This window comes from Serratia sp. CY27727 (assembly GCF_052169275.1).
In the GTDB taxonomy this organism is placed as follows: Bacteria; Pseudomonadota; Gammaproteobacteria; order Enterobacterales; family Enterobacteriaceae; genus Serratia; species Serratia sarumanii.
In genome coordinates this window covers 341,117-453,218 of record NZ_JBJNLB010000003.1, presented here as the reverse complement: position 1 = coordinate 453,218, position 112,102 = coordinate 341,117, and the positions used below count along the sequence as shown (strand labels likewise).

111 protein-coding genes, 1 tRNA gene and 1 pseudogene (2 of these 113 cut by a window edge) are annotated in these 112,102 nt (G+C 58.8%); 66 read left to right on the top strand and 47 right to left on the bottom strand.

The window, feature by feature from the left end; translation table 11 throughout:
• Positions 1-899: the end of a beta-N-acetylhexosaminidase gene (locus ACJ8HB_RS11750; protein ID WP_094859876.1), read on the top strand. Its footprint begins 1,492 nt before the window's first position; only the last 899 of its 2,391 coding nucleotides appear in the window; the start codon falls outside the window, past its left edge; its stop codon occupies positions 897-899.
• Positions 900-935: 36 nt separating this feature from the next.
• On the opposite strand, the gene ACJ8HB_RS11745 is transcribed toward ACJ8HB_RS11750, so the two are convergent.
• The 6 genes from ACJ8HB_RS11745 to argF form a co-directional block, all read right to left on the bottom strand.
• Positions 936-3,923 (bottom strand): non-ribosomal peptide synthetase, encoded by a 2,988-nt coding sequence (locus ACJ8HB_RS11745; protein WP_094859875.1) that lies wholly within the window; start codon positions 3,921-3,923, stop codon positions 936-938.
• A gap of 204 nt (positions 3,924-4,127) precedes the next feature.
• Complete coding sequence (gene ridA, locus ACJ8HB_RS11740) at positions 4,128-4,514, bottom strand: 2-iminobutanoate/2-iminopropanoate deaminase (protein ID WP_015376455.1); 387 nt, start codon at positions 4,512-4,514, stop codon at positions 4,128-4,130.
• A gap of 157 nt (positions 4,515-4,671) precedes the next feature.
• Entirely contained in the window at positions 4,672-5,136 is a 465-nt protein-coding gene (gene pyrI, locus ACJ8HB_RS11735; RefSeq protein WP_033636863.1) for an aspartate carbamoyltransferase regulatory subunit, read from the bottom strand.
• A 12-nt stretch (positions 5,137-5,148) separates the two neighbouring features.
• Complete coding sequence (gene pyrB / locus ACJ8HB_RS11730; protein ID WP_033636864.1) at positions 5,149-6,084, bottom strand: aspartate carbamoyltransferase; 936 nt, start codon at positions 6,082-6,084, stop codon at positions 5,149-5,151.
• 298 nt (positions 6,085-6,382) lie between these two features.
• Positions 6,383-7,951 (bottom strand): ABC transporter substrate-binding protein, encoded by a 1,569-nt coding sequence (locus ACJ8HB_RS11725; RefSeq protein ID WP_094859874.1) that lies wholly within the window; start codon positions 7,949-7,951, stop codon positions 6,383-6,385.
• 195 nt (positions 7,952-8,146) lie between these two features.
• Positions 8,147-9,166 carry an ornithine carbamoyltransferase gene (argF, locus tag ACJ8HB_RS11720; RefSeq protein WP_060423000.1) on the bottom strand — a complete coding sequence of 340 codons (1,020 nt, stop codon included), beginning with the start codon at positions 9,164-9,166 and terminating at the stop codon, positions 8,147-8,149.
• A gap of 162 nt (positions 9,167-9,328) precedes the next feature.
• Here argF and rraB point away from each other — a divergent pair, with 162 nt between their 5' ends.
• Together rraB and miaE are read left to right on the top strand one after the other, a co-directional pair.
• Positions 9,329-9,754, top strand: coding sequence for a ribonuclease E inhibitor RraB (gene rraB / locus ACJ8HB_RS11715; protein WP_004933365.1), 426 nt, complete (start codon positions 9,329-9,331; stop codon positions 9,752-9,754).
• Between the two features lie 180 nt (positions 9,755-9,934).
• Positions 9,935-10,699: a tRNA isopentenyl-2-thiomethyl-A-37 hydroxylase MiaE gene (miaE, locus tag ACJ8HB_RS11710; protein ID WP_015376459.1), complete on the top strand. Its 765-nt coding sequence runs from the start codon at positions 9,935-9,937 to the stop codon at positions 10,697-10,699.
• A 15-nt stretch (positions 10,700-10,714) separates the two neighbouring features.
• Here the strand turns inward: miaE and ACJ8HB_RS11705 are convergent, their stop codons facing one another.
• The 5 genes from ACJ8HB_RS11705 to pepA form a co-directional block, all read right to left on the bottom strand.
• Positions 10,715-12,322 (bottom strand): GMC family oxidoreductase, encoded by a 1,608-nt coding sequence (locus tag ACJ8HB_RS11705; RefSeq protein ID WP_033636871.1) that lies wholly within the window; start codon positions 12,320-12,322, stop codon positions 10,715-10,717.
• Between the two features lie 226 nt (positions 12,323-12,548).
• Positions 12,549-13,052, bottom strand: a complete 504-nt coding sequence (locus ACJ8HB_RS11700) for a GNAT family N-acetyltransferase (RefSeq protein WP_016929277.1) — start codon at positions 13,050-13,052, stop codon at positions 12,549-12,551.
• Between the two features lie 200 nt (positions 13,053-13,252).
• Complete coding sequence (locus ACJ8HB_RS11695; RefSeq protein ID WP_094859873.1) at positions 13,253-16,129, bottom strand: valine--tRNA ligase; 2,877 nt, start codon at positions 16,127-16,129, stop codon at positions 13,253-13,255.
• Between the two features lie 12 nt (positions 16,130-16,141).
• On the bottom strand, positions 16,142-16,591 hold the full coding sequence (locus tag ACJ8HB_RS11690; protein ID WP_033631663.1) for a DNA polymerase III subunit chi: 450 nt from the start codon (positions 16,589-16,591) through the stop codon (positions 16,142-16,144).
• Positions 16,592-16,675: 84 nt separating this feature from the next.
• Positions 16,676-18,187, bottom strand: a complete 1,512-nt coding sequence (gene pepA, locus ACJ8HB_RS11685; protein WP_033636874.1) for a leucyl aminopeptidase — start codon at positions 18,185-18,187, stop codon at positions 16,676-16,678.
• 282 nt (positions 18,188-18,469) lie between these two features.
• On the opposite strand from pepA, the gene lptF reads away from it, so the two are divergent.
• Both lptF and lptG read left to right on the top strand, forming a co-directional pair.
• Positions 18,470-19,564: an LPS export ABC transporter permease LptF gene (lptF, locus tag ACJ8HB_RS11680; protein WP_033636875.1), complete on the top strand. Its 1,095-nt coding sequence runs from the start codon at positions 18,470-18,472 to the stop codon at positions 19,562-19,564.
• Positions 19,564-20,634, top strand: a complete 1,071-nt coding sequence (gene lptG, locus ACJ8HB_RS11675; protein WP_094859872.1) for an LPS export ABC transporter permease LptG — start codon at positions 19,564-19,566, stop codon at positions 20,632-20,634. Before lptF ends, lptG begins: the two co-directional genes overlap by 1 nt.
• 59 nt (positions 20,635-20,693) lie before the next feature.
• Here the strand turns inward: lptG and ACJ8HB_RS11670 are convergent, their stop codons facing one another.
• On the bottom strand, positions 20,694-21,452 hold the full coding sequence (locus tag ACJ8HB_RS11670) for a DeoR/GlpR family DNA-binding transcription regulator (protein ID WP_033636877.1): 759 nt from the start codon (positions 21,450-21,452) through the stop codon (positions 20,694-20,696).
• A gap of 201 nt (positions 21,453-21,653) precedes the next feature.
• Between ACJ8HB_RS11670 and ACJ8HB_RS11665 the strand changes: the two genes are divergently transcribed.
• Positions 21,654-22,370 (top strand): helix-turn-helix transcriptional regulator, encoded by a 717-nt coding sequence (locus tag ACJ8HB_RS11665; RefSeq protein ID WP_094859871.1) that lies wholly within the window; start codon positions 21,654-21,656, stop codon positions 22,368-22,370.
• 842 nt (positions 22,371-23,212) lie between these two features.
• On the opposite strand, the gene ACJ8HB_RS11660 is transcribed toward ACJ8HB_RS11665, so the two are convergent.
• The 8 genes from ACJ8HB_RS11660 to ACJ8HB_RS11625 all read right to left on the bottom strand — a co-directional run bounded on the left by ACJ8HB_RS11660 (position 23,213) and on the right by ACJ8HB_RS11625 (position 30,893).
• On the bottom strand, positions 23,213-23,605 hold the full coding sequence (locus ACJ8HB_RS11660) for a VOC family protein (RefSeq protein ID WP_060427293.1): 393 nt from the start codon (positions 23,603-23,605) through the stop codon (positions 23,213-23,215).
• Position 23,606: 1 nt separating this feature from the next.
• Entirely contained in the window at positions 23,607-24,938 is a 1,332-nt protein-coding gene (gene fucP / locus ACJ8HB_RS11655) for an L-fucose:H+ symporter permease (protein WP_060457141.1), read from the bottom strand.
• On the bottom strand, positions 24,935-26,464 hold the full coding sequence (locus ACJ8HB_RS11650) for a xylulokinase (protein WP_094859870.1): 1,530 nt from the start codon (positions 26,462-26,464) through the stop codon (positions 24,935-24,937). Before ACJ8HB_RS11650 ends, fucP begins: the two co-directional genes overlap by 4 nt.
• Before the next feature lie 65 nt (positions 26,465-26,529).
• Complete coding sequence (gene deoC, locus ACJ8HB_RS11645) at positions 26,530-27,243, bottom strand: deoxyribose-phosphate aldolase (RefSeq protein WP_202394103.1); 714 nt, start codon at positions 27,241-27,243, stop codon at positions 26,530-26,532.
• A 191-nt stretch (positions 27,244-27,434) separates the two neighbouring features.
• Complete coding sequence (locus ACJ8HB_RS11640) at positions 27,435-28,820, bottom strand: GntP family permease (RefSeq protein WP_074027173.1); 1,386 nt, start codon at positions 28,818-28,820, stop codon at positions 27,435-27,437.
• Positions 28,820-29,785 carry a D-erythronate dehydrogenase gene (gene denD / locus ACJ8HB_RS11635; protein WP_094859868.1) on the bottom strand — a complete coding sequence of 322 codons (966 nt, stop codon included), beginning with the start codon at positions 29,783-29,785 and terminating at the stop codon, positions 28,820-28,822. Before denD ends, ACJ8HB_RS11640 begins: the two co-directional genes overlap by 1 nt.
• A gap of 30 nt (positions 29,786-29,815) precedes the next feature.
• Complete coding sequence (locus tag ACJ8HB_RS11630; protein WP_033636886.1) at positions 29,816-30,583, bottom strand: DeoR/GlpR family DNA-binding transcription regulator; 768 nt, start codon at positions 30,581-30,583, stop codon at positions 29,816-29,818.
• Positions 30,584-30,638: 55 nt separating this feature from the next.
• Positions 30,639-30,893 (bottom strand): hypothetical protein, encoded by a 255-nt coding sequence (locus ACJ8HB_RS11625; RefSeq protein ID WP_133160070.1) that lies wholly within the window; start codon positions 30,891-30,893, stop codon positions 30,639-30,641.
• 82 nt (positions 30,894-30,975) lie between these two features.
• Between ACJ8HB_RS11625 and ACJ8HB_RS11620 the strand changes: the two genes are divergently transcribed.
• Positions 30,976-31,060: transfer RNA gene (locus ACJ8HB_RS11620), tRNA-Leu, on the top strand.
• A 314-nt stretch (positions 31,061-31,374) separates the two neighbouring features.
• Here the strand turns inward: ACJ8HB_RS11620 and ACJ8HB_RS11615 are convergent.
• The 7 genes from ACJ8HB_RS11615 to ACJ8HB_RS11585 all read right to left on the bottom strand — a co-directional run bounded on the left by ACJ8HB_RS11615 (position 31,375) and on the right by ACJ8HB_RS11585 (position 41,383).
• Positions 31,375-34,584 (bottom strand): type I restriction endonuclease subunit R, EcoR124 family, encoded by a 3,210-nt coding sequence (locus tag ACJ8HB_RS11615; protein WP_094859867.1) that lies wholly within the window; start codon positions 34,582-34,584, stop codon positions 31,375-31,377.
• Positions 34,585-34,598: 14 nt separating this feature from the next.
• Positions 34,599-35,822, bottom strand: a complete 1,224-nt coding sequence (locus ACJ8HB_RS11610) for a restriction endonuclease subunit S (protein ID WP_047569551.1) — start codon at positions 35,820-35,822, stop codon at positions 34,599-34,601.
• 1 nt (position 35,823) lies between these two features.
• A complete protein-coding gene (locus tag ACJ8HB_RS11605; protein WP_047569549.1) occupies positions 35,824-38,415 on the bottom strand; it encodes a type I restriction-modification system subunit M in 2,592 nt (863 codons plus the stop codon).
• A 164-nt stretch (positions 38,416-38,579) separates the two neighbouring features.
• Positions 38,580-39,497 carry a restriction endonuclease gene (locus ACJ8HB_RS11600; protein ID WP_047569547.1) on the bottom strand — a complete coding sequence of 306 codons (918 nt, stop codon included), beginning with the start codon at positions 39,495-39,497 and terminating at the stop codon, positions 38,580-38,582.
• Positions 39,498-39,588: 91 nt separating this feature from the next.
• Complete coding sequence (locus ACJ8HB_RS11595; RefSeq protein ID WP_223307177.1) at positions 39,589-40,713, bottom strand: HNH endonuclease; 1,125 nt, start codon at positions 40,711-40,713, stop codon at positions 39,589-39,591.
• A 224-nt stretch (positions 40,714-40,937) separates the two neighbouring features.
• The gene (locus tag ACJ8HB_RS11590) at positions 40,938-41,246 is read right to left on the bottom strand and encodes a hypothetical protein (RefSeq protein ID WP_060423048.1); all 309 of its coding nucleotides are present in this window, start codon (positions 41,244-41,246) and stop codon (positions 40,938-40,940) included.
• The gene (locus ACJ8HB_RS11585; RefSeq protein WP_072270391.1) at positions 41,141-41,383 is read right to left on the bottom strand and encodes an ash family protein; all 243 of its coding nucleotides are present in this window, start codon (positions 41,381-41,383) and stop codon (positions 41,141-41,143) included. Before ACJ8HB_RS11585 ends, ACJ8HB_RS11590 begins: the two co-directional genes overlap by 106 nt.
• Before the next feature lie 383 nt (positions 41,384-41,766).
• Between ACJ8HB_RS11585 and ACJ8HB_RS11580 the strand changes: the two genes are divergently transcribed.
• The 4 genes from ACJ8HB_RS11580 to ACJ8HB_RS11565 all read left to right on the top strand — a co-directional run bounded on the left by ACJ8HB_RS11580 (position 41,767) and on the right by ACJ8HB_RS11565 (position 43,775).
• Positions 41,767-42,591 carry an RNase A-like domain-containing protein gene (locus ACJ8HB_RS11580; protein ID WP_060423051.1) on the top strand — a complete coding sequence of 275 codons (825 nt, stop codon included), beginning with the start codon at positions 41,767-41,769 and terminating at the stop codon, positions 42,589-42,591.
• 4 nt (positions 42,592-42,595) lie between these two features.
• A complete protein-coding gene (locus ACJ8HB_RS11575) occupies positions 42,596-42,907 on the top strand; it encodes a contact-dependent growth inhibition system immunity protein (RefSeq protein ID WP_141240912.1) in 312 nt (103 codons plus the stop codon).
• Between the two features lie 126 nt (positions 42,908-43,033).
• A complete protein-coding gene (locus ACJ8HB_RS11570; protein WP_041037699.1) occupies positions 43,034-43,333 on the top strand; it encodes a contact-dependent growth inhibition system immunity protein in 300 nt (99 codons plus the stop codon).
• A gap of 22 nt (positions 43,334-43,355) precedes the next feature.
• Positions 43,356-43,775, top strand: coding sequence for a putative T6SS immunity periplasmic lipoprotein (locus tag ACJ8HB_RS11565; protein ID WP_094859866.1), 420 nt, complete (start codon positions 43,356-43,358; stop codon positions 43,773-43,775).
• Between the two features lie 15 nt (positions 43,776-43,790).
• Here the strand turns inward: ACJ8HB_RS11565 and ACJ8HB_RS11560 are convergent, their stop codons facing one another.
• Positions 43,791-45,221: a 6-phospho-beta-glucosidase gene (locus ACJ8HB_RS11560; RefSeq protein ID WP_094859865.1), complete on the bottom strand. Its 1,431-nt coding sequence runs from the start codon at positions 45,219-45,221 to the stop codon at positions 43,791-43,793.
• Between the two features lie 16 nt (positions 45,222-45,237).
• Complete coding sequence (ascF, locus tag ACJ8HB_RS11555; protein WP_047569532.1) at positions 45,238-46,680, bottom strand: PTS cellobiose/arbutin/salicin transporter subunit IIBC; 1,443 nt, start codon at positions 46,678-46,680, stop codon at positions 45,238-45,240.
• 284 nt (positions 46,681-46,964) lie between these two features.
• Between ascF and ACJ8HB_RS11550 the strand changes: the two genes are divergently transcribed.
• From ACJ8HB_RS11550 to ACJ8HB_RS11515, 8 genes are all read left to right on the top strand, one after another.
• Positions 46,965-47,987, top strand: coding sequence for a LacI family DNA-binding transcriptional regulator (locus tag ACJ8HB_RS11550; protein ID WP_141240911.1), 1,023 nt, complete (start codon positions 46,965-46,967; stop codon positions 47,985-47,987).
• 111 nt (positions 47,988-48,098) lie between these two features.
• On the top strand, positions 48,099-48,977 hold the full coding sequence (locus ACJ8HB_RS11545) for a helix-turn-helix transcriptional regulator (RefSeq protein WP_047569528.1): 879 nt from the start codon (positions 48,099-48,101) through the stop codon (positions 48,975-48,977).
• Positions 48,978-49,077: 100 nt separating this feature from the next.
• On the top strand, positions 49,078-50,754 hold the full coding sequence (locus ACJ8HB_RS11540; RefSeq protein WP_094859864.1) for an ATP-binding cassette domain-containing protein: 1,677 nt from the start codon (positions 49,078-49,080) through the stop codon (positions 50,752-50,754).
• Positions 50,744-52,381 (top strand): ATP-binding cassette domain-containing protein, encoded by a 1,638-nt coding sequence (locus ACJ8HB_RS11535; protein ID WP_060422626.1) that lies wholly within the window; start codon positions 50,744-50,746, stop codon positions 52,379-52,381. The genes ACJ8HB_RS11540 and ACJ8HB_RS11535 overlap by 11 nt, the downstream gene beginning before the upstream one ends.
• Before the next feature lie 87 nt (positions 52,382-52,468).
• Positions 52,469-54,607, top strand: coding sequence for a TonB-dependent siderophore receptor (locus ACJ8HB_RS11530; RefSeq protein ID WP_193145599.1), 2,139 nt, complete (start codon positions 52,469-52,471; stop codon positions 54,605-54,607).
• Positions 54,607-54,855 carry a hypothetical protein gene (locus ACJ8HB_RS11525; protein WP_033652804.1) on the top strand — a complete coding sequence of 83 codons (249 nt, stop codon included), beginning with the start codon at positions 54,607-54,609 and terminating at the stop codon, positions 54,853-54,855. The genes ACJ8HB_RS11530 and ACJ8HB_RS11525 overlap by 1 nt, the downstream gene beginning before the upstream one ends.
• A complete protein-coding gene (locus tag ACJ8HB_RS11520) occupies positions 54,852-56,273 on the top strand; it encodes a PepSY-associated TM helix domain-containing protein (protein ID WP_052133463.1) in 1,422 nt (473 codons plus the stop codon). The genes ACJ8HB_RS11525 and ACJ8HB_RS11520 overlap by 4 nt, the downstream gene beginning before the upstream one ends.
• A 3-nt stretch (positions 56,274-56,276) precedes the next feature.
• Positions 56,277-57,503, top strand: coding sequence for a RhtX/FptX family siderophore transporter (locus tag ACJ8HB_RS11515; protein WP_041037719.1), 1,227 nt, complete (start codon positions 56,277-56,279; stop codon positions 57,501-57,503).
• Positions 57,504-57,660: 157 nt separating this feature from the next.
• On the opposite strand, the gene ACJ8HB_RS11510 is transcribed toward ACJ8HB_RS11515, so the two are convergent.
• The 13 genes from ACJ8HB_RS11510 to ACJ8HB_RS11450 all read right to left on the bottom strand — a co-directional run bounded on the left by ACJ8HB_RS11510 (position 57,661) and on the right by ACJ8HB_RS11450 (position 71,703).
• Positions 57,661-58,083 (bottom strand): hypothetical protein, encoded by a 423-nt coding sequence (locus ACJ8HB_RS11510; RefSeq protein ID WP_047569526.1) that lies wholly within the window; start codon positions 58,081-58,083, stop codon positions 57,661-57,663.
• A 56-nt stretch (positions 58,084-58,139) separates the two neighbouring features.
• Entirely contained in the window at positions 58,140-59,102 is a 963-nt protein-coding gene (yjiA, locus tag ACJ8HB_RS11505) for a GTPase (RefSeq protein WP_047569524.1), read from the bottom strand.
• 21 nt (positions 59,103-59,123) lie between these two features.
• Positions 59,124-59,327 carry a YbdD/YjiX family protein gene (locus ACJ8HB_RS11500; protein ID WP_004953088.1) on the bottom strand — a complete coding sequence of 68 codons (204 nt, stop codon included), beginning with the start codon at positions 59,325-59,327 and terminating at the stop codon, positions 59,124-59,126.
• Positions 59,328-59,541: 214 nt separating this feature from the next.
• Positions 59,542-61,722, bottom strand: a complete 2,181-nt coding sequence (locus ACJ8HB_RS11495) for a carbon starvation CstA family protein (protein ID WP_047569518.1) — start codon at positions 61,720-61,722, stop codon at positions 59,542-59,544.
• Between the two features lie 261 nt (positions 61,723-61,983).
• Positions 61,984-62,868, bottom strand: a complete 885-nt coding sequence (locus ACJ8HB_RS11490) for a LysR family transcriptional regulator (RefSeq protein WP_047569515.1) — start codon at positions 62,866-62,868, stop codon at positions 61,984-61,986.
• Positions 62,869-62,895: 27 nt separating this feature from the next.
• The gene (locus ACJ8HB_RS11485) at positions 62,896-63,588 is read right to left on the bottom strand and encodes an MgtC/SapB family protein (protein ID WP_047569513.1); all 693 of its coding nucleotides are present in this window, start codon (positions 63,586-63,588) and stop codon (positions 62,896-62,898) included.
• A 112-nt stretch (positions 63,589-63,700) separates the two neighbouring features.
• Complete coding sequence (locus ACJ8HB_RS11480) at positions 63,701-64,480, bottom strand: ABC transporter ATP-binding protein (protein ID WP_047569511.1); 780 nt, start codon at positions 64,478-64,480, stop codon at positions 63,701-63,703.
• A 584-nt stretch (positions 64,481-65,064) separates the two neighbouring features.
• Positions 65,065-66,147, bottom strand: coding sequence for a porin (locus ACJ8HB_RS11475; protein WP_060427275.1), 1,083 nt, complete (start codon positions 66,145-66,147; stop codon positions 65,065-65,067).
• A gap of 32 nt (positions 66,148-66,179) precedes the next feature.
• Positions 66,180-66,971 (bottom strand): ABC transporter ATP-binding protein, encoded by a 792-nt coding sequence (locus tag ACJ8HB_RS11470; protein WP_094859863.1) that lies wholly within the window; start codon positions 66,969-66,971, stop codon positions 66,180-66,182.
• Between the two features lie 15 nt (positions 66,972-66,986).
• Positions 66,987-68,513, bottom strand: a complete 1,527-nt coding sequence (locus ACJ8HB_RS11465; RefSeq protein WP_094859862.1) for an ABC transporter permease subunit — start codon at positions 68,511-68,513, stop codon at positions 66,987-66,989.
• A 678-nt stretch (positions 68,514-69,191) separates the two neighbouring features.
• Positions 69,192-69,881: a trehalose-6-phosphate synthase gene (locus tag ACJ8HB_RS11460; protein WP_033652815.1), complete on the bottom strand. Its 690-nt coding sequence runs from the start codon at positions 69,879-69,881 to the stop codon at positions 69,192-69,194.
• Between the two features lie 12 nt (positions 69,882-69,893).
• Positions 69,894-70,304, bottom strand: a complete 411-nt coding sequence (locus tag ACJ8HB_RS11455) for a GNAT family N-acetyltransferase (RefSeq protein ID WP_060427272.1) — start codon at positions 70,302-70,304, stop codon at positions 69,894-69,896.
• A gap of 28 nt (positions 70,305-70,332) precedes the next feature.
• Positions 70,333-71,703, bottom strand: a complete 1,371-nt coding sequence (locus ACJ8HB_RS11450) for a glutamine synthetase family protein (RefSeq protein ID WP_094859861.1) — start codon at positions 71,701-71,703, stop codon at positions 70,333-70,335.
• Between the two features lie 245 nt (positions 71,704-71,948).
• Here ACJ8HB_RS11450 and ACJ8HB_RS11445 point away from each other — a divergent pair, with 245 nt between their 5' ends.
• Positions 71,949-72,266 carry a hypothetical protein gene (locus ACJ8HB_RS11445; RefSeq protein ID WP_041037744.1) on the top strand — a complete coding sequence of 106 codons (318 nt, stop codon included), beginning with the start codon at positions 71,949-71,951 and terminating at the stop codon, positions 72,264-72,266.
• On the opposite strand, the gene ACJ8HB_RS11440 is transcribed toward ACJ8HB_RS11445, so the two are convergent.
• The 4 genes and pseudogenes from ACJ8HB_RS11440 to ACJ8HB_RS11425 all read right to left on the bottom strand — a co-directional run bounded on the left by ACJ8HB_RS11440 (position 72,257) and on the right by ACJ8HB_RS11425 (position 75,344).
• On the bottom strand, positions 72,257-72,652 hold the full coding sequence (locus ACJ8HB_RS11440; RefSeq protein ID WP_047569499.1) for a hypothetical protein: 396 nt from the start codon (positions 72,650-72,652) through the stop codon (positions 72,257-72,259). The two genes, ACJ8HB_RS11445 and ACJ8HB_RS11440, sit on opposite strands and share 10 nt — an antisense overlap.
• A gap of 13 nt (positions 72,653-72,665) precedes the next feature.
• Positions 72,666-73,058: a hypothetical protein gene (locus ACJ8HB_RS11435; RefSeq protein ID WP_047569497.1), complete on the bottom strand. Its 393-nt coding sequence runs from the start codon at positions 73,056-73,058 to the stop codon at positions 72,666-72,668.
• Positions 73,059-73,474: 416 nt separating this feature from the next.
• A pseudogene (locus tag ACJ8HB_RS11430) lies at positions 73,475-74,480 on the bottom strand (hypothetical protein).
• 249 nt (positions 74,481-74,729) lie between these two features.
• Positions 74,730-75,344, bottom strand: coding sequence for a helix-turn-helix domain-containing protein (locus tag ACJ8HB_RS11425; protein ID WP_236658262.1), 615 nt, complete (start codon positions 75,342-75,344; stop codon positions 74,730-74,732).
• Positions 75,345-75,462: 118 nt separating this feature from the next.
• On the opposite strand from ACJ8HB_RS11425, the gene ACJ8HB_RS11420 reads away from it, so the two are divergent.
• The 45 genes from ACJ8HB_RS11420 to ACJ8HB_RS11200 all read left to right on the top strand — a co-directional run bounded on the left by ACJ8HB_RS11420 (position 75,463) and on the right by ACJ8HB_RS11200 (position 110,538).
• Positions 75,463-75,705: a helix-turn-helix domain-containing protein gene (locus ACJ8HB_RS11420; protein WP_094859860.1), complete on the top strand. Its 243-nt coding sequence runs from the start codon at positions 75,463-75,465 to the stop codon at positions 75,703-75,705.
• The gene (locus ACJ8HB_RS11415; protein WP_236658263.1) at positions 75,702-77,741 is read left to right on the top strand and encodes a Mu transposase C-terminal domain-containing protein; all 2,040 of its coding nucleotides are present in this window, start codon (positions 75,702-75,704) and stop codon (positions 77,739-77,741) included. Before ACJ8HB_RS11420 ends, ACJ8HB_RS11415 begins: the two co-directional genes overlap by 4 nt.
• Before the next feature lie 15 nt (positions 77,742-77,756).
• The gene (locus ACJ8HB_RS11410) at positions 77,757-78,653 is read left to right on the top strand and encodes an AAA family ATPase (RefSeq protein WP_094859859.1); all 897 of its coding nucleotides are present in this window, start codon (positions 77,757-77,759) and stop codon (positions 78,651-78,653) included.
• Positions 78,654-78,665: 12 nt separating this feature from the next.
• Positions 78,666-78,899 carry a hypothetical protein gene (locus ACJ8HB_RS11405; protein ID WP_060417816.1) on the top strand — a complete coding sequence of 78 codons (234 nt, stop codon included), beginning with the start codon at positions 78,666-78,668 and terminating at the stop codon, positions 78,897-78,899.
• Between the two features lie 60 nt (positions 78,900-78,959).
• A complete protein-coding gene (locus tag ACJ8HB_RS11400) occupies positions 78,960-79,598 on the top strand; it encodes a DUF3164 family protein (RefSeq protein WP_094859858.1) in 639 nt (212 codons plus the stop codon).
• 392 nt (positions 79,599-79,990) lie between these two features.
• A complete protein-coding gene (locus ACJ8HB_RS11395; RefSeq protein WP_160208044.1) occupies positions 79,991-80,512 on the top strand; it encodes a hypothetical protein in 522 nt (173 codons plus the stop codon).
• Entirely contained in the window at positions 80,502-80,999 is a 498-nt protein-coding gene (locus ACJ8HB_RS11390) for an ANR family transcriptional regulator (protein ID WP_094859855.1), read from the top strand. The genes ACJ8HB_RS11395 and ACJ8HB_RS11390 overlap by 11 nt, the downstream gene beginning before the upstream one ends.
• Positions 80,996-81,331 (top strand): hypothetical protein, encoded by a 336-nt coding sequence (locus ACJ8HB_RS11385; protein ID WP_141240909.1) that lies wholly within the window; start codon positions 80,996-80,998, stop codon positions 81,329-81,331. Before ACJ8HB_RS11390 ends, ACJ8HB_RS11385 begins: the two co-directional genes overlap by 4 nt.
• Positions 81,328-81,687, top strand: coding sequence for a hypothetical protein (locus ACJ8HB_RS11380; RefSeq protein WP_094859853.1), 360 nt, complete (start codon positions 81,328-81,330; stop codon positions 81,685-81,687). The genes ACJ8HB_RS11385 and ACJ8HB_RS11380 overlap by 4 nt, the downstream gene beginning before the upstream one ends.
• Positions 81,688-81,697: 10 nt before the next feature.
• On the top strand, positions 81,698-81,922 hold the full coding sequence (locus ACJ8HB_RS11375; protein WP_094859852.1) for a hypothetical protein: 225 nt from the start codon (positions 81,698-81,700) through the stop codon (positions 81,920-81,922).
• Positions 81,919-82,530, top strand: coding sequence for a hypothetical protein (locus tag ACJ8HB_RS11370; RefSeq protein WP_236658264.1), 612 nt, complete (start codon positions 81,919-81,921; stop codon positions 82,528-82,530). The genes ACJ8HB_RS11375 and ACJ8HB_RS11370 overlap by 4 nt, the downstream gene beginning before the upstream one ends.
• Complete coding sequence (locus ACJ8HB_RS11365; RefSeq protein WP_060417735.1) at positions 82,527-82,775, top strand: hypothetical protein; 249 nt, start codon at positions 82,527-82,529, stop codon at positions 82,773-82,775. The genes ACJ8HB_RS11370 and ACJ8HB_RS11365 overlap by 4 nt, the downstream gene beginning before the upstream one ends.
• Positions 82,776-82,821: 46 nt before the next feature.
• Positions 82,822-82,944 (top strand): hypothetical protein, encoded by a 123-nt coding sequence (locus ACJ8HB_RS11360; protein WP_255171232.1) that lies wholly within the window; start codon positions 82,822-82,824, stop codon positions 82,942-82,944.
• The gene (locus ACJ8HB_RS11355; RefSeq protein ID WP_094859850.1) at positions 82,941-83,363 is read left to right on the top strand and encodes a gp16 family protein; all 423 of its coding nucleotides are present in this window, start codon (positions 82,941-82,943) and stop codon (positions 83,361-83,363) included. The genes ACJ8HB_RS11360 and ACJ8HB_RS11355 overlap by 4 nt, the downstream gene beginning before the upstream one ends.
• A complete protein-coding gene (locus tag ACJ8HB_RS11350) occupies positions 83,360-83,809 on the top strand; it encodes a Mor transcription activator family protein (protein WP_060435868.1) in 450 nt (149 codons plus the stop codon). Before ACJ8HB_RS11355 ends, ACJ8HB_RS11350 begins: the two co-directional genes overlap by 4 nt.
• A gap of 100 nt (positions 83,810-83,909) precedes the next feature.
• A complete protein-coding gene (locus ACJ8HB_RS11345) occupies positions 83,910-84,560 on the top strand; it encodes a glycoside hydrolase family 19 protein (protein WP_094859849.1) in 651 nt (216 codons plus the stop codon).
• On the top strand, positions 84,548-84,832 hold the full coding sequence (locus tag ACJ8HB_RS11340; protein WP_060417809.1) for a hypothetical protein: 285 nt from the start codon (positions 84,548-84,550) through the stop codon (positions 84,830-84,832). Before ACJ8HB_RS11345 ends, ACJ8HB_RS11340 begins: the two co-directional genes overlap by 13 nt.
• Complete coding sequence (locus tag ACJ8HB_RS11335; RefSeq protein ID WP_141240908.1) at positions 84,804-85,424, top strand: hypothetical protein; 621 nt, start codon at positions 84,804-84,806, stop codon at positions 85,422-85,424. The genes ACJ8HB_RS11340 and ACJ8HB_RS11335 overlap by 29 nt, the downstream gene beginning before the upstream one ends.
• On the top strand, positions 85,421-85,669 hold the full coding sequence (locus tag ACJ8HB_RS11330; RefSeq protein WP_040175207.1) for a hypothetical protein: 249 nt from the start codon (positions 85,421-85,423) through the stop codon (positions 85,667-85,669). Before ACJ8HB_RS11335 ends, ACJ8HB_RS11330 begins: the two co-directional genes overlap by 4 nt.
• Before the next feature lie 2 nt (positions 85,670-85,671).
• Positions 85,672-85,899, top strand: a complete 228-nt coding sequence (locus ACJ8HB_RS11325) for a hypothetical protein (RefSeq protein ID WP_040175205.1) — start codon at positions 85,672-85,674, stop codon at positions 85,897-85,899.
• Entirely contained in the window at positions 85,899-86,402 is a 504-nt protein-coding gene (locus ACJ8HB_RS11320; protein ID WP_040175202.1) for a DUF1804 family protein, read from the top strand. The genes ACJ8HB_RS11325 and ACJ8HB_RS11320 overlap by 1 nt, the downstream gene beginning before the upstream one ends.
• Entirely contained in the window at positions 86,395-86,616 is a 222-nt protein-coding gene (locus ACJ8HB_RS11315; protein WP_094859847.1) for a hypothetical protein, read from the top strand. Before ACJ8HB_RS11320 ends, ACJ8HB_RS11315 begins: the two co-directional genes overlap by 8 nt.
• Positions 86,617-86,624: 8 nt before the next feature.
• On the top strand, positions 86,625-88,409 hold the full coding sequence (locus ACJ8HB_RS11310; RefSeq protein WP_094859846.1) for a hypothetical protein: 1,785 nt from the start codon (positions 86,625-86,627) through the stop codon (positions 88,407-88,409).
• 5 nt (positions 88,410-88,414) lie between these two features.
• Positions 88,415-89,923: a DUF935 domain-containing protein gene (locus ACJ8HB_RS11305; RefSeq protein ID WP_160208043.1), complete on the top strand. Its 1,509-nt coding sequence runs from the start codon at positions 88,415-88,417 to the stop codon at positions 89,921-89,923.
• On the top strand, positions 89,923-91,158 hold the full coding sequence (locus ACJ8HB_RS11300; protein ID WP_094859844.1) for a phage head morphogenesis protein: 1,236 nt from the start codon (positions 89,923-89,925) through the stop codon (positions 91,156-91,158). Before ACJ8HB_RS11305 ends, ACJ8HB_RS11300 begins: the two co-directional genes overlap by 1 nt.
• The gene (locus ACJ8HB_RS11295; protein ID WP_160208042.1) at positions 91,158-91,739 is read left to right on the top strand and encodes a phage virion morphogenesis protein; all 582 of its coding nucleotides are present in this window, start codon (positions 91,158-91,160) and stop codon (positions 91,737-91,739) included. Before ACJ8HB_RS11300 ends, ACJ8HB_RS11295 begins: the two co-directional genes overlap by 1 nt.
• Positions 91,740-91,946: 207 nt before the next feature.
• Entirely contained in the window at positions 91,947-93,083 is a 1,137-nt protein-coding gene (locus tag ACJ8HB_RS11290) for a phage protease (RefSeq protein ID WP_094859842.1), read from the top strand.
• Positions 93,083-94,009: a Mu-like prophage major head subunit gpT family protein gene (locus ACJ8HB_RS11285; protein ID WP_094859841.1), complete on the top strand. Its 927-nt coding sequence runs from the start codon at positions 93,083-93,085 to the stop codon at positions 94,007-94,009. The genes ACJ8HB_RS11290 and ACJ8HB_RS11285 overlap by 1 nt, the downstream gene beginning before the upstream one ends.
• A 59-nt stretch (positions 94,010-94,068) precedes the next feature.
• The gene (locus ACJ8HB_RS11280) at positions 94,069-94,878 is read left to right on the top strand and encodes a hypothetical protein (protein WP_094887869.1); all 810 of its coding nucleotides are present in this window, start codon (positions 94,069-94,071) and stop codon (positions 94,876-94,878) included.
• 2 nt (positions 94,879-94,880) lie between these two features.
• Positions 94,881-95,303 (top strand): gp436 family protein, encoded by a 423-nt coding sequence (locus ACJ8HB_RS11275; RefSeq protein WP_060446215.1) that lies wholly within the window; start codon positions 94,881-94,883, stop codon positions 95,301-95,303.
• A complete protein-coding gene (locus ACJ8HB_RS11270; RefSeq protein WP_094859839.1) occupies positions 95,297-95,764 on the top strand; it encodes a phage tail terminator protein in 468 nt (155 codons plus the stop codon). The genes ACJ8HB_RS11275 and ACJ8HB_RS11270 overlap by 7 nt, the downstream gene beginning before the upstream one ends.
• Positions 95,761-95,958 carry a DUF7210 family protein gene (locus tag ACJ8HB_RS11265; protein ID WP_060417720.1) on the top strand — a complete coding sequence of 66 codons (198 nt, stop codon included), beginning with the start codon at positions 95,761-95,763 and terminating at the stop codon, positions 95,956-95,958. Before ACJ8HB_RS11270 ends, ACJ8HB_RS11265 begins: the two co-directional genes overlap by 4 nt.
• Positions 95,955-96,701, top strand: coding sequence for a hypothetical protein (locus tag ACJ8HB_RS11260; RefSeq protein WP_094859838.1), 747 nt, complete (start codon positions 95,955-95,957; stop codon positions 96,699-96,701). The genes ACJ8HB_RS11265 and ACJ8HB_RS11260 overlap by 4 nt, the downstream gene beginning before the upstream one ends.
• Positions 96,701-97,174: a DUF6631 family protein gene (locus tag ACJ8HB_RS11255; RefSeq protein WP_141240907.1), complete on the top strand. Its 474-nt coding sequence runs from the start codon at positions 96,701-96,703 to the stop codon at positions 97,172-97,174. The genes ACJ8HB_RS11260 and ACJ8HB_RS11255 overlap by 1 nt, the downstream gene beginning before the upstream one ends.
• A 199-nt stretch (positions 97,175-97,373) precedes the next feature.
• Entirely contained in the window at positions 97,374-101,090 is a 3,717-nt protein-coding gene (locus tag ACJ8HB_RS11250) for a tape measure protein (protein ID WP_094859837.1), read from the top strand.
• Positions 101,090-102,262, top strand: a complete 1,173-nt coding sequence (locus ACJ8HB_RS11245; protein ID WP_094887868.1) for a hypothetical protein — start codon at positions 101,090-101,092, stop codon at positions 102,260-102,262. Before ACJ8HB_RS11250 ends, ACJ8HB_RS11245 begins: the two co-directional genes overlap by 1 nt.
• On the top strand, positions 102,249-103,064 hold the full coding sequence (locus ACJ8HB_RS11240) for a phage BR0599 family protein (RefSeq protein ID WP_094859835.1): 816 nt from the start codon (positions 102,249-102,251) through the stop codon (positions 103,062-103,064). Before ACJ8HB_RS11245 ends, ACJ8HB_RS11240 begins: the two co-directional genes overlap by 14 nt.
• A 10-nt stretch (positions 103,065-103,074) precedes the next feature.
• Complete coding sequence (locus tag ACJ8HB_RS11235) at positions 103,075-103,308, top strand: hypothetical protein (RefSeq protein WP_094859834.1); 234 nt, start codon at positions 103,075-103,077, stop codon at positions 103,306-103,308.
• Between the two features lie 10 nt (positions 103,309-103,318).
• On the top strand, positions 103,319-103,522 hold the full coding sequence (locus ACJ8HB_RS11230) for a hypothetical protein (RefSeq protein WP_094859833.1): 204 nt from the start codon (positions 103,319-103,321) through the stop codon (positions 103,520-103,522).
• Positions 103,522-105,807 carry a hypothetical protein gene (locus ACJ8HB_RS11225; RefSeq protein WP_094859832.1) on the top strand — a complete coding sequence of 762 codons (2,286 nt, stop codon included), beginning with the start codon at positions 103,522-103,524 and terminating at the stop codon, positions 105,805-105,807. Before ACJ8HB_RS11230 ends, ACJ8HB_RS11225 begins: the two co-directional genes overlap by 1 nt.
• A gap of 11 nt (positions 105,808-105,818) precedes the next feature.
• Positions 105,819-106,616 carry a hypothetical protein gene (locus ACJ8HB_RS11220; protein WP_094859831.1) on the top strand — a complete coding sequence of 266 codons (798 nt, stop codon included), beginning with the start codon at positions 105,819-105,821 and terminating at the stop codon, positions 106,614-106,616.
• A 4-nt stretch (positions 106,617-106,620) separates the two neighbouring features.
• Positions 106,621-108,813 (top strand): hypothetical protein, encoded by a 2,193-nt coding sequence (locus ACJ8HB_RS11215; protein WP_141240906.1) that lies wholly within the window; start codon positions 106,621-106,623, stop codon positions 108,811-108,813.
• 16 nt (positions 108,814-108,829) lie between these two features.
• Positions 108,830-109,525, top strand: coding sequence for a hypothetical protein (locus ACJ8HB_RS11210; protein ID WP_094859829.1), 696 nt, complete (start codon positions 108,830-108,832; stop codon positions 109,523-109,525).
• A 359-nt stretch (positions 109,526-109,884) separates the two neighbouring features.
• Positions 109,885-110,235, top strand: coding sequence for a type II toxin-antitoxin system RelE/ParE family toxin (locus tag ACJ8HB_RS11205; RefSeq protein WP_047569495.1), 351 nt, complete (start codon positions 109,885-109,887; stop codon positions 110,233-110,235).
• Between the two features lie 3 nt (positions 110,236-110,238).
• Complete coding sequence (locus ACJ8HB_RS11200) at positions 110,239-110,538, top strand: helix-turn-helix domain-containing protein (protein ID WP_019453270.1); 300 nt, start codon at positions 110,239-110,241, stop codon at positions 110,536-110,538.
• On the opposite strand, the gene ACJ8HB_RS11195 is transcribed toward ACJ8HB_RS11200, so the two are convergent.
• Positions 110,528-111,445 carry a LysR family transcriptional regulator gene (locus ACJ8HB_RS11195; RefSeq protein WP_033636930.1) on the bottom strand — a complete coding sequence of 306 codons (918 nt, stop codon included), beginning with the start codon at positions 111,443-111,445 and terminating at the stop codon, positions 110,528-110,530. The genes ACJ8HB_RS11200 and ACJ8HB_RS11195 overlap by 11 nt on opposite strands.
• A gap of 168 nt (positions 111,446-111,613) precedes the next feature.
• On the opposite strand from ACJ8HB_RS11195, the gene ACJ8HB_RS11190 reads away from it, so the two are divergent.
• A protein-coding gene (locus tag ACJ8HB_RS11190) for a CoA transferase subunit A (protein ID WP_033648567.1) crosses the window boundary here: on the top strand, positions 111,614-112,102 show its 5' portion. It continues 210 nt past the right edge of the window; only the first 489 of its 699 coding nucleotides appear in the window; it begins with the start codon at positions 111,614-111,616; the stop codon falls past the right edge of the window.

Genomic DNA, 112,102 nt, shown 5'->3' with positions numbered 1-112,102 from the left:
GGATGGGCGACACGCGGCCGGTGTTCACGCTGCAGCAGGACAAGCTCAGCGGCTATACGTTGGTCGGCAACGTGCGTTACCCCACCCGCGGCGACAAGCTGGCGGCGGTGCCGGCGGGCAAGATGCCGGTGGTGCCGGACGAGAAAGGGCAGGCCAACATTCTCGGCGGCGAAGCGGCGCTGTGGGCGGAAAACGTGCGCGCGCCGCTTCTCGATCTCAAGCTGTGGCCGCGCGCCTTTGCGGTGGCGGAGCGGCTGTGGTCGGCGCAGGACGTCACCGACGAAAACAACATGTACCGGCGGCTGGCGGCGATCGACGCCTGGTCGGTGGTGTCGGTCGGCCTGCAGCAGCACGCGGAAACGGCGCGCGAATTCACCCGATTGAGCAACAGCGTGCAGATCGTGCCGCTGCAGATCCTGGCCGAGGCGGTGGAGCCGGCGCAGTATTACACCCGCCAGCACCTGAAGTTCCAGGCCGGCAACTATCACCAGTTCGAACCGCTGAACCGCTTTGCCGATGCGCTGCCGCCGGAGAGCGGCGCGGTACGTGAGATGCAGGCACAGGTCGCGGCCTTGTTGCAGGATAAGCGCGATAAGGCGGCGGCGCAGGCGCTGCGCGAACGGCTGCAGCGCTGGCAGGCGAACGGCGCGGCATTGCAGATGGCGATCGCGGGCAACCGCACGCTGCGCGATCTGGCGCCGGTGGCGCAGGACGTCGATGCCTTGGCTACGCTGGGCTTAACGCTGCTGGATCGCCATCAGCAGGGCAAACCGCTGAGCCGGGCCGAGGCCGAACAAGCGCAGCGCCAGCTGGATGCGGCGGCGCAGACGCGCGACGAGGTGGTGATTGCGGCGGTGTACCCGCTGGAGGCGCTGCTGCGGGGGCTTAAAACGGAGTGAGGGTGACGGGGCTCGGCCAGCTGAGCCCCGGTCTCGTTACGCCCGAAGCGACAGCGGCGCATACCCGATGGCGTGCTGCAGGTAATTCAGCAGCAGCTGGCGGGTGAAGCGCGGTTCATCGATGCCGCTGCCCTGCAGGAAGCGTTGCAGGTTGCTGCAGTCCCACCGATAGGTGTCTTGATAGAGCTCCACCGTCGATAGCTCGTCCACCATAGGATCCTTGAACAGGCTGAGCAGCGGGTACAGCGGCGCGTCGCTGTCGTTTTCCCATTGGGCCCGCCACTGTGCGAAGGGCAGAGGATGAAAGCGATAACCGAACTCGCGCTCCAGCAGGCTGAAAAACTCACGCAGCGTCAGATTATTGTCACCTTGATGGATCAGGTTGAATTTCTGCCCCAGCGCCTGCGGGTTGCGAGAGACGTGGGCGATGGCCCGGGTCATGTAATCCACCGTGGTCAACCCTTCGCGCAGATCCCGTAAATCCGGCACCGTGCCGCTGCTGATGCAGGTTCTCACCAGCCGCCCCCACCATTGGTAATCGGCGTTGACGCCGGTGCGGCTGTGGCAGGTGGCGTAGCCCAGGCGGAAGGTCATCAGCGGCAGGCCTTGCTTCGCCGCCAGATCGGCGATCTTCTCCATCACCCATTTGCTGCGCACGTAGCCGATATCGCGGCTGACCGCCGGCAGGTTTTGATCGATATCGTCGCTTTCCCGCATCACCCGCTTACCGGTGTGCAGATGCCCCCAGCTGTAAACGGATATGGTCGACAGCAGCATCAGTGGCTTGGTGCGGCTATGCGCCGCGAAACGAATGATTTCCCGCAGGCCCTGCACGTTGTCGCGCTTCATGTAGGCGTAAGGCTGGATAAAATTCACCGCGCTGGCCGAATGGTAAATCAGATCGATATCCTGACATAACACCCGGTAAGCCGCCGGTGCCAGCGAGAAATGGTGTTCCGCCACGTCGCCGGGCAGGATATGGAGGCGTGCGCGCTGCCCGGCGCTCAACGCGATCCGGTAGCGCTGCAGCACCGCCTCCAGCCGCTGTCTCGGCGGCAGTTTGGTGCCGTCGCGCACCAGACAGTACAGCTCGGCGTCGGTGGTGTGCAGCAGATCGGCCAACAGGTGCGCGCCGACGAAGCCGGTGGCGCCGGTCAGCAAAATGGCGCGCGGCGCGCTGATTTGCCGCGCATCGAATGTCGAATCGATGACGAGATCCGACGGCAAATACACGTCATCCTGCAAGGCGCGTGCCGGCTCGCCGTCTTGAGGTTCAGACGTTTGTTCTTGTCCCTGGCGTTGCGCCATCGCCTGCGCCAGCGTCGTCAGGTTCGGGTATGCATAGATATCACGCACATAGGTTTTGACCGCGAACGCTTTACCCAGTTGGTTTGCCAGGTTTGCCGCCAGCAGCGAATGCCCGCCCAGCGCGAAGAAATCATCGTCGGCGCGGATATGATCGATTTTCAGCAGCCTGCGCCACAGATCGGCGACGATCCGCTGGTGGCCGTTGAGCGGTTCAGCAGGGGCCGGCCGTGCCTCGGGCGCCAGGGCCAACAGCGCCGCCTGGTCGATTTTACCGTTGGCGTTGATCGGCAACCGATCCAGATGCCGGTACTCGGCGGGCAGAGAGTAGGCGGGCAGCTGATCCTGAAGCTGCCGTTTAACCCGTGCAATGAGATCGCTGCCGGGATCTTCACCGGTCAAAAACGCCAGGATCCGCTTGTCGCTCGGATTGTCCGTTTGATTGACGAGGGCGATGGCGGTTTTTACGCCGGAGACCTGCGTCATCAGGCTGCCGATTTCACCGAGTTCTACGCGATTGCCGCGGATTTTGACCTGGGCGTCGAGGCGCCCCAGGTACTGAATGCGGCCGTCAGGCAAGCGGCGCGCCCGATCGCCGCTGCGGTACAAGCGCTGGCCGCCGACGTGCGGCGAAGTGACAAAACGCTCGGCGGTCAGCTGCGGGGCGTTCAGGTAGCCGCGCGCCAGGCAGAGGCCGCTGATGCAGAGCTCGCCAGATTCGCCGTCGGTTACCGGCCGCAGGCGCTCGTCGAGGATGAATACCTGCGTATCGGCGATGGGCCGGCCAATCGTGGACGGCGGGTTTTGCGTCGCGCAGCGCACGCGGTTGCAGGTGGCGAAGATGGTGGCCTCCGTCGGGCCGTAGTAATCCACCACTGCATAGTCGATGCCGCGCAGCTCGAGCGGATTCAGCTTTTCACCGGCGGTGAACAGGTATTTCAGCGCCAGCCCGGCGGGCTGCGGCGCGCCGATGACCTCCGGCACCAATACCGTAGGGACAAAGGCGTGGGTGAGGCGATGCCGGGCGAAGAAGGCCAGCAATGCGTCCGGCTGCAGGCGGGTCTCCTCGTGCGGCAGATACAGGGTGCCGCCGCAGATCAGCGGTGCCCAGATTTCCCATTGCGCCACGTCAAAACCGACGCCGGCAATCAGCGTGGAACGGCTGTGTTCATCCATCGCGAAACGTTGGTTATGCCAGAGGAGCAGGTTTAACAGCGAACGGTGTTCGATCATGACGCCTTTGGGCGCGCCGGTGGTGCCGGAGGTGAAAATAATATAGGCAAGCGCATCGGAGGGCGGAGGGGAAAATACAGTTATGGAAACTTTAGTCAGGGAAATATTATCAATGGAAAGGACTTTGCGCGGGAGGTTGTCGATATTTACACGAGCGTCATGGTTGCTGAAGAGGATTATCGGCGAGCCACTTTGTTCGATAATATTGCGAATGCGCCGTTCGGGATAGCGGGCGTCAATGGGAATATAACAGGCTCCGGCCTTGGCGATCGCCATCATGCCGATCGGCAATTCCACCGTGCGCTGCGCGACCAGCGGCACGGCATCGCCGGGCCGAACCCCTTCCTGTTTCAGGCGCGTGCACAGTGCGCTGCTGGCTTCATCCAATTGACGGTAGGTCAGATGTTTATTATCGCCGATGACGGCGGTTTTTTCCGGATAACGGGAAGCTTGTTGGATAAAATAATCCAATACGCTAGGTGCCATGGTTATCTCCTGTCATTATTCACGGAGTGAACGAAATGAAACAGCAATGACCCGGCCGGGTGAGAAATAATTATAGGCGTATTTTTATTGTGGGATTGTAAATGTGAGCGGTATTACGCTATCGCTATAAATTAATTGGATTAATAAAATTCTTACCAATAAAAACGGCCAGCCGAAGCTGACCGTCATTCGCGAGCGTGTCGATTAACGACGCACGGCGATGGCTTCGATTTCGATCTTCACGTCTTTCGGCAGACGCGCCACTTCCACGCAGGAGCGGGCCGGGAACGGCGCGCTGTGCTCGGTGAAGAAGGCTTCGTACGCGGCGTTGACGGTGGCGAAGTCGTTCAGATCTTTCACGAACACGGTGGTTTTCACGATGTCCGCAACGCTCAGGCCGGCGGCTTCGACGATCGCTTTGACGTTTTCCAGCGACTGGCGCGCCTGAGCGGCCACGTCGTCGGCGACGGCGCCGGTTTTCGGATCGACCGGGATCTGGCCGGAAGTGATGATCATGCTGCCCAGATCAACGCCCTGCACGTAAGGACCAATGGCTGCCGGGGCGAGTTCAGTGCTGATATTACGTGACATGTTTTCTCCTGATAGACCCGTTGTCTTTCACGCCGCCGCGCGGTCGGCCGCAGCTTGAAATTCGGTGGGTAGCAACGTGGGTAGAGTTATTTTCAGGCACCCATTATAGGGAGTGACGCGCAGATTAACAGCGCCGCTCCCGCTAAAAGGGCAGAATTCAGTCGGCCTGCAACACCACCTGATGCTCGAACTCTTTCTCGCAGTAGCGGCACTTCAGGTGCACTTCGCCGTCGCGCGGCTTCACGCTGAAGCTCGACGCCACCGGCTCGCTGCGGCTGATGCAGTTGCTGTTCGGGCAGGTCAGCACACCGTCGATGTGGTCAGGCAGGCTGAGGGTCAGCTTGCGCACCACTTCGTAGTTATCGATGCGGTTTACCGTGGCCTTCGGCGCGTACATCGCCAGCTGGTTGGCCTGCTGCTCGGTCAGGAAGGTGTTCTCGATCTTGATCAGATCCTTGCGGCCCAGCGCGTTGGAGGGCAGGTTCAGGCCGATGGTGATGCGCTGGTCGGTGGCGGTCAGCTTGAACAGCGTCAGCAGTTTGAAACCGATCTGCGCCGGAATGTGGTCGATCACCGTGCCGCATTTGATCGCTTCGACCTGCAGTTTGTTGTCGTGAGTCATGGCGGTTCCCCCTTAAAGAGCCAAATCTGCGTTGAGCACCAGCGCCAGCAGCGCCTGGCGGGCGAAGATGCCGTTGCCCGCCTGTTGGAAGTAGTAGGCATGCGGCGTTTTATCCACGTCGGTGGCGATCTCGTCGATGCGCGGCAGCGGGTGCAGCACCTTGAGGTTGGCGCGCGCGCCGGCCAGATCCGCGGCGCGCAGGACGAACTGCGCTTTCACGTTGGCGTACTCGGAAGGATCGAGGCGCTCTTTCTGTACCCGGGTCATGTAGAGAATATCCAGCTCCGGCACCACTTCTTCAATGCTGCTGTGCAGGCTGTACTCGATGCCTTTCTCTTCCAGCATTTTCAGGATGTAGGCCGGCATCGCCAGCGCGTCAGGGGCGATGAAGTAGAAGCGGTTGCCTTCGAACTTGGCCAGCGCCTGGGTGAGCGAGTGTACGGTGCGGCCGTACTTCAGGTCGCCGACCATGGCGATGCTGAGGTTGCTCAGGCGCCCTTGGGTTTCCTGGATGGTGAACAGATCCAGCAGGGTCTGGGTCGGGTGCTGGTTGGCGCCGTCGCCGGCGTTGAGCACCGGCACATTGCCGGAGAATTCAGCGGCCATGCGCGCCGCGCCTTCCTGCGGGTGGCGCATCACGATGGCGTCCACGTAGGTGCTGATCACCGAGATAGTGTCGGCCAGGGTTTCGCCTTTCTTGCCGAGCGAAGTGTTGCTGCCGTCGGCGAAACCGACTACCGAGGCGCCGAGACGGTGCATCGAGGTTTCGAACGACAGGCGGGTACGGGTCGAGGCTTCGAAGAAGCAGCTGGCGATCACCTTGTGTTTCAACAGTTCCGGCTGCGGATTGGCTTTCAGACCGGCGGCGGTGCGCAGCACCAGCTCCAGATCCTCGCGGCTGAGATCGTTAATAGAGATGATGTGTTTGTGATACAGCGGGTTGGCCATTTTTCACTCCTCCTCGACGCGTGCCCGTGGCGCGGGACTTTGGGATATTCTCAAGGCAAAAAAAAGCCCCTCAATGAGGGGCTTGAAACGATCGGTTTAGCAACAGGAGAAACAACGGCAGCTGGCCGCCGATAGGCAGTCGGTTTTGTCGATTGCGGCTAACAAAACAAACGTCGTTTTTCATACTTTCTCCTGGCAAATTGTGGCGCATTATACTCGCGCTTTTCGCCACTGCAAGCGTTAAAACGCCGTTTTTTGCCGCCCCGCAATCGATTGGCCGGCGATGGGCACACGCCGGCTATTTGCTGACGCGATCGTAGTAGACCATGTCGGCGTTCAGCCCCTGCTGGTAGCCTTTGACGTTGTCGCGCAGCACCACTTCGGTTTTGGCCTGATCGATAAACACGTACGGCGAACTGCGCTGCAGTTCCTGCTGCATGGCGGTGTACAGCGCGCGGCGCTTGGCCGGATCGGCTTCGGCCAGCGCCGCCAGCGTCTGCTGGTTCAACTGCGGGATCTGCCAGCCGTTCAGCCCGGCCACCGTGCTGCTTTTGCCGTCGTTGTAGGCGAAGGCGCTGGCGTTGGAGTGGGCGTCGAAGTAATCCGGGATCCACAGGCGGATCGCCGCCTGATGCTGCCTGGCGCGCACGCGGGAGTAAACCTGGCTGCCCGCCGCCGGCAGCAGCTCGACCTTCACGCCGGCGGCGGCGAAGCTGCCCTGTAGCGCCTGCGCGATGGTGATGAACGGCGGCTTGTTCTCTACGTCCAGCGTAAAGGTGGCGTGGGTGATGCCCGCCTTGGCCAGGATGGCTTTCGCCTTGGCCGGATCGTAGCTGAACGGGTTGGTCTCCAGCGCGCCCGGCAGCCCGACCGGCAGGAAACTCTGGTGCACGAAGTATTGGCCCTTCAGCAGATCCTTCGTGATGCCCTGATAATCCACCAGATAGCGCGCCGCTTCCCAGAAGGCCGGGTTGTTCAGCAGCGGATTGGCGCCGTTGCCGGTGTTGAACACCAGGTAGTTTTGTTCGGCGGAGGGGATCTCCAGCACCTTGACGCCCGGCTGGTTTTTCAGCGTGTCGGTCTGATCGGCGCCCAGTTCGCGGGCGATATCGGCGTCGCCCTGCTGGATCAGCAGGCGGCGGGTGGCCGGATCCGGCACGTTTTTAATGATGATGTTTTTCAGCTGCGGCTTGTCGCCCGGCGTGGTGGGGTTGGCGTCCAGCACGATCGCCTGATGCGGCTGATAGACGCGCATCTTGAACGGGCCGCTGCCGGCGGAGTGCATTTTCAGCCAGGCGTTGCCGAAGTCGCCGTCTTTGACGTTGGCCAGCGCCGCCTTGCTGTCGACGATCGAGGCGATCGGCGTCGAAAGAATATTCAGCGCCACCGCCGGGCTGACGTCCGCCGTCCAGCGCAGCTGCACCGTATGTTCGTCGATCTTCTTCAGCTGCGCGTCGATGTTGTCCGGCTGCCAGCCGAGCACGTTGAGGATGAACGCCGGCGACTTGTTCATCTTGACCGCGCGGCTGTAGGAAAAGATCACGTCGTCGGCGGTCAGCGGGTTGCCGGAGGCAAACGTCGCCTGCGGCCGCAGTTTCACCGTCAGCGTTTTGGCCGCCGCATCGCTCTGCCAGCTTTCCGCCAGCACCGGCGCCACCTTGGCCGGATCGTCGCGATCCGCCTGCACCAGCCGCTGATACAGGCTGGGCACCGTCTGGATGCTGGAGAGTTCGTTGGCTTCCGCCGGATCGAGGCTGACGATGTCATCCAGCGATTGCACCACCACCAGCGTATTCGGCGGCGTGGCGGCTAACGCGGCGGCGGGCAGGGCGGCGAGCAGGAACAGCGGCAAGAGTTTGGCTTTCATCGGTGTGTATCCCCTGAAGGCGCCGCCAGGCGGCGCTGAGAACGGTTTGTTATCGTTGGTTTTTACGGCGCGGGCGCCGTCGGCCTGTCACGGTAGAGCCTTTGCCGGCGGTGAGCAAAGGTCAATCCGCTATTTGATATTCCTGGAATATATTAGCCGCCCTGGCCGGGGGCGTCAGGGCGGAGGGGAGGACTGTCAGAGGGTTTCGCTCAGGGTGGCGACCAGCACCGCCTTGATGGTGTGCAGCCGGTTTTCCGCCTGATCGAACACCACGCTGTGCGCCGACTCGAACACTTCGTCGGTCACTTCCATGCCGCCGTGCAGATCGTACTGTTGCGCCATCTGCTTGCCGAGCGTGGTTTGATCGTCGTGGAACGCCGGCAGGCAGTGCAGGAACTTCACGTTCGGGTTGCCGGTCAGCTTCAGCATCGCCATGTTGACCTGATACGGCCGCAGCAGCGCGATACGCTCCTGCCAGGTCTCTTTCGGTTCACCCATCGAGACCCACACGTCGGTGTAGAGGAAGTCGGCGTCTTGCACCCCTTCGGCGATGTCTTCGGTCAGGGTGAGTTTCGCGCCGGTTTGCTGCGCCAGCGCCTGGCACTCGGCCACCAGCTCCGGCTGCGGCCAGCAGGCCTTCGGCGCCACCAGCCGCAGATCCATGCCCGCCAGCGCGGCGGCTTCCAGCAGCGTGTTGCCCATGTTGTTGCGCGCGTCGCCGACGTACGCCAGTTTCACTTCACTCAGCGCCTTGCCCGGCAGGTGCTCCTGCACGGTGAGCAGATCCGCCAGCAGCTGGGTGGGGTGGAACTCGTCGGTCAGGCCGTTCCACACCGGCACGCCGGCGTGCTGCGCCAGGGTTTCCACCAGCGCCTGGCCGTAGCCGCGATACTGAATACCGTCGTACAGGCGGCCCAGCACCCGGGCGGTGTCTTTCATCGACTCCTTATGGCCGATCTGGCTGCCGCTCGGGCCGAGGTAAGTCACCTGCGCGCCCTGATCGAATGCGGCAACTTCGAAAGAGCATCGCGTGCGGGTCGAGTCTTTTTCGAAGATGAGCGCAATGTTTTTGCCCTGCAGCCGGCGCTGTTCCTGCCCCTGCTTCTTGGCCTGCTTCAGATCGGCCGCCAGTTTCAGCAGCGCCTGCAGCTCGGCGGGGGTGAAATCCATTAACCTCAGAAAGTGACGTTGGTAGAACGCATTGCCGGTGCTCATAGTCCGATTCCCTGATTGCTTAATTGAATTAAAATTCACTTTATATGTATGAATATTCAAATTCAACCCCAACGAGGAAATCTTTCACGTTTATCGTGGAAGCAATGTCGGCGGTGTGTGAAAATAGAAGGAATGAAGGCCATTTGACTTGAGGATATAGGCATGGCAAACCGCGAATTGCTGGAAGAACAACGTGAAGAGACCCGCCTGATCATCGAAGAACTGCTGGAAGACGGCAGCGATCCGGACGCGCTCTACACCATCGAGCACCATCTGTCCGCCGAGAAATTTGAGGTTCTGGAGCAGGCCGCCGTTGAAGCCTTCAAGCTGGGCTACGAAGTGACCGACGCCGAAGAGCTGGAAGTGGAAGACGGCTCGCTGGTGATGTGCTGCGACGTGATCAGCGAAGTCGGCCTGAACGCCGAACTGATCGACGCTCAGGTCGAGCAGCTGGTGGCGCTGGCGGAACGCTGCGGCGTCAACTACGACGGCTGGGGCACCTACTTCGAAGATCCGAACGGTGAAGACGGTGAGGATGACGAAGACGGCGACTACATCGACGAAGACGACGACGGTAAACGCCACTAATCCCTTTCCGATCAATACCTGTGGGCTGGCTTTCGCCGGCCCCTGATATCCCCGTCGTCTTTCAAGCTGCAGCGTTGTTGGCTGCACTCCCTCACCCCAGTCACTTACCTAAGTAAGCTCCTGGGGATGAGTGAGCTGGCCGCCTAGCTGCAACTTGAAATACATAGGGCAATTAAGCCGATGACATACCAATCCCTGTTAGCCCCGATTTTAAGCTTCCTGCACTGTGAAACGCCCGACGCCTGGATCGACGCCGCGCGCCGTCCGGAAAACCTGCAGCTGTTGCTGACTGACCACCTGGTGTGCGAACTGAAAGCCGCGCAGACCGGCATGTGGCTGATCCGCCGCTACGTGGCGGACAAAGAGAGCGGCGACGCGCTGTTGGCGCTGTTGCGCCCTTACGAGGCGTTTCTGCACGAAGCGCAGGGCGCGCCGGACACGCTGTTTCGCCAGGGCCAGTTCACCCGCAAGATCCTGCCGAAAAACGGCTCGGCCTACGGCCAGGATCTGGCGGATCGCATGGTGCTGTTGATCAAGGAAGAGCTGCATCACTTCTCGCAGGTGCTGGAGATCATGCAGGCGCGTGGGATCCCGTATCGCAAGATCACCGCCAGCCGCTACGCCAAGGGGATGATCCGCGAGATCCGCACTCACGATCCGGCGACGCTGATCGACAAACTGATCTGCGGCGCTTACATCGAAGCGCGATCCTGCGAACGCTTCGCCAAACTGGCGCCGCACCTGGACGACGAGCTGAACCGCTTTTACGTCTCGCTGCTGCGCTCCGAAGCGCGCCATTATCAGGACTACCTGACGCTGGCGGAACAGATCGCCGGCGGCGACATCAGCGAACGGGTGGCGCATTTCGGCCGCCTCGAAGCTGAACTGATCCTGTCGCCGGACAGCGAGCTGCGTTTCCACAGCGGCGTGCCCGCCGCCGCCTGACGTTGAGGCGCGCCCTTACTGCGGCGCGCCCAGCAACAGATCCACCGCCTTTTCCGCCAGCATGATGGTCGGCGCATTGGTGTTGCCGCTGGTGAGCTGCGGCATCACCGAGCAGTCGATCACCCGCAACTGCTCAAATCCGTGCACCCGCAGCTGCGGATCGGTCACCGCGTCCTGCGGCGACGGCCCCATGCGGCAGCTGCCCACCGGGTGATACACCGTCTTGCAGAAGTTGCGCACGAACTCTTCCAGCTGCGCTTCGTCGCGCGTCCACTCCGGCTGCGGCATCAGCAGATCCTTGATCAGCGGCTTCAGCGCCGCGGTTTGCAGGAAGCCCAGGCCGAACTTCACCGCGCGCACGCTGCCGGCCAGATCGTCCGGGTGGCCGAGGTAGTTGGCGTGCAGCTTGACCGGATCGTGCGGATTGCTGCTGCGCAGCAGCACTTCGCCGCGTGCCTTCGGCTGCAGGTAGCCGACCTTGAGCGTGAAGCCGTGAATGTTCGGCAGCGGCTCGCCGGGCACGTCGTCCCAGCTGTCCAGCAGCGGCAGGAAGTGAATCTGCACGTCCGGCCGGCCGTCGCCCTGGCTGTCGGTGAAGGCGGCGCCTTCCAGCACGTTGGACGAGAGCACGCCGCTGCGAAACGCCAGCCACTGCGCGCCGTGGCTCAGCGCCTGCAGGCCGCGATCGGCGCCGAACAGGCTGATCGGCTCGCGGGTGCTGACGTTGATCGACATGTGCAGATGGTCGTGGAAGTTTTTGCCCACCGGCAGATCCGCCCGCACCTCGATGCCCAGCTGCTGCAGGTGGTCTCGCGGGCCGATGCCGGATAGCATCAGCAGCTTCGGCGAACCGACGGCGCCGGCGCTGACAATCACCTCTTTGGTGGCGCGCGCGGTCACTTCCGCGCCGCCGTTCTGGCTGTAGACCACGCCGGTGGCGACGTTGCCCTCGAAGGTCAGCCGATGCGCCAGGGCGTTCAGTTTCACCACCAGCCGCCGTTCGTCGCGCACCGCCTTCAGGTAGGTGCGGGCGGTGCTGGCGCGTTCGCCGTTGTGGGTGGTGGTTTGGTAGAAACCGACGCCGTGCTGGCTGTCGCCGTTGAAGTCGTTGCGATAGGGCAGGTTCAGCTCCTGGCCGGCGCGGATAAACGCCATGCTGAGCGGGTGGCGGTAGCGGTTTTCGCTGACCGGCAGCAGCCCGTCGGCGCCGTGGTAGTCGTCCGACAGGCTTTCGTTGGCCTCGGCGCGTTTGAAATAGGGCAGCACCTCCCGGTAGCTCCAGCCGGTGCAGCCATAGCGCTCGGCCCAGTCGTCGTAGTCCTGCGGCTGACCGCGCAGGTAGATCATGCCGTTGACCGAACTGCTGCCGCCCAGCACCTTGCCCTGCGCGATCTGCATGCGGCGGTTGTTGGCGTGCGGTTCCGGCTCCGTTTCGTAGGGCCAGCTCTTTTTGGCGATGATCTTGGCCACGCCGGCCGGCATCTTGATGAACAGGTTATTGTCGTCGCCGCCGGCTTCCAGCAGCAGCACCCGCGCCTGGGTGCGGCGGATCAGCTGCGCCGCCAGCACGCAGCCGGCGGAACCGGCGCCGACGATGATGTAATCAAAGGTATTTTCCGACATGACAGCTCTCCGTGCGCGATTGGGATACTGGCAGAGTAACGCGGGGGAAAAAGCGGTCAATTTGCGATCGTTAATTTATTAACGAACTTCACATTAAATTTACATCGTGGTTTTTAACGTCAGTTTATCTGCTTGAAATACGGCGTTATAGCGAGTTTTACTGATTGATTGCGATATTAATAAAAAAGGCGCAGCAAGCTGCACCCTGATGTGAAGGCGGGGGCGATTACAGCGTTTTCAGCATGGTGACTTCGCAATCGACGTGGCCGGTAGCGCCCATCGCGTGGTCGATGTGTTCGAAGCCCAGATGTTCGTACAGCGCAACGGCCTGCGTCAGGCTGGCGGTGGTCTCGAGGTAACAACAGCGGAAGCCGTGTTGGCGGGCGAAATCCAGCGCCTGCAGCGCCAGGCGTTTCGCCAATCCCTTGCCGCGCAACACCGGCAGGAAATACATCTTCTGCAATTCGCATATATCGTCTGCGCCGCCCTGCAGCGGCGCGATGCCGCCGCCGCCGGCGACCTGGCCGTCTACCTCGATCACCCAGTAAGCGCTGCGCGGCAGGCTGTAGAGCTGATACAGGGCGTCCAGATTGGGATCGGAGACGGTATAGCCTTTATCCGCCGTCAGGCCGTGCTCGGCGGAGACTTCGCGAATGACGTGAGCAATGGCGGCATTGTCTTCCGCCGTGATGGGGCGCACCAGCAGGCGCGCCGGGGTTGCTGTTGTCATGTTTACACTCGCCATTGAAAGAGACCACGTTCGTTTTTCGTTTTTATCGCAGCACGAAACGCGCCGGGGATTATTTCCCGGCGGCGTCCCTGCAGCAGTAATATCTTGTAATAACACCTAACCCGGCCCGGATGCAACGGCGATAAAAAAACAGCGGGGAAGACCCCGCTGTTTTTCAGGCGTTGGCGTGAGCCGGTGGATTACAGCGCGGCGATGGTCGCCTGCTGTTCCTGCAGCTTCACTTTGCCTTCTTTGCAGGCCGCCAGACGATCGCGTTCTTTGGCGACCACCGCTTCCGGCGCGCGCGCCACGAAGCCTTCGTTCGCCAGCTTGCCTTCGATCGCGGCGATTTCCGCATCCAGTTTGCCCATCTCTTTCGCCAGGCGCGCGATCTCGGCGTCTTTGTCGATGAAACCGGCCATCGGGATCAGCAGCTCGGCGCCGTCCACCAGCTTGGTGACGGAGACCGGGCCTTTCTCACCGGCCGGCAGCAGCGCGATGGATTCCAGGCGCGCCAGACGGGCGATAAAGCTTTGGTTCTCCTGTACGCGGCGCTGGGCGTCGGCGCTGCAGTTGCGCAGCAGCACGTCGAGCGCTTTGCTTGGCGCGATGTTCATCTCGGCGCGGATGTTGCGCACGGCGATGATGGTTTGCTTGATCCACTCCAGATCGTTCAGCGCCTGCTCGTCTTCCAGCGTGGCGTCGTAGGCCGGGAACGGCTGCAGCATGATGGTGTCTGCGGTCGTGCCGGTCAGCGGCTTCACGCGCTGCCAGATGGTTTCGGTGATGAACGGAATGATCGGGTGCGCCAGGCGCAGCAGCGCTTCCAGCACGGTGATCAGCGTGTGGCGGGTGCCGCGCTGTTCCGCTTCGCTGCCGTTGCTCACCACTGGCTTGGTCAACTCCAGATACCAGTCGCAGAACTGGTTCCAGGTGAATTCGTACAGGATGTTGGCCGCCAGATCGAAGCGGTAAGTGTCCAGCGCTTCGCGGTAGGCTTTCACCGTGCGGTTGAATTCGGCCAGGATCCAGCGATCCGCCAGCGACAGCACTTTCTCGCCGCCGTTGAAGCCGCAGTCGTGCGCTTCGGTGTTCATCAGCACGAAGCGGCTGGCGTTCCACAGCTTGTTACAGAAGTTGCGGTAGCCTTCCAGGCGCTTCATGTCCCAGTTGATGTCGCGGCCGGTCGAGGCCAGCGCCGCCAGGGTGAAACGCAGGGCGTCGGTGCCGTGCGGCTCGATGCCGTTCGGGAACTGCTTCTCGGTGCGCTTGCGGATTTTCTCCGCCAGCTGCGGCTGCATCATGTTGCCGGTGCGTTTTTCCAGCAGATCTTCCAGCGAGATGCCGTCGACCATGTCCAGCGGATCGATCACGTTGCCTTTCGACTTGGACATCTTCTGGCCTTCGTCGTCGCGGATAAGACCGGTCATGTAGACGGTCTTGAACGGCACCTGCGGCTTGCCGTTTTCATCCTTGATGAAGTGCATGGTCAGCATGATCATGCGCGCGATCCAGAAGAAGATGATGTCGAAGCCGCTGACCATCACGCTGGTCGGGTGGAAGGTTTTCAGCGCCTCGGTCTGCTCCGGCCAGCCCAGGGTAGAGAAGGTCCACAGGCCGGACGAGAACCAGGTGTCCAGCACGTCTTCGTCCTGGGTCAGCACTACGTCGGCGCCCAGGTTGTTCTCGCTGCGCACTTCTTCTTCGCTGCGGCCCACGTAGACTTTGCCGTTCACGTCATACCAGGCCGGGATACGGTGGCCCCACCACAGCTGACGCGAGATGCACCAGTCCTGAATGTCGCGCATCCAGCTGAAGTACATGTTTTCGTACTGCTTCGGCACGAACTGGATTTCGCCCTGTTCGACCGCTTCCACCGCCACTTTGGCCAGCGGCGCGGTGCGCACGTACCATTGGTCGGTCAGCATCGGCTCGATCACCACGCCGCCGCGGTCGCCGTAAGGCACCGTCAGGTCGTGCGGTTTGATCTCGGCCAGCAGGCCCAGATTATCGAAGGCGGCAACCACCGCTTTACGCGCTGCGAAGCGCTCCAGGCCACGGAACTCGGCCGGGATCTCGTTGCAGTAGTCGGTGCAGACTTCGCCCAGGGTGTTGAACACTTCCGCTTCCTGGCGGATGTCGCCGTCGAAGGTCAGAATGTTGATCATCGGCAGGCCGTGGCGTTTGCCGACTTCGTAGTCGTTGAAATCGTGCGCCGGGGTGATCTTCACGCAGCCGGTGCCTTTTTCCATATCGGCGTGTTCGTCGCCGACGATGCGGATGCGGCGGCCGACCAGCGGTAGAATGATCTCTTTGCCGATCAGGTCTTTATAGCGCGGATCTTCCGGGTTGACCGCCACGCCGGTATCGCCCAGCACGGTTTCCGGACGGGTGGTGGCGACCACCAGGTAGTCTTTGCCCTCGGCGGTTTTCGCGCCGTCGGCCAGCGGGTAGCGCAGGTGCCACATGGAACCTTTGGATTCGCGGTTTTCCACTTCCAGATCGGAGATGGCGGTGCGCAGCTTCGGATCCCAGTTCACCAGGCGCTTGCCGCGGTAGATCAGGTCTTCTTTGTGCAGACGGACAAACACTTCGCGCACCGCGTTCGACAGGCCTTCGTCCATGGTGAAGCGCTCGCGCTCCCAGTCCACGGAGTTACCCAGACGGCGCATCTGGCGGGTGATGGTGCCGCCGGACTCCGCCTTCCACTGCCAGATCTTGTCGATGAACGCGTCACGGCCGTAGTCGTGGCGGGTTTTGCCTTCTTCCGCGGCGATCTTGCGCTCCACCACCATCTGGGTGGCGATGCCGGCGTGGTCGGTGCCCGCCTGCCACAGGGTGTTTTTACCCTGCATGCGCTGATAGCGAATCATGGTGTCCATGATGGTCTGCTGGAACGCGTGGCCCATGTGCAGGCTGCCGGTGACGTTCGGCGGCGGGATCATGATGCAGAAGCTTTCCTGGCTGGTGTTGCCGTTCGGCTTGAAGTAACCCTGATTCTCCCAGTGATCGTACAGCTTCTGTTCGATCTGTTTTGGGTCGTATGCGGTGTCGAGCTGACTGTTTGTCTTTTCCATTCTTTATCGTATTCAGTGAGTTGGCGGCGTAGCCGTGGTCAAATGGAAGCCGACGCTGCGATAGGCCTTGTAACGGTCGCGCGCCAACTGTTTCAGAGTGTCTTCGTAAGGAACGAAGTCTACCACTTCATGGAAAGCGGTAGCAAAATCGGCAAACTGCGGCAGCAGGGCGATCAGCAGATCGCGCGGGGCGTTGCCGCGCTTGCCGGGCCAGCACAGTTCCACCGGCGCGCCATAGTGCGGCCCTTCGCCGGCCAGGTTGTGCGGCACGAACTCATGCGGCTCGCGCTGCCACAGCGCTTCGTCCAGCCGCTGGGCCTGCTCCTGGCTCTCGCAGGCGATCAGCACCCGCTTGCCGGAACGGAAGCCGTTGGCGGCAACGGCGCAGGCCACGGCCTCATGGGCGCTGAGCGCACCAGACGGTTCCGCGTTGTCGAGCAAATAAAACGTCGCCTGTTTCATTAAGGATCCACCGCTGCCGATAAAAAAATGTAGGGGCACAGCATGCTGTGCCCCTTGGGATTATACCTGAATTACCGCTCAGATTTAATCGTCGCCGTTCAGGCCCGCGCGGTTGAGCAAGAACTGCGACAGCAGCGCCACCGGGCGGCCGGTCGCGCCCTTGGCTTTACCGGAGCGCCAGGCGGTGCCGGCGATATCCAGGTGCGCCCAGGTGTACTTGCGGGTGAAGCGCGACAGGAAGCAGGCGGCGGTGATGGCACCGCCAGGGCGGCCACCGATGTTCGCCATGTCGGCGAAGTTGGAGTCCAACTGCTCGTAGTACTCGTCGGCCATCGGCAGGCGCCAGGCGCGGTCGCCGGCCTGCTCGGAAGCGCCCAGCAGTTCGTGCGCCAGCGGGTTGTGGTTCGACATCAGGCCGGTGATGTGGTGGCCCAAGGCGATCACGCAGGCGCCGGTCAGGGTGGCGATGTCGATCACCAGCTCCGGCTCGAAGCGCTCGACGTAGGTCAGGGTGTCGCACAGCACCAGACGGCCTTCGGCGTCGGTGTTCAGCACCTCGACGGTCTGGCCGGACATGGTGGTCAGCACGTCGCCCGGACGGTAAGCCCGGCCGCCCGGCATGTTTTCACAGCCGGCCAGCACGCCGATCACGTTCAACGGCAGGTTCAGCTCCGCCACCACGCGCATCACGCCGTACACGGTCGCCGCGCCGCACATGTCGTATTTCATCTCGTCCATGCCGTCGGCCGGTTTGATCGAGATGCCGCCGGAGTCGAAGGTCAGCCCTTTGCCTACCAGCACGATCGGCTTAGCGTCCGGATTTGGGTTGCCCTTATATTCCATCACCGACATTAACGACTCGTTTTGCGAACCGGCGCCGACCGCCAGATAGGCGTTCATGCCCAGCTCTTTCATCTGCTGTTCGCCGATGACGCGGGTGGTGATGTGGGTGCTGAAGGCGTCCGCCAGCTGGCGGGCCTGCGAGGCCAGGTAGCCGGCGTTACAGATGTTCGGCGGCATGTTGCCGAGATCTTTGGCCGCCTTGATGCCGGAAGCCACCGCCAGGCCGTGCTGGATAGCGCGTTCGCCGCTGGTGAGCTCACGGCGGGTCGGCACGTTGAACACCATTTTGCGCAGCGGACGACGCGGCTCCACCTTGTTGCTTTTCAGCTGATCGAAGGTGTAGAGCGTCTCTTTGGCGGTTTCCACCGCCTGACGCACTTTCCAATAGGTATTGCGGCCTTTCACGTGCAGCTCGGTCAGGAAGCAGACCGCTTCCATCGAGCCGGTGTCGTTGAGGGTATTGATGGTTTTCTGGATCACCTGCTTGTATTGGCGCTCATCGAGCTCGCGCTCTTTGCCGCAGCCGATCAGCAGGATGCGCTCGGAGAGAATGTTGGGCACATGGTGCAGTAGCAGCGTCTGCCCGACCTTGCCTTCCAGTTCGCCACGGCGCAGCAATGCGCTGATATAACCATCACTGATTTTGTCGAGTTGTTCTGCGATAGGGGACAGGCGGCGCGGTTCGAAAACGCCGACTACAATACAGGCACTGCGCTGTTTTTCCGGGCTACCGCTTTTTACACTGAACTCCATGCACTCTCCTGAATCTTAAAGACAAAGGCGGACGCTACGGCTAGAATAACCGACTCCGTAACGATCTCCTGCCATTTGAGTTAACGGATTATGTTAACCTGAACGGCATAAATTGCTCTGTTTTGGCGACTATAAGCAAGTTCCTATAGGACACCCAAACGGCTTGATGTTGTAATACTATTTTAGCTGTGAAGGTTGCCATATGATGAGAATAAATGGCGGATTAGCGATGAAATTATCGATTTTCCTGCAAAAAGACAAGTTTTCACAGGCGTAATAAGCGTGATCATCATAAGATATCTGGTACGGGAAACGCTCAAGAGCCAAATCGCCATCCTGTTCATCCTGCTTCTGATCTTCTTTTGTCAGAACTTGGTCAGGGTGTTGGGCGATGCGGTGGACGGCAATATCCCGACAAACTTAGTCCTCTCCCTGCTGGCGCTGGGCGTGCCGAAAATGGCGCAGCTCATCCTGCCGTTGAGCCTGTTTCTCGGCTTGCTGATGACGCTTGGGCGGTTGTATACCGAGAGCGAAATCACCGTTATGCACGCCTGCGGGCTGGGCAAACGCACCCTGATTATTGCCGCCATGATCCTGGCGCTGTTCACCTCTGCGATCGCGGCGGTGAACGTGTTTTGGGCCGGCCCCTGGGCTTCGCGCTATCAGGACGTGGTGGTGAACGAAGCCAAGGCCAACCCGAGCATCGCCGGGCTGGCGGAGGGGCAGTTCAAACCCTCGCAGGACGGCAACGCGGTGCTGTTTATCGGCAACGTGAAGGGCAGCACCTTCAACGACGTGTTCCTGGCGCAGCTGCGGCCGAACGGCAACCAACGCCCGTCGGTGGTGGTGGCCGAGCACGGCAACATCGTGCAGCAGAAAGACGGCTCGCAGGTGGTGACGCTCGACAAGGGCACCCGCTTTGAAGGCACCGCGCTGCTGCGCGACTTCCGCATTACCGACTTCAACGACTACAAGGCGGTGATTGGCCACCGCACCGTGGCGGCGGACAACACCGAATCCGAACAGATGTCGATGCAGACGCTGTGGGAGTCCGACGATCCGGATGCGCGCGCCGAGTTCCACTGGCGCCTGACGCTGGTGGTGTCGGTGGCGCTGATGGCGCTGCTGGTGGTGCCGCTCAGCGTGGTGAACCCACGCCAGGGCCGCGTGCTGAGCATGCTGCCGGCCATCCTGCTGTATCTGATCTTCTTCCTGCTGCAGACCTCGCTGCGCTCCAACGCCGGCAAGGGCAAGCTGGATCCGATGCTGTGGCTGTGGCTGGTTAACGGCGTTTACTTCGCGATCGCGCTGGCGCTGAACCTGTGGGATACCGTGCCGATGCGCAAGCTGCGCGCACGCCTGAGAGGAGCGGCCTGATGTTTGGCGTATTAGACCGGTATATCGGTAAAACGATTTTCAACACCATCATTATGACGCTGTTCATGCTGGTGTCGCTGTCCGGCATCATCAAGTTCGTCGATCAGCTGCGCAAGGTCGGCCAGGGCGAATACACCGCGTTGAGCGCCGGCATGTACACCCTGCTGAGCGTGCCGAAAGACATCGAGATCTTCTTCCCGATGGCGGCGCTGCTCGGTGCGCTGCTCGGCCTGGGCCAACTGGCGACGCGCAGCGAACTGGTGGTGATGCAGGCTTCCGGCTTCACCCGCCTGCAGATCGCCGGCTCGGTGATGAAAACCGCCATTCCGCTGGTGCTGTTGACCATGGCGATCGGCGAGTGGGTGGCGCCGCAGGGCGAGCAGATGGCGCGTAACTACCGCGCCCAGCAGATGTACGGCGGCTCGCTGCTCTCCACCAAGAGCGGGCTGTGGGCGAAGGACGGCAACGACTTCATCTACATCGAGCGCGTCTCTGGCGATAAAGAACTCTCCGGCGTGAACATCTACCACTTCAACGATCAGCGTCGCCTGGAGACGGTGCGCTATGCCGCCACCGCCAGCTTCGAGAACGGGGTGTGGCAGCTTTCGCAGGTGGACACCTCGGATCTGACCGACCCGAAACAGGTGACCGGCACCCAGACGCTGACCGGCGAATGGAAAACCAACCTGACCCCGGACAAGCTGGGCGTGGTGGCGCTGGATCCGGATTCGCTCTCCATCAGCGGGCTGCACAACTACGTGAAGTACCTGAAGCAGAGCGGCCAGGAATCCAACCGTTACCAGCTCAACATGTGGAGCAAAATCTTCTCGCCGCTGTCGGTGGCGGTGATGATGTTGATGGCGCTGTCGTTCATCTTCGGCCCGCTGCGCAGCGTGCCGATGGGCATCCGCGTGGTGACCGGCATCAGCTTCGGCTTCCTGTTCTACGTGCTGGATCAGATCTTCGGCCCGCTGAGCCTGGTGTACAGCATGCCGCCGGTGCTGGGCGCGCTGCTGCCGAGCATGCTGTTCCTGCTGATCAGCGTGTATATGCTGCTCAAACGCAAGTAGCGGGGCGATCGGTAGTGAAGAAAGGCGTGGCCGCGGGGCCGCGCCTTTTTTGTTGGGGGTTAGCTGACGCTCAACAGCGCAATGCCGGCATCCTGATAGGCCTGCGCGTCTTCCGGCAGGCGATCCAGCACCAGGGTGTCGATCTGGGCAGGGGAGGCGAACTGCGCCAGCGAGGTGTTGCTCAGCTTGGAGTGATCGCACACCACGATCACCTGATTGGCATGCTCCACCATCGCGCGCTTGGTTTCGGCCAGCATGATGTCGGCCACGCAGGCGCCCTGTTTCAGCGATAGCGCGTTGGCGCCCATAAAAGCTTTGTCGATGTTCAGCGTATCCAGCAGCGAACGGCCGTTGATGGCGACCGCGCAGTGATAACCCTTTTTGACGATGCCGCCCAGCAGGATGATCTGGATCGATTCGACGTCTTCCAGACTCTTGGCGATCATGAAATCGTTGGTGACCACGGTCAGGTTGCGGCGCTGGCGCAGATGGCGGGCGATTTGCAGGGTGGTGGTGCCGGTGTCCAATACGATGATGTCGCCGTCTTCCACCAGGCCGGCGGCCAGTTGACCGATTTGCTCCTTGGCGCTGAGGTTCACCTCTTCACGCTGATCGGAACCGACCTCGAAGCTGGCGCGGGTGCGCAGAATGGCGCCGCCGTGGGTGCGCGTCAGCATGCCGGCGTCTTCCAGAATGCGCAGATCGGTGCGGATGGTGGCGCCGGAGACGTTAAAGCGCGAGCTCATTTCCCCCACGGAGAGCTTGCGCTTCTCCTTGAGAATGGCGAGGAGTTTTTCCTGGCGCTCTTCTGCGAACATGCTCACTCATTCACTCCTGACAGGCACAATGGACGTGCGGCTAATATACCCCGCGCATCGGCGGCAGGCAAAGCGCTTGCCGGCCGCCGCTGGCAATATTCCAGCGGGCATTATCCGTGCGAGATGCGAAGGTTACGGCGCACCGATCCTTTTTGGTATAGTCAGTTCAGCGGTAGGTTGGGCAGAGGGAGCACGCAGCCAATGGAAGACGAATACAATCTCAGCAATATCATCGGCAAGCGACTGGAGGCGGCGTTGGGAGAGTTGGGCGATCTCCTGTGGGCGTATGTGGTGTTATCCAAAAAAGACATTGCCTGCATCTTTGGCGTCACCAACTACCCGAGTGAATGGGTAAAAAAGTATCAAGAGCAGGGGTTGCAGTATATTGATCCGGTGGTGCTTACCGCCCGCAACCGCCTGACCCCGTTCGCCTGGGACGAGCAAATCATGGCTGACGCAGGGCTGCACTTTCCCGAGTTGTTCGAACAGGCCCGCGAGTTTGGCGTAACGCACGGCTATACCTTCGTGCTGCACGATTACAGCGACAATCTCGTCACGCTTTCCTTTGCCTTCAACGTTGAGCAGAGAGCGGAAGCCATCCAGGCGCTCACCGATCGTAAAGGTGAAATCTCGGTATTGCTGGCCTCAATCCATGAGTCGTATCTGGCACTATCCCCACTTTCAGAAAAAAACGCCGTAGCCCTGGAGAGAAATGCCCGCTTTACCGACAGGGAAAACGAGATCCTTTATTGGGCCAGCGTGGGTAAAACCTACCAGGAAACGGCGATGATCCTGGGCATAAAAACCGGCACCATCAAGTTTCATATGTCCAACGTCATCAAAAAGTTGGGGGTAACGAATGCCCGACATGCCGTGCGCCTGGGGATGGAGCTTCGGTTGATTAAACCGGTGGAGTGACTGGCTCGCTAGCCCGCGGCTAGCGTACCCGTGGAATACGGAGGCACGGCTGCGCATAAATCATCAGTCGGGATACGTCTGAAGGGAGAAAATATCGGCTGGCGAACAGCGTTTTTCGATTCAAGAAATGATGGGCGTCAATCGGTATTGATTTGGTCGCGTGTCGGTTCACGTTGAGGACGTAATATAGAGTACCTGCCCCGATCTCTGCGATATGAAATAATCACCTGCATGAACTGATAAAGGTCTAGTAAGGGACTGTACTTTAGTCTAACTGGTTTCACACCCTTCAAGGCGATAGACTTCCTAGTGTAATGTTTTAATAAAAAATACAAAAAAAACCTGACCGCGTAGGGTCAGGTTGCCAATATTGGCCAACACCAGGGAAAATTTTCTTACATCATCTTAAAGCTATTAACTCCGCAGAGGCAAGTGTTCTCTGCTGGTTTTTACGCGTTAAACCACCATTTTGTTACGTGTGTATGCTATTTTTATGGTGATTTAAGATAAAACTCATCTAATGGAATTACTCTTTCGCCTTTGCGAACGCTATTATGATTTTTTATTTCCCGCCTGATTTTCACCAATGAAAAAATAGTGTTCTAGGAATGTTAAGTAAACTCATTCTTTATTGGCTGACACATGGATATGCAATTATTTGCAGTGTTGCCATTGCGGTTGGGGATTATTTGGCGCAGCCTGGTAGGGCGCTTGAGGGAATGTGGGCGATGGCCGATAAGGCGCATGGCTATGGCGGTAAAGGCTCGTGTGCTGACAAAAAATCGAATGAGGCCCGATGGCTTATCACAGCCATCGGGCCTTGTGCTATGTGGGAAGAAACATTACAGCGGCTGGCTGAATTCCACCCGCTCGCCGTCCGGCCCGGCGATCATCAGATAACGCACGCCGTTGGCACCGCTGGGCTGCAGCGTCGGCCCTTCAATCACCGGATACCCCAGCTCCGCCAGCCAACGCTGCGTGGCCGCCAGATCGATGACCCGCAAAGCGATATGGTCGATGCCATAGGCGTTGGTGGGGCGAGTCAGCCCTTCGTCGGGTAGCTGGTATAACTCCAGCGTTAGCTCACCCAACTGCAAAAACTGTACGGCGACGGGGCCGTCGAGCGCCAACGTTTGTCGGGGTTCGAAACCGAGTGAACGATAGAAGCCGGCGGCTCGTTCGATATTCGCGCAGCGCAAACCGACGTGCATCAACCCGTTAATCCGGTGTGCCATATCAAATCCCCTTGCGCGCGCAGTAGAAGCCATAGAAGGCGACGTAGGCGAAGCAGACCAGCGGTACTGCAAAGGCGATCTGCATATCGCCGCCGTTGAGATCGGAGATGATGCCCATGAGTAACGGCACCACCGCGCCGCCGATGATCGACATCACCACGATCGAACCGGCCACCTGAGTTTCTTCGCCCAGCCCTTTGATCGTCAGGCCAAAGTTGGTTGGCCAGCACAGCGCCATGCAAAAGTTAACGCCCATGATCGCCACCACCGCCAGCAGGCTTTGGATGTTGACGGCCAGCAGCAACAGCAGCACGCATACCGAACAGAACACGCCGAGCAACCGCGCCGGGCTGAACTTTTTCATCAGCGCGGTGGTGACCACCTTGCCGGCCGAGTAACAGACCAGCGTGGCTAGCAGCCAGTAGGTGGCTGAATGCTCGGTTGCGCCCTGTTCAATCATTTGCACAAAACGAATGGTGAAACTCCACAGCCCTACCTGCGCGCCGACATACAGGAACTGCGACAGCACCCCCAACCGGAAGCGCGGCAGCGCCAGCAGGATCTTCAGCGATTGCATCAGCGGCTTGCCCGCTCCCTGGTGCGAGCGTTGGGTTTTGCAGGCGGGGAATTTCACCGCCACGAAGATCAGCGCCAACACGATCAGCACGCTGCCGATGATCAGATAAGGCGTGACCACCTGCGACACCATCTGGGTGCGCGCCGCTTCGGCCACAGCCGGTGGCATTTGCAGCAGCTCGGCGTGGCTGGGATCGTTTTTGCCGAACACCAGCTGCTGGCCGATCAAGACGCCAAAAATGATCCCCAGCGAGTTGAAGATCTGCGAGAAGTTGATGCGCTGGGTGGAGGTTTCCAGCGGCCCCAGCAGGCTGGAGTAGGTATTGGCGGAGGTTTCGAGGAACGACAGCCCGGTAGCGATCACCCCCAGGCAGGCCAGGAAAGCGCCGTAGGTCATGATCTGCGCCGCAGGAATAAACAGGAAACAGCCGAGTGCGTACAGGCACAGGCCGATCACGATCGCCACCTTGTACGAGTAGCGTTTGATCACTGCTGCGGCGGGCAGCGCCATTACGAAGTAACCGAGGAAGAAGATCGACTGCACCAGCGCGGTCTGGGTATCCGACAGATCGAACCCCTTCTTGAACTGTGCGATCAGAATATCGTTCAGGTTGCCGGCCATGCCCCACAGGGCGAACAGGCAGCAGACCAGCATCAGCTGAAGCCAGGGCGTGGCGGGCAGATAGGCGCTGCGGTCGATACTTTCGGCCGTGGCGTGCTGCGCGATGTCGCCCTTGTTAATCAGAGAGTCGCTCATTGCGGTGTTCCTTCATCCGGAGAAAAAGAGAACGAGCTAATAACGTCAAGCTGTTCGTAGAGGGGTTGCGCCTGGCGGTAGAGCTGTTCGAACAGCTCGAAGCAGCGCAGGTAGTGCTCTTGCTGGCGCGGATCGGGGGTAAATTCGCGCTCGATGCTGACGGTGCGGCTCACCCCCTGGGCAAAACTGCTGAACAGCCCGACGCCGACCCCGGCGACGATCGCGCAGCCGGTGGTGCCGTTCTCCTGATTGCGCGTCTGCAGCAGCGGCAGGTTATAGACCGAGGCTTTGATCTGCAGCCACAGCGGGCTGCGTGCGCCGCCGCCGGAGGCGATCATTGCCTCCGGCTCCTGTGCGTGGCGCCTGAGCTGCTGCAGATTACGCAGGGAGGCCAGCGCTACGCCCTCCAGCACCGCGCGGTAGAGATGCGGCTGCCTATGCTTGCGCTGCAGGCCGAAGAACTGCGCGCGCGAGTTGGTGTGTTCCGCCAGCCGCTCGCCGGTCAGGTAGGGCAGGAACAGCAGCCCTTCGACGCCCGGCGGCACCTCGGCCGCCATATCGAGCATCTGCTGATGGCTGAGTTGGCCGGCGCTCAGCGCCGAACGCGCCCAGCGCATGGCGTCGCCACCGGCATCGAGCAGGGTAAAACCGCCCCAGGCCGAGTTGGCCAAGTGCAGGTTGTTGACGCCGGCGGAGAGCAGCGGGTGTTCCGAGACCACGGTGAGCAGCGTGGAGGTGCCGGTGCTGTCGGAGGCGATGCCGGCCTGATAGACGCCGGAGCCGAGCAGGGTAGCGGCCATATCCGCCGTGCCCGCCACCACCGGCACCCCCGGCGGCAGACCGGTAACGCTTGCCGCTGCGGGCGTAATGTGGCCAATCACCTCGCTGGAGAGATGGATGGCGGGCAGCTGATCGGCGCGCAGCCCGAACTGCCGCAGCGCCTCTGGCGACCACTGCAGCGTGGCGCTGTCCATCAGGTAATAGCAGGAGGCTTCGCTGTAATCGGTGGCGCGTACGCCGCAGAGCCGGAAATTGACGTAATCCTTCGGCATCAACACCGTAGCGATGCGCTCCCACTGCGATGGGTGATGCTCGCGCAGCCAGGCCAACTTGAACGCCGGCCAGGCGGCGGTGGGGGGATTGTTCAACAGTTCAAGCCAGGGCTGCGGCGGCTGTTGGTGGCTAAAGCGCGCCACCTGCGGCTGCGCGCGTTTGTCGTTCCACAGCATGGCGCGATCGACGACCAGTTCGCCGTCGGTATCGAGCAAGACCGTGCCGTGCATCTGCCCGCAGGCGCCGACGGCGGCGATACGCGGCCAGTATTCGGCGTAGCGCGCGTACAGCTCCTGCGTACATTGGCAGACACTCTGCCACCACAGTGAAGGCGGTTGTTCCGACCAACCGGCCTGCTGCGTGATCTGCTCGTACTCGCGCTGCGCGAAGCCAAGGATTTCCCCGGTGTTGGTGACCAGCCCGGCGCGGGTGCTGCCGGTGCCGATATCAAGGGTAAGAAGTAAATCTTTCATTGTTATCACTCCCGTGGCGGATGGCGGGGCCACCCGCAGAAGCGTGCGCTGGGATCGCGCAGGATTTAGTTATCGTTCAGTTCCGGGAACAGGCCTGGATCCTGTTCAAGCTGCTCCAGCACGCGCTGGGTGGCCGCCGTGCTCATGCCAAAGCGGCGTACGCCCAGCCGATACAATGCGCGCACCGTGTCCAGATCGCGAATGCCGCCTGCCCCTTTGATCTGGATGCGGCCGCGCAACTGATCGGCGATGATCGCCACTTTCTCCACCGTGGCGCCGGTCGGTGCCCAGCCGGTGGAGGTTTTCACCCAGGCCATGCCGACTTCGACGGCGATATCGCACACCCGACGGATCTGCAGCTCGTTCAGATAGTGCGTCTCCAGAATGACTTTGGCCGGCACCGGCGCTGCGGCCTCGACTACCCGGCGCAGATCTTCGCGCACGTAGTCGTAATCCCCCGACAGCACCTTACCGATGTTCACCACCATATCGACCTCGCGCGCGCCCTCGGCGATCAGCTGGCGCACCTCCTGCACCTTGAGATCGGTGGTCTGCCCGCCGCCGGGAAAGCCGACCGGCCCGCCAATCATCACGTCCGCCTGGCCGCGTTCCGGCAGCAGGGTGCTGAGGAAACGCGTCCAGCACGGCAGCACGTGTACCGAGATGATGCGATAGCGGCTGGCCAGCGCGGCGCAGTGGCGCACGTCTTCCTCGGTATTGGTGGCCTGCACCGCGCTCAGGTCGATCAACCTGGCCATGCGTCTGGTTGTTTCATTCATTGCGTTTATCCTTCTTTTATTTTCATTTGATTTTATTTATTCACCTTATTCTCTTTCATATGGCTTTAAAATCAGCATTTGGTGAAATTGTGATCGGATCTGCGGTTTTGTGGTGAGGGGCGTGAAAGGGAGAAGAAAAAAAGGGCGCGATCTAACAGATCGCGCCCTGGGGGTTGACGTTGGGGGAAGCGTTACAGCAGCCAGTCCAGCAACACCACGCCGCACAGGCTGATGGCCCAGGCGATAGTGGTGGGTACCGACCACACCATCATCTGTTGGCGCACGTCCTTGATGCCCATCATGCGGTTGACCACCCAGAACATGCTGTCGTTGAAGTAACTGAAGAACAGCGCGCCCAGGGTGGCCGCCTGCGCCGCCGCCAGCATATTGACGCCGGGCAGCAGGCTGACGATCGGCGCCGAGATAGAGGCGGCGGTGATCATCGCCACCGTGCCGGAGCCCTGTATCACCCGCACCAGCGTGGCGATGACGAACGGGATCAGCACCGGCGAGATCGGCAGCCCGGCGACCTGTTCCGCCAGCTGCGTGCCGGCGCCGCTCTCGCGCAGCACCGCCCCCAACGCGCCGCCTGCGCCGGTAACCAGCAGGATGATGCCGGCGGTCTGCAGGCCTTCCTCCAGCCGCTCCAGCGTGTCGTGCTTGTTGGCGTGCGGCATCAGGGTGTACACCGCCAGCAGCACGCTGATCGCCAGCGCGATCATCGGCGAGCCGAGAAACGCGAAGCTTTGGCCCCACAGGCTCTCCGCCAGCCAGCCCATGCCCTCGCGTTTGGCCAGCATATTGTTGACCGCGTTGACGAAGATCAGCCCGATCGGCGTCAGGATCGGCAGCAGCGACAACATCAGGCTCGGCAGCGCCTTGCCCTCTTTCTCCGCCAGATACTGCTGATGCGCGGCGCGCAGATCCTGCGGCGCTTCCTCTTCCTGCGGCATAAAGTCCGGGTAGCGCGCGCCCAGCCAGCGCGCATACAGCACGATGCCGATCACGCAGGGAATGGCCAGCACCAGCCCGGCCAGCATCATGGCGCCGATATCCACGCCGAAGATGCCCGCTACGCCCAGCGGCCCTGGCGTCGGCGGTACCGCGTGGTGGGTGAGGATCAGCCCGCCCGCCAGCGCGACGCCAAGCGTCAGCAGGTTGCGCTTGCCCTTTTTCGCCAGCGCCTTGACCAGCGGATAAAGGATGACGAACGCCGAATCGACGAAAATCGGGATACTGACGATATAGCCGGTGATGGCCAGCGCCCACTCCTCGCGCCTTTTGCCCAGCCATTTGATAAAGCTGTAGGCGATTTGCTCGGCGGCGCCGGAGACCTCCAGCACCCGGCCCATCATCACCCCCAGCCCGATGACGATGCCGATGCTGCCGAGCGTGGAGCCGAAGCCCTTGGTGATGGCGTCGACGGTTTGCGTGGCACCCATGCCGCCGGTAATGCCGGCGATGGAGGCGGCGATCAGCATGGCGATCAGCGCATGCACGCGGGTGCGCAGCACCAGGAAAATCAGCGCAAACACCGCCACCGCCAGCCCGATGATTGGGGTATACATCGCCATGATCAGCCCCCGCCTTGCGGCATGTCGTCGCGGATAAAGGCGCGGATCGCCTGCTCGAAGCTTTCATCGGCAGTGAAGCCCAGCTGCTGCGCCCGCCGGGTGTCGAACTCGCCCGGCCAGCCGGCGACGATGCGGTTGATGGCGGCGTCCGGCTCGAATCGCACCCGTGCGGCGACGGCGTCACCGGCCACCGCGCGCAGCGCTTCGAGCATCTCCCGCACGCGCACGCTGACGCCGGGCAGGTTGAGCGTGCGCAGCGCGCCGAACGCCGAAGCGGGCAGCGTGGCGGCGTGGATGAAGTTGCTCACCACCGCGGCCGGGCTGGAGAGCCACAGCGCCAGCTCGGCGTCTACCGGGCACACCGCCTGCTCGCCGTGCAGCGGTTCGCGGATGATGCCGCTGGCGAACGACGAGGCCGCCTTGTTCGGCTTGCCCGGCCGCACGCTGATGGTGGGCAGGCGCAGCACGCGGCCATCGACGAAGCCTTTGCGCGCATAGTCGTTGATCAGCAGCTCGCACATCGCCTTCTGCGCGCCGTAGGAGGATTGCGGGGTGACCGCACAGCGATCGTCGATCACCGGCGGCAGCTCGCCGCCGAACACCGCCAGCGAACTGGTGAAAATGAACTTCATGCCCGGCGCCCGGTGGCGCGCCGCTTCCAGCAGTTGGCGGGTGGCGTCGAAATTGACCTGCATGCCGAGATCGAAATCGCTCTCCGCATGGCTGCTGACGATGGCCGCCAGGTGGAACAGCACGCCGCAGTCGGCGTCGATCAGCCGCTCCGCCGCGCCGGGCTGCGACAGATCGAGCGCCAGACACTGCAGGCGCGCATCCGGCAGCGGGGCGGGCGGCGGGGTGATGTCCACCAGGATCAGCGTGTCGAAGGCCAGCGGGCAGCTGCCGTGCAGCAGCGCTTTCGCCAGCCGCTGGCCGAGAAAACCGGCGCCGCCGGTGATGACGATATTCATATGGTGCTCCTTTCCCTAGCGTTGTTGTTATCAGAGTTGGACGTTGTGCAGTTGCAGACCGCGCTCGCGCAGCAGCTGCTGCGCCTCCGGCGGCAGCGCGGCGTCGCAGATGATGTCGCTCAGCGCCTCCAGCGGACAGACGCGGAACATGCCGTATTTGCCGTACTTGCTGCTGTCGGAGACCAGCACCCGGCGGCGGGCGACCTCCAGCAGCGCCTGCTTGACCAGCACCTTCTCCTCGTGCGGCGTGGAGAGGCCGTGCTCCAGATCCCACGAGCTGGTGCTGATGAAAGCCACGTCGATATTCAGGCTGCGCAACAGCATGGCGGCGCTGTTGCCGACGCAGGAGTAGTTGCGCTGATCCACCTGGCCGCCGGTGTGGAACAGGCTGAGCTGCGGGCGATTCATCAGGTGCTGGATGATGGAAAAATCGTTGGTGACGACCGTCAGATTGAAACGCTCCGCCAGGCTGCGGGCGATCTCGAAGGTGGTGGTGCCGGCGTCCAGATAGACCACCTGGCCGTCTTCCACCAAGCCGGCGGCGTATTTGCCGATCTCGCGCTTGTGGCGATGGTGCAGCTGCGCCTTCTCGCAATAGGCCAGCTCCTGGCGCAGCGCCTCGCTCAGGCGTACGCCGCCGCTGACGCTGACCACCTTGCCTTGCTCTTCCAGCACGCGGATATCGCGCCGCACCGTCATGTGGGAGACGCTCATCAGCTCCGACAGCGCGCTGATGCTCGCCAGCTGATATTCATGCACATAGCGATAGATGTAATCGCGGCGTTCAGACGGGATCATGTTCGCTCCTGTGGCCCCGGCGGCGGCAGGGGCGCCGCGAAGCTGTTATTTTTTGTTATGGAGGAACATCTTCAACCATCGCGATTAACAAGTAAGCGACAGTTATCACAAATGCCGGCGTGGGGCTTGGGGCGGTTTTGTTATTTAACTTTATGATTAATTGCTTATTATTGGGTTTTCTCGGCGTTTTTTCGTGCAACACCATGTTGTGATAATTAATGTGACGCGCCACAAGGTTTGTGAAGCGGGCGGGGCGGGAAAGCGGCGAGGAAGGGCCGGTAAACATGCGCTGCGGCGCTTTTTTCGACACTTAACTCATTGAACAACGGATAAGTGTTGCGTGACGATCGCGGGAAGGTATAATGCACCCGTTTTCCGCATACTACTTCAGTGCCGAAGTGGCGAAATCGGTAGACGCAGTTGATTCAAAATCAACCGTAGAGATACGTGCCGGTTCGAGTCCGGCCTTCGGCACCATTAAGTACCGCGCGAACAAGAAGCCACCGAAAGGTGGTTTTTTTGTGTCTGGGATCCAGTATCGGCAAGGTGTTCTTCGCTTTTTCACTTACCTGATTCAATCCGCATCAACTTACTGATGTGGGTACAACTACGGATATATCCCAGTTCGATAGTGCTTGTAACCATACCGAGCCCTTGAAAGGGCACTCTTCATAGCTTTGAGTTATGTGAAGGTTCGTTTTGTCAGGATATTAACAGTACCTCTAAAAAAAGAACACTCAGCATAAGTTTGGCAGGACTTACGCTGAGGGAGATACGTCCATTACATCACATCACATCACATCATCAACAAAGTCTTTGTCACTTAAGAAATCATCCATTTGTGCAAAAATAAACTGCTTTAAAAACTGATCAATACGAATATTTAGCTTGAATAGAGGTATGGTTATGCCGTCTTGTTTTTCAAAATAAGCCTTGGCTTTCGCTTTATCTACCGTTTCTTTTAATGCGTCAAAGCGACCAAAGTCGTTGAGATTATTATAATTAATACTATCAGACATTAATGCTATGAGTAGTCCTTTATCTAAACCAAGAGCATTAACAACTGCGTTTAATTGCGCATTTTCAGCGTTATCTTTGTAGGTGTTGATATAGTCTCTGAAAGTATGGCCTTCAAGTAACTGCGCATCACCACGCTGCAAGTCGTGCAAGAATAGCTTGGCGTATTTTTGCTCGCTTTGGGTGAGTGATGCAAACGACTTGTGCAGTTCATTTAATGTGGTTTCAATGTTCGCAGCGTCTTGGTGTTGGTTCAGTTCTTTTAAATATTTATCAAATCGGCTGTTCATGTAGTCGGCATCGATTTTTCCGGTATCTATTTCAGTTAAATAGCCACTGATATCAAAAGGCACATCGCCACCACTTGTGCCACTGCCATCACCTTTGGCAACCAACTCTTTGTAACGCAGAACTAGGCTCAGGTATGTTTGTTCGTCTATGGACAGAGTTACTTCATGTTCTACATCATTTCCAGTAAAGGAATAGATCGACTGCTCCCAATGCAAACCTTGTACTTTAGCCGCTTCTAGGTGGTGGCTAAATGTGTTAAATAATTTGGCGAATTGGGCACAGGTTTCTATATCGTCTGGCAGTTTTTCAAAATTTTCAACACCCGCACTGATAAACAGCTCGGTAATGTCTATCACTAATTCATTCATGGCTTTAAGGTTGCTTTCTAACTGATCTACAAACAAGCCGATAGGTCTGTCACCTGAATAAAGTTTTACCGCATCATTGATATGTTGCTCCATGGTGTGTGGATAGCGGTAATAACGAATAATACCGTGGGGTTTGTCCGGGCCAAACAAGCGATTGGTGCGCGAGAACGCTTGAATAATATTTTGGTATTTAATCACCTTATCTAAATACAAGGTATTAAGCCATTTAGAGTCAAAGCCAGTGAGCATTTGATCTACAACAATCAGTAAATCTAATTGCTTTGAAGGTTCGGTATGAATGCGCTCGTAGGGCTTTTTATGGGCAAGGCGTGCCGCTAAATCTTTCTTAAAGGCTGCATGGCGGGCAAAATCAAAATCCTGGCCATAACGCCCGTTATAGTCGGCCATAATTTCTTCCAGACCATCGCCCTTAAAAGTAGGGCCACGGTCGCCACTGCCGTCGTTATCAATGTTCGGGTCAAACAGGGCCGATACTTTAAGTTCAGGTTTGGCAGCTTTTAAATGACGGTAATAGTCAATGGCTTCGGCAATGCTGTTAGTGGCCAAAATGGCGTGGAATTTATTGCCCTGGCTGAGCACATCCCATTTATGCAGAATATCTTCCACCACCTTGGCTTGGTGAGTTTCGCTTAAATATTGGCTTTTCGGCACATAGTCTTCAATGCCTTTGTGGTACTTGCCTGTGGCGTCTTTATGGCCAGCCATAGGTACATCTTTCATAAAGTGGTTAAACTTTTTCTTTTTGGCCGGGTTATCCATGGCCTCCTTTACTGAACCGGTCTTGGCTTGCTCTAACGCTACTGCCTGTCTTAGATCGCTGTCTCTAAAGGTGGGGACTTTGTAAGGGTCGAAACCCAGCACGTTGCCATCGCGTATACCATCAGCAATACTATAGCGGTGTAGCTCGTTACCAAATACGGTACTGGTGGTATTGCCGTTTTTTTCGTTTTCTTCTTGAATTGGTGTCCCAGTAAAGCCAAAAAACAAGGCATGCGAGAAGGTACGTTTAATAATAATCAGCATGTCGCCAAAGGTTGAACGGTGCGCCTCATCGACAATAAATACCAAACGCTTAGCGCGAATTTTTTCAATATCTGCAGAGTTTGTGGCCTCGCCTTCATCATCTACCGTTTCAAAAATATTACTCATTTTTTGAATGGAGCTAACAATTAAGGTATCGGTAGGGGCGGTGCTTTTTAGTTTGGTAATGAGTACGTGAGTGTTTTCGGTGGCTTGAACGTCTTCGCCATCGCCAGCAAAATTGCGGTATTCCGCGAGCGACTGGGTGCCCAGTTCAATCCTGTCCATTAAAAAAATCACTTTATCGGCATCTTTGGATTGTGCAATCAACTGCGCCGATTTAAAGCTAGTCATGGTTTTACCCGAACCTGTGGTATGCCACACATAACCACCGAGGCGATCGGGATTATTGGCTGCGCTACCCAGTTGTTGCCAGTTGGTTTTGGCCACTTTGTCAGATATCGCATTGGCGGCGTAATACTGATAACTGCGCATTACCTTAAGTACGCCGTCGGTATCGTCGGCGACGGTATAAAAGCCAATCAACTGGTGCGCCATCGGGATAGAAAGCAAGGTAGAGGCGATTTCTTTCCAGTGGTTCATGGGCTCGTTATTAAAATCGGCCCAGTTAAACTGATAGTCGGGGTTAAACTTGCCGTCTAACCCTGGATTGGCAAAGTATTTTGTCTCATTTGGTTCCATTGCCACATAGACTTGGATAAGCGAAAACAGGCCACTAAATACGCCTTCTTTGCTGTACTTTTCAATTTGGTTTACGGCTTGGCTAACGGGAATGCCGCTGCGCTTTAGCTCTACATGAATTACCGGCATCCCGTTGATCAGTAGTAGCACATCGCCACGGCGGTCATTACGCAAAGGGCTACCGCGTTCAAATTTGGGTTGCTGCACAATTTGGTAACGGCTTTGGCCTGCGGCGATCTCCTGGCGGTCATATATTTTTAAGCTGACTTCTTTGCCCATATGCAAAGTATCGGCTGGGTTATCGCGCTTAATTGCCACAGTTTTACCGTTGATTAAACCGTTGAGCTTGAGCGGGGTTTTAAGCTCTTTGATTTGCTCAATAATTTTCTGCATTTCAGTCGAAGTAAGCGGAACATCGTTTAAACGATCCCGCTGGCGATTATTTTCAAACAAAATGTTTGCCCAGTTTTGCAGTAAATCGGCTTCGGTTTTGTTTTTGAGTATCTCCGGCTCCCAACCTTTGTTGGTGAGTACCTCAATAAAAGCCTGCTCAAATTGCGCTTCGGTTTTAAAGGTGGTCATGATGGCGCTTCCTGTTAGATAAACATTTTACTTAAGCAGGCCTGCTTGATTTTGTTGAGTTTTGTGATTTGTTGTTGGTACTGGTTGATTAGGTTGTCGAGTTTTTTGAAATAGTTGCCGATGGCGGTTTGTTCCTCTAAGCTAGGCATAAGAATTTTCATACGCCCAAGTTGCTTACCTGAAATTTCTAAAAAAGTGGAGCCAGATGCATGTTTAAGCGCAAAATCTTTGATTTGTTTACCCGCTGAAAAGATAAAATAGGGTGAATAACCCCCTTTAACTATAAGTGATTGAAAACCCTGATTAGTGGAGCCTGGTTTTGTAAGGATAGCCATGTCACCTATGCCCGCTCTGCTAGTAAAGAGAACGGTATTACCAGCAGGAAGTATCTTTGCTGAGCAACTTTTCAAACCTAGAGGTGTAATCTTTTTCTGACTACCTTCCGCATATACATTTTCTCCAATCTCAGTAGGTGAATACCAATCAATATCACCGTCCCAAAATTCAGAAATTGACGTACTGGGTGTTCCTCCCCCAATAATTTCAGCGATATCAGTACCTAACATCTTCTCTTCCCACACCCCACTAAACCCTTTAAAGCGAATCTCTGGGATGGTTTTGCTTTGTTTGGGGAACATCTTTTCCAGCATGGCTTTTTTAATGCTGCTGAGTTTATCATGTTTTTTTTGGTGTTGAGCGATTAGACTATCGAGCTTTTGGAAGTAGTCAGTGATATTTTTTTGCTCTGTAACCTGTGGAATGAAGATTGTTCTATTTTTCCAATCAGTAACGTCAAACACCAATTTTTCTATATCAACACCATAGGAGCTAATAAAAAATAGTTTGTGCATTTCAGGTCTGATTGAGATAACAGTCCAGTATCTAGCAGTTATATCATCGCTATCTGTGACAACAAGATACTCATTGGATACAACTGCGCCATCGAGATTGTCTGGCACAATTCCATTTGCGCCATGAACAACCTGCCGCTTTGAAATTAGGTAATCACCCGCTTCAACACTGAAGTAATTTTTAACTAATATGTTTTTCCCTTTAAGTACTGCTCTGGGCACTATACCTTCGTTACGGCGTTTTACTGTCACTAGTTGATATGAAGTGTTATCCATTAATTCGATGGGGCGTTTTATTTCAGTTAAAATTCTTCCAATTTTTTTATTTTCCCACTCTCTACTAAATTCCTTGAAGCGAATTTCTGGCACTTTTTTCTCCACACTCATCTTATTCACCCTTCAATAAGTTGGTGAGCTCTGCCAAGCCTTGCATATCAAACTCATTACCCGTGAGTTCACCCATTATCTTCGCCAGTTCTTGCTCGGTGGTTTTGATCTCATTGGCCACTTGCGAATAGGTAACGGCGTATTTATCAGCAAGGGCTTGCACTTGGCTAGTGAGTTGGCTAATCACGGCGTTTGGTATGGCGGTGAGTTCGGTGCTTAATGGCGCAATCCATTTAAGGTGCAGCAGGCTGTTCACTTTTTCATCGGTTAATTCTTCGATAGCTGTTTTGGTTTTTGAGTGCAGGGCCGTGGCCGCATCTTTGACCGTTTTTTTCAGGGTTTTTTCTTCATCGACTAATTTGCTTGCACGAATGATTTTGGCTTCATAGCTTTCTTCTGCAAATTTAACTTTGCTGTCTTTTTGTTCTTTCAATAAGGCTTTGGCGGCTTTACCTACTTCGGCATTGGCAAAACCGTCCTTGCTTTCTTTGACAGTATCTTGTTCTTTTTCTTCTTCGGTAAGAGATTCTAAAATCTCTTCCAGCGCGCTAGCGATTTCTGCTAGGCGTGTTTCTTTAGCTGCCAGAGCCTGTAAGTCATCACGTAAATAAGTTTGTTGCACTAAATCAAAGGGCAATATGTGGCCTTTCCAGCCGTCTTGTACTTCGGTGTCTTTACCGTCTTTCTTCTTGATGACGATATTAGGGTCAACTTGTCTGGTGGCGGTAAAGCCTTCGGTTTGCATCATTTCTAAATCGGCACTGATAATTTGCCATTGGTTGTTTAGAAACTGGTAAGCCTGGTATTTGTCGATTAAGGCTATGGGGGCTAAGCGAGCAAATAGCTCCGTACTCAATGCCGACTCTTGTTGGTTACGCTTTACGCTTTGCCAGTTTTGTATTAATTGGGTGTTTAGGTGGTCATCAAAGCCATTGAGGGCTTGGTTGTAGGCGCTGATAAACGCTAACACTTGCGGATGCCCGTTAATGCTGGCGTTGACGTCTTGTTTGCTAATGGCTAGCTCACTGTAAGCGGCGGATTTTGGCGTAAATAGAGTACTGCGCAATTGCGGGAAGGCTTGCCAAAAGTTACCTAACTCGGCAATTTCGCTGTTGGGGATACCGCCGAGCATAGTGGCGTGTAAATCCCAGCTTTCTGCCGCCGCTGAAGAATCCACATAGCGCGGTATGTTGAGATTGTAACCGTTGTCGCGTAGGGTTTCTTTGCTCACCAGTTGCGAGAACTTGTCGATACTCTCTCTGTTAATCACCGCATCAGTAATGCGCTTGATATCGCTGGCTTGCAGTTTGTTGTTTTTGCCTTCTTTCATAAAGTGTTTGGAGGCATCGACCACCAATACATCGGTGTTTTGGCGTTTTTGCTTGAGTATCAAAATTACCGTAGGAATGCCGGTGCCAAAAAAGATGTTGGCCGGTAAACCAATAATTGTATCAATATGATTCTGTTCAATGAGTTGCTTGCGAATTTCACCTTCTTCACCGCCACGGAACAAGACACCATGAGGTAGCACGATAGCCATAATGCCATCGGGCTTTAGGTGATAGAGGTCGTGCAGTAAAAAAGCAAAATCTGCTTTGGTTTTAGGTGCCAGGCCAAAACGTGAATAGCGTGGATCGCTGTCTTTAAAGCTGGGGTCCCAGTTTTGTGAATAAGGCGGGTTGGAAACCACTGCATCGACATGTAAGGCGTAGTAAGAGCCTTGAGGATCGCTGTCATCAAAATACGGCCAATCCTCTTCCAGGGTGTCGCCATTACGGGTTTTAATATTGCTGGCTTTGATACCACGCATGATGAGGTTCATACGGGTTAGGTTGTAGGTGTTGGCTTTTAACTCTTGGGCGAAATAGGTGATGCTGTCTTTATTTTTAGCATATTTCTCGACCGCCTCACCGATATTGATTAGCAATGAACCAGAGCCGGAGGTAGGGTCATAAATTTTGATGGTATCTTTGTGTTTTAACTCATGGGCGATGATGTTCGACATGAGTACGGAGACCTCATGAGGGGTGTAAAACTCACCGGCTTTTTTGCCCGCATTGGCGGCAAATTTTTCAATCAGGTATTCGTAAATGTAGCCCAGTACGTCATACCCTTGATTACTGTTCATGGGGATGCTTTTGATCAGGTGTAGTAAGTCACTGATGGCTTTGGTACGTTTGCCAGCACTTTCACCCAGTTTGCTTAAACCTGTTTCTAAGGTAGTAAAAATGCCTTCGAATAGTTTTTTGTAATTTGTTGAAATCAAACGGCTAAAGGCCGAGAGCGCATCACGCACGTTAGATTCATCAAATTCGGATGTTGGGTCAATCCATGTAGAAAACAGATTATCGTAGGCTATAAAGTAACCTAGGTTGTCTTGCACGTATTTAACGGTGTCGGCGTCTTCTTCATTGAGGGCTTTGATGTCTTCGGGCGTCATACCCTGTCTGGTGACAAATTGCACCAGCTGGTCGCTTAGGTACTTGTAGAAGATGAAACCGAGTATGTAATCTTTGTATTCGTTGGCTTCAATTTTAGAACGCATCTGGTTGGCAGATTCCCAGATTTTTGCCGCAAGCTGTTGTTTATTCACAATTGGTCCTGTTAAAAGCAATTCTTTTTTGAAAAAGGCTATTTTAGGGTTTTGATTGTACGTTTCATAAGGGCTTCTTGCTAGCCGCAGAGCTTTACGAGCCTGTGGCAGCAAGTCGTTCTACAGTCTCGATTCTTACCAAGAATGCCATTCCATCTAGTGCATCACTGATCAAAATAGTCGCTATCGAGTTTAGGAACCTTCAGTAACGTTGAGCTGACACCCACTTCGTTGTCCATCATCAGATGTACCAATCGGTTGCCGTCGATCAATACCATGCCTTCTACCGATTGCGCGTAGGCAACGGCATGTTTGGTAAAGCCAGATGTCGTGATGAATACCCCTCGTTTGGCCTTTTGTCCCACAAGTGCACCGTAGAAGGCATGCAGCTCAGGGCGGCCTACGGTGTTTTGCCAGCGTTTGGCTTGCACATACACTTTTTCTAAGCCGAGCTTATCTAAAGAAATAACGCCATCAATCCCCGCATCACCGCTGCCTCCGACACGCTTTAAATCATCGCGGTGGCCGCCGTAGCCTAAACGGTGCAGCACATCCAACACGATAACTTCGAAGCGGCCTGGGGATACCTGGCTAAGGTTCTCCAACAGTTCTGTTGCTACCGCATCGCGGATCTCTTTGATTGATTGTTCCAGGCGGTCGTCTGGGCTATTCGTTAACATCGCTTCGGTGAGAAGGGGTTTTGTAACCGGGTCCAAATCCACCGCATCACTATTTTGTTGAAGTTTGACGTTGGTATAAGCCAAAGCGAGATGTTCGACTTCTGCTGCAGTGAGCGGGTTTGGATGCTGCTTTAACCAGTCGATGCCTTTGGGGGTTAAGCACCATTTGCCTCTGGATAAGCTGTGTGAGATCCCTGCACGTTTCAGACGATCGTGAGCCCAGCCGGTACGGTTCTTGTAAACCAATTGGCCGCTGGCAATGGTCTCTGCCCGTTGTTCTTCGTTTAGGTTGAGTATGTCTGCTGCTGCATCTTGCACATCTCGAGCAAGTGCGCCTTCGGGTTTGGTTGCCAAAAAGCGAAGCACTGGCTCGATGAATTGGTCGTAGGTAGGTACTGACATGCTGAGGTTCCCTGTTTTTCCTTATTATTCCTATGATACTGCACAAACTCGGTTTTGAAGTTGACAGTTAGCACGCTGTTGCAGGCAACTTTTAACCGATAGCAGCCTCTTTCAACTCCAACTTCACCATCAGCTGCTTATTCACCTCTTTCCCATCCACTCCACTATGAATCCGCCGATGGCAAGTTGGGCAGATGGCGCCCACCCACTGCGGGTGATCGGGGCCTTCGTCGGCTAGGCGTTTAGTGTGATGGGGTTCGAGGTAGGGATCGCCGTTCTTTTTCTTGAACGGTGCCGGCTGCTCGCAGGCTTCGCAGATGCCATTGGCGCGCTTCAGCACGTATTTTTTTACGTCTTCGCTACGTTTGAACCAGGATTTTTTGCTGTCACTCTGTTGGCGCTGGCCTGATTGCTTTGAGGACTGAAGTGCCTTCTTGCGCAACTGTTCGAGCGTCTCTGTCTGTGTATCAGCTTCATCGGTTTCTGGTTCTTCTTCAACCGCGTGCAGTGATGAGACTTTGAACAGGTTAAAGGTAATGCCTTGTCGCATGTTATTTTCGAAGTCTAAGCACTGAATGTGATCCCAAGAATCGCACTCGAACATGCCAAGATAGCGAACGCCTTTTTCTTTCTTGTTGTCTTCGAACAGGAAGATGTCTTTGCCGTCTTTTTTATGGTCGCGGATGGATTTATTACCCCGAATAAATTCCATAGGGCCTTTTTGGCCTTCTCCCGTATAAGAGAAGCTGCCTTCAGCTGTCCATCCATCTTTGTAGCCGTAGGTTTCGCCACTTTCTCCGGTGAAGATAAAGATCACCGGGAATTCCCGTGGGGTCCAGATACCGCCTTGCAGCTGCCCGCCGTAGAGCTCGATAAGCGCTTTGCGTGTGTACAGCTTGCCTTCGGTTAAATAGTCAAAAGGATGTGGCGTTTCGGCGAGCTCAAAACCGAGATCTTTGAGATATTGGATGGCTTTTTCCGTTCCGCTATCGGCGTTGATTCCCTTAAACGGATAACCATACTGCTCACTGTATGCTCTAGCGGCAATGCCTCGGATGTCGTACTTCTCGCCATTATAAAGAAGGGTGAGTTTTTTAAATCGCTTTATTTTATGTTGTTTTAAAAATTCATCGCGGCCAATTTTTTTATATTCTTCGATGGCTTTTAAAACGGATTCTTTTGAAGATAACGCCTCTATTGCAGTTGCCAAAACCACTCCCTCACATTACCGAGTAGGCTCTGGGCAATGTGCTTGCTGACGAGAGCAGTATGCATCAATACCCAGCAGTTAACTCATCGATTTACCGAATGCGTTAACTATGCCAGGTAGGGGAGGAAATGCCTACCTTGATGAATGCTTTTGTTGTGATATGTCAGTCAGATCTATTGGAAAAGCGTGATTAGGAAGGGCGATAAGCATCGCCCTGATTGTCGCTTACGTTAGCCGCAGGTTTCCATCTCCCGCAACGCTCGCCCATAAAGGTTACAAAGCGCAGGAACCAGATGTGCTGTAGCGATGAGATAGTGATTAATTTGCTCCCAGTCTTCGGCATCCAACTGTGGGTGCTCTTGCAGCAAGTGGCCGAACAGCATCAGGCCGTGGCACAGACCTTCCGCTTGCTCGGCAGAGAGTGCGGCGAGGTCTAAGAGCTCTGAGGGATTGAAAGCGCTGAGATCGAGGTGGTTAAACAGTTGGCGATAGAGGGTGAGGGTGCTTGTGGTGTTTTCGGTGATGGCGACATTTTCCATGTGTCTTTATCCTTTGTGTGGAGTATGCGTACTACCACATGAGACGCTAAACCCATGGTGGTAGCCCAAGCGGAGTTAGCGTTACCGGACACGAAGGAAACCGGCGCTTCTTGCGAAGCCCCCACTTGGGCCACCATAATTCTGGATGTTTAAAGCCCCAACATTATATACATAATGCTGCCTTGTGTAAGTGTTCGGAACGCTAACTCCGGCTACGGATTTTGCCGCAGCGGAAAAACTATAGCGTTATCAGTAAAAGGAAAAAATAATCTGTATGGAATTACAGTTAATTTACTTTTAGGATTGGAATACAGATCGCAGTTATTCACAGTAGTCTTAGACACTGAAAATATTGCCTATATATACACCGGGAATATATTAAATAGTACATGCCGTCGCTAAATGAATATTATGGTGGATAAGCTTTATTCGCGATCGCGGGACGTTAACCGTTCCAGTATTTATCCTTTCTAGAGCTTATGTTAATCATACGGCTTTGCTCATTCACGGATGAACGAACATGGCAAATGAAGATGAGTTGCGTATTGCCCTGTCGCCGGTGCAGCTTGCGGCGGTGCTTTCTGATGAGAGTGTCACTGAAGGTGAAACGCTCAGTAACCGTCTGCTTGGCGGTTTGGGGCTTGCCGGTGGTGTCGTTGAGCTGATGGGGGCTGGAGTGTTGTGTTATGCGCCGGATCCGACGTTTATCACCAAAGTTGGGTGTGTGGTGGTGGGAACGCATAGCCTGGACAGCATCAAAGCCGCTTCCAATCAGATGATTACCGGGCATCCAACAACTACCGATACTTATCAGTCTGCCGTTTTATTGGCGCAAACACTGGGTGCCGATCGAGAAACGGCCTATAACGTCGGTTTAACGGTCGATACTGCAGTGCCTTTTGTCTTTGCCGGAGCGGTTGGCGCAGCCCGAGTCGCATCCGTGCGCATGGGGCGGGTTAAGCTGGTTGAGCATGAGTCCCCTACGGGGATGAAACCGGGTGGGCATACCATTAAACGCCATGTTGGGGTGACGAAAGAGCAACTGTTAGAGCGTTTAAAAAATCCACGAGTGAACAAGGCCTCTTCGTTTAAATCATTAGGGGCCGCGGAGGTCGCCGTCAGCTCGGCGTTAAAAGCAAATAAAGAGTGGATAAAACTGTGGGCCACGAATCCTGCGGGAAGGCCAAATCTTGAATTGACCCATATTATGTCCAGCGATATTGGTTATGGCCTGAGTAAAAATTCAACGCAATTAGTGAGAACATCACGATTAAAGGTCGTGTTGCACTATCAGCAGTTTCAAGGTAAACCCTACTTCATACTGACAGCGTTTCCCGACTTTTGAGGTAATGATGAGATTGCACGGAGACTTCAGCGAACTCAGTAAGTTATTCAGTATTTACTTCGGTCAGGATTATGATCTGTTTACTGATGCCGAAACGGCCGAGGGGGTGATTGACGGCTTCCTGGAGCAAAATGGCAGTCAAGTCATCCGCGATATCCTCGAGGAGACTAAAGAGTTTCAGGCTACTTATGCAGGGCGTATAAACGAAGGCATGGCGGAGCATTTTTCAGATGAGTTCGTGCCGGAGAGCTGGGGCACTACCGCGGTAGCGTTCATTGCCATGTTGCAACGAAAAGCAGAGCTAAAGCTGGGGTAGCTTTAATTAACGCAGTGGATGCCGAGTTATTCGAGCTTGGATCGCGGCCTGGCGTTGTAATTGAGCTCATACGCAGTAGTGGCAAACCTGATTTTATCCTTAGCGCCTTCCCTGCGAGATAAGCCGATGAAAACCTGCGAACTTGATAACCTGATCGTCGTTTATTTTGGCCAAGATTATGACCTGATAAATGCAGAGGGCGATATTACTGCGCTGATCGCAGAGTACATTCGTCTGGCGACTCATCAGCAGCGCGAGGCTTTGGTCAATGAGATAGATGCGTTATTGGCGCAGGATAATGTGGGGTCATTGTTCAGACAACGTTTCGGCTTTACCTTCAGCCCGGAGCTATGGGGCACAACGGTTCCCGCGTTTTTGCAGCAGGTGCGTAGTGCCCTCGCGAAGTCATTGACGCATACCAAATGAAGTCCCAGCGTTTGAGGTAATCATGAAACGGATTTTCCCCCTCGCATTCCCCTTCCTGCTCGCCGGTTGCCCGTCGATAGGCGAACGTATCCCCGTAGACTATCCCGCTACCGCCAGCCTGCGTGAGGGCAAAGTATGCATCACCGTTCAGCCGCAGGGAGACGAAAAACTTGCTGGCATCTCGATCTACCGATTGGATGAGGCACAGAGCCGCACGTTCAAATTCTTCGATCCGTTGCGGGATATCGCCCCCAATCAGTGCGTCCCTGATGAGGGCTACGTATTTACGCCGGGGCAGCAGTACCATTTCTCCGCGAAGCTGGCCTCCCAGAAGAAACAGCAGGCGGGTGAGTTTCCCTCTGCGCGTGAATTCGTCGCCGAATTCGCTGTACAGCAGGAAGGCAATCAACTTAGGTTGGAAGCCCTCCGCACCCCACGCTAACCCCACCGCCCAAACCTACCCCAAATCCCCCCCATTGCTGGCGATCACCTTCTTATACCACCAGAACGATTTCTTGCGGGTGCGGGCGAGAGTGCCGTTGCCCTGGTCGTCGCGGTCGACGTAGACAAAGCCGTAGCGCTTGCTCATTTCGCCGGTTGAGGCGGCCACCAGGTCGATGCAGCCCCAGGTGGTGTAACCCAGCACCGGCACGCCGTCGTCGATGGCGTCGGCCATGGCGTGGATGTGTTCGCGCAGGTAGCTGATGCGGTAGTCGTCCTCAATCTCGCCTGCTGCATTGAATTCGTCGTGCGCGCCCAGGCCGTTTTCCACCAGGAACAGCGGCTTTTGGTAGCGGTCGTACATCATGTTCATGGTGATGCGCAGCCCCAGCGGATCGATGCCCCAGCCCCAGTCGCTGCGCGGCACGTGCGGGTTCGCCAGCGATTTCACCACGTTGGCGGCGCTGCTGTTGTTGTCGTTCATGTCGGCGGAGGCGCAGCGCGAGGCGTAGTAGCTGAAGGAGACGAAGTCGACGGTGTGCTTCAGTATGTCGGCGTCTTCCGGTGCCATCGCGATGCTCACGCCTTTCTCGCGGAAGACGCGGGCGGCGTAGGAGGGATAAACGCCGCGCGCCTGCACGTCGATAAAGAACAGGTTCTCGCGGTCTTTCTCCAGCGCGGCCCACACGTCTTCCGGCTTGCTGGACCACGGGTAGAAATTGCCGCCGGCCAGCATGCAGCCCACCTGGTTGGCGGGGTTCACTTCGTGGGCGATGCGCGTCGCCAGCGCGCTGGCCACCAGTTCGTGGTGCGCGGCCTGGTATTTCACCTGTTCGGGGTTTTCGTCCGCTTCAAACACCAGCCCGGCGCCGGAGAACGGGCTGTGCAGCAGGATGTTGATCTCGTTGAAGGTGAGCCAGTATTTCACCAGCCCGTCGAAGGCTTCGAAGCAGGTGCGGGCGTAGCGGGTGAAGAACTCCACCATCCTGCGGCTGCGCCAGGAACCGTATTCGGTCACCAGGTGCATCGGCACGTCGAAGTGGCACAGGGTCACCAGCGGCTCGATACCGTATTGGCGGCACTCTTCGAACAGGCTGCGGTAGAAGGCGATGCCTTCGGCGTTGGGCGTCAGCTCGTCGCCGTTGGGGTAAATCCGGCTCCAGGCGATGGAGGTGCGGAACACGGTAAAGCCCATCTCCGCCATCAGCGCGATGTCGTCGCGGTAGCGGTGGTAGAAATCGATGGCGTCGTGGCTGGGATAGAACTCGTCGTCGCGCAGGCTAAAGCGCTTCTCCAGCCCGAGTTTGACCGCCATGCGGTGCGGGCCGTGCGGGATCATATCGACGGTGGTCAGCCCTTTGCCGCCCTCGCGATAGCCGCCTTCTGCCTGGTTGGCGGCTAAAGCGCCGCCCCATAAAAATCCTGTCGGGAATGTTGAATCGGACATGCAATCCTCTGGTGTCTCAATGCGTTGCGCTGGCGGCGTTCGCCGCCGGTGCGGTTTGGCCGGGTGCGGCGGCGTTTTCCGGCAGATCCTCGAAGCCCAGCATTAGCGTGAGCGCGAACGACAGCACCACCGAGAGCGCCATCACCGCCACTACCCACACGATGCTCACCGGGTTGGCCGGATCGAAGAACTGCACGCTGGTGAACAGCCCGGGCGAGGCCATCGAATGGCTGGCCAACCCGCCGATGCCGGCGACCGCGCCGCAGACGAAGCCGCTGATCAGGCTGGCGATCAGCGGCCGTTTCAGGCGCACCGCCACGCCGTACAGCGCCGGTTCGGAAATCCCCGCCACGATGGCGGAAGCGGCGGCGGCCAGCGCGGTCTGGCGCAGCTCGCGGTTCTTGGTTTTCAGCGCCACCGCCAGCGAAGCGCCGCCCAGCGACAGGTTGGCGCCGATCTCCGAAGGCATCACCATGCCCTCTTTGCCGGTCTCGGCGATGGTCTGGATGATGGTCGGGGTAAACACCCGGTGCATGCCGGTGATCACCAGCAGCGGCCAAATCGCCCCCATGATGGCCACGGAGAGCCAGCCCAGGTAGCCGTGCACGGTGTAGACCAGCGCAGAGATGCCGCTGCCGATCCAGATGCCGAGCGGCCCGATAAGCAGAATGGCGATCGGCGCGGCGATCAGCACGATCAGCATCGGTTTGAGGAAGTTCTTGGTCACCGCCGGGGTGATGCGATCCACCCCGCGTTCGATGTGCGACAGGATCCAGGTCATCACCAGCGCCGGGATCACCGTGTAGGTGTATTTCACCGCCGTCACCGGGATGAAGGCGAATTCCACCGCCTGGCCCTGCGCCGCCTTGGCCATCAGATCGATAAAGTTGGGATGCACCAGCACCCCGGCGATGGCGATCGCCAATGACATGTTGGTTTTGAACTTCAGCGCCGCCGAGGCGGCGACCATCACCGGCAGGAAGAAGAACGCGCCGTCGCCGATTACGTTGAGGATGACGAGGGTCGAGGAGCCTTTCTCGAATACCCCGGCCATATCCAGGATCATCGCCAGCAGCTTCACCATCGAGCCGCCGATGATGGCGGGGATCAGGGGCGACATGGTGCCCACCAGCGCGTCGAGAATGCCGGCGCCGATACCCTTCAGGGTGAGTTGGCGTTTCACCGGGGCGGCGGGGGCCGCCGCGCCCGGCATGCCGAGCGCCAGCACCGCCTGATAGGCCTTGGCCACCTCGTTGCCGATGATCACCTGGCACTGCTCGCCGCTGTGCACTACGCCCAGCACGCCGTCGATGGCCTTCAGCGCCGGGGTGTCGATCCGCGTTTTGTCTTTCACCACGAATCTCAGGCGGGTCATGCAGTGGGTCACGGCCTCGATATTGCCCGCGCCGCCCAGGGCGGCCACGATGGCGTGCGAGATCTCTGCGTAGTTCTTCGGCATGGCGTGTCGTCTCTCAGATAGCAATTCGGATAGCCCAAAGGCGCATATTTACTGCCTGGGCGATCCGTCGTTCCATCCGTATGAAACGCCCATAAGAAACCGGTTTCACAAAATCATGTATTGGTATTTATTGGTTGGCAAGAACTATGATTTTTGGCGTTTCGTTTTCGTGATCTGGATCGTCAGAGGTTAGTGCGCACCGACGCTCAGGGGCGTGAAAGCGTTCCAAACGCCGGGCGTCTTGGGTAGACTGCGCTGAACCCATGGATTTTGGCGGCGCACAGATGGCAACGATACTCGAGGTGGCGAAAAAGGCCGGCGTTTCAAAGGCGACGGTGTCGCGCGTTTTGTCCGGCAGCGGCTATGTCAGCGAGGAGAAACGCGCGTTGGTGGCTAAAGCCATCGCGGAAACCGGCTATCGGCCCAACCTGCTGGCGCGCAGCCTGGCGACCAACACCACCCAAACCCTCGGCCTGGTGGTCACCAATACCCTCTACAGCGGCAACTACTTCAGCGAACTGATGGCGCAGTCGGCGCGCATCATGGAGGCGAACGGCCGCCAGCTGATCCTGGCGGACGGCAAGCACACCGCCGAAGAGGAGCGGGCCGCCATTCAGTTTTTGCTGGATCTGCGCTGCGACGGGGTGATCATCTATCCGCGTTTTCTGTCGATCGCGGAAATGGACGAGATCGTCTCCCAACACCGCCAGCCGATTCTGGTGATCAACCGGCGGCTGCGGCTGAACGACAGCTACTGCATCTTCAGCGATCAGCACGCCGCCGGCGCGGCGGCGGTGGCGCACTTGATCGCCCGCGGCCATCGCGACATCGCCTTTATCACCGGTTCGCTCGATTCCCCCACCGGGCTGGAGCGGCTTTCCGGCTACAAGTCCGCGCTGGCTCAGCAGGGCATCGCGGTTAACGAGGCGTTGATCGTCGAGGGGAAATGGCACGCGCAAAGCGGCGTGGCGGCGGTTGATGCGCTGCTGGCCGGCGGGCAGCCGTTCAGCGCCATCGTCGCCGGCAACGACGAGATGGCCATCGGCGCGATGAAGCGGTTGGCGGAGCGCGGCGTGGCGGTGCCGGAAGCGGTATCGGTCATCGGCTTCGACGACATCCCGCTGGCGCCCTATACCGTGCCGTCGCTGTCGAGCATGAAGATGCCGGTCACCGAGATGATCCAGGAGACCATCAACCGCCTGCTGTCGATGCTGGACGGCGGCGAGCTGAGCAAGCGCCCCAGCTTCCCGGCCTGCCTGATCGAGCGCGAGTCGGTGGCGGCGGGGCCGTATTGGGTAGGTAACTGATCCATCCGCGCCTCAATAGACAAACCCGACGGCCGGCCTTATATTGCTAATGAGAATCACTATCAAAAACCTCGTCGACGGTCGGCGTCATCATTCACAGGCAGGGCGAACATGTCTACGTCCCCCCAGCGGTTACTGCAGGAATATCATCAGCAAGCACAGGACTATGCGCTGTCGGACATGCTGCGTGCGCGGCGCGGCGTGTTGGCCGCCGATGTCGACATCGAGCTGGATGAACCCCACCGCGCGGGGCTGAAGATCGTGGTGATCCGCCGCGGGCGTCTGCGCTGTGAAAGCGGAACGGGGCCGCAGGTGGAGCTGAACGGCCCTTCGCTGTTGCTGGCCGCCGGGCGGGACGACTTCGTGTTGAACAACCTGTTCCAGGCCGGCGAACCGCTCGATTACACCCTGCTGCAGTTCTCCGCCGCCTGGCTGGAACAGAACGATGTCCGTCTGCCGCCCGGCCTCGATGGGCGGCGGCATGCGCAATTGGTGCCGCTGGCAGCGCCGGCAGCGCTGATCGGCCAGGCCCGGCAACTGTTCGCCTGCCCGCTGCACGAGTCGCAGCGCGGGCTGTGGTTCAGCGCCAGGGCCAACGAGCTGGCGGCGCATTGCCTGCATCAATGCTGGAACCGCAGCGCTGCCGCGCCGTCTGTTGGCGTGCACCTGGCCGCGCGCGATGTGGCGCGCCTGCAGCTGGCGCGCGAAATCCTGTTGGCGGAGATGGAGCAGCCGCCGAGCCTGGATCAACTGGCTCAGCGCGCCGGGTTGAACACCCGCAAACTCACGCAAGGGTTCCGCCAGCTGTTTGGCGCCAGCGTATTCGGCCTGCTGCAGGAGCACCGGCTGCAAACCGCTTGGCGCTTGCTGAGCGAGCAGGATCTGCACGTTTCCACCGTCGCCTGGCAGGTGGGTTATACGCCGGCGCACTTCTCCGTCGCCTTCCGCAAGCGTTTCGGCGTCATGCCCTGCGACGTCAAAAAGCGTTAGCCACGCAATCGAAAGAAAAAGTCTCGCCGGCGAAAGCCTTTACGGATGAGGACGTCCGCCGCTTTTGGCTACAGTAAGCGCCTTTGCTGTGGAGGATCTCATGCTGAGTGACCTGCGGGCGCTGACGCGTCCTTTCCGCATCATGCTGTATTCCGCGCTGGCGCTGCAGGCGCTGGCCGGCGTCAGTTCGCTGTTTCCCTGGCTGGCGATCGCCCGGCTGGTGGACGCCGATCCGGCGGCCTATCCCTTCTGGCTTGGCGTCGCCGCCGGTGGCCTGGCGCTGTGGCTGTTCGCCCAAACGCTGGCGCTGCACCTCACTCATCTGCTCGACGCGCGTTTGTGTCATCGGCTGCGCAGCCAATTGGCCGCCAAGCTGGCGCGTCTGCCGCTGAACTGGTTTGTGCGGCAGGGCGAGAGCGGCGCCGCCCGGGCGCTGTCGCAGGACATTCAGGCGCTGCATCAGCTGGTGGCCCATGCGCCGGCGGAGTTGGTGCAGCTGGCCGTGGTACCCGGCTGCGCGCTGGCGCTGCTGGCGGCGGTGCAGTGGCCGCTGCTGCTGTTCGCGCTGATACCTTTGCTGGCGGCCGCGCTGCTGTTTCGCGTCATCCGTTCGCCGCGCCTGCGGCCGGCGTTTGAACAACGCGATCGGGCGTTTCGGCAGTTGAACGACGATTATCGGCAGCTGGCGGCGCATCCGCTGTTGGCGCGCCAGTTTCCCGGTGCGGGCATCGAAGCGCGTGCGCGGCAGAGCCTGCGGGGCTTTCTCGCCGCCTTTCACCGTTGGCTGCGGCGTATCGGCGCGCTCGGCGCCGTGACCCAATTACTGCTCAGCGCCGCGCTGTCGGCCGGTTGGCTGTTGCTCGGCGCCCGCTGGCTGGTGCCCAATCTCACGCTGGCGGAGCTGGCGCTGTTCGTGTTGCTGTTGCGCAGCGTGGCGCAACCGGTGATGGCGATGGGGCACGGCGGCGATGCATTGCGTGCGGCGACGCTGGCCGCCGGCCGCATTCGGGCGCTGCTGGCGCATCCCGAAATACGCTGGGGAGGGCGCTCGACGATCGCTTCGGCGCCGCAGGGGGCGGCGCTGCAGCTGAGCGATCTCGGTTGCCGGCAGGACGAACGCTGGTTGCTGCAGGGCGTCAATCTGGCCGTCGAACCGGGGGAATGGCTGGCGATTGTCGGGGCGTCGGGCAGCGGTAAAAGCACGCTGCTGCGGTTGATCGCCCGTTATAGCGAGCCGGATAGCGGAACGGTATCGCTCGACGGCGTGCTCGCCGACGCGTTCTCGGCGCAGGCATTCAATCAGATGGTGGCCGTGGTGCCGCAGGAGAATACGCCGCCGGCGATGTCGCTGCGCGACAACCTGACGCTGTTCGTCGACGGGGCCGACGATGCGCAGCTGCGGCGCGTGCTGGCCGCGCTGGGGCTGGCGGCGCGTTTGCAGGATAGGTTGGACGATACGCCTTCGCTTTCCGGCGGGGAGGCGCAGTGTCTCGCCATCGCCCGGGCGTTGCTGGCGCGGCGGCCGCTGCTGTTGGCCGACGAACCGACTTCGGCGCAGGATCAGCAAAATCGCGAACGCATTCTGACGGCGCTGGCGCAGCTGCCCGCCACCCGGCTGGTGGCAACGCACGACGCGGAACTGTGCCGCCGCGCCGATCGGGTGGCGGTGCTGGCGGAGGGGCGGTTGCTGGCGGTCGGCACGCCCGCCGAGATGGCGGATCATCCGGCATTGTTGGCGGCGTTGGCCGAGCGCCAGGAGGCGGACGATGAAGTTTGAGTTGGTGAAAGCGTTGGCCCCGGCGCTGTTGCTGATGGCGCTGGCCGCCGCGTTGGATGGCGTCTGCGCCTTGCTGCTGGCGGCAGCGGTGGCGAACTGGCAGCAAAATCCCGGCCATTGGCTAGGGCTGCTGGCGCTGGCTACGCCTCTCTTGCTGGCGGTGCAGTATGCGGCGGCCTCCCGCGGTTTCTTCGCCGGCGGCGCGGTGATGAGCTCGTTGCTGCGGGCGCTGTTCCGCCGTCTGCCGCGCGCGCTGTCGCCGCAGGAGCAGGCACCGGGTCTGTTGGCCGGGGCCATCGGTCAGACGATGTCGGCACCCGCGCACCTGCTGGCGCCGTTGGTTGGCGCGGTCGTCACGCCGCTGGCGCTGATCGCCGGGCTGGCCTGCCTGAGCCCGGGAGTGGCGCTGATGCTGCTGGCGGCCTGCGTGCTGTTGATGCTGGTGTTGCGCGGTTCGGCGGCCCGGCTGCACCGGCGAGAGCGAGAGCTTGGAGAGGCCAATCAGAGTATTGAAGGGGCGCTGATGCAGTTTGCCCGTCATCAGGCATTGCTGCGCTTCGGCTACGGGCAGGCGGCCGCCGCCGAGGCGTTGACGCAACGGTTGGATGACCATCATCGGGCGCACGCCGCGCTGCTGCGCCAAAGCTTGCCATATCACCTGTTGTTCAGCGCCGGGCTGCAGCTGACGCTGTTGGCGGCATTGTGGTTCGGTGCCCATGAGGTGCTGGCGCAGCGCCTGAACGTCGCCCAATGGCTGGCGCTGATGATTGTCCTGGCCCGCTTGTTGGAGCCGTTGCTTCAGCTTTCTCACCTCGATCAGGCGCTGCGTCAGTTGAAGAGCGCGTGGGCGCAACTGCGGCAGGCGCTGGCGTCGCCCGCGTTGCCGCTGCCGGAACGGGACGGCGCGGCGCCGCAGGACGACGGCATCGCGCTTGAGGCGCTGAGCCTGGCGGCGGCGCACGGCGGCTGGCGGCTGCGGGAAATAGGCGGAGCCTGTGCCGCCGGAGAGATGTTGGCGATCGTCGGCCCTTCGGGCGCCGGCAAAAGCAGCCTGCTGAGCCTGATGGCGCGCACGCAGGATCCGACGGCGGGGCGGGTGTTCTACGGCGGCCGTGACGTGCGCGCGCTGTCGGCGCGGCAATTGGCGGGCGGTCGCGGCGTGATGTGGCAAGACAATCGCCTGCTGCGCGGCAGCGTGCGCTGGAATCTGACCCAGGGGCGAACGGATATCGGCGATGAGCGTCTGCTGGCGCTGTTGGCGGCGCTGGATCTGCCGCCCGACGTGCTGGAAGAAGAGGTCGGCAGCGACGGCGATCGTTTCTCCGGCGGGCAGAAGCAACGGCTGTGCCTGGCGCGCACGCTGCTGCAGGGGGCGCCACGATTGTTGTTGGACGAACCGGGCGCCAGTCTGGATCTGCGCAACGCCGAGCGCGTGGCGGCCCTGCTGGCCGGCTGGCCCGGCACGCGGGTCGTCGTCACCCACGATCCCGCGTTGGCCTGTCGGGCGGATCGAGTGTGGGTACTGGAAGGCGGGCGGCTGACGGCGGCGGGCAGCCCGGATGCGCTGCGCGAGGCGGGGGGCTGGTTCGCCCGTTTCTGCCAGGCGAAAATGACCGGCGATCGATAGAGAAACTCCGGCAATCGAAAAAGTCGCGGCGGCCGTTTTGTTAGATTGATAACGATTATCATTTAACAATAACAACCAGGGAAAAACATGCGACTCATTCACCTCTCACCAGTGGCGGCCGCGATGCGCCGCGGCGCGTTGCTGTGCGCGCTGTGCGGCACCGGGGCGCTGGCGCAGGATGCGCCGGCCAAAACGGACGTAAAAGAAGATACCCTCACCGTGACCGCCGGCGCGGCGGCGCGGGATGACTATGTGGCTCCCGGCGTCACCACGCTGGGGAAAATCCCGCTGAAACCGCGTGAAGTGGCCCAGTCGGTCAGCGTGATCGATCGCCAGCAGATGGAGCAGCAGAATCTCACATCGCTGGATGCGGTGATGACGCGCGCCACCGGCGTCACCAGCGCCCCCTTCGTGTTGCTGACCACCGCGTGGTATGCGCGCGGCTTCAAGATCGATTCGTTCGAACTGGACGGCGTGCCGACGCTGCTGGGCAATACCGCCAGCTCGCCGCAGGACATGGCGGTGTATGAGCGGGTGGAGATCCTGCGCGGCTCCAACGGCCTGCTGCACGGGCTCGGCAACCCGGCGGCCACGGTCAACATGGTGCGCAAGCACGGACTGGCGCAAAACCGCGCGCAGTTTACCGCCAGCGCCGGGAGCTGGAATCAGTATCGCGGCGAAGCGGACGTGGGCGGCCCGCTGAACGCGTCGGGCAGCGTGCGCGGCCGTGCGGTGATGGCATGGGAAGATCGCGATTATTTCTATCGCGTCTCGGATCAGAAAACCCGTTTGCTGTATGCCACCGTCGACGCCGATCTGACGCCGGATACCCTGCTGCGTGTCGGCGCGCAGTACCAAACCATCGATTCCGTCACCAATATGGCCGGGGTGCCGATGGGGAAAGACGGCAGCGATCTGCACCTGCCGCGCAGCACCTATCTGGACGTGGACTGGGATCGCTTCAAATGGGACACCACGCGGCTGTTCGCTGCGGTGGAGCATCGGCTGAACGACGACTGGCAGGCCAAGCTGAGCGGCGACTATCTGCACGCCAAGTCTCGCCTGCTGTATGCCGGCGCCTGGGGCAACGTCGATCCGGCCACCGGCGACGGCGCGGCGCTGATGGGCGGCGCCTATCGTTTTCGCAATCAGCAGCTGGGGCTGGACGCCAGCCTGAACGGCAAGATCGACGCCTGGGGGTTGCGGCACGAGCTGGTCGTCGGCGCCAGCTACACCCATGCCGAAGAAGAACAGTTCACCGCACGGTTTGATTCGGTGTTTCAGGTGCCGGTGAACGTCTACCGCTGGGATCCGCACGGCGTGCCGAAGCCAGCGATCGGCGCTTACAGCTCGCCGGGGTCGACCAAAACCGTTCAGCACGGGGTGTACGGCATGGGCCGCATTAAACTGGCGGAGCCGCTGACGCTGGTGGCCGGCGCGCGCGAAAGCTGGTGGCAACTGCGTTCGCCCAGCGACACTCTGGAAGAGAACGCGCGTCTGACCCCCTACGGCGGCCTGATCTGGGATTTCGCCAAAGACTGGTCGTGGTATGCCAGCTACGCCACGGTGTTTCAGCCGCAGAGCGGCAAAACCTGGAGCGGGCAGATGCTTAAGCCGGTGGAGGGCCGCACGTTGGAAAGCGGGGTGAAGGCGTCGCTGATGAATGGCGCGCTCAACCTCTCGGCCGCGGCGTTCCGCATCGATCTGGAGAACAACCCGCAGGTGGATCCCGATCACCCGGGCGGCGGTTTCGATACCTGGTATATCAGCGGCGGCAAGGCTCGCAGTGAAGGCCTCGAGCTGGAAGGGCGCGGATACCTCACGCCATGGTGGGACGTCACGCTCGGCTACACCTATACCGACACGCGCTACACCCGCGACGCCGGCAACCAGGGGCGCGCCTACAACAGCCTGACGCCGCGTCATATGCTGCGGCTGTGGAGCGATTACGACCTGCCGTGGGATCAGCGCAAGTGGAGCATCGGCGGCGGCATCCAGGCGCAGAGCGCGTTCAGCAGCGCCAATGGCGCGACGACGCTGCGCCAGGGCGGCTATGCGCTGGTCAACGCACGGCTGGGGTATCGCATCGACGAGACCTGGTCGGCGGCGCTCAACGTCAACAATCTGTTCGATCGCCGCTACTACGCCGGGCTTTTCTCGCCGCAGTGGAACAACCGTTACGGTGAACCGCGCAACCTGATGTTCACCGTCAAGGCCGAGTTTTGATGAATATGCGCGTATGGGCGGCGTGCCTCGGCAGCGCCATGGGGGGCGTTACCCTGGCGCTGCTGTTGGCGCGCGGCTATCCCTCGGCCGACCCGCTCGATCGGCTTTACGGCGCGCTGTTTCTGGCGTTGTTCGGCGGCATCGCGTTGCTGACGTATAGCCTGCTGGCGCCGGACTGGCGTCGCACGCTGCTGCGCGCCTGGTTGTGGTGGCCGCTGCCGCTGGCGCTGCTGGAGGCGTGGCGATGAACGCCGTCGCGCGACGGGCTTTGGCGTCGCTGCATCGGGGCTGCGGCGCGTTGTTCGGCTGCGCGCTGTTCGTGGTCCTGTTCACCGGCTGCTGGAGCCTGGCCGGCGACAGCTTCTCGCTGTGGTGGAACGGCGTGACGATGAGCGGCGAGCAACGGCCGTTGGCGCAGCTGCTGGACGACGCGAAAGCCTACGGTGAAGACGGCGCGGCGCCTTACGTCATGCTGCCGAGCGCGCGTTATCCGGTGATTCGCTTTTGCCGCGCCCCGGACGACTGCGCCCTCGCGCTGAGCGCCGTCAGCGGGCGGCTGGTCAGCCTGACGGCACCTACCACGCTGTTGGTGACGCTGCACAAGAACCTGTTTCTCGGCTTTCCCGGTCGGGTGTTTCTCAGTTTGTTCGGCATCGCGTTCGCTTTGCTGCTGATCAGCGGGATTGCGCTGCATGGTCGACGGCTGCGCCAGCTGTTGCAGCTGCGGCGGCGTCAGGGGCTGCGGGTGCTGCTGTTCGATCTACACAATCTGTTGGGGCTTTGGTGCTATCCGTGGCTGGTGATGTTCGCTTTGACCGGCGCGTTATCCGGCCTCGGCGCGCTCGGTACTGTGCTGCTGGCCGACCGCGTCAGCCCCGGTGCGCCGCAGCGGGTGATGGCGCAGCTGATGGGCGGTGCGCAACCTGCACCGCCCTTGCCTGACGCCGGGCGTACTCTTGCGCAGACGATGGCGGCGCTGCGGCGCCAGGCACCGGAATTTACGCCGCAAACCCTGCAGCGCGCGCCGGATGGTGCATTGCTGGCGGTGGGCGGCGTCACTCGCGGTATTCCCAGCAGCGCGCTGTTCGAGCAATTTCGTTTCGGCAGCGGCGAGCAGCCGGCGCTGATGCGGCGCAGCGCCGCTCATCAGGGGCCATGGACGCGCGCGTTCATCGCCGTTCAGCCGCTGCACTATGGCCAATACGCCTGGTTGCCGCGGGCGGCGGCGGCGGTGAGCGCGCTGCATTTTTTGGCCGGGTTCGGCGCAGCGACGCTGGCGCTGAGCGGGCTGGGATTGTGGTGCCTACGGCAGCCGCAGCGCCGTGCCGCGCGCTTTATCACCGGCGTCTGCTGTGGTCTGACGGTGGCGGGAAGTCTGCTGTTGGCCGCCCGGCCGCTGGCGGCGTTCCCTGCCGCCTGGCTGTTTTGGGGAATGTGGGGCGCGGTGGCGCTGTTGGCGTGGCGAGTTTGGCCGGGGTGGTTATTGTTCCTCAGCGGAATGGCCAGCGGTACGGCGCTGCTGGTGGCGGCGCTCGGCCATATGCTCAGCGCCGGCCCCGGCCTGTACTGGCTGGACAGCGCTTTATTGTTGGTCAGTGCGGCCCTGTTCGCCGCCGGCTCCTTGTTATGGCAATCGCGCGGTGCCTGGCCGCGCCAATTGGAGTAAAACATGCGACAACTATTGCAACATCGGCATCTGGTGCTGACCCTGGGGCTGCTCTATTTTAGTCAGGGCATCCCGATCGGCATCGCCATGGATGCGTTGCCGACCCTGCTGCGCCATGACGGCGCCAGCCTGCAGGCGCTGGCGTTTTTGCCGCTGGTGGGGTTGCCCTGGGTGGTGAAGTTTCTTTGGGCGCCGCTGGTGGATAATCACTGGTCGCCACGCTTCGGACGCCGCCGCAGTTGGATTATTCCGCTGCAGTGCGTGGTGACGCTGTGCCTGATCCTGCTCAGCGCGGTCGGCATTTCCGCGGCGGCGGCAGGGCTGTGCGTCGCGCTGCTGGCCGTCGCGTCGCTGGCCAGCGCTACGCAGGATATCGCCACTGATGGCATGGCGGCGGAACACGTCAGCGGTGAGTTGCTGTCGCGCGTCAATGCCATTCAAATCGCCGGGGTGATGAGCGGCTTCTTCGTCGGCGGGGCGGGCATGATGATGCTGAGTGCCCGGGTAGGCGTGCAGGGTGCGCTGCTGGCGATGGCGATCTTCCCTGCCGTCAGCCTGCTGGCGATTGGCCGCTTCCGACAACACGCCGATCTGCCGCCCGAACGCGCCGATTCGCGTCCGGCCAGCCTGCTGCGCACGCTGCGCCGTCGCGGCGCGGCGCGGTTGCTGACGCTCACGCTGCTGTCGGCGGTGACCGCGGTATCCGGCTTCGGGTTGGCCAAGCTGTTTTTAACCGATCACGGTTGGACGCCGGCGCAGGTCGGCCAGATCGGCATGGCCGGCGGCATGGTGACGCTGGTGCTCGGGTGCGGTGGCGGCGCCTGGCTGGTGAGCCGGCTCGGGGTGTGGAAGGCGTTCGCGGTTGGCCTGGGTTGTGCGCTGTGCGCCTCGCTGTGCTGGCTGGCGATGGCCAACTGGGGTCTGCAATCCGGCGGCGTGATCGCCGCGGTGATGGGAGGCGCGCTGGCTTCCGGAGTGACCTCGGTCGCTATCATGACTGCCGGCATGCAGTTCGCTGCGCAGGGCGATCAGGCGGGCACAGACATGACCATGGTGCAAAGCTCGCGCGATATCGGGGAAATGGTCAGCAATATGCTGATGGTGGGGATGACCGCCAGCCTGGGCTACCGTTTTTCCTTCGCGTTGGCGGCCGCTTTGGCCGTGCTGCTGCTGGGCATCAATCTGGCCAGCAACCGGCACCCTGCGGCGGTGCGGCGGCAAGAAGAGTAGAGGAGATAGTTGGGGCCGGTTAAACCAGCTATCGATGTTTAACTGCGGCGAGCTGAGCAAGCGCCCCAGCTTCCCGGCCAGCCTGATCGAGCGCGAGTCGGTGGCGGCGGGGCCGTATTGGGGAAAGACATAATCGCGTACCCGCCTTTTTCAGGTGCTACAACGCTTGAACCCGTCCCTTCGACAAAGCAAAAATCCCCAGCGCGCTGCCCAACGCCAGGGCGCTGGCGGCTGCCGTGGATAGCGCGAACTCGCGCGTGTAGGGCAACAGCAGGCCAGCCGCAGAGATGCTGCCCAGCAGCAGGCTAAAGAACAGCGCTTTTTTACGATAGGGCGCCTTAAGGTTGAGATAGGCGGCGACGGCGCAGACGATAAGTGTTCCGCCGACGACGACCAACAGCGGCAGGATGATGAGCGCCCCGGCGAGGAGATTGGACAGCCCAACGTCCCCCACGCCGGCGTAAGAGACAATAAGGAACATGATGCCGATGGCTAATACCGTGCTCAGTTTGATGACGATATAAGTGCTCGCGCACAGGTTAAGCGCCTTTAATGCTACTAGCATCACGTTGTTTGCCATCGTTCATCCTTGAGTTTGTCGGATAGGGGCCGCGTTGGTCTGGGGAATGGTTTATCTTACCCCAACGCCCCAATCCTTCCTCGAATCTCCTCCTCCGGCAGATCCACGCCGATGAATACCAACGTACTCTTGCGATCTTCCTCAGGCAGCCACTCCCGATCCCAGTCGGCGTTATACAGCCGCTGCACGCCCTGGAACAGCAGGCGGCGCGGCTCGTCTTCGATAGACAGAATGCCTTTGTAGCGCAGCAGGTTGTCGGCGTATTCCAGCAGCAGGCCTTCCATCACGTCGGAGATTTGCATCAGCGGCAGCGGCCGTTCCAGCGTCACCACAATTGAGCGGATGTCGCTCTGCGGCTGCGGGATGCGGCGGAACAGCGGGGCGGATGGCGTCAGGTTGAGCTTGTCGTTCAGCGTAAAGCCTTCGATGTCGAACAGCACGCTCAGATCGATATCGCCGTGCGTCACCTGGTAGACCGGCGCGCGGGCGTTCATCCGCTGCAGCCGCTGCATCAGCGCTTCGCAGTCCGGCGCCACGTCGGTTTTGGTCAGCAGGAGGCGGTCGGCGTAGCCCACCTGCGCCTGGGCGATGCTGAACTGGCTCAGCTGTTGGTCGGCGTGCGCCGCGTCCACCAGGGTGATGATGCCGTCCAGCAGGAAGCGCTCGCACAGGATCTCGTGCGAGAAAAAAGTCTGGGTAATCGGGCCGGGATCGGCCATGCCGGTGCATTCGATGATCAGCCGGTCGAACGCCAGCTGGCCGCTGTCGGCGCCGTCCAGCAGATCCAGCAGCGCGTCCGCCAGTTCGTTGGATTTGCTGCAGCAGATGCAGCCGTTGCTCAAGGTGGTGATGCGGCTGGCGCGATCGCCGATCAGCGCGTCGTCGATCGGCACTTCGCCGAACTCGTTCTCGATAACCGCGATTTTATAGCCGTGTTCGGCGTTCAAGATGTGGCGCAGCAGGGTGGTTTTGCCGGCGCCCAAAAAGCCGGTCAGGATGGTGACTGCGATGGGTTTCATACGGGTCCTTGTGACTGCGGGTTAACAGCAGCGCATGCCGCCTTTGCCGTCGCCGCCGTAGCGCGCTTGCTGGCGCTCGCGGAAAAATTCTTTATAGGTCATCACCGGCTTGTCCGGGTGGTTGTCTTTCATGTGCTGGACGTAGGTATCGTAGTCAGGCACGCCCACCAACATGCGCGCCGCCTGCCCGAGGTACTTCCCCGCCTGGCCGAGATTTCCGAACATAGTTTCTTACTCCCAAATACCCTGCTTACCCTTCGTCTTTCGAACCGCAGCGGTGTTGGCTGCACTCCCGAACCCCAGTCACTTACTTGAGTAAGCTCCTGGGGATTCGCTCACTTGCCGCCTTGCTGCGGCCCGAAATCCTTTGGGTAGCGGTTAGCTTTCATGTCGGTACTGCATAACTGATTTCATTATGCAGGGTATCCGTTAAATCACATCAATGCTGGGTCGAAACTTTGACCTCCCCCTCAGTTACGCCGTCGGCGGGCGCGGCCTGCGGCACCGGCACGTAAGGCGTTTCCTGGTCGGTGCGTTTCGGGTTCTTGTGCGCCGCCAGCGCGGTTTTCACCCCATAGAAGATGATGCTGTACACCACCAGCAGGAACAGAATGCTCAGCCCGGCGTTGGTGTAGTTGTTCACCACGATGTGGTTCATGTTGGCGATCTGCTGGGCGCTCAGCTCGGCGCCGCCTTCGGCGATCTTGCGTTTGTACTCGCCGGCCAGGAAGAAGAAGCCTTCCAGCTGCGGGTTGTCGCTGAACAGCTTCAGCCCCAGCGCGTAGGTGGTGCAGATCAGCAGCCACACCGCCGGCAGCACGGTCACCCAGATGTATTGCGCGCGCTTCATCTTAATCAGCACCACGGTGCCCAGCACCAGCGCCACGGCGGCCAGCATCTGGTTGGAGATGCCGAACAGCGGCCACAGGCTCTTCACGCCGCCGAGCGGATCCACCACGCCCTGATACAGCAGGTAGCCCCACAGCCCGACGCAGCCGGCGGTGCCGACGATGCCGGCCACCAGCGAGTCGGTTTTCTTCAGGAACGGCACGAAGTTGCCCAGCAGATCCTGCAGCATAAAGCGGCCGGAGCGGGTGCCGGCGTCCAGCGCGGTCAGGATGAACAGCGCCTCGAACAGAATGCCGAAGTGGTACCAGAAGCCCATGTTGGCGCCCGGAATGATCTGGTGGAACACGTGGGCGATACCCACCGCCAGCGTTGGCGCGCCGCCGGCGCGGTTCAGCACCGAAGGTTCGCCGATGTCGGTGGCGGTCTGCAGGATCTGTTCCGGGCTGATGACGAAGCCCCAGGAACTGACCGCCGCTGCCGCGTGCACGGTGACGTCCTTCAGCGAAGCCATGATCATCGGCGCGTCTTCGGTGCCCAGGCGGTGCAGATCCGGCATGGTGATGCCCAGCGCCGCCGGCGGGGTGTTCATGGCGAAGTACAGGCCCGGCTCGATGATGGAAGCCGCCACCAACGCCATGATGGCGACGAAGGACTCCATCAGCATCGCGCCGTAGCCGATAAAGCGCGCGTCGGTCTCATTGGCCAACAGCTTCGGCGTGGTGCCGGAGGCGATCAGCGCATGGAAGCCGGAGACCGCGCCGCAGGCGATGGTGATGAACAGGAACGGGAACAGGGTGCCTTTCCACACCGGGCCGGTGCCGTCGACGAACTGGGTGACCGCCGGCATTTTCAGCTCAGGGTTGAGGATCACGATGCCGATCGCCAGCCCGACGATCACGCCGATCTTCAGGAAGGTGGCCAGGTAGTCGCGCGGCGCCAGGATCAGCCACACCGGCAGCAGGGCGGAGACGAACGCGTAGCCGATCAGCGTGAAGGTGATGGTGGTGTCTTTAAAGGTCAGCGCCGGGCCCCAGTACGGGTCGTGCGCCACCACGCCGCCGAACCAGATGGCGGCCACCAGCAGCACGATGCCGATGACTGACACTTCACCCACGCGGCCGGGGCGCAGGTAGCGCATGTAGATGCCCATAAACAGCGCGATTGGCACGGTGGAGCAGACGGTGAACACGCCCCACGGGCTTTCCGCCAGCGCTTTCACCACGATCAGCGCCAGCACCGCCAGGATGATGATCATGATCAGGAAGCAGCCGAACAGCGCGATGGTGCCCGGTATCGGCCCCATCTCTTTTTTGATGATCTCACCGAGCGAGGCGCCGTTGCGGCGCGAGGAGATGAACAGCACCATAAAGTCCTGCACCGCCCCCGCCAGCACCACGCCGCCCAGCAGCCACAGCGTGCCGGGCAGGTAGCCGACCTGCGCGGCCAGCACCGGCCCCACCAGCGGCCCGGCGCCGGCGATGGCGGCGAAGTGGTGGCCGAACAGCACGTTCTTGTTGGTCGGCACGTAGTTCAAGCCGTCGTTGTTGACCACCGCCGGGGTGGCGCGGCCGGCGTCCAGCTTCATCACTTTGGTGGCGATGTACAGGCTGTAGTAGCGGTAGGCCACCAGATACACCGCCACCGAAGCGACGACGATCCACAGCGCGCTGATGTGTTCGCCGCGGCGCAGCGCCACCACGCCGAGGCAGGCTGCGCCGAGTATCCCCAGCAGCATCCACGGAATGTGCTTTAAAATCCCCTCTCGTTTCATGAGGTATCCTTAATTCCAGTCTGCAAAATATGAATGAACTCATCCGCTTGTAAGAGATGTCAGAGTGGCGCGGCGAGCCGTAGCGTCTTTCCCGAGGTAAGGCGGGTTTAGGAACAGCTCATCATCGCCGGGGGTGAGGGGGGAAGACAGGCGTATTTCGGTCAGCGGTCAGATCCGCCGGGTGAACGGTTGGATTGGCGGGGTAAGCGGTTGGCGATCTGGAGAAGAGATTCGGCCGCCGGCGGGCGACGGCCTGTCTCCTCAGGCCGTCTGCATGGTCTGCAGCAGGTGGATAAACGCGGCGCTGAGCGGCGGCGTCGCCGGCTCATGGCGGGTAAAGACGTAAAAGCGCGCGCTGATGTCTATCTCCTGCGTCGGGATTTTCTGCAGGTGCAGCTGCGGGGCGTAGTGCGCGACCACCCGATCGCTCAGCAGCGCGATATAGCCTTGCTGCCTGACCAGGCACCAGGTCGCCAGAAAGGAGTCGGTCTCGACGATCTGGCCGTGCGGCGTGTAGCGTTCGGCGATCTCGCGGATGGCGGCATGCCCCACCGAGCAGGAGCGCGGCACCACCCATTTGGCCTCGGCCGGCGGCTGCCCGGCTGCGGTAAGATCGCCTCCCTGATAGAGCGAGAAGCGCTCGCTTTTCAGCGCCTGCATGGCCAGATCGGCGCCGCCCGCCGCGCCGTTCAGGCTGCTGACCGCCAAATCCAGCTCGCAGTTTCGCAGCCGGGCCAGCAGGCCTTCCGGGCCGTCCTCCACCACCGTCACCCGGGTATGCGGGTAGCGGCGGTTGAAGCCTTCGAGCACCTGAGGCAGATAGCAGAGCAGCGGATCGACGCTCATCCCCACCCGCAGGCGCTTCTCGCCGTCAGCGCTCAGGCCGCGCAGTTCGTCAAACGCGTTGAGCAACTGATTGGTGGCGGCGTCTATCCGCCGGTAAAACAGCTCGCCGACCGCCGTCAGGCGCACGCCGCGGTTGCTGCGCTCCAGCAGCCGCGCACCGATGGTCATTTCCAGCTCTTTCAGCACCCGGCTGAGCGTCGGCTGCGAGATGGCCAGCTTTTTCGCGGCCTCGTGCAAGCTTCCACAGTGGACAATGTCCTTGAACATCGTCAGATGCGCCAGCTTTGGCATGGTTTTCATGGTTGATCTCCCTGGAAGTGAAAGGCATCAGCCGGAGCCGGCGATGCGGCTGTAATAGGCCTGTTTCATCATGCTGTCGTTCAGCAATTTATTGATGGTCTGGTCGAGCACCGGCGTGGTGACGGAGGCCGGCATCAGCGTGGCGGTGATCTCCACGTCGTCGTCGCCAAAGGGTTCGATATCCAGATGCGAGATAAAGCAGTTTTCCCCTTGCAGCACCTGTTTGAATTTGGCCAGCGCCTCACGCTGCTCATGCTCGAAGGCAATGACGCAAATCTGGTAGGTGGATTCGCCGTTAAGGTCATTGAAGGGCTGTTTGTTGACCATATTGACCAGCGGGCGCAACAGGGTATTGGCGGCGAGCACGAACAGCGTGGCGGCCAGCGCATCGCCGTACAGGCCGCAGCCGGCGCAGGCGCCGACCGCCGCGGAGCCCCAGAGCGTGGCGGCGGTGTTCAGGCCGCGAATGTTCATCCCTTCCTTCATGATGGCCCCGGCGCCGAGAAAGCCGACGCCGGAGACCACGTAGGAGATGACGCGCACCGCGCCGCCGCTGCCGTCGATGGTCATGGCCAGATGGACGAAGATCGCCGCGCTGGTGGCCACCAGCGTGTTGGTGCGCAGCCCGGCGGTGCGCTGGCGGAACTGTCTTTCGTAGCCGATGGCGGCGCCCAGGACGGACGCGGTCAGCAGCGTCAGCAGTGTATGAATGAAATGCATGATAATAACTCGATGTATTATCCGCTTATCATGAGCCACCCGTGGTGGGGTAACTCTTGATAAACAGGTAGTTAAGTTGGCGGGGTTCCGCCCCGCCAGTCCAGGGCGGCGCTCAGTGCGCGGCGGCGATCTGCCGGCTGAGCGTCTCGCTGATTTTGTCCGTCAGCGGCTGCATCCCCTCGCGGGTGCGCGCCTCGCGGCGCTGCGTGATGTGATAGCAGCCGTCGAGGGTGCCGGCGCCCAGCAGGAGGATGCGGTCAGACATCATCACCGCCTCCTCTACGCTGTGGGTGACCAGCACGATGGAGCGGGTTTTGATCTGGCGCGTGCTCCAGATACGCAGCAGATCGCTGCGCAGGTGTTCGCCGGTATAGACGTCCAGCGCGGAAAACGGCTCGTCCAGCAACAGCAGCATCGGTTCTACCGCCAGCGCGCGCGCGAAGCCGACCCGCTGGCGCATGCCGCCGGAAAGCTCGCGCGGGTAGGCGTCGCGGTAGGGCGTGAGCCCGACCAGATCGAGCATTTTCAGCGTCTGGGCTTCGACCACCTGCGGCGGCAGATCCTGCGCCTGCAGCCCGAAGGCGATATTTTGGTAGACGTTCAGCCACGGGAAAATGGCGAAGGTCTGGAACACCATGTTGATCTGCGGATTCGGCCCCGAGATTTTTTTATCCCCCAGCATCACGCTGCCCAGATCCGGCGCGATCAGGCCGGAAAGAATGCGCAGCAGGGTGGATTTGCCCGAGCCGGACTGCCCCAAAATGCTGACGACCTCGTTGTCGTAAAGGCGCAAATTGATTTCATTCAGCACCAGACGTTTTTCTTTACCGGTAGGCTGAACGCTTTTGCTGACGTTATTGACCGTCAGCAGCGTGGTTTTTTTTACCATCATGATCCGTCTCCACCCAATTAAAATATGAGCATGGAAAAAGGGCCGATATTTATCGCCGGGCAGGCGTAAAATAAATGCGGGTGCAAATAAGCCTGACCGTTATCGGACTGTTAATACGCTTATGCTGGAGGGGTTAGCCCATCGGGCGTGCCGGTGCGGCATGCGCGGAGGCCAGAGGCTGAAGGGTAAAGCGAAGGGATGCTATAACTGACTCATATCCTGACACTTTCAGGATGCAATGGGATGGCTATTGCTCCTGTGACCTCAGCGATTCCAACAATAAAATAAACAACCAACTGTCGCCGTCCATATCATTCTCCCGTTATTTTTCGTGTGGCCATAATACGCGTGCCATAGCCTGTTATTCAATGTGGTTACGCCGAATTATGGCGGCAAAATGTAATTTAATATGAATGCGAGAAAGATTTTCTTTATTCATTAAACGGGGCGTAAACGGAAGGCGCGAGAATGAATATAGGCATCATTTTATGGAAATATAAACCTGAATTAAACGAGAGAATAAGAGGCCAGCGGAAATTCACATAATAAACCGGCCGGAGAGCGCCCTCCGGCCGGGATGGGGATCAGAACTGATACATGATGCCGGTTTCGACGATGTCGTCGGCGCCGGCGCCGACGGCGTTCTGCCGTTGCAGCAGGTTGAGTTTGTACTCCACGTAGGTCGACATGTTGGCGTTGAAGCTGTAATTCAGCGCCAGATCCAGGTATTTAACCAGATCGGCGTCGCCGATGCCGGGCAGGTTGCGGCCGCGCGTTTGCAGGTAGGCCAGCGAGGGCGTGACGCCGGAATCGAAGTGATACTGCGCGACCGCCTCGACGGCGTCTGCGCGCGGGGCGAAGCCGGCGTAGCGATCGCCGTCGACGTAGGTCATGTTCTCGGTACGCGCGTAGCTTGCCGCCAGGTAGAGGTTGTCCTGGTCGTATTTCAGCCCCAGCGTCCAGGCCCGGGCGCGATCGCCGTCAGCCAGGCCGAAGCGCTGTTGCGCCAGCGTGCGCGCAGAGTTGGCGTAGGCGGCGCCAACGTTGAGCCCCACGCCGGTGTCGTAGGTGGCGGAAAAGGCGTAGCCATCGCCGTTTTGCGTCTGGATATCCTTCGCCCGTTGAGCGTCGTCCCCCCGATTCTTCCCCTGATATTGCAGGCCGAGATCCAGGCCGTCGACCAGACCACCCAGGCTGCGGCTGTGGTAGGTCAGCAGGCCGTTGGCGCGGCCGGTCATAAAGTTGTCGGCCGTTTCGTAGCTGTCGTTGCCGAATTCAGGCAGCACGTCCGTCCAGCCGGCCACGTCATACAGCAGGCCGTAGTTGCGGCCGTAATCCAGACTGCCCCAGTGGCCGAACGTCAATCCGGCAAAGCCCAGGCGGGTATAGCTGTCGCCCGGCCCGGCGCTCTCCGGCTGATCGAGCCCTGCCTGATATTCCCATTGGCCATACCCCGTCAGCCCGTCGCCGATCTGCGTCTCGCCTTTGAAGCCGAAGCGGGTATAGGAGCGGTCGCCGTTATTGTCGGCGTCGCTGCTGAAGTAATGCACGCCGTTCAGTTGGCCGTACAGATCCAGTTTATTGCCGTCTTTATTGACGATTTCCGCGCCGGTGGCGGCCGCCGGCAGCAGGATGACCAGCGTCATCAGCACGCTTTTATGGTTCATTTCAGTTCCCCAAGTGGATGAAAACAGGGCCGTTAACCGGCCGATTGCGCTTGCGCGATTTTTTTGTAAAGACAGCTGCGGATCCGATCGGTGAGGTGCCGCAGGCTGTCCCGGCTGCGCGCCGCACGCGGGAGATTGACGCTGAATTCGTCGTCGATCCGTTTGCTGGTTGCGTCCAGGATCAGCACCCGATCGGACATCAGCACCGCTTCTTCGACGTCGTGCGTCACCATCACCATGGCGCGCGTGCGCAGCCGGTTGTCTCCCCACAGCGCCAGCAGGTCGCCCCGCAGTTTTTGCGCGGTAAAGATATCGAGGGCGGAGAAGGGTTCGTCCAGCAGCAAGAGGTCGGGCTCTACCGCCAACGCCCGGGCGAAGCCCACCCGTTGACGCATGCCGCCCGAGAGCTCGCGCGGCCAGGCGTGCTCATAGCCGGTCAGGCCCACCAGGCGCAGCAGCGCTCCCAGCCGCTCGGCGATCGTCTGCGGCGGCAGCCGTTGCGCCAGCAGGCCGAAGGCGATGTTGTCGTACACCGTCAGCCAGGGATAGAGCGCGTAGGACTGAAACACCATGCCGACGTTGGCGCTCGGGCCGTCGACCGGTTTGCCCGCCAGCGTGAGCGTGCCGCTGTCCGGTGGGATCAGCCCGGCCAGCATGCGCAGCAGCGTGGACTTGCCCGAGCCGGATTGCCCCAGAATGGTGACGAACTCGCCGGCGTGCGCGGTCAGCGTCACGTCGCGCAGCACGGGTTTGGGGCGCTTGTTTTCGCCGATAAACGTCTTGTTCAGCCGGCTGGAGCTGATAATTACCTCTTGAGTCACCATGTTGTTCCCCCTTGATCAGTCATATTTGAATTTGGTTTCCGCGATGCGATACAGCGGTTGCCAGACGAAGATGATGCACAGCGCCACCAGCGCGCACATGGCGGCGCAGCCCAGCGCGGACTCCGGGTTCTTGCCGGCGTCGGTGACCACGGAAATGAACGCGCCCAGCCCGGTGGCGCTGAGGGTGGTGCTGCCCCACTGGATCACCTCGGCGGCGATGGCGCTGTTCCAGGCGCCACCGGCGGCGGAGATGATGCCCGTCACGATGTAGGGGAAGATCGCCGGCAGCATGTAGTAGCGCCACCAGCGGAAGCGACGCAGCCCGAAGGTTTCGCTGACTTCGGTGATCTGCGTTGGAATGGCGGAAACGCCGGCGATCACGTTAAACAACACGTACCACTGGGTGCCCAGCATGATCATCGGGATGGCCCACCAGCCCAGATCCTGATGATAAATGGCGATGAAGGCGGCGATCAGCGGGTAGAAAATGTTGGGCGGAATGGCCGCCAGGATCTGGATGATCGGCTGGAAGATCTTCACCAGCCGCGGATTCATGCCGATCCACACCCCCAGCGGCGTGAAGATCGCCACGCTGAGCAGCATGGCCGCGGCCACGCGCGCGGTGGTGAGCAACATCCATTCCGGCAGCATGGCGAAGTACTGTTTGGGGAAGTATTCCCACAGCCGGTAACCGAACCAGACGCAGGCCAGCACCACGCCGAGATACCACAGGCTGCGCCACAGCCAGTTCCCCTTGGCGGCGAGCCTGAACAGGCGGTGCAGGCCGAGGGCGTACCACAGCCGCGGCAGCTTGAACAGCCACAGGTCAGCCAGCGCGCGCAGCGTGTGGCCCAGCGCCGCACCGACGTGCGAAAAGGCCAGACTGTTGTAAAACCACGGATTGCCGAGCGGGCGATTGGCGGTGACGTCTTCGTATTTGAAGCGCGCGGTGTAGCGCACCAGCGGGCGGAAAACCAGCTGATCGAGCAGCACGATGTTGGCGGCCAGCGCGACGATCGCATACAGGATCGCCGGCACGTTCTGCTGCGCCAGCGCTTCGGCGATATAGGAGCCGACGCCGGGCAGTTCGACCGAGCGATCGCCGACCGGAATGGCCTCGGAGGCCACCAGGGCGAACCAGGCGGCGGATTGCGACACCATGGCGTTCCACAGCAGGCCCGGCACCGAATAGATGAACTCCAGCCGCCAGAAGCGTTGCCACGGGTTGTAATTGAAGCTGCGTGCGGCTTCATCCAGCTCCTTGGGCACGATGCGCAGCGTCTGATACAGCGTCAGCATCATGTTCCAGGCCTGGCCGGTAAACACCGCGAAGATGGCGGTGCACTCCAGCCCCATCACGCTGTGCGGGTAGAGGTTGAGAAAATACACGGTCGTGAAGGTCAGGAACCCCACCAGCGGCACCGACTCCATAAAGTTGACGAAGGGCAGGATCACCCGGCGCAGCGGCGTATAGCGTGCGGCCAGCACGGCGAATACCACAGAAAACAGCAGCGACCAGGCCATGCCGAGGAGAAAGCGCATGCTGGTTCTGAGCGAATAATAAAGCAGGTTCCAGGCATCAAGACTAATGGCAGAGACGTTTTGTTCATTGAAGTCACCGTGCATGTCACCCCAGGCACGAATAAAAAAGGCAATGAAAAAAACACCGATGGCGATAACGATAAAGTCATTTAAATAAGACTTTCTGAAAACAGATGTACCCCGGTTATTTTGCATAACGCAATACCTTATTTTTCCCATAAGAAATCCGTCGGCGCTCGGGGAATATGCCCGGCGACACCAGATAAATACCGCTGTAGCGGTGAGACAGACGTTGTTTTCGCAGCGAGGCGATGGGTGGGCCGGCAGAGTGGGAAAGGCCGTCAGAAGGGGAACGGTTGCCGCATTCCGTGTCTTTCAGAATGCAACGCGGATGGCATTACTGAAAGACGCCCAATAGCATTAGCGTAAGACTAAAACTTTCATCACCCATGGGGCCCTCCTCGGTTTAAATATGGCAGGGAAAGGGTAATGTTTTTCGCCAATAAAAAGCAATTGGCGCCGCGCGGTTTTTACGGTTGATGTGTAACAGGATAAATATTCATTTTTTAATCGCTATATCCGGAAAATAAAATAACGCATTGTGGTGGCGATAAAGACGGGAAAAATAAATCGCGGCGAAATAAAACGGCGCGCCTGAAGGGTGCGCGCCGCCGTAAATCAATAAACCTGCCTGCCGTTGATGCCAGCGGGGAAAATGCCGGTGGCGAAAATATGCCCGTTGGCCTGGATCTGGTCGTCGGGCAGCATCTCCAGCGGGAACTCGGCGGCCAGGCAGCTGAGAAAGGCATTGCGATCGTCGGTGGTGGTAAAGCCAATCAGATCGTAGAACAGCAGCGAGGCGATCAGCTGGCGATGTTCCGGGATGCGCCGCAGCAGCGCCGCCGACGGGAACGGCAGGTGGAAGAAAAACGCGCAGGCGTTAAGCAGCCCTTGCTCCTTCAGCGCCTGGGCGCAGGGCAGCAGCTGGTAGTCGTCGATGCAGACGGTATCGCCGGGGCACAGGTGCTCGCAGGCGATATCGGCAAACCGGCGGTTCAGCTGCCGATAGGCGCGGTAGTTTTCCGGCGTGAAGTGCGCCTTCTCCGGCTGGTTGTGGAACACCGGCCACAGGCCGTCGTGGTAATAGCCCTGATAGTGGCGGCGAAACTCCTCGATCGACAGCGGAAAGGTCACCTGATCGTAACCGGCGCGCTGCCGGCAGCTGATCGGGCGCTGCGCGAAATTCTGCACGTCGCCGTTCCAGCCGAGCCACAGCCCCGGTTCGGCATCGGTCGCCAGCGTCTGGCCGGCGCAGGCCAGATCCTTACCGTCGCACTGCTTGTTGGAAATCAGCACTAAACGAGACATGGGGTCTCCTCATCAGTGAAGGGCGCGCAGGGCGTGTGCCGAACTATCGGCGCGCCAGGGTGCTTGCAGGGCGGGCAGCGTGACGCGCAGGCCGCGCAAGGCCGGATGCGCCAGGCAGCAGCGCGTCAGCCAGCTTCCCAACCCGACGCCGCGGTATTCGGCGCTGACGAACAGTTCGCTCACCGAGGCGAAGGTGGCGTAATCGGTCACCATGCGGGCGAAGCCGAGCAGGTGGCGCTTGCGGTACAGGCCAAAGCACAGGCCGTGGTGCACCAGGCGCTCGGCCGCCGCCCGATCCGGCAGGCTGAGAAAACGTTGGATCGCATCGATATCCAACAACTGCCGATCGGTGCTGATATGAAAAACGCCTTTGCGCCAGCAGAGCAGCGGCTGCACGGGCGTCCGTTGCGGTTGCATATTCATGATTATCCTTAGGTTAATGAACCGGGGGTTACAGCATCCAGCCGAGTTCGGCGGCGGTGACCTGTTCCTCGAAGCGGCGCAGTTCGGCGCTTTTGCAGGTGTGCCACAGGGTGCAGAACGCCGGGCCGAGCAGCTCACGCAGCGGATCGCTGTGGCGGAACAGCGCCAGCGCCTCCTGTTGGCCGAGCGGCAAGGGCGCGGCGTTGTCGCTCTCGCAGCCGTTGGCGGCGGGCGGCAGCGGCAGCGGCTGTTCCAGCCCGTGCAGCAGGCCGCCGAGCATCACCGCCAGCGCCAGATAAGGGTTGGCGTCGGCGCCGGCCAGGCGGTATTCGATGCGCTGGTTGGCGCTGTCGGCGCAGGGCAGGCGCAGCGCCACCGTGCGGTTGTTGTGGCCCCAGGAGGCGCGCAGCGGCACGTGCATGCCGGGGCGGAAGCGGCGAAACGCGTTGATGTTGGGCGCCAGGATCGCCATCGACGCCGGCATCAGCGCCAGCATGCCCGCCATCGCCTGCTGCATGTTGTCGCTCAGTTCGCCCGGCGCGCCGGTCAGCAGGTTCTCGCCGTGCTCGTTCTGCAGGCTGATGTGGAAATGCAGCCCGCTGCCGGCGGCGTGGGCGCAGGGCTTGGCCATAAAGCAGGCGTGCTGGTGATGTTGCTCGGCAATCTGCCGCGTCAGGCGCTTTAGCGCCATGATCTGGTCGCAGGCTTCCAGCACGCGCCGGCTGTGATGCAGATTCAGCTCGTACTGGCCGGAGGCGGCTTCGGCCACCACGCCGGTCAACGGCAGGTTTTGCAGCCGCGCGTGCCGTTCGATGTCGCTCAGCAGCGCATGGTGGCGCTCGGGCGCATCCACCGCAAAGCTCTGCGTTGGGCAGGTTTCCGCCGCGGCGGGGTGCTGCGGATCCTGCAGGTAGAACTCCAGCTCGGCCGCCACCACCGGGAAGCAGTTGCGTTCGTGCAGGCGCTTCAGCACCCGTTGCAGCACCACGCGCGGCTCCAGCTCGCAGGCGCCGCCGTCGGCATTTTGCATCGTCAGCAGCAGCTGGGCGTGGTGTTCGGGATCGCGCGCGCAGGGGCGCAGCGTGCCGGGCACCGGCAGGCACAAGCGGTCCGGTTCGCCCGCCCGCTGCCCCAGCCCGCTTTCTTCAATCACCCGGCCGTGCAGATCCAGGGCGTAGATCGACAGCGGGAAGTAGCAGCCTTTCTCCAGCCCAAAGGCTTCGGCGATCGGCAGCCGCTTGCCGCGCAGCTGGCCGTTCAGATCGTGCAGATAAATATCCAACTGTTCGGTCTGCGGATAGCGCTGCAGGTAGTGTTCCAGCTCTTTGTGGAAGGCGCGCGTTGGCGAAGCGGGCAGCTCCGCCAGCAGCGGATTGAAGCCGATGATATTAGCATGCATGGCGTGCTCCAGAACGACGACCGGTCACGGCCAGAGGCAGGGATAAACGCATGGGACAACTCTCTTGTGAGGCCATAGCGGCGATGTGAAAAGGGTATCTGCGGCGGCAAAAACTGTCTGTAAAAACGCCGTAACGTTAACGGGGCGCGGAATAAAAATGCCGTAAAGAGCGTGGCGGCGTTGGCGGGTTGGCCGCGCCGGCACGGTCTATACTGGCGAGACGGGCCGTTGAAGGAGAGGCAATGATGAAGAGAATAGGGCTGCTTATCGCCGCGCTGGCCGCGTTCAACGCCACCGCGTCTTCCCCACAGGCGTGGGCCGAGAGCGAAAGGGCGATGCGCGCCGCCTGCCTGAAAGCCAGCGGGCTAAAAAACGCCAGGGTGGAAGGGGCGATCGTTCACTACGGCGACGACGTCGGCTATTCGGCGCTGTTTATCGGCGGGCGCTATCCGCAGCCGTTTATGAAAAACAAGCCGGGCAGGGAGCTGTGCTTATATCAGCGCGCCACGCAGAAGGCGGCGGTGCAGGCGGTGGAGGGGAGCAACGCGTCTGCTCAACCTTGATGCTTGATGAGGTAAATAAAAATACAGCCCACGGTGGTAATAATGGCCTCTACGAGTAAAAGTATAAAATCCATCGCCAGCCATTTCTGTAGCTCAGGAGAGGCGGTTTTTTGCACGAAATCATAGGTTTTCGCATCGAGCCAAACCTGACCCCTAATCTTGATTTTTTTCCTCTTCAGGATCCAAAGAAACCACTGTACCTTCAATGAGGTACCTGGCATGCCGAGGCTATCGGCAAAGGCGACGTAGGGCGGAATAAAATATCCGCTGCCGGCGTAATGTTGATAGAACGCGTCAAACTCTTTTTTATGGCGACGGTAGCCAATGAATTGGATGCAGGCGCTTAAAACCAGCAGCGTTAAGCATAATATGACAAGGGTTTTCATTGAGTAGCCTGAATCACGACATTCTCGCTATCATCATAAAGATCAATGCCATGATGAAGAGCACGCCTTCCAGCGCCAAAAGCGTGCCGTTGTTTTTCATCCAGGTCTGCAAGCGTTCAGATGATGAAAGACGAACAAATTCATAGGTCTTGGCGGGAAGATATTGGTTTTTCTTTACCTTGATTTTCTTCCCGCAAAGGATCCATCTGAACCATTGGGCTTTGATGGAAGTACCTAAAGAGCCAAGGCCATCGGCAATCGCGACGTGAGCAGGGACAAAGTGGCCCTGTTGGGTATAGCGTTGATAAAAAACATCGAACTCGCGTTTATAGCGACGAGAGTAAATATATTGAACAAGCCAACAAAGTAAGAGCAGCACGGCTGCAATAAGTGATGCTGTTTTCATAAGCCACCGGCTAAGGTTCAAGGGGCGTTATGCCTTGCTCAAAAAAGCAAAGATACACATCAACGCCAAACACCCCATTTTCAGCACGCTTAAGATGAAGTCTTTTCGAAGCCAGTTTTTGAGGCGTTGAGATGTGTTTTCATTCACGAATTCGTAGGTTTTTGGGCTCAGAAAAGCGTTTTTCCCTATCTTTATTTTTCTGCCATTCAATATCCAACGGAACCATTGCGCTTTGATAGACACACCGAGCAAACCAAGGTTATCCGCGAAGATGACAAATGGAGGCAAGGGATGGGCGCTTTGTACATAACGTTGATAGAATTAAGAAAATTCTTTTTTATAGCGCCGATAGTAAAGGTACTGAACCAGGGCGCTAATCAATGTCAGAGTGAAGAACAGGACGATAGCGATTTTCATTATTCACCAAAAATGAAACCAGTAATGCTGTCGGCGGCTACACCGCCACCCCAACTGCCAGCTGCGCCACCCAGAGCAGCGCCTGCTATACCGCAAGCTAAAATACCGGTACCAAACGTGGAGGCGCCTAAAACGATACTACAAGCTGTCATTGCTAACATCGCACCACCTTCACCCCCCAAAATCCCCGCCGCAGTACTTGCCGCAAAATGACTGTATCCCTTCACCGCGATCTTGGCGCACTCCTGTTCACGGCCGGTGGTGCAGGCGTTGTAGACGTCGTTGGTGGTGTTCAGCCCACTCAATCCGATGCCGATCCAGCCGCCGGCTTTCATAAACTTGGCCGCACGGCTGGCGCTGTCGACGTAGTTCGAATAGCCCTTGATGGCACCGACGCCGGCAGTGCTCCATTCATGCACCAGCGATTTACTGGAGAGCCCCAGCGCGTGTTTGATTTGCGCATACTCTTTCATATTGAGTTGAGCACGAGTAAGGCGATTCAGTAATGGTTTTAATGTACCGAACAGCCGCGCCCGTTCCACCTGAAACTGGGTGCCAATCAAAGCGCCACTCGTGCGGAACTGATTTTGGTAGGTTTTTTCAATCTCGACCAGGATATTTTTGATCTGGCTGAAGTAGCGTTCTCCGGCATCCGAAGCCAGCCCGACGACCGTTTCCCCATAGCTGGTGAAGGCGGCGATAGCGGCGTAATTGCGGTGCAAGAAGGTGGAGAAATCGCTGTCACCGGCTTTCACCAGCTTTGCTGGTGCGGCTCTTGGCCTGCATCAGGGCGGCGATCTGCGTAGATTGATTATGATTGCGCGGATCGGCGACGATCAGCATTTGCCCCGGTTGAACCAGCGGCGTATCGGCATTGAGCTGCATAAAAATGCGTGCCGCTTCCGATGGCTTGCCACCGAACAGGTAGTTGGCGTGGAAGGCGAGCGGGCCGGTTTGTTGGGCGATGCAATAGCCCGGTGCGATGATGCTGGACTTCTGTTCCATGTCGAAAAGCCTCCTTATTTTAGGAAACTGTGGGGTGGTGATCGTTTCTGGACTGTCTGAGGGAACACCTGGTTAGCCCCGAGGCCTTGAACGGCGGGGATTTCGACAAAATCTGGCGATTCTGGACTGATGGAAGGAAAATGATAAAAAACGAGAAATTATGCGATAAATTCTGGACTAGAGTGATCCACAATTAATCCCTTTTTAAGGGCCGATTAAAGAGTTTAAAAAATTGCGATAAAACACTCCTTAAACGGCCTGTTTATGTTGTACGTTTAGAGTCGGGTCTTGCTGAACCTTATTACATTCGACCAAAATCTCTTCAAGCTTTGCAGCTGGCAATTTTTCCAACATTAAAGCCGCTTGGCGAGCTTCACCGGACAGCATCAACAATTTCAAGCTGTCATCATCTAGTAGGAGCGTTAGCGCATCAGCACCTTTCCTGCCTAGCAGGCGTGCCAACTGCGAGCGCTCCTTCGCCTCTAAGTTATCCCAAATCACCTTCAACGTTTGGAACTCATCCGCCCCAGCATGGCTCTGTTCTTCATGTTGCTCAATTTGACCGCCCGACGGCTCATCCGTTCCTAAAATCAACCATTGAACGGAAACTTGTTCTATTTCTGCAACTCTCACCACCACGTCAACTCCTGGCGTTGTTCCTTTCGCAAAGTAGTTGTTTAGGGTTGAGTAAGGGAAGCCCCAATCCGATGCAGCCTTACGCAAGCTACGCGGCCCCATTAGCTTCTTAAGTCGATCTTGAATACTTTCCTTGGCGTTATCTTGAAAAGCAACATTCGTTTCTTTGTGTAGTCCCACTTTCCATTCTCCTATTTTATTGATTTTTCTATGTTTACTTAAATCCAAACACTTATGTTTTCGAAATAGAAAAGAAAGCTTGAAATTTTCTTTTTGTAGACCAATAATTATCCGTAGAGATAAGCCGTTAGGGTTATCCGTGCAGACAACTTTTTAGGGTAATCGAATGAACAAAAGAAATGAAGTTGAACCTGTCGATATGCATCGAATTGATATCGTTGCTGCTCTCCACAAACAAGGCACCACGATGCGGGAGCTGTCCCGCGCTGCGGGCCTTTCCCCTGATACGCTCAAAAATGCGTTGTATCGCTCTTACCCGAAAGGCGAAAAAATTATTGCTAAGGCGCTGGATACTCAGCCGTCCGCCATCTGGCCCAGCCGTTATCCGCAACAGCAACAGGTGGCATGACTATGTTTCTTAGCGTGAATGAACTGATCGGCTTGCCGGGACTGCCTGGCACAGCGCAAGGCTTGCGCCTCGCACTGAAAAAACGGGCAGATAATTCACCTGATCTGGTGCGCAAGCGCCAGGGGAGTAAGGCTTTCGAGTATCACATCGACTGCTTACCGGAAGCGGCACGCGCGGCAGCGACCGAGCGGCATTACAAGTCTGTGCTGGAGCAATCCGGCTGCCAGACGACTGAGCCGCCCGTTAAGCGAACTGTCGCAATCAAACCGCGCCAGGAACTGGAGCTGATGCGCCAATGTCCTGCGCTGGTCGAGCGCGAGGTTTGCGGCCTGACTGACGACCAGAAAGCCATCGCGGATGCCCGTGCGCTGCTGGCGTCTGAGGTGGAGCGGATGCGCAATGCCGGCCTGTCCCGCCTCTCTGCTGTGAATTACATCGTGGGTGGTTCGCGCGATGGCTCACTGCCAGAGAACTTGATGGCGGCGGCAGACCTGGCCAACGCCCGCAAGGGTTCGCGGGTTGGCATTAGCCGCAGCAGCCTGCAGGAGTGGGTCTCCATTTTTCAGGCGACGCAGCCCGGCCTGGAGCGTCTGGCCATGCTGGCACCAGGGCAGAACAAGCGAAAAAAGCCCGAGGATGCATCATGGTTTTACGGCATGTTCTGGCCTCACTACGCCAACAGGAACGGCCCCAGCGTGCGCGAGGCTTACCGCTCTTTCCGTCGGGAATGGCACGAGGTCTACCACGCGGAGCCGGCCATGCGTAAAGCGATACCGTCTTACTATGCCGTTTTGCGTCGGGTTAACCAGCTGCCGCTGTGCTCTCGTGTCCAGGGACGTGTTTCCGGCTCGGCCAAAAAGGCTTACGAGGTGTATTCCAAGCGCGACTGGGCGCAGATGCCGGTCAATGGCATCTGGATCAGCGATGGTAAATCCATGGATATGAAGGTGGCCCACCCAATCCACGGGCGACCATTTACGCCAGAGCTGACCATGGTTATTGATGGCCGGACACGTTTTGTCGTCGGCTGGAGTTTATCGCTGTCAGAGAACGCGATGGGCGTTGCAGATGCATACCGCTTTGGCATGAAGCATTTCGGTAAGCCGTTATTTGTTTATTCGGATAATGGCGGCGGGCAGAAAAACAAAATGCTGGACGCCGATATTACCGGGATATTCCCGCGCCTAGGTATTGAGCATATGACTGGTATACCGGGCAACCCGCAGGCACGCGGCATCATCGAACGCCTCAACGCCGTCATTCCGGAGCGTATCGCCAAACGGACGATGACCTATAACGGGCGATCGGTTGACCCGAACGCCGCCAGGATACAGGGGAAAAATCTCATCAGCCTGTCGGATGCCCTGCGCAACGGCAACGAGCTGACCACCCAGCAGCAGCGGACGTTCCGCGACCTGCCATCGTGGCAATGGTTGATGGATGCCGTACAGGACGAGATTGATAACTACAACAATCACCATGAACACAGTGAGTTACCAAAGGTTGACGGTGCTCACATGACACCGGCGGCTTATCGCGCCCTGGTGTTGCAGCAGGAAGGCGATGAAATCGAGTACATCACCGAAGGCGAGTTGCGCGAGATGTTTATGCCAGAGGTTGAGCGCGTGGCGCAACGTGGATGGGTCAGTGTCGGGAATAACCAATATTTCTCCAAAGACCTTATCGACGTCGACCGCCAGTCTGTGCGCGTGGGTATGGATATTCACGACCCGGAGGCAGTTATTATTCGCCAAATGGATGGCACCTATGTTTGCACGGCCATTTGGAATGGCAACTCTCATTCCCCTGTTCCTCAGTCTCGCGTTGAGCAGGCCAAAGAGAAACGCGCTAAACGCATGATTAAACGGGCTGGGAAGATTATTCAGGATGCCAACGACGAGCTGCGGCCAGTCTTGGAAGTTCAACGGAATGATTTTAGCAGTCTGTTTGTGGATACCGCACCGCGAGATAACAAGCCGCTGTTCTTATTAGAAACAGAACGCGAAGAATATTTTAAGAAAACCAATTCCCGCTGAACTGGAGAATAAAACATGTCAAAAATAAGCGTACAGCTTGAAGAAATTATGAGCCGTAAGGGCTACACGCAATCCCATGTGGCGCGCGCCATTGGTCGCAGCCCGGCGGCGATCAGCACGTTCCTGAGTGGGAAATACAGCGGCGATATTAAAACCCTGGAATCCGAACTGTCCGGCTTTATTCAGCGTGAATCTGATAAAGACCGTCTGCACCATCTGAATATTGATTTCGTGCCGACCATTACCGCCAAAAGCGGACTTGAAGTCATTCGCATGGCGCACCTGGAAAACGATATCAACGTGATCACCGGCGCGGCAGGGTTGGGCAAGACCATGATGTTGAAGGAGTACGCCCGCCGCTATCGCGATGCCATCTTGATTGAGGCCGACCCTGGCTATACCGCGTTGGTGCTCCTGCAGGAGTTGTGCGACCGCCTGGGCCTCAGCAAGCGCGGCACTATCCATGAGCTGAGCGAGAGCTGCATCACCGCACTGAGCGGCACAGGGCGTGCTGTGCTTATCGATGAGGCCGAAAACCTGCCGTACCGTGCGCTTGAGGTCATCCGCCGCATCCATGACAAGGCCGGTGTAGGCGTCGTTCTGGCCGGTATGCCGCGCTTGATCCTCAACCTGAAAGGCAAGCGCGGCGAGTATGCACAGCTCTATAGCCGTGTTGGCTTTGCTCTTGATCTGCAGGAGAAGCTGCCGCAGGCAGACCTGCAGCTTATCCTCACCAATATGGTCGAGGAAGCGAACAGCGACAGTGTTTTTTCCGCCTTTTACAGGGCATCAAAAGGTAATGCGCGCCGGTTGTTCAAATTGGCACGCGGCACCATCCGCGCCAGCGAAATTAACGCCACGCCGATTGATGAGGCAATGGTTGATAAAGTCGCAGGCATGTTAATTAGTTGATGAGGTATTAGCATGGAACAATTAACGGTAAACAATAAGAAGATTGCGGCGAAGTTGAATTGTCTGGCGCGTGTGGGATTAAAGGTTGTTGAGTGCCATGTTAATTTTCGCCGCCCGGTTATTGAAGTTGAAGCACCACTGCAAGATTGGGTAAAGGGTGCCGTGGAAATCACGGAAACACGAAACGGAATTAAGCGCACTGTCAAAATGACGATATGGCATGGCGCACACATCATCTGGTGTTAATTGCGTTTTATTCTGGACTACTCACTATAACATTGGTAACTATTTTAAAGAGGTAATAACATGTCAACTGAAAGTAAACAATACACTGAAGTATCAGCCCCTGCGGGCTATTGGGTTGACGCTAAAGGTGTGTTAACACCGGAAAGCCTGATTAAAGATATCGATAAGTCGCGCGATGCTCTGGTGGGTGAAATTATCATCAAGGCCATTGAGTTGAATAAAGCAATGGCTGAATTCAAACAGTCAACGTTTGCAGATATTGCCGCGTTTGTTGACTTATCCGCCAATGAATACAATGTGAAGTTGGGGGGTAAGAAAGGCAACGTCACTTTATATACTTTCGACGGACGTTACAAAATTCAGCGCGCAATGGCTGACCGACTGGCGTTCGATGAGCGACTGCAAGCCGCGAAGGCCTTGATTGATGAATGCCTGACTGACTGGACTGAGGGGGCAAAGCCTGAACTGCAAGTTTTAATTAACCGGGCCTTCTCAACAGATAAGGAAGGTGAAGTTAGTACCGGTGCCGTTTTGGCTTTGCGCCGCTATGAGATTGCTGATGCGCGCTGGATGCAGGCAATGAAAGCTATTGGCGAAGCGTTGCAGGTTATTGGCAGCAGCGCCTATATCCGCATCTACGAAAGAATCGGCGACAGTGACCAATACAAGCCTATATCCCTAGATATGTCGGCGGTGTGATATGGGTTCCAAGGCAAAGTTATTTAACCAGCAGCACAGAATAGGCAGCACGTTTATTTATCAGCCTAACCGGGCGCTACGCGGTGGCCCGGTGGTCAGGACAGTGGAAGCAGCCCGAGACCTTAAATCGGCAACGGTTGTGGAAATCAATGTTGCACCGTATTTCGTCAATATTGAATCATTAACACCGATCGGCTGAATTTAAACGTAAATAAATCAATTTTAATTATGGCGTAAACCCGCAGGGGCGCGCTTACGCCTAAATCATGAGGTTCTGAAATGGATAAAGAATTTTATGTTTCCCGTCGTTCTGTTTGGAGTGGCGTATTCATTATCGGCGTGGTGTGGGTTTGTAGTCTGATTTGGCTGGGTTCGATTATTTGGAGGGCATTATGAGTTATTACAAAATTGAAAAGAAAGCGGCTATTCAGGCATGGGATTTTGAATGTCTCAAACGTAAAGAACTGAACGAAAAAGCGAAAGAGTTTGCCGCTAAGTTCGGCGCGAGACCAGTCTTTAATACAGATGTAACCCGCCATCGTTTTTATGCTGTTGCGTTTCCTGATGGCGTACCAACGTTTGGCCATCCGTCATTGTGGACTGCAGCAACAGCAGCAAATAGTTACACCACAACCCCCAAGCGTAGAGCGCCTGCGGGGATGAGTAAGGAGCACCGCGAACTCTGGGCGCTATGGGATGAGGGATATCCTGGTGAGTCGGTATCACGCGAGACTTTATGGGTATCGCTCGGTTTGGATTGGGGAATGCTTTTTATCTGCGGCCTGTCGATTTTTCGATTTAAAGACGCGATTTATTTCAATACCAGCGCCAAACCCAATTTGGAATTTGGTGCGGTTGAAATTACCGGTTCTGAATATTCCATTGCTGCTGAGGATTATCAAAATGGAAAATAAATCTAAAAGCGAACAGATTCGCCTGGCTTTGGCTGAGCGTGGGCCATCCACGGCGGCAGAGTTGGCCGAGGGTGTGGACATTGAGATTAAAAACGTTGGGGCATTGCTGGCTTATGATTTGAAACATGGCCGCCTGGTTCGTGGGTGGCGCGGGAAAATTCGTATTTATGGGTTGCCTGGCACCATCGATAATCCGTCGCCATCGCCTTCACTGGTTCCCTTGCGTAGAGCCAAGCGCTATGTCTCACGTCTGGCTCGCCAAAGTCAGTCTGTTGAGCTGCAGATGCCAGATATTGAGCCAGGCGACAACTTCAGAACGCTCTCAGAAAAAGCCCGTCAATGCGAGCAGGCCAATAACTTCACCGACGCCGCACCGCTTTGGTTAATTGCTGCTGACTTTGCCACCAAAGAGGCAAATCAATTCTGGTGCCGGAGCCGTTCTGATTTCTGCGTGCGCGGCTGGAAATATCCGGAGGTGAACCAATGAAACGATTTACCCCAGATTGTTCAATGCATATGTCGCATGAAATGGCGTTTATGCGTGAAACACCAGATGGCGCGTATATGGAATATCAAGACCATCTCCCAGTAAAAACGCAGCGGGATAATTTGGCCATTCGCGTTTCAGAGTTGGAAAAGCGTCTGATTGGCCTGAAACCGGAACGCTACGAAATGCGTTATTGGAATGATGGCTACCACATTTGGGGAGAGTGGGACGCTATTTCCTCAGAATTGTTCGCGCGATTAAGCCTGGAACACGCCAGGGATAACGATTACGAATTCCGCATTTTGTATGCGCAATTAAAGGAGGATTTATGACCCTTATAACCTCCGGGGCGACTCGATACGTGTTGATTATCTGTGGTTACGCCCTGAAATTTCCGCGCGTTAGCAGCTGGCGCAGTTTCTTGGCTGGCATGTTGCACAACATGTCCGAGCGAGATTTCAGCGCGATGAACATCAACCTGCTGTGTCCTGTCGTCGCCAGTGTTCCATGTGGGTTGTTGAATGTCATGCCGGCGTGCTGCGTCAGTCCTGCAGCATTACGGAGCTGGCGAGCAGCAGCAGAACAGCATGAGCAGGCATCGCTGTTATTGAACATCGTCGAGCTGAAATCCGACTCGGCGGGAATGCTAAACGGGCGGCCGGTTGCTGTCGATTATGGGACTTACTGAGGGGTAACACATGGCTAATTTTCTGTCTGTAACCGGCTGTCAGCACCTTGATGAGGGGGCGAAACGGATCTACCACCTGACCAACATGACTTCGGTGATCGAGTATCCGCGTTTGCCTGTACGTTCTCGCTTTCAGTTCTATGACCCGCGAGGCAACAAGGTTCACACCAATGGCGAGCGTGTCGCGATGAAACAGGCTGTTGAACGCCATAAAAAACTCTGGAGGTTCGAATGAAAACTTTCGCCTATGCCTGGGCAAGCGGCCTGATTCAGTTCGGGAAGACTGTGCCAGAAGGCGCTTTGCCGATCATCTCCGGGCAAGAAGATGATGTGAAAAACATCCTCATCGCTATTTCCCGTCATTCACGCACCAACGATGACTTATTGGTGCCTGGCGTATCGGAGGCAGCCAATCAACATCTGGCATTGGATGCCTTCATTAAATTTAGCGATTGGGCGCGCCGGGACTACGCCCAATTGATGAAAAAAAGGGCCGGCAGTTCCGATGAGGAATATTCCATCGAGATCATCGGTCGCTTCACCAGTGGCACCTACATTGCCCGATACCAGGGTAAACAGGCCAGCAACACCGCCAGCGCAAAAGGCGCTGTCCATCGGCTGGCGGGCAAGATTTTTGGCCCCCTGCAACGGGTGACGGTCACCCGGATCAGCGCTGGCCGGGAACATGCGGCCGGCACCTTTCGCGTCACAGTCGATGAAACCCAGAAATGCCGCCGTTGTGGCTGCACCTGGCGCAATGCGTGCGTCGGGGGTTGCCACTGGGTCAGCCCTGATTTGTGCAGCGCGTGTGCCGATGACGATGAGCGAGAGGTGGTCTCATGAAAAATGTCCTGCGCAAAACCAGCGCCAAAGACTTTAACCGGCGTTTTCCGGTGGGTTCGCGGTTTCGCTACTACCCCGTTGTCGGCGTGCCTGACTGCGAAGAAGTGGTGACACGCTCGGTGGCCTGGCACCTGCAGAACGGTAAGACCGTGGTGCGGGTCGAGGGCAAGATTGGCGGCGTCTCCGTCTACCGTCTGGAGCCTCTGGAGGCCTTCCATGAAGTACCCCAAGGGCAGCGTGGTTAAGTTGCCGCCCCGGCCAGACCGGGGCGTTGTTCTCAACGTGTTCCCAATGCCGGATGAGCGATTTCGCTACGGCGTGCAGTGGGACAGCGGCCCTTACCAGGTCTACGACGAGAAAGAGATCCAGTGGGCGACGGTTGACCGCCCCAAAGTGTACGGGAGTTTGATATGACACCTAACGCGAAAGGCCTCATCGGGGCCATCAAAGCCGGCCAGGCGTTCCTCGGGATGGATGACGACACCTATCGTCAGATGATTGCCAGAGTCACCGACGGTAAAACCTCCTGCCGGCAGTGCTCGCTGGACGAGCTGCAGCGCGTCCGCGAGTACCTGCATCAGCAGGGGTTCCCCCGCAAAACCACCCGGCACGGACGCCGGCCGAAGGTTGCCCGCTCACGCGAAGCTATCCTGGCCAAGATTGAGGCGCTGCTGGCCGAGGCCAAACGCCCCTGGAACTACGCCGAGGGGCTGGCGGCGCACATGTACCAGCAGCATGTGCTGGAGTGGCTGACCGTCGAGCAGCTGTCTGCGGTGATGAAGGCGTTGATCATCGACGCCAAACGCCGCAAAAACAGGAGTAAGCCATCATGAAATTTAACGAGATCAAGCCCGATTTAAGCCAGGTTGAAGCGCTGTTGCCGTCGGTGGTCATTGAGCTGATCTCACTGATTGGCTACGCCAAGACCGAGGAAATGATAAGCCATCTGGGCGGCATCACCTTCAAGGTCGGCAAGTCCGTGCGCAAAAAGGGCAACCGGCGCGGCGAACTGCTGATCGAGCTGCTCGGCAAGGAGACGGCCGCTATCATCGAAAAACACTTCGGCAGTGAACCGCTGTATATTCCGCGTTGTGACAGCGCGTTGCGTGAGTGGCGTAATCGCCGTTTCATCGACGAGCACAACGCTCTGGTGGCGGCCGGTGAAAGCTCCCGCTTTGCGCGCATCACGCTTTGCCCCAAATACGGCGTGACTGACCGGTGGGCGCAAAAGCTGTTGGCAGAGCGACAGGTATCGTCACAGCAATTAGATCTGTTATAGTAAATTTGCCTGATATCAAAGGGTGACGAACACCGTCCCCGCTTTGAAAAACTCCGTTTTAATCATACTGGCACCATCTTTCACCGGATGGTGCTTTTTTATGATTACCCCCGAACAGTTACGCCGTGCAGCCAGGTTAACCCCCGCCAATGTGTCACGCTGGCACGCGCCTATCACGTCAGCGATGGCTGAGTTTGGCATCGATACCCCCAAACGCCAGGCGGCGTTCCTGGCGCAGGTTGGCCATGAGAGCAACAGTTTTACCTCGCTGTCCGAAAGCCTCTACTACACCGACGCCCGCCGTATTGCGGCCATCTTTCGCACCGGCTTTGATCTCGATGGCGACGGTGTGGTTGATCCGGAAGAAATCGAGTTTGCGCGCGGCTACGTTCGCCGCCCGGAGAAGCTGGCCAACCGTGCCTACGCCAACCGGGGCGGCAATGGCCCGGAGTCATCCGGGGACGGCTGGCGCTACCGTGGCCGTGGGTTGATTCAAACCACCTTCAAGAACAATTACCGCGCCGCTGGCAATGCCCTGGAGCTTGATCTGCTCGGCAGTCCTGACTTGTTGCTGCAGCCGCTGCCGGCGGCCCGTTCTGCCGCGTTCTTCTGGTGGTCGAACAATCTCAACAACTACGCCGACAGCGGTGATTTCAAGGGGCTGACGCGCCGGATCAACAGCGGGATGTTGGGGATGGATGACCGCCTGGCCCGCCTGAAAGATGCCGAGGCCGCCTTATGTCCGCGCTGATAAGCACGCTGTTGCGCCGCCTGGGCGAACTCATCACCAATCCGGCCACGGGCCGCTTGTCCACCTCGGACACCATGGTGCTGGGCGCGTTCCTGGTGGCGTCGTTCGTTATCGTCTGGGTTACGGTGACCGGTCACTTGGAAGAGTGGCACCTGGCTGCCTACCTGGGCGCGTTCGTTTTCCAGTCTCAGGCGTCGAAATTCGCCGCCATCAAGCGAGACAAGGCCAAGCTGGAGGTGGGCGATGCCGTTAACCCTCAGACTGGTGCTTAGTCACCTGCAAACCCATTTTCTCTCCTATCTGCTGGCGCTCGGCGTCGGCGTTGGTGCGTACTACCTGGGACAATCTGCCGGCCGCGCTCAACTGCAGGGTGACCTGACGAAAGCCAACAAAACCATCGGCCAGTTGGCTGCGGATAAGTCTGAGCTGAATGAAACGCTGCGCCAGCAGGCCGAGCAGCACGCCCTGGCCATGGCTAAAGCGCTGCGCGAGCTGCAGGCGGCACAGCAGCTCGGCGACAAGCTCTCCCGCGAGCTGCAGCAGAGCCAATCTCACCTGCAGGCAACGAAAGACAAACTCAAGAAGGCGATCGACGATGCGGTTAAAAACGATGTGGGTTTTACCGGCATTGGCCCTCGCGGGCTGTGCCTCTACAACGCCGCCCTCGGCTATGCCGATTGTGGTCAGCAGTTGCCCAACACCGCCGGCGGCATTGCTGGCCATTCCGCCGAAGCCGCCGGCAGCGCAGGCGGACTCTCCGCCGGCGGTCTCATCCGGCACAGCGCCGATTATGGCGCCTGGTGTCAGTCCTTAGAGGCTCAGTTACAGCAACTTAATCAATGGTACGCCGGGAGGGAACAATGACCCTTGAAATGGCGTTTAACATCGCAATGGGTCTGTTGATGGGCTTGTTCGGTGGTCTTTTTAAACATCTGTTTGCCGAGCTGAAAGACCTGCGTAATGGCCTCCAGGCCATCCGCACGGAATACCAGCGCCGGGACGATGCACAGCGAAACAATGACCAGTTACTGGACTTGTTGAAGGATGTAAAACGCAGCGTCGAGCACATCGACCAGAAACTAGACCGCAAAGCGGATAAAAGGAGCTAATCATGGGCCGACGCGCATCGCGCTACCGCCGGGGGCCGGCAACGTCTGCCGAAATGGCGTTGCTGTCTGAAATCAATCAGCGTCTGGCGCGAATGGAGAGCAGCCTGGATGACGTCAAGTCCTCGGCCATTCGCCAGGGCGCTATCGCCGGTGCGATAACCGGCAGCGTCAGCGGCGGCCTCGTGTACACCACGATTATGTTGATCAAGGCAAAACTGGGGGTTGGCTGATGGCATACCCGCCAGAGACGCGCGACCGGTTACGCCGGGCATATGTATTCGACGGCCTCTCATTGGAGGTGGCGGCCGTACAGTGCGGTGTCTCTTACGGGACGGCGCAACGCTGGAAGAACGACAGCAAAGCCGCCGGCGACGATTGGGAGACGCTGCGCGGCGCGCGTATGCTCGCCGGCGGTGGCCTGGAAGAACTGACCCTGGCCATGTTCACTGGCCTGGTGGTGCAGTTCAAAACCACCATGGACAAGCTGGCCTATGACGATGTGGACATTAAGCCGGAAGACCGCGTGAAGCTGCTGGCCAGCCTGTCGGATGCGTTCAACAAAGCCGTGGCCAGCAGCAAGCGGGCCATGCCGGAAGTGTCCCGCCTGGCCATCGCGCTGGAAGTGATCCAGCTGCTGGCCGCGTACATCAAAGACAATCACCCCCAGCAGTTGCAGCCGTTCGGCGACCTGCTGGAGGGGTTCGGCAAAGAGATAGAGAGGATTTATGGCTAGGATGATCCGCCTGGCAAGCGACCATTACGTTGCCTACAGCGCAATTGACGATATGCACATTGACAGTAATCGCCAGGTCAAGGTGCTGTTGAGTGATGGCCGCATTGCGTTGGCTGAACAGAGTCACGGACAGACCGCCTGGGCGCGTCTGGCGCAGTTGGTGGATGAGGTGAATATCGCCAGCGCGAGTGATGCGCCTGGCACACTGCAGTAAGGGCCACCATGAGCAAATTAAGCAGCAGGGATTTTCTCAAAGAGCTGGCGATGCTCAAGCATATGTTGCGTGCCGATATCCAGGCGCACAGCACCGGGCTTGACACCTCGCCGGAGGCCATCAACGCGCGCCGGCGCAGGGTACTGTCCGGCGACTTCACATTTTTTGCCTACACCTATTTCCCGCATCACATCCGGGGCGAGCAATCCCTGTTTCATGCGCATTTTTGCACGCGCTTCCCGCAGCTGCTGACGCGCCCTGGCGGCGCAGTAGAATGGTGGATTGCCCCGCGTGGTGAAGCCAAATCCTCGCTGCTGACCAAAATCGGCCCGGTCTGGTGCGCCGTTCAGGGACTGCATCAGCATGACGATGTTCGCGCGTCGCTCGGTTTGACCGATGAGCGGCCGGCCTTCATCGACTACATCATCTTGCTCGGTGCGGAGACCAAACTGCCTACCAAGCTGCTGGAGGTGGTCAAAACCGAACTGACCATGAACGCGGCGCTGATGCTGGATTTCCCGGAGGTCTGCGGCCGCAGCGGGCAATGGAAGATTGGCGAGTTCACAACCCGCACCGGCGTGAAGGTCGAGGCGTTCGGTGCCGAGCAGGCTATCCGTGGTACGTTCCACGGGGCCAGCCGTCCCAAATTGCTGCTGGGCGATGACCTGATCACCGATGCCGAGGCCAAATCCCCGACCGAGCGCGAAAACCGCTGGAACTGGATTTCAAAAGCGATCGAGTACCTGGGGCCGCCGGACGGCTCGGTAAAATACCTGGGTGTCGGCACAGTGCTTAACAAAGACGACCCTATCAGCCGCGCCAAGCGCACCATTGGCCATGTGGTTCACCACTTCCGCGCTATCGTGACGTTGCCCACCCACATGGATTTGTGGGAGCAGTGCCAGGAGAAGATGCTCAACGACGACAAGCGCGCCGAGGAACAGGCGGCCGAGCTGGGCCTTGATCTTCCCCAGGGCAAGCTGCCGTCCTACAAGTTCTACCTGGCGCACCAGGTGCAGATGGATGATGGCGCGGTCACCAGCTGGCCGGCGGTGCGTACCCTCTACTGGTTGATGCGCCAGCGCGCCAAGAACGGCAAGGCATTTGCCACCGAAATGCAGGGCGACCCGCGCACGGACGAAGACCGGACGTTTATCAACATCCAGTTCTTTACCCAGCGCTGGCGCGACTGGCTGATTTTCGGTGCCTGTGACCCCTCTATGGGCCAGGGTGAGACCAGCGACCCCTCGGCAATTCTTGTGGGCGGCTGGGACAAGCAGCGCAGCCGGCTGCATGTGATGGAGGCGGAGATCAAGCGCCGTGTACCGTCCAAACTGGAAGCCGACCTGATAGCGATGCAGCGGCAATTCAGATGCCTGGCTATCGGCTTTGAGAACAACAACGCCTACGAGCACTCGCGCTCGACGTTCATCAAAAATGCGCTGCGCCAGAGCGTGGCGCTGCCGTTGGTGGGTGTGACGGCCAAAGTGCCGCTGGAAGTGCGCGTCGAAGGGCTGGAGCCGTACATCAACGACCAGCTCAACCCCTCTATTTTGTTCAATCCAGGTCTGACGCTGTTGCTGTCGGAGCTGGAAACCTGGCCAGAGCCGCAGACCGGTCATCACTATGACGGGCTGTCGGCGCTGCAGCTACTTTGGATGATTGCCGTTAGCCGCGGCGCAGGTTCGTTCGCCTGGGAGCCGATACCGCGCCGGGAGGCGTCCCGGTACGGCGGCGATCATTTTCTTGATGATGACGACGAGCCGGACTACGGCGGTCGCGGTTTATGGTGAAAAAAATGGTTCAAATTGTCGATGTCAACGGGAAACCGATCCGCCGCGATGTGCTGCGCGAGCCGCAATCCTCACATGTGGCTGCACTGGCCGGCCTGTATGCCGAGCACCCCAGCCAGCGGTTGACGCCCCAACGCCTGGAGCAAATTCTCAACGAGGCCGAGCTGGGCAACCTGCAGGCCCAGGCCGACCTGTTCACCGATATGGAAGAACGGGACGCCCATTTGTTTGCCGAGATGCAAAAGCGCAAGCGCGCGCTGCTGACCATCCCGCACGAAATCACGCCGCCGCCCAATGCCACACCGGCAGAGCAAGCGGATGCGGCCTGGCTGGCGGAGTACATCACCGAGCAAGACGGCTGGGAGGATTTGATCATCGATATGCTCGACGCCATCGGCCAGGGGTTCAGCAACATCGAGATCGAATGGCAACAGCTCGGCCGTGAGTGGTTCCCGAAGGCGTTTAACCACCGGCCGGCGTCCTGGTTCGAACTGGCGAGGGACAATCAGGATCAGCTGCTGCTGCGAACCGATGACGGCATGGGCGCGCCGCTGCAGCCTTTCGGCTGGATACAGCACCGCCACAAGTCGCGCAGCGGCTATGTTGCGCGTGCGGGGCTGCTGCGTACCCTGTCCTGGCCGTATGTGTGCCGCAACTTCGGCACTCAGAGCCTGGCGGAGTTGCTTGAGATCTACGGTATCCCGCTGCGCATCGGTAAATATCCGGAGGGCATCGGCAAGAAAGAGAAAAACGAGCTGATGCGCGCCGTCACCGAGCTGGGGCGCTATGCCGGCGGCATCATTCCCAAGGAGATGGAGATAACGCTGCATCAAGCCTCCAACAGCTCGCATGAGCCGTTTATGGCGTTGGCTGAGTGGGCGGAAAAGTCCATGTCCAAGGCCATTCTGGGCGGTACGCTGACCACGCAGGCCGACGGCAAGACCTCCACTAATGCCCTGGGCGTGATCCACAACGAAGTGCGTCACGACCTGCTTTCCTCTGACAGCCGCCAGTTGGCCATGACGCTGCGCAGCGATCTGTTCTGGCCGCTGCTGGTGCTCAACCGCCGTGCGAACGCCGACCCGCGCCGCACGCCGCGCATCAAGTTCAAGGTGCCAGAACCCCAGGCCCCCGAAGCCACCGGCGCAAGTCGCACCGTGCAGGTTAATTTAGGCGCACCGGCAGCGCCGACGCCGGCACGCAGTTATAATTCCCAGGTCATTGCCGCGTTAGTGGCCGCGTTGACCCGCAAACCCGGTGCGGATGACACGCAAACCGGGATTGATGAGGCAATAACGGCACTGTTAAGCGGCAATAAACCCGCTGAGGGGCTGATTGCCATGTTGCAGCCGGCTATCGCTGCGTTGTCCGGGGAACTGGACGAACAAAGCCTGCTGGGTGCGCTGGCTGATGCGTTCCCTCAGCTCGATCCGACCTTACTGCAGGCTAACCTCGGTGATACGCAGACCATCGCGCGCCTGATTGGCCTGTATGCCCAGCAGGAGGGGCAGTAATGCCAATATCAAAGGCAGAAATCAGCGCGCTGTTCGGCATGAAGCCGGAAGCCGCGCTGCGTTACCTCGAAAACAAGGGATTGCGCATCCGTACTGATGCCGACGCCATGCAGGCGGTGGATCATGCGCACGCATTCGGCTTTGCCAATCTGGCGCGCCTGGATATTGCCCAGGATTTGGTGAACGGGTTGCGCGAAGGCCTGGCCGCCGGCCAGACGCCGGAGTGGTTCGTCAAGAATCTGGAGCCGGTACTGCGCAAAAAGGGTTGGTGGGGCAGCGAGGAAAATATCGACACCGATACCGGCGAGATCACCACCCGCCAGCTCGGCAATCCCGCCCGGCTCAATACCATCTATCGCACCAACACCCAGGCGGCCTACATGTCGGCGCGCCATGAGTCCATGCTGGCCAACGCCGAATACCGCCCTTACTGGCGGTATGTGGCGGTGATGGATGCGAAGACCCGCCCCAGCCATGCCCGACTGCATAACCGCGTCTTTCATTATCTCGATCCGATTTGGCAGTACATCTTCCCGCCGAACGGCTTTAACTGCCGCTGCCGCGCAGAAGCGCTGACCGAGCAAGAAGTAAAACAAAGGGGCTATGTGATTTCGCGCACCGACAGTGAAGTTGTCCAGCAGGTGATGACCGGCGAGGACGAGAACGGGCGCCCAATCTTCACCCCGGTGAATGGCGTGCGGTTCAGTGGCCCGGATGGCCAGGCGGTGACCTTCTTCCCTGACGTGGGCTTTGATATCAACCCCGGCAAAGAAGTGTGGAAAGCTAACCTGGACAAGTACGATGTGGAGCTGTCGCGCCCCTATGTCAGCGCGGGATTGGCCGGCCCGGAGTTGACTCACATGCTTAGCGATGTAACCCAGGGCAACCGCACCGGCGAGATTCTGGCCGCTGGCGTGCTGGATGCCGGCGAGGTGGCGACGCTGGGCACCACCGGCCGTACCGCCTGGCTGGCAGAGCACCAGCTTGCCGCCCAGGCCGGTGCCGGCACGCTACCGACTCAGCAGCAATGGGCAGGCGTTCAGACGGTTATCGAGTCATCCACCGTCGCGGTGCGTGCCGGCGAGCTGCTGCACCTGTTCCGCCAGCTCGATGAGGGGCAATGGTGGCTGGCGACGCTGGACGCGGGCCTGGTGGTCAACACCTTTGCGCCTGTGCAGGCGTCAACCCTCGATGCCACAATCCGCCGTGGCACGGTCTTGAAGGATGCACGCTGATGGCCAATATCAAAGTCACCGTCGATGACAAGGCGGTAAGCCAACGTCTGCAGCAGCTGCTGCAGGTGGTCGAGAAGCCCCGACCGCTGATGCTGCGGGTTGCCGAAATGCTCCATGCCCAAAGCATGGCGATGTTCGAGCAGCAGGGTTTTCCGGCCAACAGCTGGCCCTCACTCAAGCCCAGCACCATCCGCTCGCGTTCCCGCGCCGGCCACTGGCCAGGGAAAATCCTGCAGGTGACCGGCCGCCTGGCGGCATCGGTCACGCCGGCATCCGGTGACGATTTCGCGCAGATTGGCTCTAACCTGGTGTACGCCGCCATTCAGCACCTCGGCGGCACCATCAAGCGCCAGGGCCAGGTGCGGCTGCGCACCGACCGCCAGGGCAATCTGATGAAGCGCGGCAACCTGGCGACGTTCGCCAGGCGCAGCCATAAGCAAGCCGTCGCGCGCGCCGTCAATTACAGCATCGTGATCCGCCCGCGTCCGTTCCTGCCGGTGACGGATAATCAGCAGCTCAACAAGCCGACCTTTGAGGCGGTGATGGGCGTGCTGAATGATGCCTTTATGAAGTCCCGCTAAAAACGCCTCAGCGGCTTTTTGCGGGACGTTCACTGATTGAGGTGCAACGGCTCGCAAAAAATTCCCTAACAGCGCCAGAAGGTTTTTAAAAGGGGTCTAAAAAGGGTTGCATTGGTGTATGATGCCTAGACCGCTTTTCCCCTTCAAAAACAGTGTGACGAACCCCGTCCCCTGAATCCGTTTTTCCCATCCCGTTACATTGGCAGCATGAAACGAAACGTTGCTGTCGCATCCCTGGCCTTTGAGCTGAACCTGACCGGAAACACGATCCAGTTGTTCCCGGCCGGCGAGTTCCGCGCAAATGATGGCCGCCCCGCAGAATGTGCCAACTGGGTACTCAACGAGAGCCTGGCGCGCCAGGTCATCGAGCACCTGTCGTCACGCCAAAACAAAATCGTCATCGACTACGAACACCAGACCCTGCGGACTGAAAGCAACGGTCAACCGGCCCCTGCTGCCGGTTGGTGGAAAGGCAGCGATACCGTTTGGACGGATGCGGGCATGTTTGCCCAAAACGTCCAATGGACGGAAGCCGCCCGCAAAATGATTGCCGGCGATGAATACCTCTATATCAGCCCCGTCTTTGCCTATGACAAGAAAACCGGTGCAGTGCTGCAATTGTTACATGCAGCGCTCACCAACAACCCCGCCCTGGACGGCATGAATGAAGTCGCCCTGGCGGCCGCCTCTCGTCTCATCGTGCAGGCATCAACTCAACCCTCCCCGGAGAAGACCATGAACGAAGAGCTGTTAAAGCTGCTGCGCAAGCTGCTTGGCCTTGCCGATGATGCAACCGAGGCCGATATCCTGGCCGCGCTGCAGCAGGCGGCCGGCGATATGCCGAAAGAAAATGAAGGTGATGCGGCTGCCGCGAGCCTCAGTAAGTTGCTGGAAATGTTTACCGCCCTGACGGCGTCGGTTAAAGGCAAGGACGACAAAATCGCCGCGCTGACGGTCGCCGCTACAGCCAACAAAGGCACTGGGGTTGATCCGACCAAGTATGTGCCGATCGCAGTGGTCACCGACCTGACGACCCAGTTAGCCGCGCTGACCGCGCGCGTTGATGGTGGCGACCTGGATGGTCTGATCACCGAGGCGCTGTCCTCCGGGAAGCTGCTGCCGACCATGGAAGAATGGGCGCGCGAGATGGGCAAGAAAGACATTGCCGCTCTGCGCAGCTACATCAAGGCGGCTGCGCCGATCGCGGCGCTGACCACTCAGCAATCCGGTGGTAAAAAGCCTGCCGGTGAAACTCATGGGTTAACCGCAACTGAGCTTGAAGTTGCTGCGTTGACTGGCCTCACACCGGCTGAATACGCCGCCGCCAAGAAGGAAATGCAATAATGGCTATCGTCACTCCTGCGCTGGTGAAATCGCTTTTTGTCAGCTTTAACAAGGCATTCCAGGACGGCTTAAAGGTCGCCGATTCTGACTACACCAAAATCGCCACGGTCATCAAATCGACCACGGCAACCAACATTTACGCCTGGTTGGGTCAATTCCCGCAGATGCGTGAATGGGTCGGTGCTCGCATCATCAAGGATATGAAAACCGACGGTTACGGCATCACCAACAAGCTGTATGAAGCCACCGTGGGTGTGCCTCGCACGGCGATTGAAGATGACAGCGTTGGCGTCTATCTGCCTGTGATGACCGAAGCCGGCCGGTCAGCGGGGGTTTACCCGGATGAGCATATCTTTGCACTGCTCAAGGCCGGTGAGACCTCGCTGTGCTACGACGGCCAAAACTTCTTTGATACCGAGCACCCCGTTGCGGCGAACGTGGACGGCACCGGCACGATCACTCCGGTCAGCAACCTGCTGAAACCGGCAGGCACTGACCCGGCCAGCCCGGCCCCGTGGTATCTGATGTGTACCAAGCGCGCGTTGAAGCCGCTGATTTTCCAGGAACGCATCAAGCCCGATCTCAAGGCTAAAACCAGTGACGACACCAGCGATCATGTCTTCATGAACGATGAGTTCCTGTATGGCGTGCGTGCGCGGTCGGCGGTGGGCTTCGGTTTCTGGCAGTTCTGCGTCAAGTCCACCAAGCCGTTGACGGCGGAGAACTACCAGGAGGCCTACACGCTGCTGCGCAATATGGTGGCTGATGGCGGTCGTCCGCTGAACATCAAAGGCGATCTGCTCGTTGTTCCGCCGACCCTGGCGGAAGCTGCGCGCAAGATTGTTGGCGTGGCCACCATCAATGGCGGCGAAGACAACCCGAACTACAAGCTGTCCGACATCCTGGACACCGCCTGGCTGATTTAAGCCGATCGTCACTCACTTATAGCGCTACGCCCTACGGGGCGTAGCGGGAGAATGTTGTTATGGCTACCCCAACAAAAAAGAAAGCGGAAGAAAAATACGTCAAGGACGATAAAAAAAAGCCAGGTGACGGCACCGAGAACGGCGCAGGCTCCGCTGCAGGCGATGGCACCGAGAACGGCGCGGGTTCCACTGCAGGTGACGGCACCGAGAACGGCGCAGGCTCCGCTGCAGGTGACGGCACCGAGAACGGCGCGGGTTCCACTGCAGGTGACGGCACCGAGAACGGCGCGGGTTCCACTGCAGGTGACGGCACCGAGAACGGCGCGGGTTCCACTGCAGGTGACGGCACCGAGAACGGCGCGGGTTCCACTGCAGGTGATGGCACCGAGAACGGCGCAGGCTCCGCTGCAGGTGACGGCACCGAGAACGGCGCGGGTTCCACTGCAGGTGACGACACCGAGAGCGGCGCAGGTTCCACTGCAGGTGACGACACCGAGAGCGGCGCAGGTTCCGCTGCCGGCGACGGCTCCGAAAACGGCGTGGGTTCTGCTGCAGGTGATGCTCTGATTACTGTCGATACTGCCAATACAGGGTTATCTGGCCTGATCAACACCGCTGAGGGTCAAAATATTCTGCTCGATTTAATCCGCTCTTCGGTGAAAAAACCAGAGGTCAACACGGACACAAAACCCCATTGGTTCACCGTCCAGGTGGTGCGCTCACCGAGCGGGCGGCGTTTCCGGGCCGGTGTTGAGTTCACCTCCGAGCCAAAACCCTACGATTTTTCGCTGTTTAGCGCTGAGCAGCTCAAAGCACTGGCTGCAGATCCGTTCTTGCGCATAAAGCGGATTGCGCCGGCTGAGGAGTAATCATGGGGTACTGCACGCAGGCTGACCTGGTGGACGACTTCGGCGAGCAGGAAATCATCCGCATCTCCGACCGCGCCCGGCCGGCAACGGGGCAAATTGACCCGGCCGTGGTGGAGAAGGCGATTGCGGATGCGGACGCCGAAATCAACATGTACCTGGAGGGGCGCGGCCTGCTGCCTCTCCCCAGCGTGCCGGACACGCTGCGGCGTATCGCCAGCGATATCACCCGCTATTACCTGTATCAGAACCCCAGGGACGATTCACCGGTGACCACACGTTACAACCAGCGCATACGCCAGCTCGAAAAAGTAGCGTCTGGCCGGTTATCGCTGGGGCTGGACAAGGCCGGCGAGGTGCTGGAGCCAGACGACAGCGTGGTGTTTGTGCCAGGGCGCAACATGTTCCGGAGGGATGGCCTGTGGTAACCGACTATCTCTTTTGCGAGCCGCTGCTGATTGGCCGGCTGCGTGATGCCGTACCGGAGTTTGTCGAAGTGACCGGCGTCGCCGGGCTGTCTCAGATGAACGATGACAACCCGGTTTGTCCGATGGCGTATGTGATGTACCTGGGCGATACCGTTAACACCTCAACGGCTGCGACAGGTGGCAGCCAGCGCCGGCTGCAGTTCGTGACGCAGCTCTGGGCCGTGGTGGTCTGCGTGTATTTCGCCGACGGTCGCGGCCTCGGCGCAGATATCAGCAGCGAAGCCGGCCCGCTGATGTTGAAAACCGTCGAGGCCCTGGCTGGGTGGTCACCGCTCGAAGGGGTTACCCGGCCGCTGGCCAGGAGCAATCAGAGCCTGCCGGCACAGTACGAGTCCGGCTATGGCTATTACCCCCTGGTGTTTCAGGTGGACGTTCCCGCCGCGATTGGAGGCTATCGATGACCAGGCGAATTGTACTGACCGGCCCGCACACCCATCAGGGCGTGGCGCTTGCTGCCGGCACTGAGATGGAAGTGGACGACGCAACGGCGCAGTGGCTGATTGAGCACGCCGGCGCGAAAAAAGCGGGCGTGAACCGCAAAACCAAAACCGAGACCGGCTCCGCCGACTCACCGACCGAGGAACAGGAACAATGAGCGCAGAAACTTACTACTACGGCCAGGGCAAGGTGTTCCTCGGCCGTCGCAATGCGCAGGGCCAGGCGGTATCGCTGCGCTGGATTGGCGACGTGGGCGAGCTGCAGATTGCGCTCACCACGGACTCCTTCACTCACAAAGAGTCCTATACGGGCCAGCGTGCGCCCGTGCGCCGCATCAGCACCGGCAAGGATGGCACGGTCACCGCCACCTGGTATGAGCATTCGCCGGATAACCTGGCCATTCTGCTGTACGGCGAGAAAGTGGCCGTCCCGGCCGGCACCATCACCGGCGAAGCGCTGCCGGCAGGGATTCAGGCCGGCGACCGCGTCACGCTGAATCATCAGAACGTCAGTGCCGTGACGATTGCTGATTTGGTCGAGGGAACGGATTACAAGCTCGACGCCAAGTTTGGCGCACTGGAGTTCCTGACCACGCCGGCGACGCAGCCGCTTAGCGTCAACTATACGCACGCCAGCAGCGTTAACACTTCGGTATTCACCCAAACGCCCGATGAATTGTTCCTGCGTTACGAGGGGATCAACCTGGCAGAGAACGGCGCGGCCGTCGTCGTTGAGCTGTACCGCGTGCAATACGACCCGGCGTCGGCGTTGAGCCTCATCAATACTGATACCTCGTTGCCTGGGCTGGAAACCACCGCGACCGTGCTGTTGGACACTGAACGGCCGGATGATGCCCAGTTTGGCCGATACGGCCGCGTGATCCACGTCGGGAGCGTCTGATGACGGATGAGCTGAACATCCTGATACCTGACCGGACGCTGACTATCTGCGGCGTCCAGGTCACGGTGCATGAGTACACGCTGGCCGAGCAGCTGCAGCACCGTCAACCGCTCAAGGCAATCAGTGAAGGGTTCATGGATGCGATGAACGCCAAGCCGGATGCCGAGGTGTCGATTGATGAGCTGTACGACGTACTCGGGGCGAACTGGGATGCGGTGCTGCAGGCGGTAGCGGTCTCCTGTGGCCGCAGCGTCGAATGGGTCGCCGGTCTGACTGGGGAAGACAGCGAAAGGCTGCTGTTGATTTGGTGGGGCGTCAACGCGGCTTTTTTTACCCGCAACGCCATTCGCCCGGCACTCACCAGGCTGGTGCAGCAGCTGCAAAACCCGCCCCCTGGGGAGAGGTCTTCAGCTGTCTCATCGACCACGGTCACCGATTCGGCGAACTCAGACACTACACCGCCCGCCAGTTGAAGCTGTTTCATGAGCAGGCACTCAAGCGCGAGCTGACGGAGCGAATGCACCACACCCTTGACGGCAGCGCCAGTTTCGCGGGGGGAAAGACGTTAAAGGGGTATATCGACAAGTTCAAACAGGCTTTAAAACGGCGTTAATTTCCCTCCTTCCACCCCGCTGACCGGCGGGGTTTTACTCATACCGACGGTGATCAAGCATGGCAAGCGGAAACGGCAACCTGGAATTGCGCCTGCGTATTCAGGCGGATTTAAAAAGCGCCCAGGCCTCCCTTAAGCAACTGCAGTCCTCCCTGGACAGCGCCAGCCAAAGCGGCACCCGGCTGGGCAGTGCCGGCGGCTCGGCGGCGTCCGGTCTCGATCGTGTCGGTGGTGCTGCCGACAGCGCCAACCGAAAGCTCGATAAAACCGCCGCTAACGTTGATGGCCTGAGCAACCAGTTGACCCGGCTCAAGCCGCTGGCGGCGGCCATCGGCATTGCGCTTGGCGGCGGTCTGATAGCCAACCTGGCCAGCACGTCTGATGAATACACCAACCTGGCGGCGCGTATTCGCCTGGTCTCCACGTCCAACGAACAGGCGGCCACGACCTTTAAATCGGTAATCGGTGTGGCAAATGAAACCGGTCAACGCATCGCCTCGACCGCCGAACTCTATACCCGTATGGCCCGCTCGCTTAAAGGCAGTGCGACCCAGACCGAACTGCTGCAGGTGACCAGCGCCATCAACAAAGCGGCGATCGTCTCCGGTGCGACAGCCGAAGAATCCACGAACGCCATCATCCAACTTAGCCAGGGGTTGGCATCTGGCACGTTACGCGGGGAAGAATTCAACTCGGTGTCCGAGCAGATGCCGCGCATCATGGAAATGCTGGAGAAATCCCTGGGCAAAACCCGTGGCGAACTGCGCGCGATGGCCGAGCAAGGGATGCTTACCACACAGGTGGTCTTCAAGGCGCTGAAAGACGGTGCCGGCGATGTTGACCGCGAGTTTGCGCAGATGCCGCTGACCATCGGCCGTGCCGCCACGGAAATGGCCAACGCCTGGGTCGAGTTCGTCGGCGGCACCAACGATGCGCTGGGCGCATCCAAGGCGATTGCAGCCGTCATTTCCGGACTGGCCAGCAACATGTCCACGTTGACCACTGCCGCCATTGCCCTGGCGGTGGTGATGGGCGGCCGTAAGGTCGCCGCGCTGGTTGCAGCGACCACGGCCGCGCGTGCCGACCGCATCGAGACGCTGCAGCTTGCCGAGGCGGAATATGCCGAAGCCAAAGCCGCCGTGGCTGCTGCGCAGGCGCAGGCCGCCCGCGCGAAAGTCTCCGGCATCACCGCACCAGGTGCGCGCGCCAAAGCGGAAGACCTAGTGACCGCTTCGCTGGTTCGCCAGACCGCTGCAGAGAAAGCACTGGGCGTTGCCCGTGCCTCTGCATCGACCTTTGGTCGCCTGGGGACAGGATTGATGGGGTTGCTGGGTGGCCCGATGGGGCTGGCCATCACCGGCGTGACGCTGGCTGTCGGCGGCCTGAGCGCGGCCTATGCGGCCAACCAGGAGCATGAAGCCGCGCTGGCGCAGCAGCACCAGCAGACCATCCAGACCCTGGAAGACCAGCGCCAGAAAACCGAGGCGCTGATAAGCGCCCAGGGCCGCCTGAAAGATTCGGTCAGCACGGGCGATGCGCTGACGCAGCAGCGCACCAACGCCGATGTGCTCACCCAGGACAGCAAGAAACTCAGCGACCTGCAGAGCCAGGCGGCATCGCTTAAGCAGCAGATTGACGGCCTGCTGAGCAGCCCGGCCCCGAGCGGGATCGGCATCGTTTACCTGACTGACAAGCTGGCCGAGGTGCAAAAGCAAATCGATGCGCTGACGCCGAAGTTCGACAACCTCAGCGACGTGCAAGACAAGCTGTCCGACGAGCTGGAAAACCGCCTGGCGCGCGCGATGGATGCGCCGACTGCCAGCGGCAAGACGCTGCGTGATGTGTTGACCGATCTGCAGAACGCCGGCCCCATTCGCTGGATGGATGAGGCCGTGGCGCAGATGGCGCAAAGCGAGGCGTCCTTTACCGCGCTGAGCGCCGAAGCTGACAAGCTGCGGCCGAAGCTGGAGAAAGAGCTGGCCGATGCGACCTACACGGCCGCCCAGCAGTTGGAGCAACTGCGAGACAAAACCATTGCGGCGGCGCTAGCGGCCGGCAAGGCACCGGAAGATATCGATAAGCTGCGCGAAAGCCTGGAAAAGCTGGTCAACCTGCAGAAGCAGACCGACCAGGCCAAGGAGAACAAGAAGAACTCAGACGCGGCTGCGCGTTCGGCCAAGTCGGCCGCCTCGGCCAATGAGACCTACGTCAAGGGGCTGGAGAAACAGGCCTTTGCCGTCGGCAAGACCAAATCGCAGGTCGCGGCTTACGAGCTGGCGGAAAAAGGCCTGTCCGGGGCGCTGAAAGCACGGGCCGAAGCGGCACTGGCGGTTATCGCTGCCGGCGAGCAGAAAGAGAAATCGGACGCCAACGCCACCAAAAATGCCCAGCTACAGGCGCAATATCTGAAAGCCACCGGCGACGTGCTCGGCGGCGGCCTGGCGGAAGTGCGGGCCAACATCGCCGAGATGCGCAAGGAATTCACCCAGACCGGCAACACCGAGGGGCTGGCCTGGCTGGACAAGTTGCTGCCGGTGCAGGAAGCCAAGGTGCGCGCCGATGCGCTCAAAAAGAGCCTGGACGACCTGCAGACCTACCGCAGCCAGAAAGAGAGCAGCATCCAGGCGCAGGTGCAAGCGGGCCTCATCTCAGAACTGCAGGGCCGCCGGCAACTGGTCGCATTGCATCAGGAAGTCGGCAGCAAAATCACCGAGAGCCTGCCGCAGCTGCGCGAAATGGCGGCATTGCCTGGCGAAGCCGGCGAGCAGATGCGCGACCTGCTGGCCAACCTGGAAAACGAGCTGATAACGCTGAAATCCACCACGGACGACCTGACGGCCGCGTTTAAAGACGGGCTGCAGGATGGCATGGAGAGCACGCTCAACGGGCTGGCCGATGGCACCCTAAACCTCAGTGACGCGGTGTTAAACCTGGCTAAATCGGTCGCCAATGCCATGGCACAAGTCGCATCACGCAACCTGGCCGGCATGGCGATGGAGGGTCTTGGCAGCGTGACCGACAGCCTCAAGGGGCTGCTGGGTCTCGGGGCCAGTACGGCCGGCAGTGCCGCCGGCACAGCTGTTAATGCGGCCACCGATACCGCGACCGATGCCGCCGGTGCGACCACCTACGCGACGGCCATCACCACCGCCTCCACAGCGGGAGCCACCGCAATGGGCACCTCAATCACTGCTGGCAGCACGGCGCTGACGGGCGGGTTCACTACGGCACTGACCACCGGCATCACAGCACTCACCACGGCGTTGACGACGGCATTCACGACCGGTGCTGCCACACTGGCCTCGGCCATTGCGTCCGCCAGCGCCGCCGGCAGCGCGTCCTCCGGCCTGGGTGCGGCTGCCAGCGTGGCGGCCGCGACCGGCGGCCAGATCACCGGCCCCGGCACCGGCACCTCCGACAGCATCGCGGCTCGCTTGTCAAACGGCGAGTTTGTCATGAAAACCGCCGCTGTACAGCGCTATGGCGTGGACTTCATGCACGCGGTTAACCAGGGTCGGCTCGGCGCGTTCGCCGATGGCGGGCTGGTCTCCGACCCCGGTTTTAGCCGCGCGGCCGGGGTGAATCAATCCGTTAATCCTGATGCACCGGGTGCATCAGGTGCCGGTGGCGGTACGACCAACCTGCAGCAGTACCTGGTGCTCGATCCAAACGAGATGCTGGACAGAGCTGTGAAAAGCGCGCCAGGCAACCGCGTCATGATGACCTGGGTCAAGGCCAATACCGCGACGCTCAAGCAACTTCTGGGGGGGAATTGATGACCGTTCGTCTCCCGTGGTTGATGGAGCCTGATTGGGCCGAGGGTGTCAGTGAAACCCTGTCCTGGAAAACGGACGTCCTGATCTCCCCGTCCGGGGCAGAACAGCGCATTGCCCGACGTCTGTCGCCGCGCCGGCTGTATGAGTTTACCGTGCTTGCCGGCAATGCCGACGCCCGCGCGTTGGAGACCCAGCTTTTTCATGCCGGCGGCGTCACCTGGGATATGCCGGTGTTTCCGGACGTTGCGGTTTTGTCGGCCCCCATCGCGGCCGGCAGCCAGGTTATCGCGCTGCCAGCGGCCGGCCGTGATTTTGTCGTGGGCGATAACCTGCTGCTTAAACAGGGTTTCGGGATGTTGGCCAACCAGGCCGTCGCGCAGATCCAGAGCATCGATGCCGGCAGCGTCACCGTTACGGCCCCGTTAGGCGCGTGGCCAGCCGGCGCATGGGTTTATCCGCTACGACCGGCCGTCTTGACCGATACGCCGGCAATCACCCGTCACAGTGACAGCCTGATGCGTCTGCAACTGCGCTTTCGCCTGGCGGCACATAACCCGTTTGCGCCGGCGATGAATACCGCCATCTATCGCGGGCATCCCGTGCTTGAACAAGACGCTGATTGGGTTGATGACCTGACGGCCGAGTATCAGCGCCAGCTCTTGGAGCTGGACAACGAGGTGGGCATTCCCTACCGCACCGACACTGCCAGCCGTGCCTTCATCATGCAGCAGCATGTGTGGTCTGAAATCGGTCGCCAGGCCCAGGCAAAGTTGCGCGGCCAGCTCTATTACCTGCGCGGTCGCCAGCGTGCGATTTGGGTCGCAAGCCAGGCGCAGGACTTCATCCCTGTGCGGACTGTCGGCAATGCGCTGGTTGTGGCGGTTGCCGGTTTTAGTGAGTTTGGTGTGGTGCCTGGCCGGCGTGATCTGCGTCTGCAGTTGGTCGATGGCACCCGCGTTTACCGCCGTATCCTCACCGCCACGCGCCTGAGTGATTACGAGCTGCTAGCCCTGGACGGTGACGTTCCGCCGGCGGATTCCATCAGCCACGTGTCATTGATGGCGCTTTGCCGCCAGAACACTGACGACATCACCTGGGAACACACGACCGATGCGGACGGGTTTGCCCAGGTATCAACCACATTCCGAGGGCTACGCGATGAGCTGGAGTGATTTTGAGTATTCCACCGCAAACGGCCAGCCGGTCACGCTCTATGAGTTCGTGCGGGGCGATACGCAGTTTTTCCGCTACACCAACGCCGATCAGGATATCACCGCCGCCGGTGCCGTCTGGCAGCAACAGGCGATCAGTGATGGCGGTCTGAGCGTTGGTGCCGGCGACAGCATGGACATTACGCTGCCGACGACCAACCCGGTGGCCATGCTCTTTCGCGGCCTGCCACCGTCCCAGCCGGTGCGCGTTCGCATTCATCGCTGGCACGTCGGCGACAGCCAGGGCGAGTTCCGCACGGTCTGGATCGGCTCCATTACCGAGGTCAAGCGCGAGGCAATAGACCGCACCCGGCTTGTCACCGCCAGTCTGGCCAGCACCTTTACTCGCAGCGGCCTGCGCCTGACTTGGGGGCGCGCCTGTCCGTATTCGCTGTATGACCACAATTGCAAGGTATCGCCGGCGGCTTTTGGCGTCGGCGGCCTGGTTATCAGCGCGCTCGATGGCGTGAGTATCACCGTCAATCTGCCGGCCGGCTCGCCCGACGGTTGGTTTTCCGGCGGCTATCTGGAATGGCTGGCGGATGGCGTGACAGAACGGCGTGGACTGCGCGCGCAGAGTGGCAACGTGCTGGGCCTGTTCGGCGGCTCGGCCGGGCTAAGCGTTGGCCAGGTGGTGGCGGTTTTTCCGGGATGCGATCGCACCATCACGACCTGTAACGACAAGTTTAACAACGTCCTGAACTACGGCGGACAACCCCATATGCCGGGCAAGTCGCCGTATCAGATAATCAAACTGTTTTGAGGAAACGCGTATGTGGTGGGCTGTTGCGAAATTCGTTGCGGTAATTGTGGCGTCCTATGTGCTGAATACGGCGTTGGCTCCGCGTCAGAAGAACAACACGCCGGAAGCGGCGACGGAAGATGACTGGAACCTGCCTCAGCCGACCGAAGGCACGCCGCAATGCATCTTCTTTGGCGATTGCTGGAGCGAGGACTGGTTTGTTCTTGCCTATGGCAATTACCGCTATGAAGCCATTAAGAAATAAGGGGAATGCCATGTTGATCACGATGGAAGATATCCGCGCCGGCGGCGGTTGTGCGCCTGGTCTGCGCGCCTTCTTTGCCCGCTATGGGCTAGACCTTAAAGCCTTCATTCGCGATGGCGGTATCGATGCCGAGCTGCTGGCCGGCACCGGGGATGCGCTGGCTATCAATATTGTGCGCCTGGCACAGGCCAAATCTGAGCCGGAGGCTAACTGATGGGCGGCGGTGGCAAGGGGTCGAAAAAGGTCACGGTAGGCTACAAGTATTCCTGGGATATCCAGGCCGGGATTGGCCGTGGCCCGGTTAATGAGATTGTGGCCATCAGCGCCGATAAAAAAACGGTGTTTGCCGGTACGCACGGCCAGGTTGCCGGCAACACGTCGCTGTACATCGACAAGCCTAATCTGTTCGGGGGTGAAGACACCGGCGGTGAAGGCGGTATCCAGGGAACCCTTGAGGTGATGATGGGCGGCCCTGACCAAGTGCCGTCTCCCTCATTATTGACGTTGCTCACGGGGTTAGTGCCGGGTTTTCGGGGGTTGGTGACCACCTTCTTTAGCGGGTTGGTCAGCTGCTACAGCGCCTCGCCTAAGCCATGGTCGTACCGCGTTCGCCGCAGTACGCAAGGCTGGGATGGGCCGGTGTGGTATCCGGAGAAGGCGCTTATTTTGCTGCAGAACACCGAGGGGCAGCTTGATGACGAGGCCGACCTGACCGCTGAACAGATTGCCAACCTGCGTGCGATCCATGCCATGAACCCGGCGCACATCCTTGTTGAGTGCGCCCTCAATCGTGACTGGGGACGCGGGCTGGTGCTGGGCGACCTGGACATTGACAGCTATCGCATCGCGGCAGACCGGCTCTATGAGGAAGGGTTTGGCCTCTGTTTTCGCTACAACCGCCAGGACGACCTCAATACGTTTGTGCAGCAAGTCCTGGATCATATCGGCGCAGCTCAATACGGTGACCTGAGCACGGGCAAACTGACGCTCAAGCTGCTGCGTGATGACTACGACCCCAATACCTTGCCGCTGTTTACCTACGACAACGGCATCGTGGGCGTGCAGGACGACGACAGCACCAGTGCCGATGCGGCCCCGAATGAAATTGTGGTGACGTACCGCGACCCGGTGACCAACAGCGAAGGCGAAGTGCGCGCGCAGAACCTGGGGGCGATCCAGAACGTGGGGTTGATATCAGAGAGCGTCGAATACAAAGCCGTGCCGACCCACGCGCTGGGCGCGAGGTTGGCGCAACGTGACCTCGAAACCCGTGCGGCCGGGTTGACCCGACTAATTATCAATTTCGACCGACGCGGTGGTGTGCTGACGCCGGCCGGCGTTTTTCGCATCAGCTTGCCAGAGCGCAACATCGGCAACATGGTGATGCGTGTTGGCAAGATTGAAGAACAGGACACCGGTGAGTTGAAGGTGACGGCCATTCAGGATGTGTTCGGGATGCCGAGCACGTCGTACAGCAGCGGCGAGCAAGGCAGCACCTGGTCACCGCCGGACAAGACGGCACGCCCCGTTACTGATAGCCAGCTCATTGAACTGCCCTATATCGTCCTGGCTGCCACCGTCGGGCCGGCGGAGCTGGCGGCCATTCCCCCGGAGGCCGGTTACCTGGGCGTGATGGCCAGTGCGCCCAGCAGCGCCTCCATCAACTACCTGCTGCAGACGCGCGCCGACGGCGTGAACTGGCGCGGTAATCTTAACGGCGATTGGACGCCGGCCGTCACGCTCACACAGCCTGCAGGTCGCTTTGATACCACCTTTAAGGCGTCATTAACCACGCTGCCGGCAGTGGGTGCCGGGGCGATTATCGGTGATGAGATTGTTCGTATCGATGCCGCCGATCTGGCGACCGGGACGTTGACCGTCGGGCGTGGCTGTGCCGATACGTTGCCGGCTGGCCATCTGGCCGGCGCGCGGCTGCGTTTCTTCCAGGATGCGATTGAAAGTGATGGGTTGGAATATCTGGAGGGAGAAACGATAGACGTTCGTTTGCTGACAAGAACGGCACAAGAAACACTCGCTGCCGGCGCTGCACCTGTTAACCACTTGACGCTACAGGCTCGCCAGGCAAAACCCTATTTGCCGGCAAATATTCGTTTAAATGACGAACCTTATCCCCTCGTTGCAGAACCGGCAGCGGAATATATTTTAACCTGGTCTCACCGTGACAGGCAATTACAAGCTGACCGGTTAATTGATTATCTTGATAGCAGTATTGGCCCAGAGTCGGGGGTGGTTTATGTAATTACACTCGTTCGCCCTGATACCGGGGATATTGTTTGGACGACAAATACCGTTGAAGCAACATTGACGCTGCCGTATTCGTCCGCGACCTCCCCATTAAATTGGGTTCACACGGTCAGTATAGAAGCCAGGCGCGGCGATATTGCATCGCTGAGCAATTGGATCATCACATTACCAACAGGCCACTATGTTGAACCTACTCCGGAGCCGGAGCCGCAACCGGAAGAACCTGCGGCATAAGGCGGTAACCAATGAGTGATTTTTATTACGGTCAAGGGAAACTTTACCTGGCTCGCCGGAATACGGCGGGCCAGGCTTTATCGTGGCGATGGGTCGGTGATGTTTCAGCGCTGGATTTAGAGCTGGAGTTTGACGAGAAAAAAACCAAAGGTTCGGCAGGCGGCCAGCTCGTTACAATGCAGCGTTATATTTCAGCCGTTAGCGGAAAAGTTACGTCAACCTGGCATGAGTATGCATCCGATAATCTAGATATTTTGCTGGCAGGGGATCATGTTTCACGCTCTCCTAACCTGTTTGCGCAAGATACACTGCCGACGGGGATTGTGGCTGGCGATCGCATCAGCTTGAGTAATCAACAAGTCTGGGGCGTGAGAATCAATGGGCTAACTGAGGGGGTAAATTATATTGTCGATAAATTGTGGGGAGTTATTGTCTGGCTCACTACACCGGTGAATCAGCCAGTGGTTGTCGATTATGAACATTTAGGCAATGAGACGTTACCCATTCTCACACACCAGGGTGAAGAATTTGCGTTGCGTTATGAGGGTATAAATCTTGCTGAAAATAACAGCCCAATTTTAATCGAGATATACCGGGTGAAATTTGACCCTATATCCAAGATGGCGTTATTAAGCAAGGACTCTGACCTGAGCGGGCTGGAAACCAGCGCCGATATTCTTTATGACTTTTCGAAAGGTGAAGACCCGTTATTAGGCCGTTTAGGCCGTGTCGTTATGTTTAAACGGTTAAGCGGGATAACTCACAACGGAGCCATTACCCATAATGGCGCATATACACATAGAGGTTAAAATCATGGCCAGCTCACTGCCAGAACAAAACAAATGGGAACCCTCAATTTATCAGCTTGAGAAGGACACACCTGTATTAGGTGGCCAAGGTGGCCCTGATAATATTCAAGCCGAGCAACTGGCAAACCGAACCGTATTCCTAAAAGACCAGTTGGAAGCATACAACGCGCTGATTAAATCTGGCGAGTTGCCGTTTAGCTCTTATGCTGATGCCGTGATTGCCCTGAACGCTGGTAAAATTCCCCTGAATGCCAAGGTGTCCATTCGTTCTGAGAATTCCTCTGCCTGGGTTGAGGAGTATATCAACCAGAATGGCACGTTGGTGCCTACAGGTAAAAAGCTCCCGGACGGAAAGATGATCGCCGTGTCGGTCTTTCCAACGGCCGAAGACCCAACCGGGATTGAAACGGGGTTGACACTGACCACACCAGGCCAAACGTTCCGCGTACTGTTTGATGAACCAACTGGCCCTAAAGAGGTCGTCTATCAAAACAATGGTACATCGGCGATCCGTATTGCAGAAATCGCGTCGCAATCCGCTATGGAACGCCTGCTGATGGATGCGGGGATATTGACAGAAAGCGATCCGGATTACGCTATCGAGTTTGTTGATAAGCTGCTCCGCCGGGCCGTAGGTATCGCCAAGAATGGCCGTTTTGAAGCGAATGCCGGTATGAATATTTCCGGCGTTCCTGTGACAGAATTACCAGCGGACAGTGATTATTGTGTGCTCTTCCGCGATGCTCGCGACCGTGTCGCATTTGGCATTGGCAAAACCGGATTTATCGAAGTAAACGGGATGCGGGTATCTGTTACTGAGGGAGATAACCTGGTTGAAATCGTTGACTCATTCCAGCGTGTTGCGGGGGGCATCGATGGTAACGGGGTGATTTTCAGTAATACGGAATCAACGAATGGGTTAAATTCGAAAGATTCATTTATGCTGTTTGCGGAATTAATACACCTATTTATTTATGGCCAGTCATTATCTAATGGCGCGTTCGGTATTCCTGTTTTAAATACACCGGTTTCTAATGCGCTGATGTTTAATACCGGCGTGCGTAGCAACGGTAAAAACCCGTCATCGCTGGTGCCATTGAAAGAATCGGTGACAGACACCAGCGGTGAAACCATTGCGTCCGGTCTGGCTCATGGCTTTGTGGCGCACTCAGGCGGCATGTATGACCGCCAACTCATCTTCAATGCGGCAGGTGTGAACGGCATCAACATTGAAGGTCTGATGAAAGGAACGGGTAATTACGCGCAAGCCGTTTCACAGTTTAACTTCACTGCTCAACAGGCGAAATTAAGCGGCATTGAATACAGCCAAGATTTTATGCTGTTCATGCAGGGGGAAACAAATATGGCCAATGGCACCCCCGCAGCCAGCTATAAGTCCATGCAGACCCAGCTCCATGCCGACTTTGACGCCGACACAGCGCAACTGCGTTCATCGGGTACTAATTTGGTCATGCTGACCTACCAAACATCGTCACACGGTTATTATGTTGGCACACCGGAAAATCCACCGGAAATGATTGCCCTGGCTCAGCTGGAATTGGCGCTGACACATCCGAACATCGATATGTGGGGGCCAACCTACATGGGGCTGCCGGGGAACCATATATCCGGCCAGGGTAACGTCCATCACAATAATCACGGTTATCGGATTCAGGGGTTATATGCGGCGAAGACCATTCGCCATCGCATTCGGACACGGACGGCAGAAAAGCCCAACGGGGAGAAGTATTTGCCTGTTCACGCGATCAGCGCCACAAAAATCAATGATACGACGGCTCTGGTGAAGCTATTCACCTACCACCCGCCCTTCGTCATTGATGCCACGCTGGTCTCTGAGCTGGCCGACGGCAATCATGGCGTCGAACTGCACGACGATACCGGTCGCCTGGCTATCGCCGCTGTTGAAATTGTTGGGGGAACAAACCTCAAGATATCGTCTGAATCGACTATCGGCAGCGGTGCTTTTGTTGCGTTCGCCTGGACACCCGAGAATCGCGGAGAAATCAGCAACCCAGGCAGCGGCCCACGCTATGCATCATGGTTCTTTGGTCGCGAGACAGGGGTACGTACAACCATCCACGACTCCGACCCGGAGACCACCACATTGCTGAATGAATACGGTATTCCGTATCCATTGCATAACTATCTGCCAATCCAAAAGATTTATTTAAGCTGATTAGAGGAACAACATCATGTTGCAGTTTCAAGTAATCGATGATTTTAACAACCCGAATTTGCCGATCAGCAACACCGGCTCGACATTAAATCTGGCGTCAGCACTGCGTATTTATGAGATGAAGAGTGCGACCGATAAAAGTAAATTTGGTATCCCGCTGAGCCTCTCCGGGCTGACGTTCGACGGTGAGGGGCTGGTTTTAGATGGCGTTGTCGGTCATCAAGCGAACACCTCGTTGATTGAGCCAGAAGAATTCACCATCATCACCGCGTTCAGGGCGGATATCCCGACAGCGTCCGCACAAGTGCATTCAAGTCTGGCCGAGGCTGCGTCTCCTTTCACCGGTAGCCGCATGGCTGTTACGACGACAGGTGCTGTTGCTGTGAACGTTGGAGCTGTTCCGACTGCCGGTGTCACAACCAGCGTGATCATGCCAGCGTGGGAGATGTTTGCTGAGACCGTTAGCGCAACAACTGTCACACTTACTCGCGGCTCTAATATGGGTAAATTGACGGGTGAAATCACTGGCCGCCGCCCGGCGTTGAACTCACTCATCATTGGCGGTGGCTATCAGTCACCTCATAACGTCGGCATCAAGGGGAAAATTGGGGTATGGGCTGCGTATGAAGGCGTTCTGTCTGATGCCACAATCACAGACCTGTTTACAAAGGTGCGGGCTATTATGGCACCGCGTGGCGTTATCCTGCCTTAAAGCCCTATCTGTATTTGCATAGTATTTCGGACTGTCCACAATCATGTGTTTTTCATGGTTTAGGCAGTCCGATTTTTATTGCAAATCAGTCCGAAATTTTTCGCCGCGCTACAAAACTTAACATTTTCTACAGGGTGGTAACAGGTTCTGGCTCACGCTCTCGATCGGAGAATCATCTGAAAACAGCGGTATTTCGCTAAATCTGCCACTCCTTTCCTCTTTTCGATTGAATTGCTGAATGGTGTCTTATCGGTTTCTTTTGCGAGTTGCCAGGCAAAACGCCAACGGCGGTGTGGAGAAAATTATATATTCCGGTCTATCGTCTTGCCATAGATTGTACTCTATAATCAGGAGATGCCATGTGGACGATAATGACAACGGAAGAGTTTGATCGGTGGCTCTGTGAGCAGGATGAATCGACGCAGGAAAAGGTGTTGGCCGCGCTGGTGATGCTCGAGCGTGCCGGGCCTTCTCTCCGGCGGCCTTTTGTCGACGTGCTGAAAGGTTCGTTGCATCCCAACATGAAAGAGCTGCGTATTCAGCACAAAGGGCGGCCGATTCGCGCTTTTTTCGCCTTCGATCCGGCGCGGCAGGCGATTGTGCTGTGTGCGGGCGACAAAACGGGTAATGAGAAGCGGTTTTATAAAGTGATGCTGCCCATCGCGGATGCGCAGTTCACCCAATATTTGATGTGTTATTTCAAGGAGTAACCCATGAGCACCTTAAAGCAACTGCTGGCCTCCCGCACCCCGGAGAGCCGCCGGCGCATCGAGGAAATGGCCGAAGAGATGCTGTTTGAAGCGCACCTGCACCAGCTGCGGGAAGCGCTGAATATTTCCCAACAGGAACTGGCGAAAACGCTGGGCATTTCCCAGCCTTCGGTCGCGGCCATCGAAGGGCGCGGCAACGAGCTGAAGATTTCGACCCTGAAACGCTACGTGGAAGCGATGGGCGGCACGCTGCGCCTGGACGTTGAGCTGCCGGGCGGCAAGCACGTCGGGTTTACGGTCTAAGCGCGGGCTGCGCGCCACTCTCCGCCATTTCCCGTTCGATCACGGTCGCCAGCGCCTGCGCGGCGGAAGAGAGTTGGTGCTGCGCCAGGCGGATCAGGCCCACGCGGCGTTCGATGATCGGGCCGATCAGCGGCACGCAGACCGCCCCCAGCTCATCCATCTGTTGCTCGCACAGCGCCGGCACCGCGCTGGCGCCGAGGCCGTTGGCCACCATGCGCCCGACCGTCACCAGCTGGTGGCTTTCAAACGCCACCTCCAGCGTTCGCCCGCTGCGGGCCAGTTCCTGTTCCAGCAGCAGCCGCACCGCCGATGGCCGCTGCAGGGTGATGAAATCCAGCGTCAGCAGCTCCTTCCAGCTTACCTGCGCCTTGCGCGCCAGCGCCGAATCCTTCGGCACCACCGCCAGAAAGCGATCGCGGCACAGCGGGGTGAAGTGCAGGGTGTCGCTCGGCTCCGGCTCGAAGGCGATGCCCATCTCTACCCGCCCTTCGCGGATCATTTCAAACACCTGCTCGTTGATGACGTCGTGCACCGCCACGTTGATGCCGGCGTAACGATCGCGAAATGCCTTGAGGATCGGCGGCAGCGGGTTGCCGGCGAACGACGGCATGGCGGCGATCGCCACCTTGCCCATCTGCAGGGTGAAGCGCTGGCGCATTGCCTCTTCTGCGTTGTCCCAGTCCGCCAGCAGCTGGCGCGCCATCGGAAAGAAGGTTTCCCCCTCCGGCGTCAGCGTCACCCGGCGGGTGGTGCGCAGCAGCAGCGGCCCGCCCAGCGCGTCTTCCAGCCCACGGATCGCCAGGCTGAGCGCCGGCTGAGAAATATTCAGCCGCTCGCTGGCCTGGGCGAAGTTCAGAGTGTGAGCTACCGCTAAAAACGCGCGTAACTGTTTGATGCTCATTTTCATTTTGGTTGGCGTTAACTCTTTGTTAATTGTCGGTTAACGTGTGATTAATAAAAATTCTAAATGAATGCGGCATAAAAACAAAATTAACAAATCATTTTTGTGACCTGAAGATGCCCTCACGCAAGCCAGGGCATTTCGCCCTGCGCCGCAACATGCAGGGGCAACGATATGGCAGGGCTCGACAAACGCGTCGGCAGCTACCAGGAAGCGCTGGCAGGCCTGACGGACAACATGACGGTGCTGGCGGGCGGCTTTGGCCTGTGCGGCATCCCGGAAAATCTGATCGAAGAGATCCGCCGGCGCGGCGTGCGCGGGTTGACGGTGGTCTCCAACAACTGCGGCGTCGACGGGTTCGGCCTCGGGCGGCTGCTGGAAACCCATCAGATCCGCAAGGTGGTGGGATCTTACGTCGGCGAAAACGCGCTGTTCGAGCAGCAGGCGCTCAGCGGCGAGCTGGAGGTGGATCTCACGCCGCAGGGCACGCTGGCGGAGAAGATCCGCGCCGGCGGCGCCGGTATCCCGGCGTTCTTCACCGCCACCGGTTACGGCACGCCGATCGCCGAAGGCAAAGAGGTGCGCGAGTTCAACGGCCGCCCTTACATCATGGAAACCGCCATCACCGGCGATTTCGCCATCGTTAAAGGCTGGAAGGCCGAT

Excerpts from the sequence above, each read along its gene's own strand:
- ACJ8HB_RS11325 (WP_040175205.1), top strand. The coding sequence starts at position 85,672 with ATGGGCCGACGCGCATCGCGCTACCGCCGGGGGCCGGCAACGTCTGCC.
- ACJ8HB_RS11490 (WP_047569515.1), bottom strand. The coding sequence starts at position 62,868 with ATGAAAACCATGCCAAAGCTGGCGCATCTGACGATGTTCAAGGACATT.
- ACJ8HB_RS11375 (WP_094859852.1), top strand. The coding sequence starts at position 81,698 with ATGGCTAATTTTCTGTCTGTAACCGGCTGTCAGCACCTTGATGAGGGG.
- ACJ8HB_RS11230 (WP_094859833.1), top strand. The coding sequence starts at position 103,319 with ATGTTGATCACGATGGAAGATATCCGCGCCGGCGGCGGTTGTGCGCCT.
- ACJ8HB_RS11220 (WP_094859831.1), top strand. The coding sequence starts at position 105,819 with ATGAGTGATTTTTATTACGGTCAAGGGAAACTTTACCTGGCTCGCCGG.
- ACJ8HB_RS11525 (WP_033652804.1), top strand. The coding sequence starts at position 54,607 with ATGAATATGCGCGTATGGGCGGCGTGCCTCGGCAGCGCCATGGGGGGC.
- ACJ8HB_RS11560 (WP_094859865.1), bottom strand. The coding sequence starts at position 45,221 with ATGTCCGATTCAACATTCCCGACAGGATTTTTATGGGGCGGCGCTTTA.
- pyrI (WP_033636863.1), bottom strand. The coding sequence starts at position 5,136 with ATGACTCACGACAACAAACTGCAGGTCGAAGCGATCAAATGCGGCACG.
- fucP (WP_060457141.1), bottom strand. The coding sequence starts at position 24,938 with ATGAGCGACTCTCTGATTAACAAGGGCGACATCGCGCAGCACGCCACG.
- ACJ8HB_RS11700 (WP_016929277.1), bottom strand. The coding sequence starts at position 13,052 with ATGACAACAGCAACCCCGGCGCGCCTGCTGGTGCGCCCCATCACGGCG.
- ACJ8HB_RS11665 (WP_094859871.1), top strand. The coding sequence starts at position 21,654 with ATGGAAGACGAATACAATCTCAGCAATATCATCGGCAAGCGACTGGAG.
- ACJ8HB_RS11520 (WP_052133463.1), top strand. The coding sequence starts at position 54,852 with ATGAACGCCGTCGCGCGACGGGCTTTGGCGTCGCTGCATCGGGGCTGC.
- ascF (WP_047569532.1), bottom strand. The coding sequence starts at position 46,680 with ATGCCGAAGAACTACGCAGAGATCTCGCACGCCATCGTGGCCGCCCTG.
- ACJ8HB_RS11360 (WP_255171232.1), top strand. The coding sequence starts at position 82,822 with ATGCCGGATGAGCGATTTCGCTACGGCGTGCAGTGGGACAGCGGCCCT.
- deoC (WP_202394103.1), bottom strand. The coding sequence starts at position 27,243 with ATGAATGAAACAACCAGACGCATGGCCAGGTTGATCGACCTGAGCGCG.
- ACJ8HB_RS11725 (WP_094859874.1), bottom strand. The coding sequence starts at position 7,951 with ATGAAAGCCAAACTCTTGCCGCTGTTCCTGCTCGCCGCCCTGCCCGCC.
- ACJ8HB_RS11540 (WP_094859864.1), top strand. The coding sequence starts at position 49,078 with ATGCTGAGTGACCTGCGGGCGCTGACGCGTCCTTTCCGCATCATGCTG.
- ACJ8HB_RS11300 (WP_094859844.1), top strand. The coding sequence starts at position 89,923 with ATGCCAATATCAAAGGCAGAAATCAGCGCGCTGTTCGGCATGAAGCCG.
- ACJ8HB_RS11200 (WP_019453270.1), top strand. The coding sequence starts at position 110,239 with ATGAGCACCTTAAAGCAACTGCTGGCCTCCCGCACCCCGGAGAGCCGC.
- ACJ8HB_RS11600 (WP_047569547.1), bottom strand. The coding sequence starts at position 39,497 with ATGTCAGTACCTACCTACGACCAATTCATCGAGCCAGTGCTTCGCTTT.
- ACJ8HB_RS11705 (WP_033636871.1), bottom strand. The coding sequence starts at position 12,322 with ATGTCGGAAAATACCTTTGATTACATCATCGTCGGCGCCGGTTCCGCC.
- yjiA (WP_047569524.1), bottom strand. The coding sequence starts at position 59,102 with ATGAAACCCATCGCAGTCACCATCCTGACCGGCTTTTTGGGCGCCGGC.
- lptG (WP_094859872.1), top strand. The coding sequence starts at position 19,564 with ATGTTTGGCGTATTAGACCGGTATATCGGTAAAACGATTTTCAACACC.
- ACJ8HB_RS11240 (WP_094859835.1), top strand. The coding sequence starts at position 102,249 with ATGAGCTGGAGTGATTTTGAGTATTCCACCGCAAACGGCCAGCCGGTC.
- ACJ8HB_RS11245 (WP_094887868.1), top strand. The coding sequence starts at position 101,090 with ATGACCGTTCGTCTCCCGTGGTTGATGGAGCCTGATTGGGCCGAGGGT.
- ACJ8HB_RS11670 (WP_033636877.1), bottom strand. The coding sequence starts at position 21,452 with ATGTTCGCAGAAGAGCGCCAGGAAAAACTCCTCGCCATTCTCAAGGAG.
- ACJ8HB_RS11400 (WP_094859858.1), top strand. The coding sequence starts at position 78,960 with ATGTCAACTGAAAGTAAACAATACACTGAAGTATCAGCCCCTGCGGGC.
- ACJ8HB_RS11480 (WP_047569511.1), bottom strand. The coding sequence starts at position 64,480 with ATGATGGTAAAAAAAACCACGCTGCTGACGGTCAATAACGTCAGCAAA.
- ACJ8HB_RS11355 (WP_094859850.1), top strand. The coding sequence starts at position 82,941 with ATGACACCTAACGCGAAAGGCCTCATCGGGGCCATCAAAGCCGGCCAG.
- ACJ8HB_RS11445 (WP_041037744.1), top strand. The coding sequence starts at position 71,949 with ATGAAGAGAATAGGGCTGCTTATCGCCGCGCTGGCCGCGTTCAACGCC.
- ACJ8HB_RS11340 (WP_060417809.1), top strand. The coding sequence starts at position 84,548 with ATGTCCGCGCTGATAAGCACGCTGTTGCGCCGCCTGGGCGAACTCATC.
- ACJ8HB_RS11335 (WP_141240908.1), top strand. The coding sequence starts at position 84,804 with ATGCCGTTAACCCTCAGACTGGTGCTTAGTCACCTGCAAACCCATTTT.
- ACJ8HB_RS11315 (WP_094859847.1), top strand. The coding sequence starts at position 86,395 with ATGGCTAGGATGATCCGCCTGGCAAGCGACCATTACGTTGCCTACAGC.
- denD (WP_094859868.1), bottom strand. The coding sequence starts at position 29,785 with ATGAATATCGTCATCACCGGCGGCGCCGGTTTTCTCGGCCAGCGGCTG.
- ACJ8HB_RS11570 (WP_041037699.1), top strand. The coding sequence starts at position 43,034 with ATGAAAACCTGCGAACTTGATAACCTGATCGTCGTTTATTTTGGCCAA.
- ACJ8HB_RS11495 (WP_047569518.1), bottom strand. The coding sequence starts at position 61,722 with ATGAAACGAGAGGGGATTTTAAAGCACATTCCGTGGATGCTGCTGGGG.
- ACJ8HB_RS11415 (WP_236658263.1), top strand. The coding sequence starts at position 75,702 with ATGACTATGTTTCTTAGCGTGAATGAACTGATCGGCTTGCCGGGACTG.
- miaE (WP_015376459.1), top strand. The coding sequence starts at position 9,935 with ATGACATACCAATCCCTGTTAGCCCCGATTTTAAGCTTCCTGCACTGT.
- ACJ8HB_RS11455 (WP_060427272.1), bottom strand. The coding sequence starts at position 70,304 with ATGAATATGCAACCGCAACGGACGCCCGTGCAGCCGCTGCTCTGCTGG.
- ACJ8HB_RS11195 (WP_033636930.1), bottom strand. The coding sequence starts at position 111,445 with ATGAAAATGAGCATCAAACAGTTACGCGCGTTTTTAGCGGTAGCTCAC.
- ACJ8HB_RS11745 (WP_094859875.1), bottom strand. The coding sequence starts at position 3,923 with ATGGCACCTAGCGTATTGGATTATTTTATCCAACAAGCTTCCCGTTAT.
- ACJ8HB_RS11440 (WP_047569499.1), bottom strand. The coding sequence starts at position 72,652 with ATGAAAACCCTTGTCATATTATGCTTAACGCTGCTGGTTTTAAGCGCC.
- ACJ8HB_RS11690 (WP_033631663.1), bottom strand. The coding sequence starts at position 16,591 with ATGAAACAGGCGACGTTTTATTTGCTCGACAACGCGGAACCGTCTGGT.
- ACJ8HB_RS11255 (WP_141240907.1), top strand. The coding sequence starts at position 96,701 with ATGACGGATGAGCTGAACATCCTGATACCTGACCGGACGCTGACTATC.
- ACJ8HB_RS11320 (WP_040175202.1), top strand. The coding sequence starts at position 85,899 with ATGGCATACCCGCCAGAGACGCGCGACCGGTTACGCCGGGCATATGTA.
- ACJ8HB_RS11660 (WP_060427293.1), bottom strand. The coding sequence starts at position 23,605 with ATGGCACACCGGATTAACGGGTTGATGCACGTCGGTTTGCGCTGCGCG.
- ACJ8HB_RS11350 (WP_060435868.1), top strand. The coding sequence starts at position 83,360 with ATGAAATTTAACGAGATCAAGCCCGATTTAAGCCAGGTTGAAGCGCTG.
- ACJ8HB_RS11215 (WP_141240906.1), top strand. The coding sequence starts at position 106,621 with ATGGCCAGCTCACTGCCAGAACAAAACAAATGGGAACCCTCAATTTAT.
- ACJ8HB_RS11650 (WP_094859870.1), bottom strand. The coding sequence starts at position 26,464 with ATGAAAGATTTACTTCTTACCCTTGATATCGGCACCGGCAGCACCCGC.
- ACJ8HB_RS11460 (WP_033652815.1), bottom strand. The coding sequence starts at position 69,881 with ATGTCTCGTTTAGTGCTGATTTCCAACAAGCAGTGCGACGGTAAGGAT.
- ACJ8HB_RS11545 (WP_047569528.1), top strand. The coding sequence starts at position 48,099 with ATGTCTACGTCCCCCCAGCGGTTACTGCAGGAATATCATCAGCAAGCA.
- ACJ8HB_RS11235 (WP_094859834.1), top strand. The coding sequence starts at position 103,075 with ATGTGGTGGGCTGTTGCGAAATTCGTTGCGGTAATTGTGGCGTCCTAT.
- ACJ8HB_RS11330 (WP_040175207.1), top strand. The coding sequence starts at position 85,421 with ATGACCCTTGAAATGGCGTTTAACATCGCAATGGGTCTGTTGATGGGC.
- ACJ8HB_RS11290 (WP_094859842.1), top strand. The coding sequence starts at position 91,947 with ATGAAACGAAACGTTGCTGTCGCATCCCTGGCCTTTGAGCTGAACCTG.
- ACJ8HB_RS11450 (WP_094859861.1), bottom strand. The coding sequence starts at position 71,703 with ATGCATGCTAATATCATCGGCTTCAATCCGCTGCTGGCGGAGCTGCCC.
- ACJ8HB_RS11580 (WP_060423051.1), top strand. The coding sequence starts at position 41,767 with ATGGCAAATGAAGATGAGTTGCGTATTGCCCTGTCGCCGGTGCAGCTT.
- ACJ8HB_RS11515 (WP_041037719.1), top strand. The coding sequence starts at position 56,277 with ATGCGACAACTATTGCAACATCGGCATCTGGTGCTGACCCTGGGGCTG.
- ACJ8HB_RS11260 (WP_094859838.1), top strand. The coding sequence starts at position 95,955 with ATGAGCGCAGAAACTTACTACTACGGCCAGGGCAAGGTGTTCCTCGGC.
- ACJ8HB_RS11465 (WP_094859862.1), bottom strand. The coding sequence starts at position 68,513 with ATGCGCTTTCTCCTCGGCATGGCCTGGTCGCTGCTGTTTTCTGTGGTA.
- ACJ8HB_RS11250 (WP_094859837.1), top strand. The coding sequence starts at position 97,374 with ATGGCAAGCGGAAACGGCAACCTGGAATTGCGCCTGCGTATTCAGGCG.
- ACJ8HB_RS11530 (WP_193145599.1), top strand. The coding sequence starts at position 52,469 with ATGCGACTCATTCACCTCTCACCAGTGGCGGCCGCGATGCGCCGCGGC.
- ACJ8HB_RS11590 (WP_060423048.1), bottom strand. The coding sequence starts at position 41,246 with ATGGAAAATGTCGCCATCACCGAAAACACCACAAGCACCCTCACCCTC.
- ACJ8HB_RS11365 (WP_060417735.1), top strand. The coding sequence starts at position 82,527 with ATGAAAAATGTCCTGCGCAAAACCAGCGCCAAAGACTTTAACCGGCGT.
- pyrB (WP_033636864.1), bottom strand. The coding sequence starts at position 6,084 with ATGGCCAACCCGCTGTATCACAAACACATCATCTCTATTAACGATCTC.
- ACJ8HB_RS11370 (WP_236658264.1), top strand. The coding sequence starts at position 81,919 with ATGAAAACTTTCGCCTATGCCTGGGCAAGCGGCCTGATTCAGTTCGGG.
- ACJ8HB_RS11380 (WP_094859853.1), top strand. The coding sequence starts at position 81,328 with ATGACCCTTATAACCTCCGGGGCGACTCGATACGTGTTGATTATCTGT.
- ACJ8HB_RS11535 (WP_060422626.1), top strand. The coding sequence starts at position 50,744 with ATGAAGTTTGAGTTGGTGAAAGCGTTGGCCCCGGCGCTGTTGCTGATG.
- argF (WP_060423000.1), bottom strand. The coding sequence starts at position 9,166 with ATGAGCACCGGCAATGCGTTCTACCAACGTCACTTTCTGAGGTTAATG.
- ACJ8HB_RS11485 (WP_047569513.1), bottom strand. The coding sequence starts at position 63,588 with ATGCATTTCATTCATACACTGCTGACGCTGCTGACCGCGTCCGTCCTG.
- ACJ8HB_RS11565 (WP_094859866.1), top strand. The coding sequence starts at position 43,356 with ATGAAACGGATTTTCCCCCTCGCATTCCCCTTCCTGCTCGCCGGTTGC.
- ACJ8HB_RS11305 (WP_160208043.1), top strand. The coding sequence starts at position 88,415 with ATGGTTCAAATTGTCGATGTCAACGGGAAACCGATCCGCCGCGATGTG.
- ACJ8HB_RS11310 (WP_094859846.1), top strand. The coding sequence starts at position 86,625 with ATGAGCAAATTAAGCAGCAGGGATTTTCTCAAAGAGCTGGCGATGCTC.
- ACJ8HB_RS11575 (WP_141240912.1), top strand. The coding sequence starts at position 42,596 with ATGATGAGATTGCACGGAGACTTCAGCGAACTCAGTAAGTTATTCAGT.
- ACJ8HB_RS11390 (WP_094859855.1), top strand. The coding sequence starts at position 80,502 with ATGGAAAATAAATCTAAAAGCGAACAGATTCGCCTGGCTTTGGCTGAG.
- ACJ8HB_RS11470 (WP_094859863.1), bottom strand. The coding sequence starts at position 66,971 with ATGGTGACTCAAGAGGTAATTATCAGCTCCAGCCGGCTGAACAAGACG.
- rraB (WP_004933365.1), top strand. The coding sequence starts at position 9,329 with ATGGCAAACCGCGAATTGCTGGAAGAACAACGTGAAGAGACCCGCCTG.
- ACJ8HB_RS11585 (WP_072270391.1), bottom strand. The coding sequence starts at position 41,383 with ATGGTGGCCCAAGTGGGGGCTTCGCAAGAAGCGCCGGTTTCCTTCGTG.
- ACJ8HB_RS11210 (WP_094859829.1), top strand. The coding sequence starts at position 108,830 with ATGTTGCAGTTTCAAGTAATCGATGATTTTAACAACCCGAATTTGCCG.
- ACJ8HB_RS11275 (WP_060446215.1), top strand. The coding sequence starts at position 94,881 with ATGGGGTACTGCACGCAGGCTGACCTGGTGGACGACTTCGGCGAGCAG.
- ACJ8HB_RS11630 (WP_033636886.1), bottom strand. The coding sequence starts at position 30,583 with ATGATCCCGTCTGAACGCCGCGATTACATCTATCGCTATGTGCATGAA.
- ACJ8HB_RS11280 (WP_094887869.1), top strand. The coding sequence starts at position 94,069 with ATGGCTACCCCAACAAAAAAGAAAGCGGAAGAAAAATACGTCAAGGAC.
- ACJ8HB_RS11410 (WP_094859859.1), top strand. The coding sequence starts at position 77,757 with ATGTCAAAAATAAGCGTACAGCTTGAAGAAATTATGAGCCGTAAGGGC.
- ACJ8HB_RS11265 (WP_060417720.1), top strand. The coding sequence starts at position 95,761 with ATGACCAGGCGAATTGTACTGACCGGCCCGCACACCCATCAGGGCGTG.
- ACJ8HB_RS11295 (WP_160208042.1), top strand. The coding sequence starts at position 91,158 with ATGGCCAATATCAAAGTCACCGTCGATGACAAGGCGGTAAGCCAACGT.
- ACJ8HB_RS11385 (WP_141240909.1), top strand. The coding sequence starts at position 80,996 with ATGAAACGATTTACCCCAGATTGTTCAATGCATATGTCGCATGAAATG.
- ACJ8HB_RS11345 (WP_094859849.1), top strand. The coding sequence starts at position 83,910 with ATGATTACCCCCGAACAGTTACGCCGTGCAGCCAGGTTAACCCCCGCC.
- ridA (WP_015376455.1), bottom strand. The coding sequence starts at position 4,514 with ATGTCACGTAATATCAGCACTGAACTCGCCCCGGCAGCCATTGGTCCT.
- ACJ8HB_RS11610 (WP_047569551.1), bottom strand. The coding sequence starts at position 35,822 with ATGAGTGTGGAGAAAAAAGTGCCAGAAATTCGCTTCAAGGAATTTAGT.
- ACJ8HB_RS11510 (WP_047569526.1), bottom strand. The coding sequence starts at position 58,083 with ATGGCAAACAACGTGATGCTAGTAGCATTAAAGGCGCTTAACCTGTGC.
- ACJ8HB_RS11695 (WP_094859873.1), bottom strand. The coding sequence starts at position 16,129 with ATGGAAAAGACAAACAGTCAGCTCGACACCGCATACGACCCAAAACAG.
- ACJ8HB_RS11475 (WP_060427275.1), bottom strand. The coding sequence starts at position 66,147 with ATGAACCATAAAAGCGTGCTGATGACGCTGGTCATCCTGCTGCCGGCG.
- ACJ8HB_RS11500 (WP_004953088.1), bottom strand. The coding sequence starts at position 59,327 with ATGTTCGGAAATCTCGGCCAGGCGGGGAAGTACCTCGGGCAGGCGGCG.
- ACJ8HB_RS11225 (WP_094859832.1), top strand. The coding sequence starts at position 103,522 with ATGGGCGGCGGTGGCAAGGGGTCGAAAAAGGTCACGGTAGGCTACAAG.
- ACJ8HB_RS11420 (WP_094859860.1), top strand. The coding sequence starts at position 75,463 with ATGAACAAAAGAAATGAAGTTGAACCTGTCGATATGCATCGAATTGAT.
- ACJ8HB_RS11435 (WP_047569497.1), bottom strand. The coding sequence starts at position 73,058 with ATGAAAACAGCATCACTTATTGCAGCCGTGCTGCTCTTACTTTGTTGG.
- ACJ8HB_RS11285 (WP_094859841.1), top strand. The coding sequence starts at position 93,083 with ATGGCTATCGTCACTCCTGCGCTGGTGAAATCGCTTTTTGTCAGCTTT.
- ACJ8HB_RS11405 (WP_060417816.1), top strand. The coding sequence starts at position 78,666 with ATGGAACAATTAACGGTAAACAATAAGAAGATTGCGGCGAAGTTGAAT.
- ACJ8HB_RS11550 (WP_141240911.1), top strand. The coding sequence starts at position 46,965 with ATGGCAACGATACTCGAGGTGGCGAAAAAGGCCGGCGTTTCAAAGGCG.
- pepA (WP_033636874.1), bottom strand. The coding sequence starts at position 18,187 with ATGGAGTTCAGTGTAAAAAGCGGTAGCCCGGAAAAACAGCGCAGTGCC.
- ACJ8HB_RS11205 (WP_047569495.1), top strand. The coding sequence starts at position 109,885 with ATGTGGACGATAATGACAACGGAAGAGTTTGATCGGTGGCTCTGTGAG.
- ACJ8HB_RS11615 (WP_094859867.1), bottom strand. The coding sequence starts at position 34,584 with ATGACCACCTTTAAAACCGAAGCGCAATTTGAGCAGGCTTTTATTGAG.
- ACJ8HB_RS11395 (WP_160208044.1), top strand. The coding sequence starts at position 79,991 with ATGAGTTATTACAAAATTGAAAAGAAAGCGGCTATTCAGGCATGGGAT.